Annotated in this window: 99 protein-coding genes (1 of these 99 only partly in view); 66 read left to right on the top strand and 33 right to left on the bottom strand. The window is 62.1% G+C overall.

Annotated features, from left to right (window positions below; translation table 11 throughout):
• Nucleotides 1-368, top strand: partial view of a transcriptional regulator FeaR gene (feaR, locus tag NAT49_RS12455; protein ID WP_251594691.1) — the 3' end only. The gene continues 571 nt to the left of window position 1, outside the view; 368 of the gene's 939 nt are visible here — the last part of the coding sequence; its start codon lies off the left edge, out of view; its stop codon occupies nucleotides 366-368.
• 241 nt (nucleotides 369-609) lie between these two features.
• On the opposite strand, the gene NAT49_RS12450 is transcribed toward feaR, so the two are convergent.
• From NAT49_RS12450 to NAT49_RS12420, 7 genes are all read right to left on the bottom strand, one after another.
• Complete coding sequence (locus NAT49_RS12450; protein ID WP_251594689.1) at nucleotides 610-2094, bottom strand: aldehyde dehydrogenase family protein; 1485 nt, start codon at nucleotides 2092-2094, stop codon at nucleotides 610-612.
• Between the two features lie 230 nt (nucleotides 2095-2324).
• A complete protein-coding gene (locus tag NAT49_RS12445) occupies nucleotides 2325-3668 on the bottom strand; it encodes an alginate export family protein (protein ID WP_251594687.1) in 1344 nt (447 codons plus the stop codon).
• A gap of 308 nt (nucleotides 3669-3976) precedes the next feature.
• Entirely contained in the window at nucleotides 3977-5290 is a 1314-nt protein-coding gene (locus NAT49_RS12440) for a TRAP transporter large permease (protein ID WP_251594685.1), read from the bottom strand.
• Nucleotides 5290-5796: a TRAP transporter small permease gene (locus NAT49_RS12435; RefSeq protein ID WP_251594683.1), complete on the bottom strand. Its 507-nt coding sequence runs from the start codon at nucleotides 5794-5796 to the stop codon at nucleotides 5290-5292. Before NAT49_RS12435 ends, NAT49_RS12440 begins: the two co-directional genes overlap by 1 nt.
• An 82-nt stretch (nucleotides 5797-5878) precedes the next feature.
• On the bottom strand, nucleotides 5879-6952 hold the full coding sequence (locus NAT49_RS12430; protein WP_251594681.1) for a TRAP transporter substrate-binding protein: 1074 nt from the start codon (nucleotides 6950-6952) through the stop codon (nucleotides 5879-5881).
• Nucleotides 6953-7052: 100 nt separating this feature from the next.
• The gene (locus NAT49_RS12425) at nucleotides 7053-10091 is read right to left on the bottom strand and encodes a cytochrome P450 (protein ID WP_251594679.1); all 3039 of its coding nucleotides are present in this window, start codon (nucleotides 10089-10091) and stop codon (nucleotides 7053-7055) included.
• A gap of 285 nt (nucleotides 10092-10376) precedes the next feature.
• Nucleotides 10377-12257, bottom strand: a complete 1881-nt coding sequence (locus NAT49_RS12420) for an FAD-binding monooxygenase (RefSeq protein WP_251594677.1) — start codon at nucleotides 12255-12257, stop codon at nucleotides 10377-10379.
• A gap of 414 nt (nucleotides 12258-12671) precedes the next feature.
• On the opposite strand from NAT49_RS12420, the gene NAT49_RS12415 reads away from it, so the two are divergent.
• The 5 genes from NAT49_RS12415 (at nucleotide 12672) to NAT49_RS12395 (ending at nucleotide 17412) form a co-directional block, all read left to right on the top strand.
• Nucleotides 12672-13058, top strand: coding sequence for a 5-carboxymethyl-2-hydroxymuconate Delta-isomerase (locus NAT49_RS12415; RefSeq protein ID WP_251594675.1), 387 nt, complete (start codon nucleotides 12672-12674; stop codon nucleotides 13056-13058).
• A 28-nt stretch (nucleotides 13059-13086) separates the two neighbouring features.
• Entirely contained in the window at nucleotides 13087-14595 is a 1509-nt protein-coding gene (hpaE, locus tag NAT49_RS12410; RefSeq protein WP_251594673.1) for a 5-carboxymethyl-2-hydroxymuconate semialdehyde dehydrogenase, read from the top strand.
• Between the two features lie 71 nt (nucleotides 14596-14666).
• Complete coding sequence (hpaD, locus tag NAT49_RS12405; RefSeq protein ID WP_251594671.1) at nucleotides 14667-15647, top strand: 3,4-dihydroxyphenylacetate 2,3-dioxygenase; 981 nt, start codon at nucleotides 14667-14669, stop codon at nucleotides 15645-15647.
• A 90-nt stretch (nucleotides 15648-15737) separates the two neighbouring features.
• Nucleotides 15738-16625 carry a fumarylacetoacetate hydrolase family protein gene (locus tag NAT49_RS12400; protein ID WP_251594669.1) on the top strand — a complete coding sequence of 296 codons (888 nt, stop codon included), beginning with the start codon at nucleotides 15738-15740 and terminating at the stop codon, nucleotides 16623-16625.
• A complete protein-coding gene (locus NAT49_RS12395) occupies nucleotides 16612-17412 on the top strand; it encodes an FAA hydrolase family protein (RefSeq protein ID WP_251594667.1) in 801 nt (266 codons plus the stop codon). Before NAT49_RS12400 ends, NAT49_RS12395 begins: the two co-directional genes overlap by 14 nt.
• A 12-nt stretch (nucleotides 17413-17424) precedes the next feature.
• Here NAT49_RS12395 and hpaA read toward each other — a convergent pair whose 3' ends face one another.
• Nucleotides 17425-18324, bottom strand: coding sequence for a 4-hydroxyphenylacetate catabolism regulatory protein HpaA (gene hpaA, locus NAT49_RS12390; RefSeq protein ID WP_251594665.1), 900 nt, complete (start codon nucleotides 18322-18324; stop codon nucleotides 17425-17427).
• Between the two features lie 139 nt (nucleotides 18325-18463).
• Between hpaA and hpaD (NAT49_RS12385) the strand changes: the two genes are divergently transcribed.
• The 3 genes from hpaD (NAT49_RS12385) (at nucleotide 18464) to gabD (ending at nucleotide 21735) form a co-directional block, all read left to right on the top strand.
• A complete protein-coding gene (gene hpaD, locus NAT49_RS12385) occupies nucleotides 18464-19318 on the top strand; it encodes a 3,4-dihydroxyphenylacetate 2,3-dioxygenase (RefSeq protein WP_251594663.1) in 855 nt (284 codons plus the stop codon).
• 79 nt (nucleotides 19319-19397) lie between these two features.
• On the top strand, nucleotides 19398-20201 hold the full coding sequence (gene hpaI / locus NAT49_RS12380) for a 4-hydroxy-2-oxoheptanedioate aldolase (RefSeq protein ID WP_251594661.1): 804 nt from the start codon (nucleotides 19398-19400) through the stop codon (nucleotides 20199-20201).
• 82 nt (nucleotides 20202-20283) lie between these two features.
• Nucleotides 20284-21735, top strand: coding sequence for an NADP-dependent succinate-semialdehyde dehydrogenase (gene gabD / locus NAT49_RS12375; RefSeq protein ID WP_251594659.1), 1452 nt, complete (start codon nucleotides 20284-20286; stop codon nucleotides 21733-21735).
• A gap of 90 nt (nucleotides 21736-21825) precedes the next feature.
• Here the strand turns inward: gabD and NAT49_RS12370 are convergent, their stop codons facing one another.
• The 4 genes from NAT49_RS12370 to NAT49_RS12355 all read right to left on the bottom strand — a co-directional run bounded on the left by NAT49_RS12370 (nucleotide 21826) and on the right by NAT49_RS12355 (nucleotide 27543).
• Nucleotides 21826-23538, bottom strand: coding sequence for an amidohydrolase (locus tag NAT49_RS12370; RefSeq protein ID WP_251594657.1), 1713 nt, complete (start codon nucleotides 23536-23538; stop codon nucleotides 21826-21828).
• 150 nt (nucleotides 23539-23688) lie between these two features.
• Nucleotides 23689-25134, bottom strand: coding sequence for an amidase (locus NAT49_RS12365; RefSeq protein ID WP_251594655.1), 1446 nt, complete (start codon nucleotides 25132-25134; stop codon nucleotides 23689-23691).
• A 2-nt stretch (nucleotides 25135-25136) separates the two neighbouring features.
• Complete coding sequence (locus tag NAT49_RS12360; RefSeq protein ID WP_251594653.1) at nucleotides 25137-26354, bottom strand: MFS transporter; 1218 nt, start codon at nucleotides 26352-26354, stop codon at nucleotides 25137-25139.
• 205 nt (nucleotides 26355-26559) lie between these two features.
• Nucleotides 26560-27543 carry a helix-turn-helix domain-containing protein gene (locus tag NAT49_RS12355; protein ID WP_251594651.1) on the bottom strand — a complete coding sequence of 328 codons (984 nt, stop codon included), beginning with the start codon at nucleotides 27541-27543 and terminating at the stop codon, nucleotides 26560-26562.
• Between the two features lie 375 nt (nucleotides 27544-27918).
• Between NAT49_RS12355 and hpaR the strand changes: the two genes are divergently transcribed.
• Entirely contained in the window at nucleotides 27919-28353 is a 435-nt protein-coding gene (hpaR, locus tag NAT49_RS12350) for a homoprotocatechuate degradation operon regulator HpaR (RefSeq protein WP_251594649.1), read from the top strand.
• A 98-nt stretch (nucleotides 28354-28451) separates the two neighbouring features.
• Here the strand turns inward: hpaR and NAT49_RS12345 are convergent, their stop codons facing one another.
• Together NAT49_RS12345 and NAT49_RS12340 are read right to left on the bottom strand one after the other, a co-directional pair.
• Complete coding sequence (locus NAT49_RS12345; protein ID WP_251594647.1) at nucleotides 28452-29846, bottom strand: APC family permease; 1395 nt, start codon at nucleotides 29844-29846, stop codon at nucleotides 28452-28454.
• Between the two features lie 279 nt (nucleotides 29847-30125).
• Complete coding sequence (locus NAT49_RS12340) at nucleotides 30126-31520, bottom strand: APC family permease (protein WP_251594645.1); 1395 nt, start codon at nucleotides 31518-31520, stop codon at nucleotides 30126-30128.
• Between the two features lie 260 nt (nucleotides 31521-31780).
• Between NAT49_RS12340 and NAT49_RS12335 the strand changes: the two genes are divergently transcribed.
• From NAT49_RS12335 to NAT49_RS12305, 7 genes are all read left to right on the top strand, one after another.
• Complete coding sequence (locus NAT49_RS12335; protein ID WP_251594643.1) at nucleotides 31781-32599, top strand: MoaF C-terminal domain-containing protein; 819 nt, start codon at nucleotides 31781-31783, stop codon at nucleotides 32597-32599.
• Nucleotides 32589-33377 (top strand): SDR family NAD(P)-dependent oxidoreductase, encoded by a 789-nt coding sequence (locus NAT49_RS12330; RefSeq protein WP_251594641.1) that lies wholly within the window; start codon nucleotides 32589-32591, stop codon nucleotides 33375-33377. Before NAT49_RS12335 ends, NAT49_RS12330 begins: the two co-directional genes overlap by 11 nt.
• A gap of 73 nt (nucleotides 33378-33450) precedes the next feature.
• Nucleotides 33451-34221 carry an SDR family oxidoreductase gene (locus NAT49_RS12325; protein ID WP_251594639.1) on the top strand — a complete coding sequence of 257 codons (771 nt, stop codon included), beginning with the start codon at nucleotides 33451-33453 and terminating at the stop codon, nucleotides 34219-34221.
• A gap of 95 nt (nucleotides 34222-34316) precedes the next feature.
• Complete coding sequence (locus NAT49_RS12320; protein WP_251594636.1) at nucleotides 34317-34988, top strand: helix-turn-helix transcriptional regulator; 672 nt, start codon at nucleotides 34317-34319, stop codon at nucleotides 34986-34988.
• A gap of 110 nt (nucleotides 34989-35098) precedes the next feature.
• The gene (locus tag NAT49_RS12315) at nucleotides 35099-35329 is read left to right on the top strand and encodes a glutathione binding-like protein (protein WP_251594635.1); all 231 of its coding nucleotides are present in this window, start codon (nucleotides 35099-35101) and stop codon (nucleotides 35327-35329) included.
• A 208-nt stretch (nucleotides 35330-35537) separates the two neighbouring features.
• Nucleotides 35538-36884, top strand: coding sequence for a type II toxin-antitoxin system HipA family toxin (locus tag NAT49_RS12310; protein WP_251594632.1), 1347 nt, complete (start codon nucleotides 35538-35540; stop codon nucleotides 36882-36884).
• The gene (locus NAT49_RS12305) at nucleotides 36881-37195 is read left to right on the top strand and encodes a helix-turn-helix transcriptional regulator (protein ID WP_251594630.1); all 315 of its coding nucleotides are present in this window, start codon (nucleotides 36881-36883) and stop codon (nucleotides 37193-37195) included. Before NAT49_RS12310 ends, NAT49_RS12305 begins: the two co-directional genes overlap by 4 nt.
• Before the next feature lie 150 nt (nucleotides 37196-37345).
• Here the strand turns inward: NAT49_RS12305 and NAT49_RS12300 are convergent, their stop codons facing one another.
• The 5 genes from NAT49_RS12300 to NAT49_RS12280 all read right to left on the bottom strand — a co-directional run bounded on the left by NAT49_RS12300 (nucleotide 37346) and on the right by NAT49_RS12280 (nucleotide 47500).
• On the bottom strand, nucleotides 37346-40561 hold the full coding sequence (locus NAT49_RS12300) for an AAA domain-containing protein (protein ID WP_251594628.1): 3216 nt from the start codon (nucleotides 40559-40561) through the stop codon (nucleotides 37346-37348).
• Nucleotides 40558-41874 (bottom strand): restriction endonuclease subunit S, encoded by a 1317-nt coding sequence (locus NAT49_RS12295; protein ID WP_251594626.1) that lies wholly within the window; start codon nucleotides 41872-41874, stop codon nucleotides 40558-40560. Before NAT49_RS12295 ends, NAT49_RS12300 begins: the two co-directional genes overlap by 4 nt.
• Nucleotides 41874-43451, bottom strand: coding sequence for a class I SAM-dependent DNA methyltransferase (locus NAT49_RS12290; protein WP_251594625.1), 1578 nt, complete (start codon nucleotides 43449-43451; stop codon nucleotides 41874-41876). Before NAT49_RS12290 ends, NAT49_RS12295 begins: the two co-directional genes overlap by 1 nt.
• Nucleotides 43452-43486: 35 nt before the next feature.
• The gene (gene hsdR / locus NAT49_RS12285; protein ID WP_251594623.1) at nucleotides 43487-46894 is read right to left on the bottom strand and encodes a type I restriction-modification system endonuclease; all 3408 of its coding nucleotides are present in this window, start codon (nucleotides 46892-46894) and stop codon (nucleotides 43487-43489) included.
• Nucleotides 46895-47101: 207 nt separating this feature from the next.
• Nucleotides 47102-47500: a hypothetical protein gene (locus NAT49_RS12280; RefSeq protein WP_251594621.1), complete on the bottom strand. Its 399-nt coding sequence runs from the start codon at nucleotides 47498-47500 to the stop codon at nucleotides 47102-47104.
• Between the two features lie 539 nt (nucleotides 47501-48039).
• Between NAT49_RS12280 and NAT49_RS12275 the strand changes: the two genes are divergently transcribed.
• The 10 genes from NAT49_RS12275 (at nucleotide 48040) to NAT49_RS12230 (ending at nucleotide 57848) form a co-directional block, all read left to right on the top strand.
• The gene (locus tag NAT49_RS12275; RefSeq protein WP_251594619.1) at nucleotides 48040-50142 is read left to right on the top strand and encodes a putative bifunctional diguanylate cyclase/phosphodiesterase; all 2103 of its coding nucleotides are present in this window, start codon (nucleotides 48040-48042) and stop codon (nucleotides 50140-50142) included.
• Nucleotides 50143-50251: 109 nt separating this feature from the next.
• Nucleotides 50252-50575, top strand: coding sequence for a YkgJ family cysteine cluster protein (locus NAT49_RS12270; protein ID WP_251594617.1), 324 nt, complete (start codon nucleotides 50252-50254; stop codon nucleotides 50573-50575).
• A gap of 46 nt (nucleotides 50576-50621) precedes the next feature.
• Nucleotides 50622-51296 carry a spermidine synthase gene (locus tag NAT49_RS12265; protein WP_251594615.1) on the top strand — a complete coding sequence of 225 codons (675 nt, stop codon included), beginning with the start codon at nucleotides 50622-50624 and terminating at the stop codon, nucleotides 51294-51296.
• A gap of 85 nt (nucleotides 51297-51381) precedes the next feature.
• Nucleotides 51382-51798, top strand: coding sequence for an alternative ribosome rescue aminoacyl-tRNA hydrolase ArfB (arfB, locus tag NAT49_RS12260; protein WP_251594613.1), 417 nt, complete (start codon nucleotides 51382-51384; stop codon nucleotides 51796-51798).
• A gap of 71 nt (nucleotides 51799-51869) precedes the next feature.
• On the top strand, nucleotides 51870-52886 hold the full coding sequence (locus NAT49_RS12255) for a zinc-dependent alcohol dehydrogenase family protein (protein ID WP_251594611.1): 1017 nt from the start codon (nucleotides 51870-51872) through the stop codon (nucleotides 52884-52886).
• 74 nt (nucleotides 52887-52960) lie between these two features.
• A complete protein-coding gene (locus tag NAT49_RS12250; RefSeq protein ID WP_251595249.1) occupies nucleotides 52961-53188 on the top strand; it encodes a DUF3820 family protein in 228 nt (75 codons plus the stop codon).
• A gap of 104 nt (nucleotides 53189-53292) precedes the next feature.
• Nucleotides 53293-53787, top strand: coding sequence for a methylated-DNA--[protein]-cysteine S-methyltransferase (locus tag NAT49_RS12245; protein WP_251594609.1), 495 nt, complete (start codon nucleotides 53293-53295; stop codon nucleotides 53785-53787).
• A gap of 114 nt (nucleotides 53788-53901) precedes the next feature.
• Complete coding sequence (locus NAT49_RS12240) at nucleotides 53902-54591, top strand: SDR family NAD(P)-dependent oxidoreductase (RefSeq protein ID WP_251594607.1); 690 nt, start codon at nucleotides 53902-53904, stop codon at nucleotides 54589-54591.
• A 186-nt stretch (nucleotides 54592-54777) separates the two neighbouring features.
• Nucleotides 54778-56244, top strand: coding sequence for a Na+/H+ antiporter NhaC family protein (locus NAT49_RS12235; protein ID WP_251594605.1), 1467 nt, complete (start codon nucleotides 54778-54780; stop codon nucleotides 56242-56244).
• 68 nt (nucleotides 56245-56312) lie between these two features.
• Entirely contained in the window at nucleotides 56313-57848 is a 1536-nt protein-coding gene (locus NAT49_RS12230; protein ID WP_251594603.1) for a cryptochrome/photolyase family protein, read from the top strand.
• A gap of 11 nt (nucleotides 57849-57859) precedes the next feature.
• Here NAT49_RS12230 and NAT49_RS12225 read toward each other — a convergent pair whose 3' ends face one another.
• Together NAT49_RS12225 and NAT49_RS12220 are read right to left on the bottom strand one after the other, a co-directional pair.
• Nucleotides 57860-58159 (bottom strand): ArsR/SmtB family transcription factor, encoded by a 300-nt coding sequence (locus tag NAT49_RS12225; RefSeq protein WP_251594601.1) that lies wholly within the window; start codon nucleotides 58157-58159, stop codon nucleotides 57860-57862.
• An 80-nt stretch (nucleotides 58160-58239) separates the two neighbouring features.
• On the bottom strand, nucleotides 58240-59370 hold the full coding sequence (locus NAT49_RS12220) for an NADH:flavin oxidoreductase (protein WP_251594599.1): 1131 nt from the start codon (nucleotides 59368-59370) through the stop codon (nucleotides 58240-58242).
• Nucleotides 59371-59623: 253 nt separating this feature from the next.
• Here NAT49_RS12220 and NAT49_RS12215 point away from each other — a divergent pair, with 253 nt between their 5' ends.
• The 10 genes from NAT49_RS12215 to NAT49_RS12170 all read left to right on the top strand — a co-directional run bounded on the left by NAT49_RS12215 (nucleotide 59624) and on the right by NAT49_RS12170 (nucleotide 69861).
• On the top strand, nucleotides 59624-60379 hold the full coding sequence (locus tag NAT49_RS12215; RefSeq protein WP_251594597.1) for a GntR family transcriptional regulator: 756 nt from the start codon (nucleotides 59624-59626) through the stop codon (nucleotides 60377-60379).
• On the top strand, nucleotides 60376-61587 hold the full coding sequence (gene manD, locus NAT49_RS12210) for a D-mannonate dehydratase ManD (protein WP_251594595.1): 1212 nt from the start codon (nucleotides 60376-60378) through the stop codon (nucleotides 61585-61587). The genes NAT49_RS12215 and manD overlap by 4 nt, the downstream gene beginning before the upstream one ends.
• Nucleotides 61588-61645: 58 nt before the next feature.
• Nucleotides 61646-62677, top strand: a complete 1032-nt coding sequence (locus tag NAT49_RS12205) for a Zn-dependent oxidoreductase (RefSeq protein WP_251594593.1) — start codon at nucleotides 61646-61648, stop codon at nucleotides 62675-62677.
• Nucleotides 62678-62831: 154 nt separating this feature from the next.
• Complete coding sequence (locus NAT49_RS12200) at nucleotides 62832-63797, top strand: TRAP transporter substrate-binding protein (protein ID WP_251594591.1); 966 nt, start codon at nucleotides 62832-62834, stop codon at nucleotides 63795-63797.
• Between the two features lie 63 nt (nucleotides 63798-63860).
• Nucleotides 63861-64424, top strand: coding sequence for a TRAP transporter small permease (locus NAT49_RS12195; RefSeq protein ID WP_251594589.1), 564 nt, complete (start codon nucleotides 63861-63863; stop codon nucleotides 64422-64424).
• Nucleotides 64424-65704, top strand: coding sequence for a TRAP transporter large permease (locus NAT49_RS12190; protein ID WP_251594586.1), 1281 nt, complete (start codon nucleotides 64424-64426; stop codon nucleotides 65702-65704). Before NAT49_RS12195 ends, NAT49_RS12190 begins: the two co-directional genes overlap by 1 nt.
• A gap of 1 nt (nucleotide 65705) precedes the next feature.
• Nucleotides 65706-67193, top strand: coding sequence for a mannitol dehydrogenase family protein (locus NAT49_RS12185; protein ID WP_251594584.1), 1488 nt, complete (start codon nucleotides 65706-65708; stop codon nucleotides 67191-67193).
• Complete coding sequence (gene uxuA / locus NAT49_RS12180; protein WP_251594581.1) at nucleotides 67190-68347, top strand: mannonate dehydratase; 1158 nt, start codon at nucleotides 67190-67192, stop codon at nucleotides 68345-68347. The genes NAT49_RS12185 and uxuA overlap by 4 nt, the downstream gene beginning before the upstream one ends.
• An 83-nt stretch (nucleotides 68348-68430) precedes the next feature.
• Nucleotides 68431-69060, top strand: coding sequence for a GNAT family N-acetyltransferase (locus NAT49_RS12175; RefSeq protein WP_251594579.1), 630 nt, complete (start codon nucleotides 68431-68433; stop codon nucleotides 69058-69060).
• A gap of 135 nt (nucleotides 69061-69195) precedes the next feature.
• Nucleotides 69196-69861 carry a hypothetical protein gene (locus NAT49_RS12170; protein WP_251594577.1) on the top strand — a complete coding sequence of 222 codons (666 nt, stop codon included), beginning with the start codon at nucleotides 69196-69198 and terminating at the stop codon, nucleotides 69859-69861.
• 37 nt (nucleotides 69862-69898) lie between these two features.
• Here NAT49_RS12170 and NAT49_RS12165 read toward each other — a convergent pair whose 3' ends face one another.
• Both NAT49_RS12165 and NAT49_RS12160 read right to left on the bottom strand, forming a co-directional pair.
• Nucleotides 69899-71257 (bottom strand): BAR domain-containing protein, encoded by a 1359-nt coding sequence (locus NAT49_RS12165; protein ID WP_251594575.1) that lies wholly within the window; start codon nucleotides 71255-71257, stop codon nucleotides 69899-69901.
• 114 nt (nucleotides 71258-71371) lie between these two features.
• Complete coding sequence (locus tag NAT49_RS12160) at nucleotides 71372-72277, bottom strand: AEC family transporter (protein ID WP_251594574.1); 906 nt, start codon at nucleotides 72275-72277, stop codon at nucleotides 71372-71374.
• 151 nt (nucleotides 72278-72428) lie between these two features.
• On the opposite strand from NAT49_RS12160, the gene NAT49_RS12155 reads away from it, so the two are divergent.
• The 6 genes from NAT49_RS12155 (at nucleotide 72429) to NAT49_RS12130 (ending at nucleotide 77683) form a co-directional block, all read left to right on the top strand.
• The gene (locus NAT49_RS12155) at nucleotides 72429-73148 is read left to right on the top strand and encodes a glutathione S-transferase (RefSeq protein ID WP_251594572.1); all 720 of its coding nucleotides are present in this window, start codon (nucleotides 72429-72431) and stop codon (nucleotides 73146-73148) included.
• Nucleotides 73149-73212: 64 nt separating this feature from the next.
• Nucleotides 73213-73860 (top strand): glutaredoxin 2, encoded by a 648-nt coding sequence (gene grxB / locus NAT49_RS12150; RefSeq protein WP_251594570.1) that lies wholly within the window; start codon nucleotides 73213-73215, stop codon nucleotides 73858-73860.
• A gap of 90 nt (nucleotides 73861-73950) precedes the next feature.
• Nucleotides 73951-74604 carry a guanylate kinase gene (gmk, locus tag NAT49_RS12145; protein WP_251594568.1) on the top strand — a complete coding sequence of 218 codons (654 nt, stop codon included), beginning with the start codon at nucleotides 73951-73953 and terminating at the stop codon, nucleotides 74602-74604.
• 124 nt (nucleotides 74605-74728) lie between these two features.
• Nucleotides 74729-74980 carry a DNA-directed RNA polymerase subunit omega gene (rpoZ, locus tag NAT49_RS12140; RefSeq protein ID WP_251594566.1) on the top strand — a complete coding sequence of 84 codons (252 nt, stop codon included), beginning with the start codon at nucleotides 74729-74731 and terminating at the stop codon, nucleotides 74978-74980.
• 30 nt (nucleotides 74981-75010) lie between these two features.
• Nucleotides 75011-77137: a RelA/SpoT family protein gene (locus NAT49_RS12135; protein WP_251594564.1), complete on the top strand. Its 2127-nt coding sequence runs from the start codon at nucleotides 75011-75013 to the stop codon at nucleotides 77135-77137.
• A 156-nt stretch (nucleotides 77138-77293) separates the two neighbouring features.
• The gene (locus NAT49_RS12130; RefSeq protein WP_251594562.1) at nucleotides 77294-77683 is read left to right on the top strand and encodes a RidA family protein; all 390 of its coding nucleotides are present in this window, start codon (nucleotides 77294-77296) and stop codon (nucleotides 77681-77683) included.
• Nucleotides 77684-77774: 91 nt separating this feature from the next.
• On the opposite strand, the gene NAT49_RS12125 is transcribed toward NAT49_RS12130, so the two are convergent.
• A complete protein-coding gene (locus NAT49_RS12125) occupies nucleotides 77775-78644 on the bottom strand; it encodes an SDR family oxidoreductase (RefSeq protein WP_251594560.1) in 870 nt (289 codons plus the stop codon).
• A 108-nt stretch (nucleotides 78645-78752) separates the two neighbouring features.
• On the opposite strand from NAT49_RS12125, the gene NAT49_RS12120 reads away from it, so the two are divergent.
• Nucleotides 78753-79676, top strand: coding sequence for a hydrogen peroxide-inducible genes activator (locus NAT49_RS12120; RefSeq protein ID WP_251594558.1), 924 nt, complete (start codon nucleotides 78753-78755; stop codon nucleotides 79674-79676).
• A complete protein-coding gene (gene recG, locus NAT49_RS12115) occupies nucleotides 79673-81763 on the top strand; it encodes an ATP-dependent DNA helicase RecG (protein WP_251594556.1) in 2091 nt (696 codons plus the stop codon). Before NAT49_RS12120 ends, recG begins: the two co-directional genes overlap by 4 nt.
• An 18-nt stretch (nucleotides 81764-81781) precedes the next feature.
• On the opposite strand, the gene NAT49_RS12110 is transcribed toward recG, so the two are convergent.
• Nucleotides 81782-82147 carry a hypothetical protein gene (locus NAT49_RS12110; RefSeq protein ID WP_251594554.1) on the bottom strand — a complete coding sequence of 122 codons (366 nt, stop codon included), beginning with the start codon at nucleotides 82145-82147 and terminating at the stop codon, nucleotides 81782-81784.
• Between the two features lie 109 nt (nucleotides 82148-82256).
• Nucleotides 82257-82529, bottom strand: a complete 273-nt coding sequence (locus NAT49_RS12105) for an HU family DNA-binding protein (RefSeq protein ID WP_251594552.1) — start codon at nucleotides 82527-82529, stop codon at nucleotides 82257-82259.
• Between the two features lie 296 nt (nucleotides 82530-82825).
• On the opposite strand from NAT49_RS12105, the gene NAT49_RS12100 reads away from it, so the two are divergent.
• The 7 genes from NAT49_RS12100 (at nucleotide 82826) to NAT49_RS12070 (ending at nucleotide 90434) form a co-directional block, all read left to right on the top strand.
• Nucleotides 82826-83347: a chorismate--pyruvate lyase family protein gene (locus tag NAT49_RS12100; RefSeq protein ID WP_251594550.1), complete on the top strand. Its 522-nt coding sequence runs from the start codon at nucleotides 82826-82828 to the stop codon at nucleotides 83345-83347.
• A gap of 79 nt (nucleotides 83348-83426) precedes the next feature.
• Nucleotides 83427-84299, top strand: a complete 873-nt coding sequence (ubiA, locus tag NAT49_RS12095; RefSeq protein WP_251594548.1) for a 4-hydroxybenzoate octaprenyltransferase — start codon at nucleotides 83427-83429, stop codon at nucleotides 84297-84299.
• A 231-nt stretch (nucleotides 84300-84530) separates the two neighbouring features.
• Complete coding sequence (phoB, locus tag NAT49_RS12090) at nucleotides 84531-85217, top strand: phosphate regulon transcriptional regulator PhoB (protein WP_251594546.1); 687 nt, start codon at nucleotides 84531-84533, stop codon at nucleotides 85215-85217.
• Between the two features lie 15 nt (nucleotides 85218-85232).
• The gene (gene phoR, locus NAT49_RS12085; protein ID WP_251594544.1) at nucleotides 85233-86549 is read left to right on the top strand and encodes a phosphate regulon sensor histidine kinase PhoR; all 1317 of its coding nucleotides are present in this window, start codon (nucleotides 85233-85235) and stop codon (nucleotides 86547-86549) included.
• A gap of 200 nt (nucleotides 86550-86749) precedes the next feature.
• Nucleotides 86750-87268: an Hcp family type VI secretion system effector gene (locus NAT49_RS12080; protein ID WP_251594493.1), complete on the top strand. Its 519-nt coding sequence runs from the start codon at nucleotides 86750-86752 to the stop codon at nucleotides 87266-87268.
• Nucleotides 87269-87492: 224 nt separating this feature from the next.
• The gene (locus NAT49_RS12075; RefSeq protein WP_251594542.1) at nucleotides 87493-89454 is read left to right on the top strand and encodes a type VI secretion system Vgr family protein; all 1962 of its coding nucleotides are present in this window, start codon (nucleotides 87493-87495) and stop codon (nucleotides 89452-89454) included.
• A 44-nt stretch (nucleotides 89455-89498) separates the two neighbouring features.
• A complete protein-coding gene (locus NAT49_RS12070) occupies nucleotides 89499-90434 on the top strand; it encodes an N-acetylmuramoyl-L-alanine amidase (RefSeq protein ID WP_251594540.1) in 936 nt (311 codons plus the stop codon).
• Nucleotides 90435-90455: 21 nt separating this feature from the next.
• On the opposite strand, the gene NAT49_RS12065 is transcribed toward NAT49_RS12070, so the two are convergent.
• Nucleotides 90456-90977 (bottom strand): phenolic acid decarboxylase, encoded by a 522-nt coding sequence (locus NAT49_RS12065; protein ID WP_285836134.1) that lies wholly within the window; start codon nucleotides 90975-90977, stop codon nucleotides 90456-90458.
• Between the two features lie 247 nt (nucleotides 90978-91224).
• Between NAT49_RS12065 and NAT49_RS12060 the strand changes: the two genes are divergently transcribed.
• Complete coding sequence (locus NAT49_RS12060; RefSeq protein WP_251594538.1) at nucleotides 91225-91944, top strand: GntR family transcriptional regulator; 720 nt, start codon at nucleotides 91225-91227, stop codon at nucleotides 91942-91944.
• A gap of 57 nt (nucleotides 91945-92001) precedes the next feature.
• Nucleotides 92002-93348 (top strand): MFS transporter, encoded by a 1347-nt coding sequence (locus NAT49_RS12055; protein ID WP_251594536.1) that lies wholly within the window; start codon nucleotides 92002-92004, stop codon nucleotides 93346-93348.
• 68 nt (nucleotides 93349-93416) lie between these two features.
• Here NAT49_RS12055 and NAT49_RS12050 read toward each other — a convergent pair whose 3' ends face one another.
• The 5 genes from NAT49_RS12050 to NAT49_RS12030 form a co-directional block, all read right to left on the bottom strand.
• Nucleotides 93417-94427: a 2-hydroxyacid dehydrogenase gene (locus tag NAT49_RS12050; RefSeq protein ID WP_251594534.1), complete on the bottom strand. Its 1011-nt coding sequence runs from the start codon at nucleotides 94425-94427 to the stop codon at nucleotides 93417-93419.
• Between the two features lie 35 nt (nucleotides 94428-94462).
• On the bottom strand, nucleotides 94463-95749 hold the full coding sequence (locus NAT49_RS12045) for an MFS transporter (RefSeq protein ID WP_251594531.1): 1287 nt from the start codon (nucleotides 95747-95749) through the stop codon (nucleotides 94463-94465).
• Between the two features lie 69 nt (nucleotides 95750-95818).
• Nucleotides 95819-96772, bottom strand: coding sequence for a sugar kinase (locus tag NAT49_RS12040; protein WP_251594529.1), 954 nt, complete (start codon nucleotides 96770-96772; stop codon nucleotides 95819-95821).
• Complete coding sequence (locus NAT49_RS12035) at nucleotides 96769-97587, bottom strand: sugar phosphate isomerase/epimerase family protein (protein ID WP_251594527.1); 819 nt, start codon at nucleotides 97585-97587, stop codon at nucleotides 96769-96771. The genes NAT49_RS12040 and NAT49_RS12035 overlap by 4 nt, the downstream gene beginning before the upstream one ends.
• A gap of 119 nt (nucleotides 97588-97706) precedes the next feature.
• Nucleotides 97707-98741 carry a LacI family DNA-binding transcriptional regulator gene (locus NAT49_RS12030; protein WP_251594525.1) on the bottom strand — a complete coding sequence of 345 codons (1035 nt, stop codon included), beginning with the start codon at nucleotides 98739-98741 and terminating at the stop codon, nucleotides 97707-97709.
• A gap of 399 nt (nucleotides 98742-99140) precedes the next feature.
• On the opposite strand from NAT49_RS12030, the gene ugpB reads away from it, so the two are divergent.
• From ugpB to NAT49_RS11970, 12 genes are all read left to right on the top strand, one after another.
• Nucleotides 99141-100463, top strand: a complete 1323-nt coding sequence (gene ugpB, locus NAT49_RS12025; protein ID WP_251594523.1) for a sn-glycerol-3-phosphate ABC transporter substrate-binding protein UgpB — start codon at nucleotides 99141-99143, stop codon at nucleotides 100461-100463.
• A 48-nt stretch (nucleotides 100464-100511) separates the two neighbouring features.
• Complete coding sequence (ugpA, locus tag NAT49_RS12020; protein WP_251594521.1) at nucleotides 100512-101387, top strand: sn-glycerol-3-phosphate ABC transporter permease UgpA; 876 nt, start codon at nucleotides 100512-100514, stop codon at nucleotides 101385-101387.
• Nucleotides 101387-102232, top strand: coding sequence for a sn-glycerol-3-phosphate ABC transporter permease UgpE (gene ugpE / locus NAT49_RS12015; protein ID WP_251594519.1), 846 nt, complete (start codon nucleotides 101387-101389; stop codon nucleotides 102230-102232). The genes ugpA and ugpE overlap by 1 nt, the downstream gene beginning before the upstream one ends.
• A gap of 24 nt (nucleotides 102233-102256) precedes the next feature.
• Nucleotides 102257-103381, top strand: a complete 1125-nt coding sequence (locus NAT49_RS12010) for an ABC transporter ATP-binding protein (protein ID WP_251594517.1) — start codon at nucleotides 102257-102259, stop codon at nucleotides 103379-103381.
• Nucleotides 103382-103523: 142 nt separating this feature from the next.
• Complete coding sequence (locus tag NAT49_RS12005) at nucleotides 103524-104579, top strand: GlxA family transcriptional regulator (RefSeq protein WP_251594514.1); 1056 nt, start codon at nucleotides 103524-103526, stop codon at nucleotides 104577-104579.
• 278 nt (nucleotides 104580-104857) lie between these two features.
• The gene (gene glyA / locus NAT49_RS12000; protein WP_251594513.1) at nucleotides 104858-106165 is read left to right on the top strand and encodes a serine hydroxymethyltransferase; all 1308 of its coding nucleotides are present in this window, start codon (nucleotides 104858-104860) and stop codon (nucleotides 106163-106165) included.
• Nucleotides 106166-106205: 40 nt separating this feature from the next.
• Nucleotides 106206-107456, top strand: a complete 1251-nt coding sequence (locus NAT49_RS11995; protein ID WP_251594511.1) for a sarcosine oxidase subunit beta family protein — start codon at nucleotides 106206-106208, stop codon at nucleotides 107454-107456.
• 12 nt (nucleotides 107457-107468) lie between these two features.
• On the top strand, nucleotides 107469-107861 hold the full coding sequence (locus NAT49_RS11990; RefSeq protein ID WP_251594509.1) for a sarcosine oxidase subunit delta: 393 nt from the start codon (nucleotides 107469-107471) through the stop codon (nucleotides 107859-107861).
• The gene (locus NAT49_RS11985) at nucleotides 107858-110905 is read left to right on the top strand and encodes a sarcosine oxidase subunit alpha (RefSeq protein WP_251594507.1); all 3048 of its coding nucleotides are present in this window, start codon (nucleotides 107858-107860) and stop codon (nucleotides 110903-110905) included. The genes NAT49_RS11990 and NAT49_RS11985 overlap by 4 nt, the downstream gene beginning before the upstream one ends.
• Nucleotides 110898-111536 (top strand): sarcosine oxidase subunit gamma, encoded by a 639-nt coding sequence (locus NAT49_RS11980; RefSeq protein WP_251594505.1) that lies wholly within the window; start codon nucleotides 110898-110900, stop codon nucleotides 111534-111536. The genes NAT49_RS11985 and NAT49_RS11980 overlap by 8 nt, the downstream gene beginning before the upstream one ends.
• A gap of 130 nt (nucleotides 111537-111666) precedes the next feature.
• The gene (gene purU / locus NAT49_RS11975) at nucleotides 111667-112536 is read left to right on the top strand and encodes a formyltetrahydrofolate deformylase (RefSeq protein ID WP_251594503.1); all 870 of its coding nucleotides are present in this window, start codon (nucleotides 111667-111669) and stop codon (nucleotides 112534-112536) included.
• Nucleotides 112537-112617: 81 nt separating this feature from the next.
• A complete protein-coding gene (locus tag NAT49_RS11970) occupies nucleotides 112618-114003 on the top strand; it encodes an L-serine ammonia-lyase (RefSeq protein WP_251594501.1) in 1386 nt (461 codons plus the stop codon).
• Between the two features lie 144 nt (nucleotides 114004-114147).
• On the opposite strand, the gene argE is transcribed toward NAT49_RS11970, so the two are convergent.
• Nucleotides 114148-115305 carry an acetylornithine deacetylase gene (gene argE / locus NAT49_RS11965; protein ID WP_251594499.1) on the bottom strand — a complete coding sequence of 386 codons (1158 nt, stop codon included), beginning with the start codon at nucleotides 115303-115305 and terminating at the stop codon, nucleotides 114148-114150.
• Nucleotides 115306-115343: the final 38 nt, after the last annotated feature.

Genomic DNA, 115343 nt, shown 5'->3' with positions numbered 1-115343 from the left:
TTACCCCATCCTTCATGGAACCGGCCGATGGCACGCTGTTCATCTGCGTGCAGCAGTTCATCGATCAGCACCTGCATGAAGACGACCTCGGCCCGGAGCGTCTGGCCGCGGCCTTTCACATGTCGGTACGCCAGCTCTACCGTCTGTTCGAACAGCACGGTGAAACCGTATGCCGCTACGTTCAGCGCCGCCGGTTGGCGCGCTGCGCCGAGGAACTGGCAAGCCCGATTCTGGTCAAGCGCTCGATCACCCAGATCGCCTATAAATGGGGCTTCACCGATTCAGCGCACTTCAGCCGCTCCTTCAAGCGCGAGTTCCAAAGTTCACCGCGGGAATACCGCCGGGCACGTCTGGAATACGCGGCCTGAGACCAAAGCGCGGCCTGATCGAAGAGATGACGCTGACCTGAGCCAAGAGATGACGCTGACCTGAGTAAAGAGACGGGCGGCGAGACGAGAAAGACGAGAGGCATCGAGGTGCTGCACCAGCAAAGTGCATAACCTGCGCTACATGAGGTCGCGACCTGAGCCGCCACCTATATTCGAGTCGGGTTCAAGCCGGGTTCGGGCCGGCACCCGAACAAACGATCGGGGCCGGCTCGAGACATGGTCAGTACGCGATGCAGATTGATTTGAGTTCGGTGTAGGCGTTGACCGCTTCCGGGCCGAATTCCTTGCCAATGCCCGACATCTTGAGGCCGCCAAACGGCATGGCCGGGTCAAGCGTCACGTGGGTGTTGACCCAGACGGTGCCGGCCTCGATGCGTGGTGTCATCGCCATCGCCTTGGATAGGCTCTCGGTCCAGAGGCTCGCAGCCAGGCCCAGGTCGCTGTCATTGACCATTTTAAGCGCGTCTTCCTCGTCGTCGAAGGCAATCACGGTCAACACCGGGCCAAACACCTCTTCCCGCGCGATTTCCATGTCATGGGTCGCACCACTGACCACGGTGGGCGACACGTAGAAGCCCTCAGTTGGTACCTTGTTGCCGACATGCACCTTGGCGCCCTGATCGCGCGCGCGGTCGATGTAGCCCTGAACGCTGTCCTGCTGACGCTTGGACACCAGCGGATTGACCTGCGCGTCGGGATCGATGCCGGGGCCTGCGTGCATGGAATCGACGGCCTTGGCGAGCTGCTCGCAGAAGGCGTCATGAATGCTTCGATGCACATAAAAGCGCGACGCGGCCGCACAGACCTGCCCCTGATTGATCAGCCCGCCCATCAGCGCACCGTTGACCGCCTTTTCGACGTCGGCGTCTTCAAGCACCAGCATCGGGTTCTTGCCACCCAGTTCCAGCGAGAAGTGCGCCATGTGCTCGACCGCCGCATGACCGATCTGCTTGCCGATTTCGGTGCTGCCGGTGAACGTGACCTTCTTGACGTCCGGATGCTCGGACAGACGCGTGCCGACCGTTGACCCGGAACCCAGCACCACGTTGAACACGCCCTTCGGCACACCGGCCTCGATTGCGAGTTCAGCCAGGCGCAGAACGCTCAAGGGCGTCTCGGAGGCGGGCTTGAGCACGACCGTGCAGCCTGCCGCCAGTGCCGGCACCAGCTTCCAGAGCGCAATCATCATCGGGAAGTTCCACGGAACGATGGCCGCCACGACGCCAATGGGCTGACGCAGGGTATAAACGTTGAACTTCGCGCCTTCCGGCATGCCGATGGACACTTCGCGGGTGCTGCCCTCGAGCTTGGTGGTCCACCCGGCCATGTAGCGGATGAAATCGATCGAGAAGCCGACATCGACGCCACGGGCGATGTTGATCGACTTGCCCTGGTTGAGGGTTTCGATCTGGGCGAGTTCGTCGGCGTTCGCCTCCAGAAGATCGGCAAAACGCAGCAGAATGCGCTCACGCGCCGCCGGGGTCATGCTGCTCCAGCGGCCGTCCTCGAAGCTTTCCTTGGTCAAGGCAACTGCGCGGTCTGCAAGCGCGGCGTCGCCTTCGGCCACCTGGGTCAGCGGCTTGCCGGTCGAGGGGTCCAGCACATCGCGGGCGTTGCCTTCACTCAAAAAGGCGCCATCGATGAACGAGCCCGTCGCCCGCGTTAAGAAGTCCTGTACGGCCTGTGATGCAGTGTCCTGACTCATGAGCGATCTCCTGCGCGATTGAGCATCGAGCGGTGCGCCATTCAAGGGCCACCCAGTACCGGGTGCCACCAGCAACGCGTGAGAAACTCGACGTCAAACAGCGGTTCTGTGTTGAAAAGAGCTGTATATCGTTAGGCTAATGCGCCACGCACCCGACGACTTGCCAGTGGCTGCCGGGTGCATGACGCTGTCTGCCGAGGTTTGTCCCTTAGGGCGCGTGCCTTGCCCGATCAGAAATTAAACCCGACCAACAGCTGGGTGTAGTAGTTCGAGCCACTGCCGCCAAGCTGTGACCCGCCGCGTGAGGCGGGGGAGTCCGGGTCGTAACGGCCAACGAGCGGCATCACCCACCAATGGTCGTTGATCGTCCAGGTGCCATAGAGGTCGATCTCGTTACCATCAAGGTTCGGCCCCTGATTGGTATCGAGGGTATCGAAGCGGTACGCCAGCAAGCCAAGACCTAGATTATCGGCAGGCGTGAGTGACAACGTGACCTGATGAATGCGGGCGTTGGTGGCGAAGGGGCCTGCGTAGTTCGCCGCCACCTCGCCCTGGAACCAGGTGCCGAGCGCACGGCCGTTGCCGTAGAACAGCGGGTCATAGCCGTCGGAGAACCGGCTGAAGCGGTAGCTCACGTAGGGCGACCAGGCCAGATCACTGAACGTCCAGCCGGCTTCCGCGTACCAGGCGTTTTCATCGGCACCGTTGCCTTTTTCCTGCCAGGCGAACTGACCGGCCAAAAACAGGTTCTCGACCCCGGCATTGCCGTGGCCGTAGACGCTATAGACCCTGGTGTCTTCCCGGTCCGGGTAGAGAAACGCGAAATCGCGGTCGGTATCGAGCACCTTGATGTAGGTCGCCCCGAGCGTTGCGTCATCGGTCACGTGCTCGAGCGTGCCCACCGCCATCTCGGGTTTGGCCTGCGCCCGGTTACCGGATTTGAGCCACATCAGATCGCCCCGCCAGCCCGTATCGCCGCCGAGTCTCACCACGGCGGTCTTCTCAAAGGACTGCCGCGCGGCAAGATAGTAGGCTCCGCCACGGTCCAGATCACCGCCAAGCACCCCCTCGCCGAAATTGAGCGAGTCGCCTGAAATCAAGAACCCGTCGCCGACCTGAATGTATTGACGACCCACCGACACATCGAGCCCGTCGGTGCCAAGCGCTGGAATCAGCTCGCCGGATTTCCAGCCAACGGCGAGGTCCTCAAGATGCGTTCGCCGCTCATCGCCGGTCGTGAATCCTGCCGCGTCGCCCTGGCCCCATGTGCCGCTCGAGGTCCAGGCCACATTGGCGTAGAGCGAACCCGCCGTGGGGGACAGCGTATGGGTGGCATCAAGGCCGTACTTGATGAAGCCTTCCTGCCAGTCCCGGCCGCCCGCCTCGGCCGTCTCCGACTGGGCATACCCTTTCTGACTGTGAAACGCCCCCGCCACCCCGGTGACGTTCAGGTTGATCTTGGTCTTTGCGTTGTCATAAAGCTCGAGCGCCGAGGCATTGCCACAGAGCGTCAGCGTGATGATCGTGCTGGCGGCGAGCGTCGGCAGCACGGGGCGGTAGCGTGTCGTAGTCATGAGGCAGTCGTCCCTTATTGTTGTGTTGGTGCGTGCGTCGTGGTGTTGGTGCGTGAGTCGTTGTGTCGGTGCTTATTGTTCGATGTCGCCTGAATGGGCCTTGATGCCGTGACACAGGCCGCTCGTCACAGGCTAGCGAGCCGGCCCTCGCCGCTCTTGTCTGCCCTTGACGAAAACCTGCCCGGCCCTGCCGCCTCGCCCGAAAGGCCGGCCCGAATGCCGATCCACACGCCGGCCTGAACAAAAGACCGATCCAAACGACAACGACCGGCGCGAAGGCCGGTCGTTTCGGGGTGACGCTTGAACGGCTAACCGAGCCACACCAGCGAGAGCGCCGGCACGAACACCACCACCGCGATGCGCACCATGTCCGCGCCCAGAAACGGCACGATGCCGCGACTGACCGTGCCAAGTGAGGTGTTGTGGCTGTACTTCTGCACGATGAACAGATTCATCCCCATTGGCGGCGTAATCAGCCCGATTTCCACCACCATCAGCGCAACGATTCCGAACCAGATCGCCTTTTCCGGCCCGGTCAGGCCGAAAAGATCGAGCTGCATGATGATCGGGAAGAAGATCGGAATGGTCAGCAGAATCATCGACAGCGAATCCATCATGCAGCCAAGCACCAGATAGATCGCGAGAATCACCAAAAGCACTGCAAGCGGGGCAAGGCCGCTGCCAAGCACCCACTCGGCCAGCGCCGCCGGCAGTTGGCCGAGCGCCAGCCCACTGTTCAGGAGATCGGCCCCGATCACCACCAGATAGATCATCGCGCTCGCCTCTGCGGTGCCCACCAGGCTCTTGTAAAGCCCGGCCCAGCGCATGCCGCGCCACAGGGCATAAACGCCACAGGCCGCCGCCCCGAGCGAGGCCGCCTCGGTCAGGTTCGCCCAGCCGCCATACAGCCCGAAGATCACCACGATGAAGATCACCAGCACCGGCGCGATGTCCCGAAGACTCGCCAGCCGCTCGGCCCACGAGTAGCGGGGTGATGCCTCGACATCCGTCATCGAGCGCACCGCCATCAGCCGAATCACCGCGAAGTAGCCCACCACCGCCACCAGCCCCGGCAGCACCGCCGCCATGAACAGCGTCGCGATCGAGGTGTGGGTCAGCACGGCGTAGACGATCAGCGGCACCGATGGCGGAATCAGGATGCCAAGCGTGCCTGCGGCGGCGATGGTGCCGGTGGCCAGCCGCTTGGTGTAGCGGTGACGCTCAAGCTCCGGCAGCGCCACCTGACTCATGGTGGTGGCGGTGGCAAGCGAGGAGCCGCAGATGGCACCGAAACCCGCACAGGCCCCGGCCGCCGACATCGCAAGCCCGCCCCGCCAGTGGCCGATCCACTTGGCACTGGCCTGAAAGAGCGTCGCCGAGAGTCCACCGTGAATCGCGAACTGACCCATCAACACAAAAATCGGGATCACTGCCAGGTCATAGCTTGAGAACCGCGCGTAGACCAGATTGTTAAGGGTATAGAGCAGCGCGTGAACATCGCCGTAGACCAGCAGATAACACAGGGCGCCGGCCAGCAGCATCCCTACCCCCACATGCAGGCGGCAGCCAAGCAGCAACAGCATCACGCCAAGCGCCACCGCGCCCATCGTCAGTCCTTCCATTAAAGGCCCTCCTCCTCGATCAGCGCTGGCGCGTCCTCGCGGATCAAGTGATGCACGCTCTGATACAGCGCACACACGCTCATCAGGGTAAGCCCCGGCAGCATCGCAACCTGAAAGGCCCCTTCGGGCAGGCCAAGCTGCACGCTTTGCGCGTTAAAAAGAAAACTGTCCTGCGTCATCAGCGCCGTACGCCACAAAAGCAGCGCACTGACGCAGGCCAGCATCAAATGCGAGATCACCAGCAGCGCGCGATTGACGCCGGCCGGCAATACCGTTGCGACGATATCCACCCGAATGTGGCGGTCGTTGATTTCACACAGCGGCAAAAAGCAGGCCACCGCCACCGCCATCGTCATTTGCAAAAGCTCCATGTCGCCGGTGATGGGAGCAGCCCAGAGCCTGCGCCCGACCATCGAGGTCAGCGAAAGCGCAATGGCGCCGAGCAGCAGTAGCCCGCCCACCAGCGCAAGTCCGGCCGCGAGGCGCGTGAGTAACGGTTTGATCATGTCTGTCTCCCGAAAGCGCTTCATCTCATCCGAAAGCGCTTCATCTCATTTAAGCCCTGCCGGCCGGGCCAGCCGCGCGGCGTCACTCAAGCGCCGGCTCTTTTTGTTCGACGAGCGCTTCAAGTGCGCGCACCAGTGCCGCCCGGTCGACCCCGCCCTCGCGTGAGGCCATCCAGTCCTCGGTCACCGAGCGCGAGGCGTCACGCATGCCGTTATAGGCCGCATCATCAAGGGTGATGACAGTCTGGTCGGGGTCGTTTTTGACCTTGGCACGCACACGGACGATGGCATCGTCCCAGGCCTTGCCGAACCGACGCGAGAGCCCCTCGCCGCTGAGTGCGTCCAGCGCCGCTCGGGCCTTGTCGGGCAGGCGCTCATAGCTTTGCTTGTTCATCAGAAACGCCAGTACGGTCACGGTGGGGGTTGCCTGATGCGCGGCCGGTTCGGTGTGATAGCGGGTGACTTCATCGAGCTTGGTCGGCGGCACCACCTCCCACCCGGCCGAGGCGCCGTTGATCACGCCCTTGGCGAGGGTGTCGGCAATCTGGGCCGGCGGCATGCTGACCGCCGAGGCACCAAGCGCATCGATCATTCGAGACGCCATTCGGGTCGGCGCGCGAAGCTTCAGCCCGGCCATGTCGGCAGCGTCGTAAATGAGCGTATCGCGTGAATGGAAAACCGCACCGCCGTCGCTGTGCACGGCCAGTACGTGGTAGTCGGCGAAATCCTTGCGCGCCGGCCCCTGGGTAAAGGCCCAGGCGATTCGGCTGCCCTCGTCGCCGCCGGCGGGCAGCATGAACGGAAGCTCCAGCGCCTCGCTTCGAGGAAAGCGCCCGGCGGAGTAGCCAAGCGCCGTCCAGGCGATGTCCACCACGCCGTTTCGCACCATGTCGGGCAGTTGAGAGGGAATCCCCCCGAGCTGCATCGAGGGGTAGATCTGGCAGCGAATCTCGTGACCTGAACGCGCTTCAAGCTCATCGCACCAGGGGTCGAGCACCTGACGCTGCACGCTTGCAACCGCGGGCAGAAAGTGCGTGATGCGAAGCGTGGTCACGGCCGACGCCGACGGGCTTGCCGCCCCGAGGGCCAGGCCGACCCCGAGCAGCAGCACACGCTGGCAGTGCTTGAGCGCGCCGCGGGTCATACGTGGTGTCATGAGATCGCCTCTTGTCGGTCACCGGGCGCTCAGTCTACCAACTCATTAATAAATTAATGATTAGACGTTAATATGATAACAACGCAATCGGCAGCCGCGCTTACGCGGGCGTCGAAGACTCGCTCGCCGCCAGAACCAACACGCCCTCGGCCCAATCAAGCGCCACATCGGACGCCGACAGCGACCCGCTGGCATCATGGCGGCCGTACTCACCGATGCGCCTTGCACCGCAGGCAGTCAACGCCTCGGTAAGCAGCTCACTGCCCCGGGAGTAGGTCTTGGCGTAGCTGCTGTCGCCAAGCCCAAAACTTGCAAAGCGAATGCCTTCAAGGTCCGGTGCGCGCTCACGCAGCGCCTGATAGAACGCATTCGCCCCGCCCGGCACGTCGCCGTCGCCGTAGGTCGAACAGATGATGAGGTAAAACCGCTCGGGGGCAAGATCGTCCGGCTCAATGTCTCCCAGATCGGCGATGTCCACCGTGCAGCGGCCTTCAAGCGCCTGCTCGAGCTCCTCGGCGACAAGCTCGGCGTTGCCGGATTCGGTGCCAAATAGAATGCTGACCGAGAGATCCCCCAGACTGTCGCCCTCACCGGCCGCCCCGTCGGTCGCCCGATCGATGACGATCGAGGTGTCCCGCGCCGAGCTTAAAAGCGCCTCGAACGTGCACAGCTTGGTGCGTACGCGGTCGGGCGTGGCGTCGCTGCGCTCGCGCTGATCGATCCGCCGCCAGCCATCGATGTCGGTGGCCTCCACATGCGGCGCAAGCCCTTGTCGCGTACAGGCAATGTCGCCGGAGGCGATGTCGGCGCCGATCACCCCGGCCAGCGCCCGGGCATCGGTGCGCTGGTCAGGGATCGTGCCGCGGGCGCTGCGGCGCAGCCAACCGGCCAGATACAGCCCGGCTTCGATACGCCCACTCTCGGACGCGCTCGGAAGCTCAGCCAGTGCCCTGGAAATGGCATTTTCCGGGTCGGGCACAAAACCGATGGCGGTAACGACCGAGTCCACCTCAAGCGAGACGACGTCGCCGCCGTGACGCAGCGCCACGCCTTCGACCTTCGCCTGCCCGTCGATCTGCTCGGGCACCGTCTCGAACCACCAGTCAACTTTCATGCGCACGGTACCGTCGACCTCGACACCCGCGACGCCCGGCAGCGTGCGCAAGGCGTCCAATCGGGCATCCTTGCCTTCCGGCACGCGGTCAAGCTCGACGCCATGCACGCAGTGGCGAATGCCCGAGAAGCGGCCCAGTTCGCGAATCATGACCGGGTCGAAGCGCGCCTTTTCGGCGCTCGAGCGCCCGATGATGTGAAGCGTATCGATGTCGCGCGTCAGCGCCCCGTGCACGGCCTCGTCAATATCGCTGCCCTCGAGGTCTTTTGACCGAACCGACAGCAGCCGCAGCACGTCGATGGCCACATTGCCCTGCCCGACAATCGCCACACGCCGACCTAGGGTCGGGGTCTCGGTTTCATTCGGGTGGCCGTTGAGCCTTCGGGTGATGCCGCCCGCGCCCCAGACCCCGGTAAGCGTCTCGCCCGGAATACCGAGCGCCCGGTCGGCGTGCACCCCACTTGCCAGCACCACCGCATCGTAGCCGGCGCGCAGATCCTCAAAGGCGACCTGATCGCCGATGGTGGTGTTACCGACAAAGCGCACGTTGGGGGAATCGAACAAACGGTCAAACTGGCGTGCCACCGCCTTGGTGCCCTGGTGATCGCCAGCGACACCGTAGCGAAGCAGCCCATAGGGCACCGGCAGCCGGTCGATCAGATCAATACGGGCACCGGGCAGACGCCGCGAAAGCTCCCTGGCAGTGAAACAGCCCGCCGGCCCAGAGCCGACAATGGCCACGTGCGGGCACGCCTCGGTTTCCGTCTGCGAGGGCGTGACGCCCCCGACCGCAACGGAGACCGGCCCCGCGTCGAGCGGCTTGACGTCATGCCAGGTCGCCGGCAGCGACAGCATGCCGCGAAACACCCAGCCCCCGACGGCTGGGGCGTTATCAGGATCGATCGACAGCCCGTTTAGATGACCAAACAGCAGCGGAAGCGCTACATCGGCCACTTCGGCCCGCGCCGCCCGCGCGCCGAGACACACATGCGTGCCCTTGCTGAACGCCAGATGCGGTTTCACCTCGCGGTGAATGTCGAACTCATCTGCACGGTCCCAGATCGACTCATCGCGGTTGGCCGAGAGAATACAGATGCCAAGACGTGCGCCCGCGGGCAGCTCGACCCCGGCCAGCACGGTCCTTTTGGTGGTCTGACGCGAATAAAGCCCGATGGGGGCAATCCAGCGAATGGTCTCATCGAACACCGTCGACCAGAGCGCCGGGTCGCGCTCTACCGCCTTGCGCTGGTCTGGGTGAGTCAGCATCGCCCACGCCGCCACACCAAGGGCATCACGCGGCTCGTTCAGCCCGCCGCCGATGCTCATCTTGATGTTGGCGCGAATCTTTTCAATCGGCATCTGCTCTTCGGGTGAGGACAACAGCGACGACAGCAGCGAGTGATCACGGTTATGGAGGTGCCACTCGAGCATCTCATCAAGTGCCACATCGACCTCATCGAACGAGCGCTTGCCGGCGGCCCACACGTCGGGGTCATCGGCGTAGTTGCCGGTGGCGTCGATCAGGGTCTGCGACCAGCGCTGCAGATCCTCGGCCGAGGCGTTATAAAGCCCGAGCAGTGATTTGAGGCACTCCGCCGCGAAGGGCGCCGAAAAATCCCAGATCAGATCCGCCCCCGGCCCCTTGTCGATCAAGCGGGCCAGCTGCTCACGGCCCTTTTCGTGAAAGGTCTGCGTCCAGACGTTTTTGACAGCGTTTGGCTTGAACACGCTCTGCCACTGTCGGCGCTCGCGGTAGTGCTCGGGATCGTCACGGCGCAGCATCGAATGCCCCATGGCCCGAATCTGCAGCGAGTCCGTTTCATTGGCCGAAAACGTTTCCTGATCATGCTCGGTGGCAATCACGGCCTCGTAGCTTGTGATCAGATAGCGATTGACGCTTGGCACCCAGTGCACACCGCCCTCACGACGAAGGCGCTCGTAGATCGGGTACGGATCGTCATAAAGCGTCTTGATATCGACCCAATCTGCCACGGGGGCGGGGCGAGCTGTCAGCGGCGTAGTCATGTGACCTCCACGAAAAAGGGATAAACGGAATCGGCGTCAGCGGCCTCGCAGTAACCGTGCCTTGCAAGGCGTCGCCAATAACCGCTGCGTTTTGAATGCCAATCACGCTAAGTTTTTATTAACAAGTTAACTATTCGACTTTGTGTACAGAGACAGTCCATGCGACCCACACGGCCGTCTCGATTGTATCTTTCAAACGGGCACCGGCTTTTGAACGTAAACGCCCCGGCGCGTGCATCACACACGAACCGGGGCGCGGGGGCGTCATAATGGTTGCCTTTTGGATTACGCCTGAAGCCGCAGGAACAGCTCGGAGAGGCGGTCGGCGTGGGAGAGTGGCAGCACATCGGCCACGTACTGATCGGGGCGCACCACCACTACTGCGCCGTCACGGTCGATGCCACGGGCGTCGAAAATATCGTCACCCGGGGCCACGCCGAACACGTTTTCGAGATCAATCAGCTCGAATGGCCCCACCTCGGGCGTGAACACGCTCGGCACCTCCTGAATGGCGATGTCCTCATGGCGCTGCTGATAGATCACCTTGATGTCGAACCAATCGATCCATGAACTGCCATTGGGGAACGAGGCATTGAGCGGCGAGTCGCTTGAATGCGCCAGCCATTCGGCAAGGCTTCGGGTCTTCGAGTCCGCCTCGGGGGTGGCGGCGTCGGCAAACACGTAAAGGCGCCACCGGCCATCGGCCTTGGCCTGATGCCCAAGCTGCAACGGGTTGCCATCGCACACGCGTGAGACCATCGCCGACTTGAAGCGCTTGCCGATGGGAAAGCCGGTCGCCAGCGCCTGATGATCGGCGTCGTTGGTGATCAGTGACGGCTCATACTCGGTCATGAAGCCGGCCGGAAACTCGATGGTGCGGGTGTAGAACTCTTCCAGTTCTCCCGGGTTTTCGAACTCTTCCGGGCGCTTGGCCATCATCGTCGACCACTGCTTGTCGAAATCGATCAGATTCTTGGCCACCACCTGACGCTCGGCGGAATAGGTCGAGAGCAGACTCGCCGGGCTTCGGTTCGAGAGCACGTAGCCGAGCTTCCAACCCAGGTTGAACCCGTCCTGCATCGAGACGTTCATGCCCTGACCGGCCTTGGCGCTGTGGGTGTGGCAGGCATCACCCGTAATGAAGACCCGCGGCAGACGCCCTGAATCGGGGTTTTTAACGTCGTCGAAGCGGTCGGTCAGCCGATGACCAACCTCGTAGACGCTGTGCCAGGCCACGTCTTTAACGTCGAGGGTGTAGGGCGTGAGAATGTCATTGGCCTTGGCGATGATCTGCTCGATCGGCGTATTGCGCACGGCGCTTCCGCCATCGGCCGGCACCTCGCCGAGATCGACGTACATGCGAAACAGATGCCCGCCCTCGCGCGGAATCAACAGGATGCTGCCCCCGGAATGCGACTGGATGGCACATTTGGTGCGGATGTCGGGAAAATCGGTGCGCGCCAGCACGTCCATCACGCCCCAGGCGTGGTTGGCCTGGTCTCCGGCAAGAGTGCAGCCGATGGCGCTACGCACACCGCTTCGCGCGCCATCACAGCCGACCACGTACTTGGCCCGCACCGTACGCTCACGACCCTCATCCGGGCCGGCAACGTGCTTGAGCGCGACGCTTACGGGGTAGTCACCCTCCCCGTCGACCTCAAGCCCCTTGAACTCGATGCCGAAGTCCGGGCGGATACGCGCCGGACCATTGGCGGCGGATTCAGCCAGATAGTCGAGCACGCGGGCCTGGTTAACGATCAGGTGAGGAAATTCGCTGATGCCTTCCGGGTCATCAAGCGTACGGGCGGTGCGAATGATGTGCTCGGGCTGATCCGGGTCCGGCTTCCAGAACGCCATTTCGGTGATGCGATACGCCTCGGCGGTGATGCGACCGGCAAAGCCGAAGGCCTGAAAGGTCTCGACGCTTCGCGCCTGAATGCCGTCGGCGTGGCCGATCTCGAGCCGGCCGGCACGGCGCTCGATGATGCGGGTGCGAATGTGGGGGAACTGCGCCAGCTGCGCGGCCATGATCATGCCGGCAGGCCCGGTGCCAACGATCAATACGTCTACCTCATCAGGCAGCGCATCGCTTCGCTCGAGCCCCTCGCCGAGCGCGGGTTGAACGCGGGGGTCACCCGATACATAACCGTGATGGTGAAATTGCATGGTCTTCTCCTCAGTGATCGACTCGGCTCCGGCTGGACGCATGACACACGCGGTGATTGCCTCGCAAGGCACGCTCGAAAGCCCTGACCCCTTCCATGCTGAAGACCGCCAGGGTCGATGAGGATGTGTTTTACGCGGACTCGATTGTACTTTTCATAAATACACCCCCTACCTTGGTCGGCATGTCATCCAAGCGCCTAACGAACTCGTTAATCTGTGAACGATCCGGGGCGCTGACCGTCTATATCGGCTGTTGGGCGCAATTGAAGCCGCCCTGTCTGAACCCACATCGTATACATCGAAATGATTAGGCGCAGACGCTTGACAGGAAACCGACGGATCATTGTTAATATGTTAACGATTCAAGTCTGACCTGGTCGTTTGCACACACCGCAGGCTTTCAAGGAGAACGACGTGCCTCATTTGCATATCGAATACTCACCCGGTCTCGAACAGCGCGTCGATGTACGCGAGGTCTGCCGCGCCGCCTACCAGGTGATGGCGGAGTCCGATCTCTTTCCGCTGGCCGGCATTCGCGTCCGTGCCTTTGCCGCGGATCACTGCATCGTGGCGGACGACCACCCGGACAACGACTTTCTGGCAATGACCCTGAGCGTGGGCAGCGGCCGCGCCGAGCACGACCTGAAGGCCGCCGGCGAGCAATTGTTCGCGGCCGTACAGAGCGCACTTGCCACCCCGCTTTCAACGCCACATTTCGCCCTGTCGCTTGAAATCCGCGAAATCGATGCCGCGCTGAGCTGGAAAGACACCCCGATCCACACCCGGCTGTCCAAACAGTGAGCCCCACGCCCCCTCTGGAGGATTCTTGATGAGCCAATTGAACGACAACATCGCCCGCGCGCAGGACTACATGAAGCGTTTTCGCGAACAGGGTGTTTTGAACCACATCAACGGCGAATCGGTGCCTGCCGATTCCGGCAAGACGTTCGAAACGATCTCTCCGGTCGATCTCGCCCCGCTTGCCGACGTCGCCCACGGCGGTGCCAGTGACATCGACCGCGCCGTGAAGGCTGCGGAAAAGGCGTTCAAGACCTGGAGCAAGACGCCCGGCAAGGAACGCCGCGAGATTCTGATCAAGGTCGCGGAAGCCATCGAGGCCCGCGCCGAGGAAATCGCCTTTACCGAGTGCATGGACACCGGCCAGTCGCTTCGCTTCATGTCGAAGGCGGCAGTGCGCGGGGCGGCCAACTTCCGCTTCTTCGCCGACCGGGCGCCGCAGGCCGAGGACGGGCTGTCCCTTCGAAACGACACCCAGATGAACGTGACCTCCAAGCGCCCGCTGGGGCCGATCGGCGTCATTACGCCGTGGAACACGCCGTTCATGCTCTCGACCTGGAAAATCGCGCCGGCGCTGGCCTCTGGCTGCACCGTGGTGCACAAGCCGGCCGAGTTCTCGCCGATGACTGCCAAGCTCCTGGTTGAAATCGCCGAGGAAGCCGGACTCCCCAAAGGCGTTCTCAACCTGGTCAACGGCATGGGCGAAGACGCAGGCAAGGCCCTGACCGAACACCCCGGCATCAAGGCGGTCGCCTTTGTCGGCGAAAGCCGCACCGGTCAGCTGATCATGGCGCAGGCCGCACCGACGCTTAAACGCTTCCACTTCGAGCTTGGCGGCAAGAACCCGGTCATCGTGTTCGACGACGCCGACATCGAGCGCGCCGTCAACGCGGCTACCTTCATGATCTACTCGCTCAACGGGGAGCGCTGCACGTCCTCCTCACGCCTTTTGGTGCAGGAAAGCATTTACGAGGAAGTCACCCGCCGCGTGGCGGAAGTCGCCAACGGCGTAAAGGTCGGCCATCCGCTCGACCCCGACACCGTCGTCGGCCCGCTGATTCACCCCGAGCACGAAGAGAAGGTACTGTCGTACTTCGACAAGGCCCGTGAAGAAGGGGCCACCATTGCCGCCGGCGGCGAGAAGGCCGGCGATGAAGGCTGCTTCGTGCGCCCGACGCTCTTTACCAACGCCACCAACGACATGACGGTCGCCCAGGAAGAAATCTTCGGCCCGGTACTGACCGCCATTTCGTTCAAGGATGAAGAGGAAGCGCTGCGCCTGGCCAACGACACTCAGTACGGCCTTGCCGCCTACCTCTGGACCAACGACCTCGACCGCGCCATGCGCCTGACCGATGAGCTGGAAGCCGGCATGATCTGGGTCAACTCCGAAAACGTCCGTCACCTGGAGTCGCCGTTTGGCGGCGTGAAATCGTCCGGCATCGGCCGCGACGGCGGTGACTGGTCGTTCGACTTCTACATGGAGACCGTCAACGTCTCCTTCCCGCGCAAGGCCCACAAGGTGCCGAAGCTCGGGTGATGTCACCACGCAGGGCGGCCTACGCCGCCCTGCCTGACGAACATTTATTGTCCAACATCAGGAGTCTCATCATGCCTATTCCAACGCCCAATCTTTACCCCGACTTCAACATCATTCGCCTGAGCCACGTGGTGTTTGGCGTCAGTGACCTGGCCAAGAGCCGTCACTTCTACGTCGATACGCTCGGCCTTCAGGTCACCGATGAAGACGATAACCGCATCTATCTGCGGGCCATGGAAGAACGCGGCCACCACTGCCTTGTGCTGGAAAAAAGCGACAGCGCGACGATTAAATCACTGTCGTTCAAGGTGTTCGACGAGGGCGAGCTCGACAAGGCCCACGACTGGTTCAAAAAGAACGGCCATCCGGTCGAGTGGGTCGAACGCCCCTATCAGGGCCGCACGCTTCGCACCACCGACTGCTTCGACGTGCCAATCGAGCTGTACTTCAAGATGGACCGGCTGGCCCCGATTCATCAGCAGTACGCGCTCTACAAGGGCGTCAAGCCGCTGCGCATCGACCACTTCAACCTGTTCTCGCCGGACGTCGATGAGGCGGTCGCGTTCTACAACCAGCTCGGCTTCCGCGTGACCGAATACACCGAAGACGAGGAAAGCGGCAAGCTGTGGGCGGCCTGGACCCACCGCAAGGGCGGCGTACACGACATGGCCTTCACCAACGGCCGCGGCCCGCGCCTACACCACACCGCCTTCTGGGTGCCAACACCGCTTAATATCATCGATCTGTGCGATTTGATGGCCACCACCGGCTACGTTGACAACATCGAGCGTGGCCCGGGCCGTCACGGCATTTCCAACGCCTTCTTCCTCTATATTCTCGACCCGGACGGCCACCGCATCGAGATCTACTGCTCGGACTACCAGACCGTCGATCCGGATCTGGAAGCGATCAAGTGGGATCTGAAGGATCCGCAGCGCCAGACGCTGTGGGGCGCTGCGGCACCGCGGTCCTGGTTCGAGCACGGCTCCGAGTTTGAAAACCTCGACCCCAGGGACGCCCAGCTCAACGCCACGCCGATCGTCGCGCCCTGAGCCAAAAGGCAGTTGTATAACCGACCGTCACACACGTCGCACCCATGATTCAAAGGGCCCGAGACTGCTCGGGCCGTCAGGAGATAGCCCATGAGTAACGCCCTTCCCCCTCGTCTCGCGTCCTTTCGTGCCAACGGCGCCGACCGTTTCGGGGTCGTGACCGACGATGGCATCGTCGATCTGACGCCGGAATTCGGCAGCCGCTTCAAGGGGCTCAAGGAAGTGATCGAGGCCGGCGCCATCGACGAGCTTCTGACCGTTGCCGAAGGCCGCAGCCCGAGCTACCGCGAGGAAGACGTCACCTACCTGATCCCGATCGCCAATCCGGAAAAGCTGATCTGCGTCGGCGTCAACTTCCCCTCGCGCAACGAGGAATACAAGGACGGCCAGGCCGCCCCGAGCAAGCCGTCGCTGTTCATCCGCTTCCCGAGAAGCTTTGTCGGCCATAACGAGAACCTGGTGCGTCCGCCGGAAAGTGAGCAGCTCGACTATGAGGGCGAAGTCACCATCGTGATCGGCAAGGGCGGCCGCCGGATTTCCCGCGAAAAGGCCTACGAGCACATCGCCGCACTCACGCTTTGCAACGAAGGCACCATTCGCGACTGGGTCCGCCACGCCAAGTTCAACGTCACGCAAGGCAAGAACTTCGACGCCACCGGTGCCATCGGCCCCTGGCTTGTACCGTTCAAGCGTGCCGATCAGCTTGATGACATCGAACTGACCACCCGCGTCAACGGCGAGGTTCGCCAGAACGATCGCACCTCGCGAATGATGTTCGATTTCCGCTACATCGTGAATTACGTCTCGACCTTCACCACCCTGGTGCCGGGCGACGTGATTGTCTGCGGCACGCCGACCGGCGCCGGTGCGCGCTTTGATCCGCCGATCTGGCTCAAGCCGGGCGATGTGATCGAAATCGAGGCGGACGGCATCGGCACGCTGACCAATGGCGTGGAGGACGAGCATGGCACTGACTGACGCGCAGATTGCGGCCGCCGCCGACGACCTGCTGGCGGCGGAAGCATCCAGAAAACAGATCGGTCTTCTCTCGAAGCGCTATCCGGGCATGACGCTTGATGATGCCTACGCGATCCAGACCGCTCAGATGACACGAAAGACCCGGGATCACGCCATTCTCGGCTGGAAAATCGGGCTGACCTCGAAGGTCATGCAGGACGCGCTCGGCATCGACACCCCCGACAGCGGCGTGCTCTATGACTACATGCGCTATGACACCGGCGCCGTGATTCCAAAGGGCCACTTCATTCAGCCCCGCATCGAGGCCGAGATCGCGTTTGTGATGAAGGCGCCGCTTGAGGGTGACGTCACCCGCGAGGACGTGCTGGCCGCGACCGAGTACGTGACGCCGGCGATCGAGATTCTCGATACCCGCATCGTTCGAAAGGACGAGGAGACCGGCCAGACTCGTGTGATCTTCGACACCGTCTCCGACAACGCCGCCAACGCCGGCATCGTGCTGGGGACCGAGCGTCATGACCCGAGCGCGCTCGACCTGCGCTGGGTCGGCTCGATCGTCAAGCACAACGACGACGTGGTGGCCACCGGGCTTGGCGCAGGCGTACTGGACGACCCGGTCACGGGTCTTGTGTGGCTTGCGCGGCGCATGGCGACCTACGGTCAGCGGATCGAAGCCGGCCAGGTCATCCTGTCGGGCTCGTTCATTGGCCCGGTGGAATGCCCCTCTGGCAGCCGGATCGAGGCCGATTACGGGGCGTTCGGCAGCGTTTCGCTGACGTTCGACTAGGCGGCAGGCACGCTACCGATGGCCCGGCTGATCGCGACGATACCCAGAGGGGGTGGTGGCTGCATGACGTGCAAAGAATCGACAGAAATAGCCCGGGTCCTGAAACCCGAGCTGATAGCCGATCTCGTTTACGCTCATGCGGGTGAAGGTCAGAAGGCGACGCGCTTCCTGCATCACCCGGTCGTGCACCACGCGCTTGCTGGGCACGCCCGCGATGCGGCGGCAGACGCTGTTGAGCCGGGCCTCGGTCACATTGAGCGCACGGGCGTAGTCGGCAAGCGTCCAGTGCGCGGTGTAATGGGCCTCGATCTCCAGATTGAAGCGGTGAAACAGCGACAGGTCGTCGTGACGCACGCTCTGGGCGGTCAGCGAATTGGCCGACAGCCGAAAGAGGCTCACGAAGATCAGTCGCGTCAGCGTGGTCAGCGCGCCTTCCCGGCCCGGCCGGTCGGCCTCGAACTCGAGCCGAAGCTCGTCGAACAGCCGCTCGATGCGGTTGACGTCAAGCCGGGCCTCGTCGTTCACCCGGCCGGTTGCCACACACACGGGCGCCACCGCCGAGGCGTCGCCGAGTTCTGGAAGCTCCTCGAGCAGCGACCACACCAGCTGCTGGCGAACCGTCAGCACGTGGCCATCACTGCCATCTTCGGTGGTGAAGGAGTGCGGTACGGTCGGCGGGGTCAGAAAGAACATCGGGCCTTGCTGGTGAAACTGCCGCTCGTCCAGATAGACCCGCACCATGCCACGTTTGACATAGTGCACCTGAAAGAAGCGGTCGTGATGATGCACCGGCATGTTTCGGCCGTAGAAATCCGCCATGCGACCGAGGGCATCGTAGTGCACCGTCGCATCGGCGTATCGCTGATCGTATTCCTGGCCGATCGTGATGTTGGGGATAGGGTCCAACGCCATGGCTGCGCTCCTGGGCTTACGCGGGGCAATCGCCCGACAGGCCTCTATATTAACCACCGACGGGCACGCCACTCCATGGCACTGCCTGACTCGTGCCCAGGGCCTTCGGCCCCGCACGTCCGCTTCAAGGAATTTTCTCATGGGTGAACTCGTACTTGCCGCCAAGATCACACACGTGCCCTCGATGTATCTCTCGGAGCAGCCGGGCGAGCACTACGGCTGTCGCGCCGAGGCCATCGCCGGCCACAAGGAAATCGGCCGGCGCGCCCGCGAGCTCGGTGCAGACGTCGCCGTGGTGTTCGACACCCACTGGCTGGTCAACAGCGGCTACCACATCAACTGCGGCGATCATTTCGAAGGCGTGTACACCAGCAACGAATTGCCGCATTTCATCCAGAACATGGCCTACAAGTACGACGGCTGCCCTGAACTTGGCCAGGCGATCGCCGAGCATGCCAATCAGTCCGACATTCGCACCATGGCGCACAACATCGAGAGCCTCAAGCTCGAATACGGCACCCTGGTGCCGATGCGCTACATGCACATGGATACCGCCGAGGAGGACGCCTTCAAGGTGGTGTCCATCGCGGCCTGGGACGCCTGGCACGATTTGAACGACAGCATTCGTTTCGGCAAGGCGGTGCGCGAGGCGATCGAGGCAAGCGATCACAAGGTCATGGTGCTGGCCTCCGGGTCGCTGTCCCACCGCTTCACCGACAACAACCAGGCCAAGGAAAACATGCACCGCTGGTCGCGGGAGTTCGACCGCCAGATGGACATTCGGGTGGTCGAGATGTGGCGCGAGGGCAAGTTCGACGACTTTCGCACCATGCTGCCGGAGTACGCCGGCCACTGCTACGGCGAAGGCGGCATGCACGACACCGCCATGCTGATGGGCGTGCTTGGCGAGGGCTATGATCGCCCGGCCGAAATCCTCACCGCCCCGTTCGGAAGCTCCGGCACCGGCCAGATCAACGCCGTCTTTCCGATGTAATACGTCTTTCCGATGTAATACGCCTTGACGATGTCATGTGTCTTTCTGATGTCACGTCACACCACGCGAGGAGCGCCCCATGGATATGCCCATCAACACCTTCAAACAGGCCCTTGCCCGCAAGGAGGCCCAGATCGGCCTATGGCTCGGGCTTGCCAACGGCTACTGCGCCGAGCTTGCCGCCAACGCAGGCTTCGACTGGCTCCTGATTGACGGCGAGCACGCCCCGAACGATCTGCGCACCATCCTCGAACAGCTTCAGGCCGTGGCGCCCTACCCGGTTCAGCCGATCGCCCGCCCGCCGGTGGGGGACGCCGCGACCATCAAGCAGTACCTCGACATCGGCGTTCAGACCCTTTTAGTGCCGATGGTCGATACCGCCGAGCAGGCCCGCGAGCTGGTGCGCGCCACCCGCTACCCGCCGGACGGCATTCGCGGGGTCGGCAGTGCGCTGGCCCGCGCGTCGCGCTGGAACTCGATTCCGGGCTACCTCGACCGCGCCGATGACGAGGTCTGCCTGCTGGTTCAGATCGAGACCAAACAGGGGCTCGAGAACCTCGATGACATCGCCGCCGTGGAAGGCGTCGACGGCGTCTTCATCGGCCCGGCCGATTTAAGCGCCTCGCTCGGTCATCGCGGCGACCCGGGGCATGACGAGGTGCAATCCGCCATCGAAGACGGCATCGGCCGTATTCAAGCGGCCGGCAAGGCCGCCGGCATTCTATCGGCCAACAAGACGCTCGCCCGGCGCTATCTCGAGCTTGGCGCCACCTTCGTGGCGGTGGGCGTGGATACCAGCCTATTGATGGGCGCCCTGAGAACGCTTGCCGGCGAGTTCAAGGACGGCGACGGCCCGGAACTGCCGACTTCCTCGGTGTACTGAGCCAGCGCCTCGACACTTTTTGTTTATCGAGGCTCGGCCGACCCCGGCCGGGCCCTATCCGCCCCTAACGCCAGGACGACTCATGAACCTTACAGATGCCCGTCTTCTCCGCCAGCAGGCCTACATTGATGGCCAATGGCTCGACGCCGACAGCGGCGATACCTTTGATGTCACCAACCCGGCCAACGGCGACACCGTGGCAACCGTTGCCCGCGTCGGCAAGGCCGAAACCCAGCGCGCCATCGAGGCCGCCAACAACGCGCTTCCGGCCTGGCGCGACATGACCGCCAAAGCCCGCTCGCTGATCCTCAAGCGCTGGTTTGCGCTGATGCAGGAGCACAAGGAAGACCTCGCCCGCATCCTGAGTGCGGAACAGGGAAAACCGCTGGCCGAAAGCCGCGGTGAGGTCGACTACGGCGCCAGCTTCATCGAGTGGTTCGCCGAGGAAGGCAAGCGCATCTACGGCGATGTGATCCCAAACGACAAGCCCGACCGCCGGCTGGTCGTGATCAAGCAGCCGGTAGGGGTGGTCGCGGCCATCACGCCGTGGAACTTCCCGATCGCGATGATCACCCGCAAGGCGGGCCCGGCGCTGGCCGCCGGGTGCACCATGGTGCTTAAACCGGCCTCCGAAACGCCGCTTTCCGCGCTGGCACTGGCTGAACTTGCCGAGCGCGCGGGCGTGCCGGCGGGTGTGTTCAATGTGGTCGCCGGGCGCGCGGGAGACATCGGCACCGAACTCACCCACAGCGAGACTATCCGCAAGCTCTCCTTTACCGGCTCCACCGAGATTGGCCGCCAGCTGATGGAAGAGTGCGCCGGCACCATCAAGAAGGTCAGTATGGAGCTTGGCGGTAACGCGCCGTTCATCGTCTTTGACGATGCCGACCTCGACGCCGCCGTCGACGGCGCGATCGCCTCAAAATTCCGCAACAGCGGCCAGACCTGCGTCTGCACCAACCGCATCCTGGTCCACGACGCGGTTTATGACGCCTTCAGCGAGAAGCTGGTCGCGGCGGTCAACGCGCTCAAGGTCGCCCCCGCCGAAGAAGACGGTGCCCAGCAAGGCCCGCTGATCAACCAGAAGGCGGTCGAGAAGGTACAGGCCCACATCGACAACGCCGTCCAGCACGGCGCGAGCGTTCTGTGTGGCGGCAAGCCCCACGCACTCGGCGGCAGCTTCTTCGAGCCGACCGTGCTCGGTGACGTGACGCCTGACATGGACGTGGCCAGTGAAGAGACCTTTGGCCCGCTCGCGCCGCTGTTTCGCTTCACGACCGAGCAGCAGGCCATCGACATGGCCAACGACACCCCGTTTGGTCTGGCCGCTTACGTCTACACCCAGAACATAGGCCGCTGCTGGCGCATGGGCGAGGCGCTCGAATACGGCATGGTCGGCATCAACGAGGGCATCATTTCGACCGAAGTCGCGCCGTTTGGCGGCATCAAGGCCTCCGGCGTCGGCCGCGAAGGCTCGCACTACGGCATCGAGGACTACCTCGAGGTCAAGTACCTGTGCATGGGGATCAAATAACCCACCCGCATAACGCACCTGATCGACATCGCCCCGGCCCTCTCTCGAAGGCCGGGGCGTTTTTTTGACTGGCCCCGGTGCACCGCGCGTCTATTCACCCACTCGATCACGCTGATAAACCGTCTTGCCGCGAAATACCGTCGACAGCACCTCAATGTCTGCGATGTCATCGGCCGAAATGGCAAACGGGTCGCGGTCGATAACGACCATGTCGGCCGATTTGCCCGGCTCGATCGAGCCGATCTCGGCCGATTTATTGACCGACCAGGCGCCGCCGCGGGTCATCGTATCGATTGCGGCCTCAAGCGGAATGCTCTGCTCGGGGCCGATATCGCGGTGCACCATCGAGGCCAGCGACGGCCAGGGGTTGATCGAGGCGGCAATGGAAGGCCAGTCGGAGCCATAGGCGATCACCGCGCCGGCCTTCAAAAGCTCCGCCGTGGGCGGCGTTCGCGCGTAGCGCGCCGTGCCCAGCACCTCGGTCATGGTGTCGCTGTAGGGCCCCTTGACCCAGATCGGCGGGGCGATGTCAGCCGTGACATCAAGCGTCTTGAACCGGGGCAAATCGTTTGGGCTTGCCATGCCGACATGGGCAATGGAGTGGTGAAGGTGGCCGTCGGGGTTGGCCCTGCGCACGGCCTCAAGCGTATCCAGCGCCTCACGCACCGCCGCATCGCCTGCGGCGTGAAACTTGAGGGTAATGCCCTGTTGATCCAGCGCGATGGCGTCCTTTCGCAGCGTATCCGGGCTCATGCGAAGCGTGCCGCGAAAATCGTCCGGCAAATGATGCTCATGCAGTGCATCGACCTGATAGGGGCTTAAAAGGGCCGCAGTAAACGCTGGCGGTACGCCGTCGAGGTAGAACTTGGCGTTATTGGCCTCCACGTTTCTGGACTGATAGCGCTGGTGCTGATCGAGCGTTTCGCGCTGTGTCTCGCGGGATTCGTTGAAGTCGGTGCCGTACTGGAGAAAGGCCACCACCCGCGCCGTCAGCCCGTGCATTTCATCCACATCGTGATAGGCCCGAATCGTGGGTCGGTCGGTGCGCGCTTCTACAAAGGTGGTAATGCCGTAGCGATTGGCCCTCTCGACCGCGTGCTTGACCACCGCCTGGTAGTTCTCATCGCTCATGGGCGGGATGATGCGGGTCAGCGCGCCGGCGGCGTCTTCCTGCAGAATGCCGGTGGGCTCGCCGCTGTCATCGGTGACGATCGCAGGCATCTGGCGGGCTTTCTCTTTGGTAAATCCGGCCGCCGCCAGCGCCCTTGAATTGACGTAGCCGTTGTGGCCAGTGTCATCGAGCAGATAGACCGGATTATCGGGCGACACCGCATCCAGCACGGCCTTATTGACGGTGCCGGTACTGGCGTAGCTCGAGGCCCAAGCCCCACCCACAACCCATTCGCCGGGCTTTGCCCGCTCAACGCAGGCCTCGACTTTCTCGGCAATGGCCGCCGCCGGAGTGCTGCTCGGGAAATCACAGTTGAACAGCTCACGCTTGAATCCGCGCACGTAGTGGCCGTGGGCATCGATGATGCCGGGCATGACCGTTTTCCCCTGCAGATCCATCACCTCGGTGCCGGGGCCGATATAGCGCTTGAGGTCCTGATCGCGCCCGACCGCGACGAACGTGCCGTTTTTGATCGCGACCGCCTGAGCCTTCGTGCGCGCGTCATCCTGGGTATGGATGATGCCGTTCATGTACACCCGATCCGCGACGTCCTGCGTGGCGTTCTGTGCAGCGCAGGCGCTTGCGGCCTGAAGGCCAAAAATACATAGAGAGATTGCCATGATGCGTGTCATGTCCCGCCTCCTGACTCGATTCTTGTTGTTGACTGCCTTGTTGTTAACTGCCTTGTTGTTAACTGCCCTTTTGTTATAAGTGCCTCGGCCCACCTGAAAAAACACCGGGCAGTGCCCGGTGTCGTTTAGCGATGCAACATGCAGTGCGACTCAGCGCGCGCAGGCATTGGTCGGCGGAATGCGCCCGGCCCACGGCTGCTCGGCCTCGAGTTGCGCGGCCAGTGAGAACAGCCGACCCTCTTCGCCGAACCGGCCGGCAAAGTGACTGCCCAGCGGCAGGCCGTCCTCGGTCCAGTAAAGCGGCACCGACATGGCCGGCTGACCGGTGGCATTGAACAGCGCCGTGAACGGGCAGTAGCTGTGGAAGGCCTGGATGACGTCATCAAGCGAGAGTGAGTCATCGAACGCGTCGAGCGTACCGATGACCGGCGGCTTGCGGGCAAGTGTCGGCGACAGCAGTACGTCGAACTCCAGCATGGTCGTTGCGACCTTGCGTCCGAGCGCATGGATGTAATTGATCGCGGAGACGTACTGCGTGGCATCAAGGTGACCGCGCTCACGCAGCATGACCCTCGTGCGTGGCTCGATTTCCTCTTCCTTGACCGCCTGGCCGCGCATGCCGCCGATCGTATCGAGCAGCTCCTGGGTGCTGGGCCCGATGATGTCGAAGCAGCGGCTGTAGAATTCATCCCAGTCAAGCGGCAGCTTGACCGTATCCACCTGATGGCCGAGCGATTCACACAGCGCAATGGTGTGACGAACCGAGTCGGCAGCGTCAGATGAGATCTCCGGCCCATCGATCAGGCCGATGCGCAAACGGCCCGGCGCCCGCTGGGTCGCGCTCAGATAGGTGTTCTGACTCACCGGCGCAGCATAGGGCGCGCCCAGGTCCGTGCCCGCAGTCGCATCCAGAAGGGCAGCGCTGTCGCGCACCGAGCGGGTGATCGCGTGAGACGTACCCATGCCGCCCCAGCCTTCACCGGCCATCGGCCCGGAGGGCAGCAGCCCGCGGCTTGGCTTAAGCCCGAACACGCCACAGCAGGAGGACGGCACCCGCAGCGACCCGCCGCCATCGTTGCCGTGGGCAAAGGGCACGACCCGTGCCGCCACCAGCGCCGCCGCGCCACCGCTGGAACCGCCGGCACTGCGCTCGAGGTCCCAGGGGTTGCGCGTGGCGCCATGACGGGTGGATTCGGTGGTGTAGGACGTGCCGAATTCCGGCGAGGTGCTGGTGCCCATCAACAGGCAGCCCGCACGACGCAGACGCGCCACGGCTTCGGCGTCGAACTCGGCCTTGACGTCCCCACCGACGACGGAGCCTTGTGTCATGCGGGCGCCTTCAAGCGGTGAGAAGAGGTCCTTGACCAGCGTCGGCACCCCGGCAAAGGGCTGGCCGGCCGCATGAGGCTTGCGGCTTTCCGCGCGCGCCGCGTCATAAAGTCGGTCGACCACGGCATTGATGCTCGGCTCGACCTTCTCAAGGCGCTCGATCACGCCATCAAGCAGCTGCTCGCCGGTGACGTCGCCCGTTTTGACGCATTGCGCAAGGCCCAGGCCGTCATGTGTGTCCAGTAGATGTTGAACGTCTTGTGTCATTGTCACTCTCCTGAGTCACCCAAAATTGCGTTGGTGCACGTTGATGATGATGCGCTTGAAACCTTAAGCGCGAATAAACCAGAACCCAGGGCACATACCGCAGCCAAGGCAGCCAGAGTCACCATGCCGCCCTCGACGCTACCGCCGAGGCCGGCGGCCACGAGCACTACTACGAAGCTCAGCCCCTGGCCGAAATAAAGAGAGCCAATGAACAGCCCAAGCCCACGCCCTCGCGTTGACGGCGTCAAAGCGTTCATGGCCAGCACCAGGGCCGTCGGCACCAAAAGGCCAACACCAATCCCGTGGATCGCGATCGCGACGACCAGCGATACGTAGTCCGCGGTAATCGTCAGCGCGACAAACCCGATGGCCATCAGCACAAAAAGCAGTGCGCAACACCCCAGGCTACCGAACACGGCATGCGCCGGGCGCCACAGCAGCGCCCCCAGCAGCGAACAAAAAAGACCGGTCGTGATGGCAAGCACGCTCAGCGCATTCGACTCGATGGAAAGAGAGGCCATAACTGTCGGCAACGCTTGAGGGACCGCGTAACTCAGCATCATGCCCGTCGCGATTAGAGCGCACCCCGCCATCAGCGCAGACAGGTTGGACCGATGAGGCAGTGCCATGTGCTGATCAACGGCCGATGTCTTTACCCGCTTGATAATCAAAGGCACCAACGGCAGCGCCAGCACGTACAGATAAAACGGCATCTGCCAGGTCGCGGCGCCCGCCCCGGCGACAAAGCCATACAGGAACGTGCCCGCAAGCGATACAACAACCGCCTGTTGTCCCACAAGGCGTAGTCGTCGAGGGCCTTGAACGTGATCGGCGATCAAGGCAAGGCAGACGGTCAACACCACAGCCTCACAGGCGCCGAACGCAAGCCTCGACCCGATAACGCCTTCAAGGCTATCAAGCCAGATCGGAAGCACACCCAGCACGCCATAGGCCGAAAGCGCGCCCACCAACAGGTATTTTCGGTCGATGCGATCGGCAAGCCAGCCGGCAAATGGCGCGAACAGCGCAATGGTCAGAGCGGGAGTCGATGAGACCAACGAGTACCAGGCAGACGGTATATTGAGCGAAGGCATGACCGACGCCATCAGCCGCGGCATCATGGGGCTTACCAGCAGGGAGCCGACCAGCGCCAGGCTGCTGCACAGCAGCAGGGAAGTGTCACGCGCGCTGAGCGCGCTGCTCGAGGATGGCATGGTCATGACGCCCCCTTGATGAAACCGTGGTACTGCATGGCCGCAGACTGCACACTGAGGCGCCCCTCATGCGATGAGGTCGATCGCCGCGAGGCCGGCCCGAGAGGTCTACCCTGGAACGAGGCTTGACCGAGTAGTGCACTGTCGTCATCGCCGGCTCCTTCATTCGCTGAGGTCATGCTTCAGCTTATGACTCGATCACGACGAGTCGTTATCCGGATATGGCACGATTTCCACGCGCACGATTGAGGGTATCGGAAGGCCGTTCACCGAACAGCCGGCGATACTCCATCGAAAACCGGCCCAGATGGAAAAAGCCCCAGCGCGCGGCCTCGTCCTGCACACGCATGTCCTCATCACCGTAAGTCAGCGCCCGATGAATGGCGTTGAGTCGAAACAGGCGCACGTAGGTGTAGGGGCTCACACCAATGCACTCCTGAAAACAGTATTGAAGCTTGCGACGGCTGACGCCGATCTGGTGGCACAGGGAGGGAATGGCGATGGGTTCGTTGTCGTGGGCGGTGATGACGTCGCGGGCACGGTCGACCACACGCTTTCGCGCTGAAGGCGTCACCTTCTCGATCTCACCGTGCTCGAGTGCATCAAGCATGTGGCCGACAAAGGTGTCTCGCAGCTCTCGAATCACCGCAGGTGATGGCTTGCGCGATAACGTCGTACAGGTCAGCTCAAAAAGCTGTGCAAGCGTCTGGTAGTTCGTCGTGGTCGGCAAGTAATTGGGGCCGGTCAGCAGCGTATCGATCGGCGCATCCGGGCCGTGCAGCAAGGTGGCGAGGTAAGGAGAATCGATGCTCATCGACAACAGATCAAGGCCCGCCGCCACGCGAATCTCAGGAAGCTCCCCGCCTCGAATGGCCAGTATGCCGGCGTCGGGATAGCTTTTACCCTGACAGATCAACGGCGTCTTCGGTCGTGTCAGTGGAAAGCTGAAACTGATGGACGCGCTGTTGACGCCGCCCTGCTTGAGCATGGCCTGGCTGCTCTGGTCCCTGACCACCCGCAAGCCTTCCAGGTCGACGAAGGTGATCTCGCCATCAAAGCGGCCTTCCGACAGCTGCATGACGTGCAGGTCCCAGCCCTGATACCCCGCAACGTGCTGCTGGACGCTGTAAGTTTGGTGTCGAATGACCCTTGAGGCGGGGGCCAATTCCAGGCATGGAGTGGTCAATATGGCCATGAACGCATCCTCGTTGAACGAGTGTAAGTGCGAAGCCGTCGCAAATTCCCTATAGGCTGCTGCCGCGATCCATCGATAAAGGTGCAGGATCCATCGACAAAGGCGCAGGCTTCCTGTTGTTTTGATTTTCTGGCGACGTTTTATTCCCTGACGTGTGATTCCCGGTCGCTTGATCCTCCCAGAAACCTGATAAGGGCACCATGCACCATGGTCGGTAACGTCTTAAGCCTCGAAACGGTCAACGCCCGGCTCGGCCCAGGCGCACGCACCGCGCGACCAAGGTCGACGCCCTATATTCGTAGCAGGGGTCTCGACAGTGTCGGCCTCAGACGTCAGGATACGATTCCTTCAGTGACTTCCCAGACAAGGCAGAACATGGCGCGTCCGACTCCTTCCCTGACCCTGGCCCTGCTTCAGGCCCGCGAATCCGCCATGGATTTTTTCAGGCCGCACCTCAACCGCAACAACATCACCGAGCAGCAGTGGCGCGTTATTCGTATTCTGTGGCAGGCCGATAAACAGACGCTCGAGAGTTACCAGCTGGCCGAACGCGCCTGCATTCTGCGCCCGAGCCTGACCGGCGTTCTCATGCGGCTCGAGCAAAACGGCCTGGTGCATCGCTGGAAGCCCGAAACCGATCAACGCCGGCTGTGTGTCACGCTGACGCCCAAGGGCAACGAGCTGCTTGAAAGCATGAAGGATGAAATGATGCGTCAGTATCAAAAGATCCAGCAGCACCTCGGCCCCGAGAAATACCGCACGCTGATGAACCTGCTCAGCGAAGTACAAAAGCTCGATCCCAATGACTAACGGCCGCCCCGCCCGATTCTGAGTGCGACCTTCGACCGACGTACGCATGATCCGCCGTGCCAGCACGCCGCCTACCACCGCGGCAGGGGCGCACCCGCCTACTCGCTCATATCCGGCTCGAACAGCCTCTTTTTCATCTTGAACTTGACCCAGACCAGCGCGATCAGACTGACGATGCCCAGCACCACCCCGAGCAGGGTGTAGACCAGCCCGGTCATGTCCGGGGACGGCGATGCATTGGCGGCCACATAGCCCATGCCGACGATGCCCAGCAGTTGCGGCAGCGGATAGAACGGCGTGCGATACGGGCGGCGATGGCCGGGCCGACGGCGACGCAGCACCATCACATCGACGTGCGCGACGATGTAGGCCAGAAGCCAGCTGGTGGAAGCCCCGATCAACAGGATGACGATGTTGTCCGGCTTGACCAGCATGAAGGGAATGGCAACGATCGCGGCCAGAAACAGGATGCCGACCCACGGGGTGTCATAGCGTGGGTGCCGTTTGCCCATGATGCCAAACGCCTGGCCGTTGTCGGCCATGCCGGACAGCATGCGCGGCACCGAGGCCAGCACGGTATTGACCGTACTGCAGGTCGCGGTCAGCCCCATCACGGTCGCGATGATCAATCCGGCCTGACCGAACACACCATCGACCAGATCGAGATAAGGCAGCGCCGAGGTGGTCATGGTCTCGCTCGAGAGATAGTGCCCGGCACCCAGACAGAACAGCGTGAACAGTACGAAAATGATGCCGAGCGACAGGAACATGGCCCGGGGAATGCGCTTTTCGGGCTGGCGAATGTCGTTGATCATCGGGCAGATGAACTCGCAGCCAACGAACAGCCACATGGCAAGCGCCACCAGCCCGATGAAGCTGCCATCGACAATACCGCCGGCGCCCCAGCCGATGCCCGCCGCGGCCTCGGCCACGCTCGACGTCGGTGTCTTGATAAGCGCAGTCGCCCCGACGATCAAAATGGCGGCAATCATTGCGAAGGTGAACACGTTCTGAAGCCTGGCGAATACGTCGGTGCCCAGAATGTTGAGCAGGGCAAGCGCGCCCAGCAACAATAACGGCACCAGATGCGGCGGCAGCGCCTCGGGAAACAGCGTCTGAAGCAGGGCATCGACCAATAGAAGCTCGGCGGAGAGCCCAAACATCGCCACCACCACATAGCCTGAAAAGACCGAAACGATTGCCGGAAAGTGGCCGATGGCCTTCTGGGTATAGGTCGCAAGCGTGCCCGCCTGCGGATACATCAGCGAGAGTTCCGAGAAACTCATGGCGTTACACAGGGCGAACAGCGCAGCCACCAGCATGGCCGCCAAAAAGCTCACGCCCCCAAGACCAAAGCCCATCAATGCAGACGCCATGGCGCCTTGAACGACCACGCATCCCACGCAGACCGCAATCATGGTCTTGAAGCCGATGGCCTGCCGTACCGGCTCGCCGGCCGAGGCCACCGGCGTCGCTGTCGTGGTGTCGAGCATGATAAGTAACCTCCAGGGAGCACATCTGAAATTAAGTGTCAGCAGACACCACGGCGGCGCCACGTGCCGACCCTCTCAAGATGCGCCGGATGAGCAGGCCATTCTTGTTTGCTCATGCCAGAAATTTTTCTGTCGCTGCCTTGCGCCACGTCCTTGCAGCCTCCTTTTTGAGCCCACTCTTATGGACCCCTTGCCGGCCACACAAAAAAAGCGCGCCTGAATACAGACGCGCAAGAGGAGTCCAGAAACACCCGCAGGCGCAGCGTCATACCCGGGTCATCAATCGCTCATGTCCGGCTCGAACAGCCCTTTCTTCATCTTGAACTTGACCCAGACGATCGCGATCAGACTGACAATGCCCAGCACCACCCCGAGCAGCGTATAGATCAGGGCGGTCATGTCCGGTGAGGGCGAGGCGTTGGCGGCCACGTAAGCCATCCCGACGATGCCGACGATCTGCGGCAGCGGGTAGAACGGCGTGCGGTACGGTCGGCGATGCTCGGGCCGGCGTCGACGCAGAACGATCACATCGATGTGCGCGACGATGTAGGCCAGAAGCCAGCTGGTCGCGGCCGCGATCACCAGCGAAATGATCTGCTCGGGCTGAATCAGCAGGAAGGGAATGAGCACGGCAACCGCCAGAAAGACGATGCTGACCCAGGGCGTGTCATAGCGCGGATGCATCTTGCCCATGATGGCAAACGCCTGGCCGTTCTCGGCCATGCCCGAAATCATCCGCGGTACCGCTGCGAGCACCGTATTGACCGTACTGCAGGTCGCGGTAATGCCCATCACGGTCGCGATGATCAACCCGGCCTGGCCAAACACACCATCGACCAGATCGAGATACGGCAGCGGCGAAGTGGTTAATGTCTCGGTCGACAGATAATGCCCGGCGCCCAGACAAAACAGCGAGAACAGCACGAACACGATGCCAAGCGACAGGAACATGGCCCGGGGGATGCGCTTTTCGGGCTGGCGAACGTCATTGATCATCGGGCAGACAAACTCGCAGCCAACGAACATCCACATCGCAAGCGCCACCAGGCCGATGAAACTGCCATCGACAATACCGCCGATGCCCGAGTCGATGCCTGCCGCGGCTTGAGCCACCTCCGGTGAAGGCGACTGAATCAGTGCCGTGGCGCCGACGAGAAAGATGGCGACGATCATGGCAAAGGTGAACACGTTCTGAAGCTTGGCGAACACGTCCGTGCCAAGAATGTTGAGCACGGCAAGCGTTGCCAGCAAAAGAATCGGCACGACGTGTGAGGGCAGTGTTTCAGGGAACAGCGCCTGCAAAAGCGCATCCACCAGCAGGAATTCGGCCGGAATCGCAAAGATCGCCACCACCACATAACCTGCATAGACCGACACGATCGCCGGAAAATGACCGATGGCCTTCTGGGTGTAGGTCGCAAGCGTGCCCGCCTGCGGGTACATCAGGGAAAGTTCCGAAAACGTCATCGCGTTACAAACGGCGAGTAGCGTCGCCACCAGCATGGCGGCCAGAAAACTCACGCCCCCGATGCCGAACCCCAACAGCGCGGATGCCATGGCGCCCTGCACCACCACGGTTCCCACACAGATCGCGATCATGGTCTTGAAGCCGATGCGTGGCTCCGTGGCGCTGACTGATCGGGGCACTGCCCCTGTCTTTGAAGTGCCTGTCATGATGAGTGTTCTCCTGGCCGATCTAATTATTGTTTGGCGTACACGGACAAACTGACTCTCAATCTGCACCCTGGCGTTCGTTCGTTCTTGTTCGGGGGTGCCAGAAATTTTCCCCTGCCTGCCCTCGGCCTCAGGCTGACTCGACCATGGTCGCCCTCCCCCATTCGGGGGATAGCCCTCGACCCGGCCAGCACAGAGGATAAAAAGCGTTGACGGCCATGTAGTGCCGTACCCCTTACTCGGTTTCAGGAGATCACACCATGACAACACCTTCTTCGCACACCGACTGGATCTCGGTCACCGGCCTCGAGAAAGGCTTCGAGACCGGCTCCTACGCCCTCGACAATTCCGCCGACCTCAGCGGCAAGAAGATCGAACTCCATGACGCCAGCGGCGGCGTCCGAAGCCTCGACGTCGACCAGGATCAGCTTCGCGTCGACGATGGCGACCCGGTTCAGGTCCGCATCACGTCACTGCGTCAGGGCGTTTACCTGCTGGACTGGCTGGATGAGCGCCAAAAGCCGACCACCTCCTACACCGTGGTGCTCGACACCCTGAGCGACAGCTACACCCAGGTCATCGGCACGCTGCCCACGTTCGAGACCATCAAGACCGGCCTTTACGAGCGTGCCCTCGGTGGACGTGCCCTGACCGACGTCAACGTCGAGATCAGCCACGGCGCCGTCAACCAGGCCTACAGCGAGGGCGTTTGCCCGCACGCCGTCACCGACGAGCTCATCGGGGTGCGTAACCTCTATCGCTACAGCCCGACCGAGGTATACGAGCACGTCTACCTCAACGAGAACTTCTACACCTGGCACTGCCTCAAGGGTGTGGAAAAAAACCTGTGCGACACCGACCGCTGCCACTATTACAAGATCACCGATGACCTGTATCTGTTCATCTGGCGTGAAAAGATCGTACCGACGCTTGGCATCGTCATGATCGACGAGCAGAACCATCGCAGTGACGGCAAGATCTTCGGCGTCGGTGACACCGAAGACGCCCCGCTTGCCAACTTCCCGATGGCCTCCTACTGCCAGCGTCTGAACGAAACGGAGTATCCCGATGAGCACTGAAAAACGGACCATCGTCATTACCGGTGCCGGCACCGGTGTGGGTGAGGCCTGCGCGCGCCAGCAGGCCGCGCTCGGCCACAACGTCGTCCTGATCGGGCGCCGCAAGGCACCGCTTGAAGCACTGGCCGAGGAAACCGGCGGGCTTGCGCTCTCGGGCGACGCCGCCAGCTCGTCAGACTGGGAAGGCTTCTGCCAGAAGATTCTCGAGACCTACGGTCGCATCGACAGCCTGATCTCGAGCGCCGGCGGCCATGGCCTGGGGACGGCCACCGAGATGACCGACGACGACTGGCAGCTGTCGATGCGCCTGAATCTGGACACCGCGTTCTACAGCGCGCGCGCCTGCCTGCCGCACCTGATGAAACAGCAGGGCACCATCGTGCTTCTGGGGTCGTTGGCCTCGTTCCAGGCCGGCGGTGAGGTGTGCGGCTATACCACCGCCAAGCATGCGATTGTCGGGCTGACGCGCTCGATGGCCCGCGATTTCGGACCCAAGGGCGTACGCGTCAACTGTGTCTGCCCGGGCTGGATTCGAACACCGATGGCCGACGAGGAAATGCAGCCATTGATGGCGCACTACAACGAGTCGCTCGATGACGCCTACGCCCGCGTGACCCAGAACGTCCCGCTGCGTCGGCCGGCAAGCGCCGAGGAAATCGCCAGCATCTGCGACTTCCTGATCGGCCCGGCCTCGGCCATCATTACCGGCAGCATGATCATGGCCGACGGCGGCTCCCACGTGGTTGACACCCCGACCCTGCCGTTCGAAGCCCTCTGACAGGGACGATCATTGAGGGCGACCCGGCCAGTCACGGCCCGGCCGCCCTGAATTTGCCAAAAGGAGTCCGTTCATGAGTATCAGCATCGATTACAGCGGCCAGCACGTACTGGTGACCGGCGGCGCCCAGGGCATCGGTGAAGCCATCGTGACCCGCTTTGCCGAAGCCGGCGCCCGCATCACGCTTGCCGACATCAACGAAGAACAGGCCAGAAGCGTGGCCGAGCGACTGACGGCTGGCGGCCACCAGGTCACGGCCTACGGCGTCGACCTTTCCGATGAGACCGCCACCCGCGCCATGATCGAGGCAAGCGAGCCGATCGACGTGCTGGTGCACAACGCCGGCTACTTCCCGCTGACCCCATTCAAGGAACTCACCCGCGAGCGGGTCGAGCGCACCTTTGCCGTCAACGTGCAGTCGCTGTTCTGGATGACGCAGGCACTGCTTCCGCGCTTCGAGCAGCAGGGCAAGGGCGTGATCCTGTGCACCTCGTCCGTTACCGGCAACCGGGTCGCCTACCCGGGGCTTAGCCATTACGCCGCCTCCAAGGCTGCGGTCAACGGCTTCATTCGTAACACCGCGCTCGAGATGGGTGGCTCCGGCATCCGCATCAACGGCGTTGAACCGGGCATGATCCGAACGCCTGCGATGGACAACCTCGGCGACGACGAACTCAGCCGAAGCCTTGAGCGCGGCATTCCGCTCGGCCATCTCGGCGCGCCCGAAGACATCGCCAACGCCATGCTGTTTCTGGGGTCCGATCTGGCTAAATACATTACCGGCCAGACCATCATTGTCGATGGCGGCGCCCTGCTGCCGGAAAGCGTGACCGCCCTCGGCTGAGCCGTCAAAAGGCCCCCGTGGCGACAAATTCACGTTGCCCCCACACGGCCGGCTCGTTATGTTGGTGATCTCGACCAACAGGGAGTCGGCCAGCCATGCAGTCTCCAAAAGACCTTGGCGCGTACTGTCTGAACGCATTCACGCGCGCCGTGCCTGCCTCGCTCGCGGCGTTCTACCGCATCGATGATGGCCTCAGTGCCTGCGATTTCCAGCTGCACGGCGGGCACGATCAGATGCACGATAGCTACCTCAGTCGCTACCGCCATCTTGACCCGCTTCAGCCCGGTTTCTGTCAGCGCCTCGGCCGTCAGGTCGTGCCGCTTCGTGACGCGCAGGCGCTTCAATCGCGCCAACACAACGAGGGCTATCAGACCTTTCTGAGCCAACACGACGTTGTCGATGTCACCGAAGTGCTGTTCTACACCCAGAACCGCCCGGTGCTTGGCATCTCGCTTCTTCGAAAATCACGGTTTGGCCGGTTTACCGCCCACGAGCTCGACACCCTGCAATCGCTTCAGGAAATGCTGCAACTGGCGGTCGCCCAGCGCGTTTTCGAACCCGCCCCGGCGCTGGTTGAACCGGTGCCCGCGGCACTTACAGAGCGCGAGGCCCAGCTCGTACCGCTGCTGCGCCAGGGCCTGAGCAACAAGGCCATGGCCCGCGAACTCGGCATCGCGCCGTCCACGGTCAAGACGCACCTTGATCACCTCTACCGCAAGCTCAATGTCACCAACCGTACCGAGCTTGTCAGCCGGCTCTATCTATAATCCGTAAATCTATAGCCTGCCCGCACGCACCGCTGCAGGACGGCCTGACGCCGGGCCTTGTCACGCTCGAGGCTCAGCTTGAGCGATCACACGCGCCCGACGCTGCCCCAATGCTGCCTGGCGGCGAGCACCCGACGCTTGCCGATCTGGCAATCGGCTGCGAGCTGTATCAGATCAAGGCCGTCGGCTATCGATTCGGCGCCTACCCACGCATCAATGCCTGGCTTTCGGAGCTTGCCGCGCGGCCTCATTTCAGCGCCGTCAGCGAAGAGATCGATGCGCTGGGCCAGGAGATCAAAACGCAGGAAAGCGACTACCTCGCACTCGATGCCTTTGACTGACCCGCTTTGACAGGCGCTCTACTGAAATCAAAACAGCCCGGCAGATGCCGGGCTTGTAGGTTTTACCCGATGCAATCTCGGATTCGACCTTCTCTCTTGAGCAGAATAGCGCTCAAAACTTATAAAAACTATTTACGTTGAGCATTATTTTGCTCAATATCGTGTTTCTAGTTTCATGATGAGCATTTTTTTGCTCAACGAGGGCATCATGCTGCTAACGCTTCAAATCTTCCATCACGATCAATGGCACGACGCGGCTACATTGACGTTGTCCGAGCCTGAAAAAGGACGGCGCAGCACCGCCACACTAGGCTATGACCAGGGCTACGCCGTAGCCTGGATGGAACAGGATAATGAGCACGCCTGTAGCATCAACTACCCGGTGCGCCTGATGGAGCAGTTTCATGCCTGCCCCTGGTTCGCTTTTATCGATGACATCATGCCGGCCGGTGCCAGCCGCCGTTACTGGATCGCGCAGCTGGGTATCGATCATCTCTCCACCGGCGCGCAGGATGCCGAACTGCTGCGACACGGCACCATTGCGCCGGTCGGTAATCTGCGTATCAAGGAAGCCGTACCGACAAGGCCCGAGACCGGCCAATTGACCCGGCTACGCTTTCCGGTACGCGATGTGGTCGAGCGCCATACGGATTTTCTTGAATACGCCCAGCAGATGGGCGCCGCCAGTGGCGGCGCGACCGGCGCGGGCGGAGAGGCGCCCAAGCTGATACTGCGCTGTACCGACAACGATGAGGCGTGGATCGATACCTGGCAGGACGACCCGCTCTGCAAGGATCATCATTATCTGGTCAAGTTTCCGAGAAACCGCCGGACTGCCATCGATTGCGATATTCTGCGGGCCGAGTACCACTTCTATCAGGAACTGGCCGCTCTTGGGATGAACACCATCGAGACCCGCACCATGCGACTGGAAGAGGGATCGCAATATCCCTCCCTATGGCTGCCGCGCTTTGATGTTGCCTTCCAGAGCGGTCGGCGGACCCTGTTCGGGCTCGAATCCCTCTATTCGGTCATGAAAAAAGGCCCTGGCGCGGCGCTCAACATGTTTGACGTGATCGAGACAGTGATCGAGCGGCTCGGGCAGCAGTATCGCGTCACGGAAGCCGGCGCGGACTTCGAAGCCACCCCTGTCGTCATCGAGCTGGTCAAACGGGATCTTTTGAACGTGGTCTTTGGCAATTCCGATAACCATGGACGCAATACGGCGCTCATCAAGCGCCCGGACGGTATGGCTCTGGCGCCCATCTACGATTTTGCCCCGATGAAAGCCGACCCCGAGGGGGTAATCCGCACCACCCGCTGGGGAGCCCCCTATGAAGAAGGCGGCCAGTTTGACTGGCAGGCGATTGCACGGGCGCTGTCGCATCATGTCCCGGAGGACACCATGCTCGATGAGCTACGGACGCTTTGTAGGCAACTGCTCGGCCTCGAACAGCGGCTGGCCACCCGCGGTGTGCCGGACTCGATTCTCAAACATCCTGCCATCGGCCTGGCCCGGCTGGATCAGCGCCTTGAACAGTGGGGGCTGACATGACACAACAGTTGACGCCGGCCGAGCGCGAAACGCTGCTGCTCGAGATGGTCGAGCGGCTCTTGACCGGGAAGACCACGCCCGGCGCCGTGCTCAAAAAACTGCGCCGTGAGGTACTGGGCATGAACCAGACCGACTACGCAGCACTTGCCAGCATCAGCCGCCGAACGCTCTCGGACATCGAAACCGACAAGGGCAGCCCGTCGCTTGCGCTGCTGAACCGCGCCTTTCGCCCCTTCGGGCTGACCGTCGGCCTGCTGCCACGCAGCCCAGCGCTGCGCCAGCGGCTGTTGAAGCGGGAGCAGTCGCCTTGAAACCACCGGTTATCACATCACGAGAATGACGCGCTGGCATGAGCGCTGCCGAGTAAATCGTTGAAAGAAAAGGAAAGCCACTAAAAAAAGCGCCTCGAAGGGCGCTTTTTTTCATCGGATCAAAGAAGCGGGTGGCTAATCGAAAACTGCCTAAGACGGCAGCTTCTCGGAGGCTTCGGAAAAATACTGTTTACTGCCCCAGATCTCGGTACTGCCCACGACATAAACGCGTTTCTTGGCACGGGTGAGCGCCACGTTGAGGAGGTTAGGTTTAGCGCTTGCCCAGTTCGCGGCCCCTGGTGACTCACTCGATAGCCCCAGCACCAGAATGACGCTGTCCTCCTCCTTGCCCTGAAAGGTATGAACGGTGCCCACCCGTGCCTTGAGCCAGTCGCGTAGCGCACTGGCGCCGCCGAAGGCAGTCGCATCAAGCCGGTTGGCCAGTTCTGTCTGCAAGCCTTGCGCCACGGCCTTGAAAGGTGAGATCACATAGACACTCGGGAGCTCTCCGGTTTTGTCGATATGGCGCTTGAGCATACCGGCGACCTTTGCCGCCTGAGCAGGAACGAAATGCTTGCCGCTTACCTCGCCTTCGACATCGAACCAGCGGCTGTCGCCCGGCCCCGGCACCAGGTCGTCATTGCCGTGGAGCATCTTGTCGTTGTAGGCGATGCGGTTGGCGATACTGAACATCGGCTCGTCACAGCGTCGGTGGACGCGCAAGGGGCTTCCGACCCAAAGTTCATCGGAAATTTCGTTGGTGCCGTACGGGTTGGCGCGATCCGCCACGACCTGAACCGACGACACCGTGGGCGACCACTTATACCAGTCGCGCTCGAACTCGCCCTTGGCCATTGCCTCGACCAAACCGGCCGGCACGGTGAAGACGGGCTCGATCTGTAGCGGATCGCCCACCACCACGGCGCGTTTGGCGCGCCAGAGAGCACCCGCTGCCTGCTGCGGCGGAGCCTGGCCCGCTTCGTCCACGAACAGCCAGCCGATCTCCCCCTCGCCCAGCGCCCTGAATTGATTCGCGATGGAGGCAAACGTTGACGACACCACCGGCACGATTAAAAACAGCATCTGCCACAACGCCTTGGCGGCCTCGCGGTCATCAATACTTCCGTTGAGCAGCGCCATCAATGAGCTGATGGTTGCCCAGAGCTGGTTTTTCTTGTCGGCGTAGGCGGCCACCAGCCACGCCTGATGCAGCTCGAACGCGCGCGCGGTCAGCTGTCCTCGGGCCTCGTTGAGTGCCTTGCAGTGGCCAAAGGACGTGCGCTGCACCTCGGCCGCGTCCAGGTCCAGCATCTCATCGGGCAGCAGTACGTCCTGATACCTGGTCTCGAGGGTGTGACACGCCTCGCGCTCAGCGTTCAGCCGTTTCTCGAGCGATGCCAGGCGCTGCTCACTTACCTCCGCCTGCTGAGCAGCACGCCGTTCTCGCTGGGCAAGCTGTTTCAACTGGGCGCGGTGGCGGCAATACGCCGTGATGGGCCAAAGCGCCACCTTTACCGCCTGCCGCTTGCCTCGCCAGAGCGCCACTCGGCTCGCCAGGCGGCGGTCGATCTCGGCCCGGCGGCGGCCCTCCTCGGTTTGACGCACTAGCTGCTTCAGCGCCTGCAGCCGAGCGATATCCTGGTGCGCCGCCTCGACCCGCTTTTTGGCCTCATTGAACGCACGCTGCGCGGCGCGAAAATCCTCGAGCGCACCGCCCTTCTCGGCGAGCGCCTTGAGCGCAGGCACCAACGTTCTGTAGTGCTCGGCCTCACCTTCAGCCTCACACTGATCTATAGGCTTGAAAAAGATCCGCTCACCAAAGGTTGTGCGATTGCTTTTATTACCAAGCGCCGTGGCGATCAGCCCCCAGCATGCCTTGTCCGGTGCCAACGCCTCGACATAAAGCTTGCTGCCGCGCGGCTCATGGCTGGCCGCGAGTTTCTGGCCCACTGGTTTCAGGTACGAAAGCGCCTGGTATGCATCGCCCAGCGCCTTTGTTTGCGGCAGCTCCTGGGTGACGTTTTCCACCGCGGCGTTGTTGCTGGAGGCCACCACCATCTCGAAGCCGGCAAGTTCGGGAATCAGCGTCTTGATGGGCTTTAGCTGATCGTCGAGCTTGACCGTCAGATTCTCACCGAAGGCAGCGCCCGGCGAGCCCAGCGCGGCCAGCACCTCCGCGCGCTTGGTGATGTTGCGCGCCACTAGGTCGCGCAGCATCGTCGTTTTGCCGGTACCGGGGGGGCCGTTAACGGAGTACAGGCCGCCATCTTCCAGTTCCTGGTCGATGGTGTTGATGGCGAACTGCTGCATCAGACTCATCGAGTGTGCGTCTTCCCCCGGCCAGCGCCCGGCGGGCATGCGCCGGGGGGAAAGCTGTTCCATCAACAGCGCACGGCCTTCTGGCAGCAGCAGATCAGGGTGACGCGGTACCTCGCCGGAAAGGTAGCGGGCCAGCGGCGAGCCGGGGGCCAGAGGCCGATCTTTCAGCTGGCACAGAATCGTTTCCAGATCGCGGATGAAAAAGCTGTTGAGAATGGCGATCTCGTTGATGGCGGTGGACAGCTCAGCGGCGCTGTCACCTGCGGTCGTCTCGGCAGCGCCATCTTCCGGCGCGTCGAGGCGCGCGGAAAGCTGCGCGAGCGGCGTCCACGTCTCGCTTCCAATAGAAACCATGTCGCCAGGATGTTCTGCGTTGCCGCTGTGGCCGGGCAGCAGCTGAACCACTAGGGCCGGGGCCTCGCTTTGCGGCGCAAAGGCGGTCCAGCCTTGCATCGCCTTGAGCATCTCGATGATCTCGAAAGTACTCAAGACTGGCGGCAAACCGTGTTCACTTTTGAGGTTGTCCGCCACGGTAAGAATCGTGGTCAACCGCTCGCGAAACACCTCGGTGGCCGCCTCGAACGCATCAAGGGTGACAGCGTCGAGGGTGCCTTGCTGCAGCGCGCCCAGCACCCAAGGGGCAGTGGAGATTTCGATACTCTGCCGATCCAGTGTGCCGTCTTCCTTGACCATGGCGGTCAGCGAGCAGGTCAGCCCCTCGTCGCGGCTGCGCTCCATCCAGGCCTCGCTCTGCTCCGGGTAAGCCTTACGGGCCACCTCGAAAATTTCCTGACGGCGGAAAAGTCCCAGATAGAGCTTGAAGCGGTAGGCGTTGCCTACCCGGTACTGGGCGCCCGCTCGGCGTATCGTCTGGCGGTCCAACCAGGGCAGACTGTTCGGGGCGTCCACCAGCTCGTCGCTACGGTAGTGGATCGCCCCTTGGCCGTGGTCGATGCCCTTGAGCTCGGTGGACTCGAAAAACTCGACCTTGTGCCAGAACGACAGAATGCGCTCGGCCTGAGACGCTGAGGATGCCGCCTGACTCATGTCGTCGCCTTTTTCCGCGTGCGTTTTTTCGGCGCCTGCGCCGCGCGCTCGGCCTGGATGCGTTCCAGCAGCGCCTCGGCGCTGTTGTCACCACTGATCAGCTCAGGGTTATCGGCTCGCCATTGCGCGGTCAGCTCGCCGCGAAAGGCTTTAGAGAGGATGGATTGGGTGAGCTGGTTAACGCGCTCCAAGGCGCTATTGACCTGGCGCTCGACGGTGTCGGCATAGGCGAAGAGCTGATCGACCCGGCGAACTATTTCGGTTTGTTCTTCATAGGAAGGTTTGGGTATTGGAATCTGCAAAAGTGCTTTTTGCCCGATATTACGCATCGACATCTGATTGCCAGTTGAACGGTCTTGTACTTCTTTACGACCAGCTATGGAACGGAGGAACATATCAACCCATCGCTTGTCTTCATCGTTCATCTGAAGACGAAGCACTTTATCGCTAAGCATAAGATTTCTTGTTACTTTATGAACGATAACAGGATTGCCTAACAGCTCTATTGTATTAGCTCGAGATATCAGAAAGTCGCCTATTTTTATTCTTCGTGTTTCAAGAAACTGATTTTTATCGGGCAGAGTTTTGCTCTGATCTTCATCGTAAACCCCCCAAGTAACAGCACTAATTTTAATGATCCCATATTCATTTTTATTAGGTGGCACTTCGATACATTTTAGGTTTTTACCTGCTTCAACTTTGTCGACTAACTCACCTAAATTGGTTTTCAACCAATCAGTCAACCTTTGGGAATTTCGCCACTCCTCCGTCAACCGCCCACTCACCGCCGCAGCGAGCACGGATTGGCGAAAGCGCTTGAGAATCTCGGGAATACGTTCGAGGCGGGCTTTGGTGCTGTCCACTTGCGCCAGCAGGGTGTCGAGGGTGTCTGCGATGACCTTTTGTTCGGCGGGGGGGGGAACTGCAAAGTCCAGCTCTTTTAGAAATTTAAAATGTCGTGAGTAACCTTTATCGGGTATTTCTAACGCTCGCATTTGAAAATATGCGAAACGTGGCAAGAGATACATATCTGGTTGAAGGACTTTAGTACCATCCGCCCCAGGCACAAAATTAAAATCGACCCACTTTATTGCTCGAGTATGATCGCCGAATACAATTATCGGTTTAGATATGGTGATCAATTTATTAGGATCATCAACGTAACCTGCAACCGCACTTTGCCCTTGATCAATAACAGGGAATTTACCAACCTTTAAACAGTCTTTAGTTTTAACCTTCTTTCCTGTTGTAGAAATTTGACTAAAACCAGTTGCCGCTTTTATCCGCACCCATTCTGCTGGAATAAAAGGCATCATTCCCCCCTACCCATCATTTCCTGCACCAACACCCGTTGCCCATCAGCCTCATCCTCGGCGCCCAGCGCGCGCATCAGCCCGTCCAGCTCGCCCAGCGCCTGTACCAGTTCGCTCATGGCTTCCCCGGCCAGCACCTCGGGCGCGGGTAGGTCAGCGGCATCGACGCTGTCCTTGTCCTTGAGCCAGCTGATGTCGAGCGAACCCCCCTTGGTGTCGCGAATCCACTCGCGGGAGAAGCAGCGCCAGCGGGATTTGGCGAGGCGGTCGTCATTTACGCCCTGGTTTTCCTCCGTGGCATCAAGATCAACGGCAATGTCATCCGCGTTGAACGACCACTCGCCTTCCTGGCGGGGGCTTTGGCCGTTGGGATCACTACCGAACACGGCTTCGAACGGTTCGAGGTGCTTTTCCGTGAAGGGGGTGCGCTTGCCGAAGCTCGGCATGTTGGTACGCAGGTCATAGACCCAGACGTGTTTCGTGTTGCCCTTGTCCTGAGTGGGGTCTTCCGGCTTTGAGAAAAACAGCACGTTGGTTTTGACGCCTGCGGCGTAAAAGATGCCGGTGGGCAGGCGCAGAATGGTGTGCAGGTTGCACTTTTCCATCAGGTCGCGGCGTATCTGAGCGCCTGTGCCGGCCTCGAACAGCACGTTGTCCGGCAGTACCACGGCGGCGCGGCCGCCGGGCTTGAGCATTATGTGATACATCAAGTGCAAAAACGCCAGCTGCTTGTTGCCGCTGTAGAACAGCAGATCATCCCTGGTGGGGAGACCACCGCCCTGCTTGGTGCCAAAGGGCGGGTTGGCAAGCAGCAGTGAGGCCTTGGGCAGTTGCTTGCCTTCGTTGCTGAGGGTATCGCCAAACAGGATGCCGGCGTGGTGATCGTCGATGGCGATGTCGTGCAGCATCAGATTCATCAACGCCAGGCGGCGAGTATCCGGCACGAACTCCATGCCGAAGAAGGTTTTATGCTGGTAGCGGTCGTAGGCCGCTTCATCCAATGCGTCGACGTCGTTGGTGGCACAGATACGATGGTGGGCGCTGATCAGAAAGCCGCCGGTGCCGGCCGTCGGATCCACGATCACATCGTCCAGAGTCGGCTGCATCAGCGTGACCATGGCGTTGATCAGAACACGCGGAGTGAAGTATTGGCCCGCGCCGGACTTCTTCTCGCTGGCGTTGATCTCGAGCAGACCTTCGTACATATCGCCCAGACCTTCCTGGCGGGCACTGTACCAATCGAGCTTGTCGATTTCGGTGACCAGCTTGTCAAGCGTTGCCGGTTTGCGGATGACGGTGTGGGCGTTGTTGTAGATGGCCTGGGTGATCTGGGAGCCGTGGTTGCCGAGATCGACCAGCATTTTCTTGTAGAACTCCAGCCGGCTGGCGGAGTTCTGGTGCTCGAGGTCCGTCCAGGTGTTGTCGGCCGGCAACAGCTCATCCTGGCCGGTTTCTTCCACCATCTTGAGAAAGACCAGATAGGTCAGCTCGGTGATGTATTCGTGATAGGTCACGCCATCGTCGCGCAGCAGATTACAGAGATTCCAGAGCTTGGCGACGAGGTTGGGGGTATTCATATGCGGCATCGACTTCATGTGGTTGGCGCTTCGGGTCACGCCCAGAGCGCTTGGTTGAACTGTGTGAGAATATCGGTGACGGGCCGGTCAAAAAGCTTATTGGCGCGTTTGATGCCGCCCTGGGCTTTGAATGGCCCCTGATTCAGCGCGGCTTCATCCACGATGAGGGTGGCCTTCATTTGCTTTGCGATCAGCTTGAGCCAATCGCGCTGCGGGGTCTTCCAGGGCTGACTCTCGAGAATCGTTTCCAGCGCATTATCAACCCGTTGCTCCCAGGGGACCAGAGGCTCGCCCAGTGCCGCTCGGCGAATGAACCCGATGATCCTGGCGGCAATCTCTTCCTGGGTCAGTTCCCCCCAGGCGATCTGCAGATCCTGCTCGCGAAACTTGTTGCGCTCGAGTTCGACGGCGAGCTCTTTCAGGCTTTGCCGAGTGAGCTCCCACGGGCGATGAATCACGGTTTGAAGCGCCGCCAGTCGATTGCTGTTGGCGTTGACGTACGCTTCGAAGGCTTTCAGGTAGTCTTCCGGTTTCTGTCCGGCGCCATAGCCCGTCGTGGTGCCAGTCACCTCATCCTCGCCTTCGTGAATCACGACATCAGGCCGCCAATGGCCTCCACTGGTCACTTTGGCATCAAGAAGCTCGCCAAGCCCCGGGTTATTGGTGAACCATCTGGCCAGTTGCGAGACCGGCATGGTCTTGAGCTCCCGGGCAAATTCACCAGGGGGCTTGCCAGCAATGGTTTCGAATTTGTCCGCCTGCTCGGGGAGCAGATAATTCTTTTTGACCTGCAGCTTTGAGATGAACTGTTTCCGAGCCAGGTCCTGAAGCTCTGGGGCGCTGTCGCGCGTCATGTCATCTTCAAGATCCTTGAAGTCAATATCCGCCTTGGTGGCCACCGGCTTCATGGTGTTCACGTTTTCAAGCTGCTTGTAGATATCCACGGCGTCGTAGATTCGAAACGGCCCCTTGCTGATATCAGGGCATAGCCGAGTCGCACGGCCCAGCATCTGTTCAAACAGAATTCGGCTATTCACCCGGCGCAGAAACACCAGATTAGAGATGGCGGGCACATCGACCCCTGTCGTCATCAAATCGACCGTGACGGCAATATTGGGCAATCGGTCGTTTTTGTAGCTTCGAATCTTTTCCAGCGGCTTGTCACTGGCCCCGGTAATCTTCTGCACGGCGTCGTCTTCAACGACACCGTGATAATGTTCGATAGCGGCCTTGAATGCTTCCACCACTTCATCGGCATGCTTGTCTGTTACGCAGAAGACCAGCGTTTTCGCCGGTGAGTAAGGGTCAATTGAGTCGCTTTCGATCAACCACCGAGTAACGACGCCTGTGAACTCGGGCGCGATCACCTTGCGGTTGAAATCGCTGACATCAAAGTTCAGCTCGTCAGGCGTGTTATAGGTTTCGATTGCGTTAGTGGAGACGTCGTAAACCTTGACCTCTTCATTCACCTTGTAGGAGATGCCCTCTTCGGACAGTTTTGTACGTATTCGAATGGGCGGAAGGTGATCGTTGAGGTAGCCATCCAGCACGGCTTCCGTGTAGCTGTAGGTAAACGCAGGCGCACCAAAAATATCGGTCGTGTGCAGGGCGGGGGTCGCTGTCAGGCCAATCTTGAAGGCATCGAAGTAGTCGATGACGCTGCGATACTTTGACTGGTAGTCCTTCTGATCTCGAAACACCAACTCGGTCTCGCCGAGTTCACGATCCAGCAGATAGCCGCGGTGGCATTCATCCACGATGATGCAGTCATATTGACCAACACCGGGTCGCGCTGCGCCATCGGATGGATAAAGGAGTCGCTTGACCAGCCCCTGGACCGTCGCGACATGCACCTTGGTAGCGTCCTCCGGTATTGCCTTGGGTGTCTTGTTGGGCGCCATTCCCATGACGTCAAAGGTTTCTGCGAAGGTATTGAGGTTTTCCAGCCGTACTTCACCGAAGTCATCGGTGGCCTGAACGCCCAGCGCAGACCGATCCACCAGAAAAAGGACACGGCGGAAACGTTCGGCCTTGAGAAACCGGTAGACCATGGCAATGGCTGTTTTGGTCTTGCCTGTGCCGGTTGCCATGGCAACCAGAGCTGTGTTTTCCCCCTGCCTGATACGCTGCTCGACCGCTCGAATGGCCTTGATCTGGTAGTCGCGCAGGGCAAGGTGATAGTCGAACCCCATGGCCTCCAATTCATCTTCAGCCTGCTGAGGAGTTTGTCGAAGATAGGTTTTTATTTCCTGTGGCGAATACCAGCCGTTGAGCGCTCGACGTCGGTTGGTGTTGTCTCGCACGTCCAGAAACCAGATACCACTTTCCTGCTCCAGTTGTTTCAGATAGGGCCGGCCGTTGGTTGCAAACACCAACGGCACACGAAACTCGCCGTAGTGCGTTTCAATGGTAAACGCCTCTTTTTCCTGTAGCCCCCTGGCATAACGCTTGGCCTGGTCGATGCTGCTGTAGACGTTTTTGGCGCTCTTTTTAGCCTCCACTACGGCGACAGGTACCAGCCCCATAAAGAGGACATAGTCGGCGGGGCCGAAGGCAGTCGGCCATTCGGCAATGGCCCGGTCTTGGTTGGGTACAGGGCGCGCGCCAGCAGAATACGTGAGATTGACGCTGTCCGCGTTCCAGCCCGCTTCGATAAGCTGCTCATCGATCAGGACGCGAGTTTCCACTTCACTGAGCTGCAGCGTCGACTTCTCGACGCTACTGATTTGTACAGCCTGCTCTTCCGGTGGCTGTTGTGTGAATGTACGAAAATAGTGAATGTTCGCGGCATTCATCTTGGCCCGGTACCTTTCAAGGGTCGCTTCATGCTCGGCGGCCACGTCTTCCCACACCTTGCTTTCGGTCGCCATGCGCTCGGCACGCTGTCTTTCAGCATCGGCCTTCAGGGCCTCTGCTTCTTTAAGTGCTTCGGTTTGGGTAAGACGATCCTTGGTGGAAAGGTGTTGCTTCTGAAGTTCCAGAATCTGTTCTTCGAGACTCCGAACTCTGGCAGAAGGATCCTCGGGCTTCATGAATGCCTTGGTTTTAAAGCCCTGGGCCTTTGCACCACCAAATTGGAGATGAAACCACATGGCCAGCGCATGCCCTACCTGAAGCGCTTTTAATGCATCCCGGTGATTGGATGACGTCACATCGTGGGCGGCGCAGTTACCCAGCTTTCTCAAACTGTGAAACGCGTCTTTTATCTGTTGATCCAGACGAAGGGTGTTATCGAGCTCTCGCAGTAGATCGATCTGTTTGATATCACTGCCTGAGTCTACGCCCAGGCGGGATGCGATGGTTCTCGCCAACTCTTCACCAAGCTGACGCATTTTGAGCAAGGTGGTATTGGGGTCAGGAACGAAGCAGGCTTCGGCGGTTCGAGCCAGACGAACCAAAAGCTCATCGTGATGTTCCAGAAAATCGAAGTTGCTGCTGGCCACGCGCAATTATCCTCTGCATCAACAGTGGGAAACCCTATATCCGTCAGACTACCTCAGATCAAACAGGTTACTAATATTGGAATTCAACATGAATTGTTTTCTAACCCAGCCGAGTGATCGGGGTAGAACGCCTCATGAATAGCTCATTAATTCCGACCAGGAACACAGTCAGCGTCTTTCAGCCGACCTCATTAAACGCTGATCGAGCTATATGCGCTCTTCGCTCGATACGGTCTGTCGACTGATTGACACAGCAGGCGCCACGAAAGGGCAGGGCTTGAAGCGCGTATCCGCAGAACCGGAGGGTTGATGAAACCAGATCGCCAGTTCCCGGGCGATGCGCAGGGTATGAAAAAGCTCATTGACCTGGGGCTCCAGGCGCAGCTCGCGGTTCAGACGGTAGAGCAGGTCGGCCTGGCTGGTCTGCCCGTCAAACGCGATGCCGGAGAGGGCCGCAATATGCTGGGCGATGGCCTCACCCAACTGGCGCAGCTTTATCAGGGTGGTATTGGGATCGCTCGAAAAACTGCATTCCGCAGCGGTCGCCAGCTCGACAAGAAGGGGGTCGTGCTCTGCCAGAAACTCGAAATTGGAGGAAGGCGCCATGAACCAGAAGCTCCAGTCGATGAAAAAAATCGTTACCGCTTGGCATCAGTAAATCATAAGGTTATGAGCAAAATCACTTATTAAGTAGATACGATATATGCTTTTCGTTACGCCTCCTCTCAGCAAAGTAAAAGCATCACCACTTCAGCAGCATAATTACGTGCCACAACTTACACGCCTATATGCGCCTTCAATTGAGAATAAACAGCCTCGAAACGGGAACAAAAAATCAATATTTAATTATTTTTAAAGTTAAACCCCACCTCAAAAAAACAAACATGAACGAAATCTAAAAAAAATAAAATTATAAAAAAACAACATCAATTAAAATAAAATAATATCTTATTGAAAACAACACGCATTAAATTAATTAATTGTTGGGCGACATTTGTTCTGGTACTACTGGGGCCACATTCGCACCGGCGACGCTGATTGACCGCTCTAAATATTAAGCGCCATCGGTCGACATTAGCTGTCTGAGATAACAACCAGAATCAATGAAATGCCCGCGGGTTATTTCAACGTACAGAGTCTTGTGAATGGGCTACTTTGCTGCGACGTATAACATTAGCCTGGTCGTTTTATCCTTTGCCGTGGCGGGTCTGGCCTCTTTGACCGCGCTTGATCTGGCCGGGCGCGTTCGCGTCACGACAGGGCGGGCCAGCCTGGTCTGGCTCGGCGGCGGCGCCTTTGCCATGGGTACCGGCATCTGGGCCATGCATTTCATCGGAATGCTTGCCATGGATACCGCCGAATACGCAGGCTACAACCTGGCGCTGACGGCGGTGTCTCTGGGCGCCGCCATCCTGACGTCGGCCCTGGCCCTGTTTATCGTGCAGACCGGGCAGCTCAATCGATTCAGGCTGATCGCGGGGTCGATGGTCATGGGTGTCGGCATCTGCCTGATGCATTACGTCGGCATGATGGCAATGATTACTACCGAAGCCATTGCCTATCGTCCTGGCCTCTTCCTGCTGTCCGCGGCCATTGCGGTTTCGGCCTCAGGCGTTGCCCTGTGGCTATCCTTTTATCTGTCACCGGCCACCGGCCGTGCCCCCTTATGGCAACGCCTGTCAGCGGCGATGGTCATGGCCGTTGGCATTTCCGGTATGCACTACACCGGCATGGCCGCCGCGATCATGCCGAACAGCATCATGGCGCACGTTCAAAGCGGCATTACGCCCGTGGAGCTTGCCATCACAACGGCCGTGATCGCCACGTGCATCCTGCTGGCCGCGTTGATGATGGCGATCTACGACGCTCATCTGGGCTCACGCAATGCCCGGCTCGCGGCGTCCTTGCATCAAGCCAACCTTGATCTGAAGGACCGTGTTCACCGGGATCCCCTGACGCACCTTCCGAACCGCATTTTGTTCGAGGAGCGTCTCGATGCCCAGCTGCCGGTCGCGGACGGGCTGGCAGTCCTGTTCATCAATCTGGACCGGTTCAGAGCCATCAACGACACCTTCGGCCACCGCCTCGGTGACGCGGTGCTGCGCGCCGTGGCCAACCGCTTACAAAACGCGGTAGGCGCACACGACACCGTGGCCCGGGGCGGTGGCGATGAGTTCATGGTGCTGGTGTCGGGCAGCACCGACCTCGACACCTATCAGACGCTCGCTCAGCAGCTGGTCGGCGCGCTTAGCCGCCCCTTTCACATCGAAGACCACCTCATTTCATTGTCGGCCAGTATCGGCCTTAGCCTCTATCCGGATCAGGCCGCCGACCGTCACGCGCTGATGATCTACGCCGACACCGCCATGAGCAGTGCCAGCGCCAGCGGCGGCAATCGCTTTCAACTCTATGAGCCGGCCATGTCCTCTCAGGCCGAACGCCACTCGGCCATCGAGCGGCGTCTTAGACTGGCCCTCACAACCGATGGCCTGTCGCTTGCCTACCAGCCCAAGGTGAATCTTCGCTCAGGTCTCATCGAGGGCGTCGAGGCCCTGCTGCGCTGGGAGGACGACGAGCTTGGCCGGGTCACGCCGGACGAGATAATCCCGGTGGCCGAAGCGACCGGGTTGATCGTGCCGCTGGGTCAGTGGGTTCTGCGTACGGCCTGCCAGTGCTTTGGGACCGACGCCCCCTTCGAACGGCCCCTGTCCGTTGCGGTCAATGTCTCGGCACTGCAACTCGACGACCGCCAGTTCACACGCAAGCTCACCCGTATTCTGGAGGAGACCGGCTTTCCCGCCGAGCGCCTCGAGCTTGAGCTGACCGAGAGCGCGCTGGTGCATAACCCCGAGCACGCGCGGGTCACCCTGACCGAACTGCGCGCCCTCGGCCTGACGTTTGCCATCGACGATTTCGGTACCGGGTACTCAAACCTTGCCCAACTCAGACGCCTGCCGATCCAGACGCTCAAGATCGACCGCACCTTCATGATGGGCGTCACCACAAGCGCTCAAGAGGCCGCCATCGTCAAAGCCGTCATGGCGCTGGCGCACGCACTCGAGCTGCACGTGGTGGCCGAAGGCATCGAAACCCCGGCGCAGCTCGACTTCATCAGGGAACTGGGCGGCCATCACTATCAGGGCTATCTGTGCAGCAAGCCCCTCGATCGTTCGGGCCTGTTGGCCTTCATGAAGGCGCTGCCAGGCACCACCGAGCACCGGCGAGTCACCTCGACACGCCGAGTGTAATCACACATATCGTGTGGTCAGCGATTCGGACAAACCGCTGCGTTCAAGGTATCCTGCGCGTCTCACGATCGGACCGGTTCTAAAGAGCCGCCATTACAGGATGCCCCTCATGTCGGACACCGCCCGCGCCCACGACCCACGTCCCGTGGAAGACGTCAGCTGCTTCAACTGCGAAGCCTGCTGCTGCCGGCTCGAGGTTATTCTCGATGGCGATGATCTGGACCGCGGCCTTCCCCTGCATCTGACCGAGGAAGACGCCTGGGGCGGTCTGGTCATGCGCCGTGAGGACGACGGCTGGTGCGCGGCGGTTGATCGCAACACCATGCTGTGCACGATCCATACCCGACGCCCTCAGAACTGCCGCGATTTTGACGTCGCAAGCCCTGAATGCCTCGAGGAGCGCGCGATCCATCTGGTGCCGCGCGCGCACTGAGCGCTTTTTTCCACTCCGACAGGTTTCCACTCCGACAGGCGAGCCCATGGCCAAACTGACCGAAATCGATACCGCAGCCATTCCCGGAGGCCGCGGCCACCTGCGGCTTCTGCAACGTGACGATGAATTTTCGATTCGCATTGCCGGCAAGCCCGGCGAATTGATGAACAGCCGCCTGCACGGCTCCGAAGACGCCCTCGCTGAGCTTGCCTGTACGCGTGTGGCCGATCGCGCGCCGATTCGTGTGCTGGTCGGTGGGCTTGGCATGGGATTCACCCTCGCCGCGGCGCTAAAGAGCCTCCCCGACCACGCCGAAGTGGTGGTCGCCGAGCTGGTACCGGGTGTGGTGGACTGGAACCGGGGCCCGCTCGGCAGCGCCGCCGGCCACCCGATCAATGACCCGCGCTGCCGGATTCTCATCGAGGATGTGGTGACGGTACTCGAGCAGAGCCCGGGCGAGTTCGACGCCATCATGCTCGACGTCGATAACGGCCCGGAAGGCCTGACCCGCAAGGACAACGACCGCCTCTACAACGCACAGGGCCTCGAGACGATCCAGCGCGCCCTCACCAACGACGGCGTGGTCGCGATCTGGTCGGCCGGCATGGACCCGGCCTTCAGCGAGCGCCTGAAGCGGGCCGGACTCTGCGTCGAGGAGCATACGGTACGCGCGCACCGCCCCGGCAAGGGCGCGCGACATACCATCTGGCTTGGCTGGTAGGCAGGTCATCGCCGTCCGCGTTTATTCATTTATTCGTTCATCCGCTCGCCGCTGTTTTTATTGTCGATAACAAGAGGTGCCCTGCATGCCGCTCGAGGTCTCGCGCAACGTAACGATCCCCGATCATGAAATCGAGCTGAGCGCCATTCGCGCTCAAGGCGCCGGTGGCCAGAACGTCAACAAGGTCGCCTCCGCCATCCATCTTCGATTCGACATCAATGCCTCCAGCCTGCATCCGGGCATCAAGGAAAAACTGCTGGCCCTGCGCGACCGCCGCGTGACCCAGGACGGCGTGATCATCATCAAGGCCCAGCAGTACCGCACCCAGGAGCAGAACCGGGACGACGCCCTCGCCCGACTCAAGGAATTGATTCGCCCGGTGCTCTATTCCGACAAGCCGCGCAAGGCCACGCGCCCGAGCAAAAGCGCCAAACGAAAACGCGTCGACAGCAAAACCAAGCGCGGCGCTCGCAAGCAGCTCAGGGGCAAGGTCGATTACTGAGCCGGCCCGGCTTGACTACACTGAGCGTCGCCCGCAGTTCAAGCACATAGACCAGGATTTACGGAGGCTTCATGAAGGCAGCCACACTCAGCGCGCCCGGTGGGCTCGACCATATTCGCATCCGCGACATCGACGACCCCGGCATGCCCGGACCGGGCCAGATTCGGGTGGCCATTCACGCCACGTCGCTCAATTTTCATGACCTGATCGTCGCCAGCGGCCAGAGCCCGACCGAGGATGGACGACTCCTGATGTCCGACGGTGCCGGCGTGGTGGAGGCCATCGGCGACGGCGTGACCGACTTCGCCGTGGGTGATCACGTCGTGTCGTGCTTCTTCCCACAGTGGCCCGCAGGCCCTGCCACCACCCCGGTCGGCGGCTTCGCACAGACCCCGGGTGACGGCGTTGACGGCATGGCCGCCGACGCCGTTGTCCGAGACGCTGCTGCCTTCACCAGGGCACCCGCCGGCTGGAGCCACGCCGAAGCCGCCACACTGACCACCGCAGGCCTTACCGCCTGGCGGGCGCTGGTTCACGACGGCGGCCTCAAGGCCGGCGACACCGTACTGACCCTTGGGACCGGCGGCGTGTCGATTGCCGCGATTCAGATCGCACGCCTGATGGGCGCCACGGTCATCGTGACCTCTTCGAGCGACGACAAGCTTGAACGGGCCAGAACGCTGGGCGCGACCCACACCATCAACTACACCACGCACCCCGAGTGGGCGGGCAAAGTGCTCGAGCTGACCGGCGGCGAAGGGGCCGATCACGTGATCGAGCTCGGTGGGCCGGGCACGCTTGCCCAATCCATCGAGGCGGTGCGCGTCGGCGGGCATATCTCGCTGATCGGCGTGTTGACCGGACTTCAGGGCGAGGTGCCGACCGCCACCCTGATGCGCAAGCAGGTTCGCTTGCAGGGTCTGATCGTTGGCAACCGCCAGATGCAAAAGGCGTACATCGCCGCGCTGGAGGCAAGCGATGTACGCCCGGTGATCGATCGAACCTACGACGGGCTCGAGACACTGGCCGATGCCTTCGCCTACCAGCAAAGCGCCGATCATTTAGGCAAGATCTGCGTGACCTGGTAATCCCTGTTCGCGCCGGAGACCGGGGTGACCTCTCGACTCCGGCGCAACGAGTCTAAAAAGTGACTGTACGCACCATGAACCCTGACGATCTAACCAAGCTGGTCCAGTGGAAGATGCCGTTTGGCAAGTACGAAGGCCGGCTGCTGGCCGACCTGCCCGGCCACTACCTGAACTGGTTCGCCCGCGAGGGCTTCCCGAACGGCGAACTCGGCCGGCTGCTGGCGCTCATGCACGAGATCGACCACAACGGCCTCTCGCCCTTGCTTGAACCGCTTCGCGGCGGTGCCCACCGCGTTCGCTGAGTGCCTCGAGTGTCAGACAATGCGCTCGAGGCCCCGACAAAAGCCGCATGGGACACCGGTGAGCGGGTGCTACGCTGATAGCACCCCGTTATTCGGAGACGGCCATGAGCACCGCCCAACTGACCCTGATCGACACCCCCATCGGCGCCATTTCCCTGACCGCCAACCACCGTGCCCTCACCCACATCCGCTTTCTTGGCGACACCCCGCAAGACCCCACCACCCTCGAGGACGAACACCATCCGGTGCTGGATCTGGCGGCCAGAGAGCTTGCGGCCTACCTCGGCGGGCAATACCACGATTTCACGGTGCCGCTCGAGCCTCAGGGCACGCCCTTTCAACAGCTCGTCTGGCAGGCACTCAAGGCCATCCCATGGGGCGAGACCCGAAGCTATGGCGAAATTGCACAGGCCATCGGTCAACCGACAGCGGCACGCGCCGTCGGCATGGCCAACCATAAAAATCCCCTGCCGATCGTGATTCCCTGCCATCGCGTCATTGGCGCCGATGGCAAGCTTACCGGCTACAACGGCGGCATGACGATCAAGGAGCAGCTCCTTGCACTCGAACAGGCCCAGTACAGCATGGCGCTGATCTAGACCTGCCACCAAAGTGTCTATTGCCTATGGCAGCTCCGGCCCCAAGCCTCTAGAGTGAGGCGCACGTCGGCCACCGCCGAGCCTCACGTATCGAGACCGTTTCAAGGAGACCGCATGGACACTCGCGTTGCCCTCATTTCCGGTGCCAATCGTGGCATCGGCGCCGCCATTGCCGAATACCTCTACCACCAGGGCTGGCAGCTCTCGCTCGGCATGCGCACGCCTAAGCGCCCGAAATGGGACGACGAAGGCCGTTGCCACCTGTTCGCCTACGACGCGACAAAAGGTCAGGAACAGGCCTGGGTCGAGGAGGCGCTCGCCCGGTTCGGCCGCATCGACGCGCTGATTCCGTCCGCCGGCATCATGACGCCCAAAAATGTCATCGAGGCCTGCGATGACGACCTCGACGCCATGATGGAAGTCAACGTCAAGGCGCCGCGCCGGCTGGCCCAGGCCGCCTGGGAACCCTTGAAGGCCCACGGCTGTGGCCGGGTGATTCTTTTGGCCTCGCTGTCCGGGCTTCGCGTGAAATCGGCAGGCGCCGGGCTTTACGCCATGACCAAGCACGCAACGGTTGCGCTTACGCATTCACTGCGCCAGCTCGGCTGGGACGATGGTATCCGCGCAACCGCCGTCTGCCCCGGCATGGTCAACACCGACATGACCCAGAACGCCGACATGCCAAACGCCGAGAAGATCGATCCCAACGCCATCGCCGCCTCGGTCGTTCTGCTTCTGAACCTGCCCAACAATTCGAGCGTGGCCGAGTTCAACATCAACTGCACGCTGGAACCCTGCTACTGAGTCTGCACACCCGTGGAGGCCTTCACCCCGGCTCAATGATTGGGCCGCACGCGCTCTGCTGGTAGACTTGCCGGCCCGAATCGGACGGGCCGGCTGACCCGAGCCGCCCCGAGCGCGCGCCATGCACGGCGCGTGCTCACTCATGACCCCTCGTTCACATCGACACGCCGCGTGCAGGAACCCACCATGTCATCATCGCCAGTCACCGAGGCCGCCCAGGGCGAAACTCGATCCCCAACGCTTACCTTCCGTTTGGGCGTCTGGGGCGCCGCCATCCCTTTGCTCTTTTTCGTCGTATGGGCCATCACGATCAGCGTGCTGGGCTTTGCCACCGAAATCGGCCTGATCATGGGCGCGCTGTTCGGTCTCACACTTGGTCTCTTTTTTTGCAAGAGCCGATGGCACGCCTACGCCGAGGGCCTGTTCAGCGGTCTGACACAACCGATCGGGGTGGTCGCGCTCATCGCCTGGTTCTATGCGGGCATGTTCGCGCAGGTGCTGCAAACCGGCGGGCTGGTCGAGGGCCTGATCTGGCTCGGCAGCATTTCAAACACCACAGGCGGGCTGTTCGTGGGGCTGGCGTTTTTGTTGGCGGCGGTGTTTTCAAGCGCGGTGGGCACCGGCTACGGCACCGTCGTGGCCTTTTGCACGTTCCTGTACCCGGCCGGCATCGCGGTCGGCGGTGACCCGGTGATGCTGTTTGCAGCGATTCTGTCCGGCGCCATCTTCGGCGATAACCTCGCACCGGTATCTGATACCACCATCGTCTCCGCCACCACTCAGGACGCCGACGTACCCGGCGTGGTGAGAAGCCGATTCAAGTACTCGATCATGGCGGGCATTCCCACGCTCATTCTTCTGGTGCTGTTTGGCGGCAGCGACGCCGAGCTTTCAGGCCCGGAAGCACTGGCAGCGATGCAGGCCAACACCGACCCCCAGGGCCTGATCATGCTGGCGCCCTTCGCGCTGGTCCTGGTTTTGGCCCTTCGTGGTCAGCACCTTCTGACCTCGCTGACCTGGGGCATTCTGACCGGCTGCGCCCTGATGATCGCGACCGGCCTTGCCGCGCCTTCCGAGCTGCTCGGCGTCGACGCCAACGGCGACATGACCGGCGCCCTGGTGCGCGGCGTGAAGGGCTATCTGAACATGGCGGTGCTGATTCTACTGATCGTCGGTGCGGCGCACCTGATGACGCTCGGTGGCACGATGGAGCGCATCACCGAGCTTCTGATGCGCTGGATCAAGAACTCGGTACGCCGGGCGGAGCTTGCGATCTGGGGGCTGGTTGCAGCGCTGAACAGCGCCATCACCATCAATACCGCCGCCGAAATCGCCGCCGCGCCGTTCGTGCGCGAGCTGGGCACGCGCTATCGCATCCACCGCTACCGCCGCGCCAACATGCTCGACGCCGTCACATCGGCGCTTGGCTACATTTTCCCGTGGGGCGCACCGGTACTTCTGGGCTGGGCAACGATCAGCTCGATGCAGGCCACCTACGATTGGCTGCCGATCGTGTCACCGACCTCGGTGTTCCCGTTCGTGTTCCAGGGCTGGCTGCTGCTTGCCATCATGCTGTTCGCCGCGATCACCGGCTGGGGCCGCACGTTTGAGGACAAGGACGGCAACGTCATGACCAAGCGCCCAACCGACTAAACGCAAGGCGCCGCCCCGGCGGCGCCATTTCCGGCTACCCTTGTCGCATACCCCGGACAGGATATGCCATGGCCTCTCTCGTAGTTCTTCTGGGCGATCAGCTCAGCAACCGTCTGCCCGCCTTTGATGATTTCGAGCCGGACACCGACCGAGTCCTGATGGCGGAGGTCGAGCAGGAAGCGCGCTACGTCCCGCACCATCCCCAGAAGATCCTGCTGATCTTCGCGGCCATGCGCGCCTTTGCAGCGCGGCTCGAGCAGCAGGGCAAATCAGTGATCTATCGAAAGATCGACAGCGCCGTCGAGGCCGACTCGCTCGAGGACGTCGTGCGCCATGAGCTTGCGCGCAAGCACTACGACCGGGTCATTCTGACCCACTGCGGCGAGCACCGGCTGCATCGGACGATGCGGCGCTGGCAGAGCGAACTGCCGGTGGAAGACGTCGAGATTCGCGCCGACACCCGCTTCATCGCCCCACTTTCCTTTTTCAAGACGTGGAGCGAGGGGCGCAAGGCGTGGCGGATGGAGTATTTCTACCGCGAGATGCGTAAGCGCACCGGGCTTTTGATGAACTCGGACGGCTCGCCGACCGGCGGGCAGTGGAACTTCGACGCCGATAACCGACGCGCCTACGACGGCAAGCCCCCCCTGCCCGAGCACCCTCGATTCGAGATGAGCGAGGCGACCAGAACGCTTGCCCGCCAGATCGATGCACGTTTCGGCGATCACTTCGGCGCCCTCGACGATTTCAACTGGCCGACCACCCATGACGAGGCCGAACGCCTGCTCGAGACCTTCATCGACGACGCCCTGCCCGGCTTCGGTGACTTCCAGGACGCCCTCACCGACGGCCAGCCCTTTCTGTTTCACGCGCTCATTTCCTCATCGTTGAATCTTGGCCTGCTCGACCCGCTGGACGTCTGCCAGCGCGCCGAACGGGCCTATAAGGAGGGCGCGGCGCCGCTCAACGCCGTCGAAGGCTTCATCCGTCAGATTCTCGGCTGGCGGGAATACGTGCGTGGGCTCTACTGGCAGCTGATGCCGGACTACGCCGAGCGCAACCATCTGAACGCCCGCAAGGCACTGCCCTGGAGTTACTGGGGTGGCCACACCGACATGCACTGCATTCGGGAAGTCGTGGGCGGCATCGAGCGCTACGGCTACGCCCATCACATTCAACGACTGATGGTGACCGGCAACTTCGCCCTGCTGCTTGGGGTTAATCCGCGTGAGGTGTGCGAGTGGTACCTGGCCGTGTTCGTGGATGCGTTCGAGTGGGTCGAGCTGCCCAATACGCTCGGGATGGCACTGCACGCCGACGGCGGCGTGATGGGTTCAAAGCCCTACGCCGCCAGCGGGCGCTACATCGACCGCCAGGGCGATTACTGCGCGCACTGCACGTACAACGTCAAAACCACAAGCGAGGACGACAGCTGTCCGTTCAACAGCCTCTATTGGGCGTTTCTTGACCGCAACCGCGACCGGTTCGAGGGGAATCACCGCATGAAAATGATGTACCGCAACTGGGACCGCCAGAACGAGGGCAAGCGCAAGGCGACACTTGCCCGCGCCCGCTGGGTCAGAGACAACGTCGACACGCTCTAGCGCGCCAGGCCCTAAAGACGCTCGGCCATGGCGTCGAGAAACGCCTGGGCGGTGTCGCGCTCATAGCGGTAGTAGGTCCACTGGCCGACGCGTTGGGAAGAGACCAGCCCGGCGCGGGAGAGCGTGGAAAGATAGAGCGAGATGGTCGGCTGAGACAGACCGGTCTTCTCGCGAATGTGGCTGACGCAAATGCCGCCCTCGGGCGCGGTGTCCTTTTGGGGCGGAAAGTGGCGCTCGGGCGCCTTGAGCCAGCTCAGTATGTCCAGGCGCACGGGGTTGGCCAGCGCGCTTATCACCGTATTGATGTCCATGATCACGACCCCAGAATGAAGGCCGGCCCAGTATACGCACTCCGGGCCGGGCTGCCGAGGCTACCCGACCCGACCTTAGTTCAGCGCACCAGTTCGTCGAGCGCGGCGCGGTCGAAATCGATCAGCTCATCCAGACGCTCATCACGCACCTTGCCCGCCCAATCGGGGTCGGACAACAGCGCCCGCCCTACCGCGATCATGTCGAACTCTTCCCGCGCGCGCTGATCGGCGAGCTGCCTGACGTCCACCCGGCTCTTGGAGGTCGGGTCCTCCTCACGGGTGAAGTGCCCGGTGCGGAAGGTCTTGTCGAGGCCGATGCTTCCGACCGCGATCACCGGTTTACCGGTCAGTTCCTGCGTCCACTGGGCAAGGGTCAGCTCGCTTCCGGCAAAGCCCGGCTCCCACATGCGGCGCGTGCTTGCGTGAAACATGTCGACGCCGTCGTCGGCAAGCGGTCGCAACAGCGCACCGAGCGCTTCCGGAGTCTCGGCGATGCGAGCGTGGTAGTCCGCAAGCTTCCACTGGGAAAACCGGAAGATGATCGGGAAGTCCGGCCCAACCACATTGCGCACCGCCTGAACGATCATGCGTGGAAACCGCAGTCGATTTTCGACGCTTCCGCCGTAGGCGTCGGTGCGCTGGTTACTTTCTGCCCACAGAAACTGATCGATCAGGTACCCGTGAGCACCGTGCAGCTCGAGGGCATCGAAGCCCAGGCGCTTGGCCTCGAACGCGGCCCGGGCGAACGAGGCCACCACGTCCTGAATGTCGTCTTCGGTCATCGCGCGCACGACCTCAACGCCGTCTTCGACGACCGCCATCGGCCCGAACCCCGGGACGTCGGCGTCCGGCTCGGTGCCTGGTCGGCGCTCGCGCCCCACGTGCCAGAGCTGCGGCGCGATCATGCCGCCGGCGGCGTGTACCCGCTCGACCACGTCCTTCCAGCCCTCGAGGCCCGCACCGTGAAAGGCGGGCACGTTCGGGTAGCCGTTGGCGCCAGGGTGGTCGATGTAGGTGCCTTCAGTGATGATGAGGCCCACGCCGCCGCGGGCACGGCGTTCGTAATACTCGGCCACATCTGCGCCCGGCACGCCACCAGGCGACATGTTGCGCGTCATCGGCGCCATGGCGATGCGATTGGGGAACGTGGTGCCGTTGACCGTCAACGGCTCGAACAGCGGCGCGGACAGGGAGGTGTGGGTATCCGTCATGGGTGGATCCTTTATATATAGAGATATATAAATATATTAACCCCAGAGGCCGCGCCTGTATACCCCTGCCGTTCTGGACCATGCGGCTCGTCCGCTCGCTGCCTTCGATGAATCGTTACTTCGGCGTGATCGTTATACCTAGTGTGATCGTTATACCTGGTGTGATCGTTACACTTTGGTCGATTGCCCTAAAGGGGAATGTGCGCCACCTAATCCAACTACCATACTAGTAAGCATTGAAAAGGACACCACCATGCCGACGTCTCTGCGCACACTCTGGAACGACATCACCGAAGGCTCGGTTCGCCAGCGCCTGATCACGGTACTGCGCGACGCGATCATTCACATGACGCTCGAGCCGGGCCAGGCCCTCTCTGAAAAGGAAATTGCGGACACCTTCGATGTCAGCCGCCAACCCGTGCGCGAGGCGTTCATTCGCCTGTCCGAGGCCGGGCTGGTCGAGGTGCGCCCGCAGCGCGGCACCTTTGTGGTGCCCATATCAGAAGCTGCCGTGCTCGAAGCCCAGTTCATCCGCGAGGCCATCGAAGTGGCGGTCGTGCGCGCCTGCGCCGAGCATGGCCTGAGCGAGGCGATGGCCCGTGAGCTCGATGACCTGCTGGTGCGTCAGCGCAGATGCCAGACCACCGGCGACAGCGAGCGTTTCTATGCCCTCGATGAGGCGTTTCATCACACGCTCGCGCGCGCTGCCGGTCACAACATGGCCTGGCGCATCACCCAGGACGCCAAGGCTCAGCTCGACCGAGTGCGTTATCTGAGCATGCCGAACACTACCCCGCTCGACATTCTGATCGATCAGCACACGGCGATCATCGAGGCCATCACTACCGCAGACATCGTCGGTGCCGAGCGCATGATGCGCGCGCACATGCGCGAAATTCTGAAATCGCTGCCGAACGTCAAGGCGCACTATCCGGCGCTGTTTGACGATGAAGCCCAAAAGACCTTCGCCACTGCAGGCGCGGGACACGACCAGGAGAACGTCGGATGAAGATCACCGAAGCCTATACCATCGTCAGCTCGCCCGGGCGTAACTTCGTCACGCTCAAGATCAAGACCGACAGCGGGCTGTACGGCATCGGTGATGCCACCTTGAACGGGCGCGAAAAGGCCGTGGTGGCCTACCTCGACGAACACGTCCTGCCCGCCCTGATCGGCCGCGACGCTCACCAGATCGAAGACATCTGGCACTACCTCTATCGTGGTGCCTACTGGCGTCGCGGTCCGGTCACCATGTCGGCGATCTCGGCCGTCGATCTGGCGCTTTGGGACATCAAGGCCAAGGCCGCCAACATGCCGCTGTATCAACTGCTCGGCGGCAAGAGCCGCGAGCGGGTGATGACCTACGCCCACTGCACCGGGCAGGACATCGAGACCTGCCTCGAGGAAGTGCAAAAGCACGTCGACCTCGGCTACAAGGCCGTGCGCGTTCAGGCCGGCGTGCCCGGCATCAAGACCATCTATGGCGTGGCCAAGACCCCCGGTGAGCGCTACGAGCCGGCCGACGCCGCGATCCCGGCCGAGCACTCCTGGAGCACCGAGAAATACCTCAACCACGCGCCGAAGCTGTTCAAGGCGGTGCGCGAGCGCTTCGGCGATGAGCTTCACGTGCTGCACGACGTGCACCACCGGCTCACTCCGATCGAGGCGGCGCGCCTTGGCAAGGCGGTCGAACCCTATCACCTGTTCTGGCTGGAGGACTGTGTTCCGGCAGAAAATCAGGAAAGCATGAAGCTGATCCGCCAGCACACCACCACGCCGCTGGCGATCGGGGAAGTCTTCAACTCGATCCACGACTACCGCGAGATGATCGAAAACCAGTGGATCGACTACATCCGAACACCGCTCAGTCACGGCGGCGGCATTACCGGCCTGCGGCGGCTGGCCGACTTTGCCGGGCTCTATCACATTCGCACCGGCTTCCATGGCCCAACCGACCTGTCGCCTGTCTGCCTTGGCGCAGCGGTTCACTTTGACACCTGGGTGCCCAACTTCGGCATTCAGGAACACATGGCCCATGACCCTTTGACCGACGAGGTCTTCCCGCACGACTACCGCTTCGAAAACGGCCACTTCATTGCGGGCGAAGCGCCCGGTCACGGCGTCGACATCGATGAGGACGCCGCCGCCCGTTACCCCTACAAGCCCGCGAGCCTACCGGTCAATCGGCTTGAAGACGGCACGCTCTGGCACTGGTAACGCCTGCAACCACGGATGCAATCACGGCGCCAAGACGGCGCCGGATGAGGAGACGGCAATGAAGGTTTTTGAAGTACGCGCCCCCCATGAGGCAAGCCTTATCGAGCGCGAGCGCCCGGCCCCGGCGGCAGGCGAGGTCGAGATCAAGGTCGCGTTCGTGGGGATCTGCGGCTCGGACATGCACATCCTGCACGGCGATAACGCGTTCGTGCGCTACCCGCGTGTGATCGGTCACGAATTCTCAGGAACCGTTGCAACAGTCGGCGACGGCGTGACCGGCTGGACGGAAGGTGAACGGGTCTGCGTCGACCCGGTCATCAGCTGCGGCACGTGCTATCCGTGTCGCATCAATCGCCCGAACGTCTGTCGAGCCCTGAACGTGATCGGCGTTCACCGCGATGGCGGCTTCGAGCAGTACGTCCGCGTGCCGGCCGCCAACCTCTATCACGTGCCGGAGTCGATCCCGCTCGATCAGGCTGCGCTGGTCGAGCCCTACTCGATTGCCTCCAACGTCCTGTCGAACATGGGCGTTCATGCAGGCGACAGCCTGTTGATTGTCGGCGCCGGCGTCATCGGCATGACGGTATTGCAGGTGGCGCGTGCGCTTGGCATTGAACGCATCACGGTCGCCGACATCCTCGATGACCGGCTCGACGCCGCGATTGAGCTGGGCGCCACCCACACCATCAATAGCGCCCGGGACGACCTCGAAGCCCGAGTCGATGCGCTTACCGACGGCGAGGGCATGAACCTGATCGTCGACGCCGCCTGCCACCCTGCGCTTTTACCGCAAATGGTTCGGATGGCGTCCGCCGCCGGGCGCCTGGGGCTTCTCGGCTTCAGCAGTGCCGCGAGCGAGCTGGTGCAGCTCGAGGTGATCAAGAAGGAACTGACGCTTGTGGGCTCGCGGCTCAATAGCCGGCAGTTCCCTACCGTGATCGAGCTTCTGGAGACGGGCCGACTCGATGCCTCGCGCCTGATCAGCCATCGCATGCCGTTTGAGGCCATGCCGGAGGCGCTGTCGCTGATCGAGCAGCACCCGGAACAGACCCGCAAGGTTCTGATCGAGATCGACACGACACTTGAGTGACCGATTTTCCCTGCAAGGCTCGGCGCACAGCGCCCAATAAAATGAGGCCGGCCATGACCGGCCCGACAACAACCCGTGAGACGGCAGTATCTGCCGATGACACAACAGCCATGACGCCCACGCGTCATGAACAAAGAACCTCGGGAGAGAGACCATGTTGAAACGCCTGCTTGCTACCACATTGCTTGGTGCCGCCGTACTGAGCGCCTCGGCCCACGCCGCCGATTACACGCTGAAGTTCGGCCACCTGGCCAACAAGGACAACATCTGGAACAAGGCCGCCGAGCACTTCAAGAAGGAAGTCGAGGAAAACTCCAACGGCCGCATCGACGTTCAGATCTTCCCCAACGATCAGCTTGGCGGTGAGATGGAGGTCATCAACAGCATCCAGCTCGGCACCGCCGACATGACCATCACTGGTGAGAGCCTTCAGAACTGGGCGCCGCTGGCCGCGCTGATGGCCGTGCCGTACGCCTTCAAGAGTGAAGAGCAGCTGGAACAGGCCGTTGACGGCGACATCGGCAAGAAGATCACCGATCAGATCGAACAGCGCACCGGCCTGGTGCCGATCGCCTGGTTCGAACGCGGCCCGCGTGAGCTGACCTCCAACCGGCCGATCAAAACGCCCGACGACCTCGATGGCCTGCGTCTGCGTGTTCCGAACGTGCCGCTGTTCGTGAAGACCTGGCAGGCACTCGGTGCCAAGCCGACACCAATGGCGTTCGGTGAAGTGTTTACCTCGCTTCAGCAAAACACCATCGACGGTCAGGAAAACCCGCTGTCGTTGATCGAAAGTGCCAGCTTCAACGAAGTTCAGCAGTACGTGAACATGACCAACCATGTCCGCAGCTGGATCTATGTCGTGATCGGCAAGCGCAAGCTCGAATCGATGCCTGAAGACCTTCAGCAGGTCGTGCTCAAGGCAGGCCGTGACATGCAGTCGTATGAGGCCACGCTGTTCGAGAAGGATCAGGCGCGCCTCAAGAGCGCACTTGAAGAGAAAGGCATGACGTTCGTCGATGCCGATGAAGCGGCGTTTGCCGAGAAGGCGCGTCCGGCGGTCGAAAAGGCGCTCAACGACGAGCAGCTCGAGCTCTACAAGGCCATTCAGAACCTGTAACGCCTTCAGAACCTGTAATGCCTTCGCCCCGGCATCCGCCGGGGCGCGTGCAAGGAGCGTCCCATGTCCGATTCGACCGACGTTGCAGCGCTCGATGCGCTGCCCGCCTACGCCGCGATTCCGCCGATGGGCGGACCGGTCGGCGCACTTATCCGAGGGCTTGATCGCCTGTTCGCCACCCTGGCTGTGCTGGGGCTTCTGGCGATTGCCGCCGTGGTTATCCTTCAGATCGTGGCCCGTGTGGCCCTGCCATCGTCTCCGGTCTGGACCGAAGAGCTGTCGCGGTATCTGTTCATTCACATGATCGCGGTCTCGAGCGGTCTGGTGCTGCGTCAGCACCGCCATGTCGGTGTCGAGCTGTTTCAACACACGCTCGGGTTTCGCGCCCAGATGGCGCTGCGCGGTGTGACTTCACTGGTGCTCGCGGTGTTTTCCGCCGTCGTCCTGCCCTATGCCTGGACGTATGCGCAGATCGGGGCGTTTCAGACCTCCCCCACCCTCGGTATTCCGATGATCTATATCTTTTCGGCCACGGCCATTCTGTTCGGCCTGAGCGCGGTCTATGGCGCGCTGGGCGTTATCGAAGCCGGGGTCGCGTTCGTGCGTGGCAGCAAGGAGCACACCTGATGGAAATCCTGATGCTGTTCGGACTGTTTCTGGTCCTGATGCTGATCGGCATTCCGATTGCCTTTTCCCTGGGCATCGCCTCATTGAGCTATCTGATGATGGAAGGCATTCCGCTGACCATCATTCCCCAGCGCCTCTATGGCGGGCTGGATTCGTTCGTGCTGCTGTGCATTCCAGGCTTCGTGCTCGCCGGTAACCTGATGAACGTCGGCAACATCACCGACCACATCGTGCGGTTCTCGAACGCACTGGTCGGTCATATCCGCGGCGGGCTCGGCCTTGCCAACGTGGGCGGCTCGATGATCTTCGGCGGCATTTCAGGCACCGCCGCGGCCGATGCCGCGAGCATCGGTTCGGTGATGATTCCGGGCATGCACAAGGCCGGCTACGACAAGCCCTTTGCGGCAGCCGTTACCGCGGCCTCCTCGACCATTGGCCCGATCATTCCGCCAAGCGTGCCGATGATCATCGCAGGCTCGCTCTCGGGCGTGTCGGTCGGCCGCATGTTCCTGGCCGGCGCCATTCCGGGGCTGCTTCTGGGCGTGGCGATGATGATCACGGTTTATATCCTGGCGGTGAAGCGCAATTACCCGAAACAGAAGCGGGCAAGCGTCAAGGAGATCATCAAGGAAGGCCGCAGCGCGTTCTGGGCGCTTCTGATGACCTTCATCATCCTCTACGGCATCATCGGCGGGTTGTTCACGCCAACCGAAGCCTCGATCGTTGCAAGCCTTTACGCCTTCGTGATTGGCCTGTTCGTCTACAAGGGGCTCAACTGGTCGAACCTGCCGAAACTGCTGGTCGATACCGTGCTGACGTCAGCCTCGCTGATGATTCTGGTCGGCATGGCCAACCTGTTCGGCTGGATTCTGACCAGCCAGCAAGTGCCGCAGATGGTGGCGGAACACATCCTCTCGTTCAGTGATAACCCGCTGGTCGTGATTTTGATCATCAACCTGATTCTGCTCGCGGTGGGCACCTTCATGGAGACCATCGCCGCCCTGATCATCCTGTTCCCTGCGCTTCTGGGCGTAGCGACCGGCGTCGGCATGGACCCGGTGCATTTCGGGCTGATGGCGGTATTGAACCTGATGATCGGTCTGTCCACCCCGCCGCTCGGCGTGTGCCTGTTCATCGTCTCGGGCATCGGCAAGCTTCCGATGCTGTCAGTGGCCCGGGCCATCGTGCCGTTTCTGATCTGCAATCTCACGGTGCTGTTGCTGGTCGCCTACATTCCGGCGCTGTCGCTTTGGCTGCCTAACCTCTTGATGGGAAAATGACATGACTCTGACGTCCATTTCGAGCCTCTACCCCACGCCCCGGGCCGGCATTGTCCATCTCGGGCTGGGCGCTTTCCACAGGGCGCATCAGGCGGTCTACCTGGAGCGCCTGATGGCTCGCCACGGCGGCGGCGACTGGGGCATCATCAGCGCCAACATCCGCTCCAACAAGGCGTTGGTCGATCAGCTCACCAACTGCGGCCATCGTTATCACGTTGCTGAATTCGAACGGCGTGAGCGGGGCGTCTCCCGCGAGGTTCGCTCAATCGTCGAGGCGCTGTACGCAGGCCCCGATGGCACGGACCGGGCCCGCCTGTTCGAGGCCATGAGCGACCCCGCCATTCGTATCGTGACCCTCACGATCACCGAAAAGGGCTACTACCTCGACCCGGCCACGGGCGATCTAATGGAGCAGGCCGAGCCGGTCGCCCACGACATCGCTCACCCCGACGACCCGCATACGGCCCTCGGCATGCTCGTGCACGCACTCGGCCGTCGACACCGCGCGGGCGAGGCGCCGTTCACGGTGGTCAGCTGCGACAACATGCCAGGCAACGGTGAGCGCACACGCAAGGCCGTCGTGCAGCTGGCCCGTCATCTCGACGGTGCACTGGCCGACTGGATCGAGGCCCAGGTCGCCTTTCCCAGCAGCATGGTCGACCGCATCGTCCCGGCGATGACCGGAGAGGACCATCAGCGGCTGATGAGCCTTGGCATCGAGGACCCGGCCGCCGTGGTCTGTGAAGCCTTCAGCCAATGGGTGATCGAGGATCGTTTTCCGGGCGGGCGCCCCGACTGGGAACATGAAGGCGTGCAAATGGTCGACGACGTCGCCCCGTTCGAAACCATGAAACTACGTCTTCTCAACGGCAGTCATTCGCTCTTGGCGTATCTGGGCGGGCTTGCAGGCATCGACACCGTCGCCAACGCGGTCGCGCAGCCGGCGTTCAGGGCGCTGCTGTCGCAGTACATGCGTCATGAGGCTGCCCCGACGCTGACCCTGCCCGAAGGCGTCGACCTCGAGCGCTACATCACCGCACTTCTTGACCGCTTTGCCAACGACAGCCTCGAGCATCGTCTGCTTCAGATCGCGATGGACGGCTCACAGAAGCTGCCACAGCGCTGGCTCTCCGGCATGGTGACGCAGCTTCAGGCCAAAACGCCGACGCCAGCAACGCTTCTGGGCATCGCCGGCTGGATCCAGTTCACCGCAGGCCAGAACGAGCAGGGCCAGCCGCACCGCCTCGATGACCCGATGGCCGAGACTCTGACAGAGCTTCACGAGCACCACGAGGACGAGGAAGACGCGCTGGTGCGCGCAATGCTGAACACGCGCTCGATCTTCCCGGCCGCGCTTGCCGGCAACGAACAGATTATCCAGCAGCTCGTTCGCCTTCTGGTCGCACTGCGCACGCGGGGCGTCACCGAGACGATCACGCAGACGCTGGAGGCCGAATCGGCCCGCGCCGTCGAGGAGGGTGCATCATGAAGGCCACCTGGCGCTGGTTTGGACCAAGTGATCCGATCACGCTCAATGACATTCGACAGACCGGCGCGACCGGCATCGTGACCGCCCTTCACGAAGTGCCCACCGGTGAAGTGTGGACCGAGGCCGCGATACAAGGGCGCAAGGCGCTTATCGAACGCGCAGGCCTTGACTGGTCAGTGGTTGAAAGCGTGCCGGTCAGCGAGGCGATCAAGCAGGGCCTGCCCGAGCGGGACACACACATCGCGCATTACTGCGAGACCCTTGCCAATCTGGGGGCACAGGGCATCGATACGGTGTGCTACAACTTCATGCCGGTGCTGGACTGGACCCGAACCGAGCTGGCCTGGCCGCTGCCCAGCGGCGCGACCGCCCTTCGCTTCGACGCGATCGCCTGCGCGGCCTTCGATCTCTTCCTGCTAAAACGTCCCGGCGCCGATCAGGACTACGCCCCTGACACCGTGGCGCGGGCTAAAGCCCATGTGGATAACCTGACTCACGCGCAACAGAATGCGCTTATCCACACCCTGATTGCAGGGCTCCCCGGCGCGGAAGAACACTACACGCTGAGTCAGTTCCGATCCGCCATCGCGGCGTACGACGGCATCGATCACGCACGGCTGCGCGACAACCTTGCCTACTTTCTGCGCGCGGTTGTGCCCGCCGCCGAAGCGGCGGGCGTACGTCTTGCCATTCACCCGGATGACCCGCCCTATCCGCTGTTCGGGCTGCCTCGCATTGTGTCTACCGCTGATGACGTCGCCTGGCTTCTCGACGCCGCCCCCAGCCCAAACAACGGCATTACACTCTGCACCGGCTCCTACGGCGTGCGCGCCGACAATAACCTGGTGGCCATGGCGGCCCGCTTTGGGCCGAACATTCACTTTGCCCACCTGCGCTCGACCCGCCGCGAACGCGACGGCCGCTCGTTTCATGAAGCCGACCACTTGGACGGCGATGTCGACATGACCGGCGTCATCCAGGCGCTTCTTACCGAGGAGCGGCGCCGCAACGCCTCGATTCCGATGCGACCGGATCACGGCCATCACATGCTCGACGACCTAAACCGCTCGATGCGCCCCGGGTATCCGCTGATCGGCCGACTCAAGGGTCTGGCCGCGCTTCAGGGGATCGAGGCCGCGCTCAAAGCGAACTGAGGTGATCCCACGTAGCGGCGTGGCGTAAAGTGTCGATACGATCTCGTCGATCGTATCGACACCTTTTAGAACAGGTCATCGCCTTGAACATCCATTACCGACCCGCCACCACAGACGACTTCAAAGCCATTGTCGAGCTGTTTCTGGACACCATGAATCTGAGCCTTTTCACCTCCGTCACGGACCGAGAGGCGCTTCGCCACATGGCCATACTCTTTCTGGCCAAGGACCTGCATAACGCGAACCACATCGACATCGCCGAGTGCGAGGGTGAGCTCTGCGGTGTGCTGATGGGTACGACGCGAAAGGCGGTGAAAAAGGCGCTGCACTTCGACCCCGACCCATGGCTTGAAGCCGCCGATGCGGCCTTGTCACGCACGCCCGAGGGCCAAAACGTGCTGGACGATCTGGAACAAAGTCTCGAGGCGCTGCCGCCAAAATCAAGAGCCGTTTCGGACTGCGACAGCGAGCTGGTCTTTTTCAGCACTCGACCGCGCTATCGCCGCCGCCGGGTGGGCTCGACCCTTATTCGCCAGTTCGAGACGTTCCTGCACGCCCGCGGCGCGTGCAAGTACTACCTCTACTCCGACAGTCTATGCACCTATCAATTCTACGACGCCAACGGCTTCGAGCGCGTCGAACGGGTGCAAAACACGTTCAATCCCGACATCGAGAACTATACCTACGTTAAATCGGTGCCGGAGAACGCGTGAGTGACTGATGCCCGATGGCTCAGAAGCCAAAACCGGAAACCGCTTGAACCCACACACCGAAAGGCAGCAACGAGCATAGAATTCTTAAGGCTTTCTTAGGTATTATAGTTAGCATGCTCACAATATAGGTGCGTCATGCGCTACCACGCTTTACCTCAGGACATGCTCGCCTCGCGCGTTTCACTGACCCTTGCCCGCTACCTTGGCTACGCTCTGATCCTGGCGCTGATCTGCCAGCTCGAACTCTGGACGCTGACCGTTGACGCCATGCCCCGTTTCAGCGAGACCTCATTTGTCGAGGTGGCCCAGAGCGTCGCGCTTGCGCTGTCGGTCGTGGTGCTTATTTGGGCGCGCCGCTTCCCATTGTACCGGCAAGGCGTCGTGCTCATGGCCGGATGGCTGCTCGCGTCATTGATTCGCGAACAGGATTTTCTGTTTGATCAGATGATGGATGGTCTATGGCAAGTGCTGGTCGCCGCGGTTGCTCTGCCCACCCTCGTTTACACCTGGCGGCAGCGCGCGACACTTGCGCAGGAGTGCCAGCGCTTTTTCGCGACTCAGGCCTTTGGCCTGTTCATGGGCGGCTTTCTGACAACCTACGTCTTTTCACGACTGTTGGGGCGTAAGGTGGTATGGCAGGCCGTGCTCGGCTCGGACTATGCCTATCGCATCAAAAGCGGCGTTGAGGAGAATATAGAGCTTCTGGGGTATCTGCTGATGCTGTTTGCCTGCATCGAGCTGGCGCTTCAGGCCCGCCGACATTTTCAAAAAAGCCTGAGTTTCGAAGGCGTGACGCATTGACGACGGCACCAGACGCCCGGTGCCGTCGCCATGTGGCTCAGTCCGTGCGGTCGTCCGGCAGGGCTGCCAGCGCAGCAATCACGCCCTGATTGAAGCGCTGGTCGGTGCGCGCCGAGCGAATGCCGTCCATGTCGATGGTCAGCACATCCTCATCGGCCGAGGGCACCGGCCAGCGAGCATCGATGAGCTTATAAAGGTATTTGGGCTGGGAAAACATCGAGGATCCACCGCCCTCGGTGGTCATGACCAGCGCCAGTACGTCAGCCCCTCCGTCAAGATCGAAGGGCTCATCAAGCCGAGCCTCGCTGTACTTCGAGTCTTCAACCAGTTTGGCTGCGCGCTGCTCAACGAGGGCGTTTTGGGCCTCGACCAGCGCCTGAGCCTCGCTTGATTGCGCGTTACGCACGAAGCGCTGTTTCTGTTGCGGCGAATCGACCCGCTCGAGATCCCGCTCGAGGCGTTCGATCTCGCTTTGAGTGCGGCCAAGGCGATTGTTCAGTGCTCTCATCGGCCCGAACTTGTTCTCCGCGACAATCTTTGCATCCCGCAGCGACTGCTGCGCGCTCTGACGCTGACCGCGCAGCGACCCGTCTTCATTGCGATAACTGCCGATCTTGTCCTGAAGGGCGCGGTACTCATCGAAATTATCGACGTAGACCTGGGTGCCGGAGAGGTCCTTCAGCGCCTTGTTGGGCAGCGACAGGTAATAACAGCGGCCGTCTTGCTGCTGACGGTCTACCGTCACCCGGCCATCGTATTCCTTACACGGGCCCGAGCGCGCGGTGTAGCCGTACACGCCCGTACGCGGCGACAGCGTTCGGACCGGAATTTCCTGTTTGACGATGTTCGTGTTCCAGGCCTCGATGGCCTCGCTTGCAAGCGCCTGGGCACGCGTCTGTGCCTTGTCGATCTGCGCCTCGATCGCCTCGAGCCGCTCCTTGGGCACCTTGATTTCCTCGAGCATGTCCTGCTCGACCGCCTTTGTATCGCTCAGCGTGTCCTTGGCGTTGGAGAGTTCCTGATTCAGCGCCGTGCGCTGAGAATCAACCTGCTTCCCCCACGCCGATTCGGCCTCCTTGCGCGCCTTAACCAGCGCCTTGGCCGGCTGGTTGATCGCCTTGTCGTCAAGCGTCGAGAGCTTGGGCGTTTCAAGCACGGTCGTGTCGCGCACGAACGACTCGAGCGTCCCGACATCGGCCACCAGCGCCTTGGCCGAGGCAATGTCGTCCTGCGAGAAATAGTGGATCCGAGCGTCAGTGGACGACGTCAATCTGGACAGCGCCTGCTCTGGAATGTCGAGCCGTGCCTCCTTTGGATAGTTGTTGTCGCCGCATCCCTGTAGCGCGCCTACCAGCGCGACTGCGGTCACCGCATAGGCCATCTTTCGTTTTATCATGAGTGTCGCCCGCCTGATCCCAAGAGTGAATGAACGTTACGTCCGCCGATTGTAGAGGCTCACAATCTGCTCAAGTGTAATTAAGTGTTATCTCACATGAGTGGCTCTGTGTGCTTAGCCATGAAGCCATAGCCCCCAGACCGGAAGCGTCAGCGCCGCCCCGATCGTCGACAGAAAGATGCAGGCGCCAAGATCGCGCTGTTGATCCCCCGGTGCGACGAACGCCAGTACATTGACCCCGATCGGACCCGCCGCAAGCAGAATCAGCACCTGACGCGCCGTATCGCCAAGCCCGGGCAGCACCGAGGTAACAAGGGCCACCAGCGTCGGAAACACCAGCAGCTTGGTCGCACACACGCCCCAGACCTCGAGCCTCGGTCGAAACCGATAGCGGGTGAGGCCCGCCCCCAGAAAGATCAGCGCACACGGCAACGCCGCGCGCGCGAGCCAGTCGAGCATGGTCCAGAGGGTGTCCGGCAGCGGAAGCGCCAGGACGTTGACGACGCCGCCAAGCGCCATCCCGATCACGAGCGGGTTGGCGAGCGTCTTGAGCATCGTGCGCGGTGAAAACCCGCGGCGCTCCGGGTCAAAAAGGGACAGAAAGAGCGAGTGCGCGGTGAAGGTAATCACGTTGTGAAACGCCAGGATCGCAAAGACGAACACCATGCCCGAATGACCGAACAGCGCCGTGACGACGGGAAGACCGACCAGAATATTGTTCGAATACGCCCCCGCAAGCCCAAATACGGTGGGGGTGCCCGCCCGCCGGTATGTCCAGAGATTGAGCCCCGCGAAGACGAGCATGGCCGGCAGAAAATATGCCGCGATCAGCCACGGCGACAGCGCCTCGCTCAGTGATGCCCGCGCGATGCCCGAAAACAGAAGGCAGGGCATGAACACCTTGAACGTGACCTGACGAAGCCCCTCGAGCTGCTCGACCGCGACCCATTGCCGACGACCAAGGATATATCCCAATAGAATCAGCCCGAAAATGGGCAATATGGCCAGCACTGCGGTCATGAAAAACCTCGAATGTCGTCGGTTGTGAAGCACTCGGTCGAGGTCACTACGCTACCACGCGCTCGACCATGGTGGCATAAGCGCACGCCCGGCTCGCAGCCGGGCCATCCCCTCGCTAAGCTGGCGACTGGCGATACCAAAGGAGAATCGTATGCAGTACGCGCTTTACTATTGGCCAAGCATTCCCGGGCGAGGAGAGTTCGTGCGCCTTGCCCTGGAAGCAGGCGGAGCCACCTATCGGGATGTAGGGCGTGAGCCGGACGGTCTCGAGCAGATCGAGGCCTTTCTAAACGGTGAAGCCACGGCCACCCCACCCTTTGCGCCCCCGTTTCTGGTCAGTGAGACTCGAGTGATTTCTCACGTCGCCAACATTCTTAGAACGCTCGGCCCCGAGCTTGAACTCGTACCTGACGATTCCTACGCCCGGGACTGGGCCCATAGTCTGCAACTGACCCTGACCGACTTTGTTGCCGAAATACACGACACCCATCACCCGCTCGGCCCATCGCTTTACTTCGACGAGCAAAAGACTGAAGCCCGCCGCCGAGCCGTGACCTTTCTGCAGGATCGGCTGCCGCTGTTTCTGGGCTACTTCGAGCAAATCCTCGACAACAACCCCGTCAGTGACTGTCATCTGGTCGGCGATCGATTGAGCTACGTCGACACCTCGCTCTTTCAGGTCATGATGGGCCTGCGCTACGCCTTCCCCAATGCGATGGCGGACATCCACCCCACGGTGGCCGGGCTCGACCGCGTGATCACGGCCGTCAGGACGCACCCGCGACTTAGAGACTACCTCGACTCACCAAGACGCCAGCCCTTCAACGAAAATGGCATCTTCCGGCACTATCCGATGCTTGACCAGACGTGAGCCTTGGCCCCAGCGCCCGCGGTTGGCTAGGCTTTCATGATCAACACTCATTCTGCGAGGGCTCATGAAACTCTACGTCTACGATCACTGCCCGTTTTGCGTCAAGGCCCGCATGATCTTCGGTCTGAAAGACGTGCCCTTTGAGCTCGAGATTCTGCTCAATGACGACGAAGAGACGCCACGCCGCATGACCGGGGTCAAATCCCTGCCGATTCTTGAGCGCGACGACGGCTCCTTTCTGGGCAAAAGTCAGGACATCATCGAAGAAATCGACCGTACACACGGTGCGCCTGTGCTCGATGGGCCGCGCAACCCCGAGCTTGCCCGCTGGCTGAAGGCCACAAGTGACACCGTACTGGCGCTGGTGATTCCCCGTGTGCCCCAGGCGCCGTTCGGGGAGTTCGCAACGCCTGAAGCCCGCGCCTACTTCACCGAGAAAAAGGAAGCGGCGTTCGGGCGCTTTGATGAGCTGCGCGATCAAACCAGCACGCACCTGATCGATCTCGAGCGCTGGCTCAACGAGCTGGAGCCGATGATCCAGTCGACCGAGGCCGTCAATGGCGTGCTGTCGCAGGATGATATCGAGCTGTTCGCTACCCTTCGCCAGCTGTCTCTGGTCGAGGGGGTTCAGTACCCCGCACGCGTCGACGCGTATCGCCACGCCATGGCCAAACTGGCTCAGGTGCCCTTGAACGACGAATTCGCCCTATAATAGCCCCGGCCAAGCGGCCGGGCTGCGCCCGATGCACCTGCTGTGCGATACTGGGCGCTTTCCGTTTTCATTTCAGCGACCAAGACCGCCATGACCGATACGCCCACGCCCAAAGAACCCGGCCAGCTCTACATCGTTTCCGCCCCCTCGGGCGCCGGAAAGACCAGCCTGGTCAGCGCCTTGCTCCAGCGCACCGATCACATCGGCGTGTCTGTCTCGCACACCACCCGCGCCATGCGCCCGGGGGAAGAAAACGGGGTCAATTACCACTTCGTGGCCGAGTCCGAGTTCGAGGCCATGATCGCGCGGGGCGAGTTCTTCGAGCACGCCTGGGTATTCGACCGGCACTACGGCACCTCACGCCCGGCCGTCGAAACCCGGCTGCTTGCCGGCGAGGATGTGATTCTTGAAATCGACTGGCAGGGTGCGCAGCAGGTGCGCGAGCAGCGCCCCGATGCCCGCTCGATCTTCATTCTCCCGCCCTCGCGAGAGGCACTGCGGTTTCGTCTTTCAAGCCGCGGGCAGGACGACGCCGCGACCATCGATCGCCGCATGCGTGACGCCATCAGTGAGATGTCGCATTTCGACGAGTTCGATTACGTCGTCATCAACGACCGCTTCGACGAGGCCCTCGAAGAGCTCTCGAGCATCATTCGCGCCGAGCGCTGCCGACGCGCGCGCATTCAGACCACCCGCGGGGCGCTGCTCAGCGAGCTCTTGTCACACGAGCCGCCAGTCGAGTAGACTCGATTTCCCCCCGAACATACGTCTTTTGCCGCGCCGGGCTTGTTTTATCCCTGAGCTGCGGCACGGCAAGAGCACCGTCTGACGATGTCGTCACACATTTAAACGATCAGGTAGATTACCTATGGCACGAGTTACCGTCGAAGATTGCCTCGACTACGTTGATAACCGTTTCCAACTGGTGATGGTCGCCACCAAGCGCGCGCGTCAGCTCGCTCGTGGTAGCCGCAACAGCGAACTGGACTGGGAAAACGACAAGCCCACCGTCATGGCACTGCGCGAAATCGCCGCTCAGAAAGTCGGGCCGAGCGTACTCGACGAGCCGACCGAAGCGCCGGCCCCTCGCCCGCGTCCGCAACAGCCCCAAGACGTCTGATCAACGGGCCAACGGTCAGAAAGGCGACTTATGTTCACTATCGATGATCTGGCGGACCGACTGGACGGCTATCTGCCTCAGGAAGAAATTCGCCAGGTCAAACGCGCCTTCTACTACGCCGAACAGGCCCACGATGGCCAGCGCCGCCGCTCGGGCGAGCCGTACGTCACACACCCGTTAGCGGTGGCGAACATTCTGGCCAACATGCACATGGACTATCAGAGCCTGATGGCCGCCATGCTGCATGACGTCATCGAAGATACCGGTGTGCCCAAGACGGCACTCGCCCGCGAGTTCGGGGAAGAAGTGACCGAACTCGTCGATGGCGTCTCGAAGCTGACCCAGATCACGTTCGAGGACAAGGCGGTCGCGCAGGCGGAAAACTTCCAGAAGATGGTGCTTGCGATGTCACGCGACATTCGCGTCATCATCGTCAAGCTTGCCGACCGCCTGCACAACATGCGCACCCTCGGGGCACTCAGGCCCGACAAGAAGCGCCGGATCGCTCGCGAAACGCTTGAGATCTACGCCCGCATTGCCAGCCGTCTCGGCATCAACACCATCCGCGTTGAACTCGAAGATCTGTCATTCCAGGCCATCTACCCCATGCGCTCGGAGCGCATCCAGCGTGCGGTCACCAAGGCCCGTGGCCACCGCCGCAGCATGATGCGCGAGATTCAGGGCACGCTTCAGCAGTGTCTGGATCAGGAAGGCATGACCGGTACCGTCATCGGCCGCCAGAAGCACCTGCTGTCGATCTATACCAAGATGCGCGACCAGCACAAGTCCTTCAACGAACTGATGGACGTGTTCGGCTTTCGCATCATCACCGATCAGGTCGACACCTGCTACCGCATCCTCGGCGCCGTGCACAACCTCTACAAGCCCGTGCCCGGCCGCTTCAAGGACTACATCGCCATTCCGAAAGCCAATGGCTATCAGAGTCTTCATACGACGCTGTTCGGCATGAACGGGATTCCGATCGAAGTTCAGATCCGGACCCGTGAAATGGAGGCGATGGCCAACAACGGCATCGCGGCGCACTGGCTTTACAAGGCCGGCCAGACCGATCGTCCGATCGCGGTCGGAAGCCACGCGCGCGCGCGCGAGTGGATCAAGGGGCTGCTTGAGATGCAGCGCCGGGCAGGCAACCCGCTGGAATTCATCGAACACGTCAAAAACGACCTGTTCCCGGACGACATCTACATCTTCACGCCCAAGGGCGACATTACCGAACTGCCGCGCGGTGCCACTGCGGTCGATTTCGCCTACAGCGTTCACACCGACATCGGCAACAGCTGCATCGCCTGTCGCATCGATCGCTACCTGGCGCCGCTGTCCACCGTGCTGCAAAGCGGTCAGACGGTCGAGATCATCACCGCCCCCGGCGCGCGCCCCAATTCAGCCTGGCTGTCGTTCGTGGTAACGGCCAAGGCCCGTTCGGCCGTGCGCCACCACTTGAAGCATCAAAAGCGGCGAGACTCGGTCGCACTCGGCCAGCGCCTGCTCAACAAGGCGCTTCAGGGCTTCAATGCCAAACTCGACACGCTCGATTCCGCGCGCATCGACCATTATTTGAGCGCCAATCAGCTCGCCTCCCTCGACGACCTGCTCGACAGCATCGGCCTTGGCAACCGCATGGCCTACCCGGTGGCGCGCACGCTTGCCCACGGCGGCGCGGCCAACGACGATACCTCGTTTGACAGCGCCAACGCCCCGATCGTGATTGGAAGCGACGCCAACACCGCGATCAGTTTTGCCCGCTGCTGCTACCCGCTGCCGGGTGACCCGATCATTGGCCACGTCAGCACCGGCAAGGGGATCGTGGTTCACCGCCATGACTGCAAGAACCTGGGCGATCTTCGAAGCGATCCCGAGAAGTGCTTCCCGCTGGTGTGGGCCGATACCATCGAGCAGGATTTCCCGGTCGCGTTGCGGCTCGAGATCGAAACGCAGCGCGGGTTGATCGCGCAGCTGGCGAGTCTGATCAACGACGGCGACGCCAATGTCGAGCGGATCGGCATCGAGGAGCGCGACGCCAAGCTCTCGATCGTCAATCTCGTGATTTCGGTTCAAAGCCGGGTACAGCTTGCACGAATCATCAAACGCATCCGCCATCTGCCCCATGTCAGCAAAGTGGTGCGTTTGACCAATTAAGGCGCGCCGTCGCGCGCGTTTACGACAGTCAGCTTACAACAGCCGGCTTACAACAGCCGGTGTACAACAACAAGACCAACCACGGACAGCGGCGCCTGAGCGCGACCCGCTTTCCGAATGCATCGATTCGACAATAACCCAACTGGAGACGCATTCATGAGCAACAAGGCTGCAATCAAGACAGAAAGCGCACCGGCCGCCATCGGCCCCTATTCCCAGGCCATCAAGGCCGGCAACACGGTGTACCTGTCCGGTCAGATTCCGCTCGACCCGCAAACCATGGAGCTCGTCGGCGGCGACATCGAAGCCCAGACGCATCAGGTCTTCAAGAATTTGTCCGCCGTGTGCGAAGAGGCCGCAGGCTCGCTGAGCGACATCGTCAAGCTCAACCTGTACCTCACCGATCTGGATAACTTCGCCAAGGTCAACGCGATCATGCAAGAGTACTTTTCAGAGCCGTACCCGGCGCGTGCAGCCATCGGTGTGCGTGCGCTGCCCAAGGGCAGCCAGGTCGAAGCCGAAGGCGTCATGGTCATCGGCGACTGAACTCGCCGACGCGTCGACCGCTAAAGCGCGGTTGATGGCCCTAAAAAAAAGCGCGTCCAGGACGCGCTTTTTTTGTGTCGGCGGTGGCCGCTCACTGCGTGCAGGGCAGTCCCGCGGCTTTCAGTACCTCGCGGTAGCCTTCACGGAAGGTCGGGTAGATGAACTCGTACCCGGTGGTCTGAAGGAGCGCACTGTCGCAGCGCTTGCTGGCACGGCGCCTGAGCGGCGATTGAATGATGTCGTGGGACTCGACGCCCATGGCCTTGCCAAGCCACAGCATCACGTCATGAATCGGCGCCGCTTCCTTGTCGCTTGCCAGATAGACCGGCTCGAGCGTTTCGCCCTCAAGCGTCTTTTCGATCAGAAACGTCAGCACGCCCGCGCAGTCGTCCCGATGGATGCGATTGGAGTACATGGCCGGCGACTTCGGCGCGATACGCCCTTCACGCACCTGATTGATCAACCGCTCACGGCCCGGGCCATAGATGCCTGAAAACCGCACGGTCGTACCGGGCAGCGGGCTGGTCTGCAGCCGCTGTTCGGCGCGATGAAGCCACTTGCCGGCAAAGCCTGTCGGTTCGATGGGGCTGTCTTCATTGACGGTTTCACCCTCGCTTTGCCCGTACACCGACGTGGATGAGGCAAAGAAAACATGCTTGGGCGTGTGCTTGCGCGCTTCGAACTCGCTCAGCACATGATCCAGTCCATCGTGGTAGGCCGCCTCGTACGCGCTCTCTTCGAAACGGTCGGCGCTCAGGATATAAAGTACGATATCCGCATCCGGCAAATTCGATAGCGCTGAACTATCATTAATATCCAGTGCCAGGGGCTCGATACCGGTGCCCTCGAGGGCCTGCGCTGAACGGCGCCCCCCGATAACGCGATGACCACGCTCGATCAGCGCCTTGCCGACCCGCGTCCCGACATCGCCACAGCCCAGAATAAGCGTTGTTATATTCACCTTTTCACTACTCCCTGTTACAACTGTACGGATATCATGGTGTTAGGTCGCACTGACCATCACCTGAACTGCCATCCCTGCATTCAGGCACTCTTTTAAGGCCAGCACATGACTCTAACAGAACTTCGCTACATCGTAACCTTGGCGCAGGAACGGCACTTCGGCCGAGCGGCAGAGCACTGTTTTGTCTCCCAACCCACTCTGTCCGTGGCGGTCAAGAAGCTCGAGGAAGAGCTTGGAGTTGCCTTGTTCGAGCGCAGCAAATCCACCGTGCAGGTGACGCCGCTCGGCGAGAAAATCATCCAGCAGGCTCAGCGTGTACTGGAACAGGCAAGCGTGATCAAGGAACTCGCCTCGGAAGGCAAGGATCAGCTCTCAAGCCCTTTGCGAGTCGGCGCGATCTACACCATTGGCCCCTATCTGTTTCCCCATCTGGTGCCGGCGCTTTCAAAACTGGCGCCAAAGATGCCGCTTTATATCGAAGAGAATTTCACAGGGGAGCTTCGACGCAAGCTTCGAAGTGGCGAACTCGACGTCATCGTGGTGGCTCTGCCGTTCAACGAGCCCGATGTGCTGACCAAGGTCATCTATGAAGAGGCCTTCGAGGTTCTGCTGCCCGCCGACCACGCCTGGTTGAAACACGACACCATCGACAAGGAATGGCTGCTTGAAGAGCGACTGCTGCTGCTGGGCGAGGGGCACTGTTTCAGGGATCAGATCCTCGAGACCTGTCCGGCGCTCAACGCCCAGCTCAATAGCCCCACCAATACGCTGATCGCCGAGGGCGGGTCTCTTGAAACCATTCGCCACATGGTCGCCTCGGGCCTTGGCATTACCATCCTGCCGAACTCCGCCACCGGTACCAGCCACTACGAGAGCGGCATGCTCGACAGTCGCCCGTTCAGTGAACCGGCGCCGAGCCGACGCGTGGCGGTGGCCTGGCGGGCAAGCTTCCCCCGACCCAAGGCCATCGATGCATTGACCAACGCCATCAAGCAGTGCCAGGCCGCTAACGGCACCGAGACTGCATGACGGATCGGGCGACGCTTGCACAGCCCGCGTCCAGTCTGAAGGGCGTCGGGCCGGCCTTGACCGAGAAACTGGCGCGTCTTGGCATCGAAACCGTTTCCGACTTTCTGTTTCATCTGCCGCACCGCTATCAGGACCGCACCCAGGTTACCGCCATTGCACACCTGACCAGTGGCCGCGAAGCGGTGATTGAAGGCACGGTCACGGCCTCGGAGCTGGTCAAGGGTCGGCGACAGAGCCTTCTGGTCCGCCTGAAAGACCCGACCGGCATCGTATCGTTGCGGTTTTTCCATTTCAGTCAGGCTCAGCTCAAGCAGTTCGAGCGGGGCACGCATGTGCGCTGCTTCGGCGAGGCCCGTGCGGGCAGTACCGGCCTCGAGTTCTATCATCCGGAGTACCGGGTGCTGACCTCGAACGCGGCAGCGCCGGTCGAGGAGACCCTGACGCCGATCTACCCGACCACCGAAGGGTTGCCGCAGACCAAGCTGCGCGCCCTGATGCAGCAGGCGCTGGAGGCGTTCGAGCACGACCCAGACACGCTGCCTGAACTGCTCGGCGATGCTCTGCGCGCGCGGTTTTCGCTGCCGACGCTCCATGACGCCCTGGCACTGATTCATCGCCCTCCGCCCGAGGTCTCGCTCGATCAGCTGATCGACGGCACCCACCCGATGGTATCGCGGCTGGCGCTGGAGGAAATGCTGGCTCACCAGCTGAGCCTGCGTCAGATCCGGCAGCGCATTCAGCGCGACAGCGCCCCGCGCCTGCACTCCGGTGCCGGACTCGAGGCGCGCTTTCTCGCGGGCCTTCCCTTCGCACTCACTGGCGCGCAGCAGCGCGTGCTCAACGAAATCCATCAGGATCTTGCCCATGGCGCGCCAATGCTTCGGCTCGTTCAGGGGGATGTGGGCTCGGGCAAGACCGTGGTGGCCGCCATGGCGATGCTCAGCGCCGTGGCCAACGGCTATCAGGCCGCGCTGATGGCGCCGACCGAACTGCTCGCCGAACAGCACTACCAAACGCTCTCAAACTGGCTGACGCCGCTTGGGCTGGAGGTCGGCTGGCTTGCCGGCAAGCTCAAGGGCAAGGCGCGTCTTGACGTCAAGGAAGGCTTTGCCAATGGCCGCGTTCAGATCGCGGTGGGCACCCATGCGCTGTTTCAGGACGACGTTCAGTTCAAACGGCTGGGCCTTGCCGTCATCGACGAGCAGCACCGCTTCGGGGTCCATCAGCGCCTTGCCCTGCGCGAGAAAGGCGAGGCCGAGGGCGTAACGCCGCATCAGTTGATCATGACCGCCACCCCGATCCCGCGAACGCTTGCCATGAGCGCCTACGCCGACCTTGATGTGTCGGTCATTGATGAATTGCCGCCCGGGCGAACGCCGGTGCGCACCGTCGCGATGCCCAATGAGCGCCGCGACGAGGTCATCGAGCGTATTCGTGAAGCCTGCCTCGAGGGGCGTCAGGCTTACTGGGTCTGCACGCTTATCGAGGACTCCGACGCGCTTCAGTCGGAGGCGGCGCAAAGCACCCACATCCGACTTCAGGACGCACTGCCGGACCTGACCATCGGCCTGGTTCATGGGCGGATGAAGGCGGCTGAAAAAGCCACTGTGATGCAGGCGTTCAAGGCCGGGGAGCTGGATCTATTGGTGGCAACCACCGTCATCGAGGTCGGTGTTGATGTTCCCAACGCAAGCCTAATGATCATCGAAAACCCCGAACGACTCGGGCTTGCCCAGCTCCACCAGCTGCGTGGACGCGTCGGGCGCGGCTCGACCCAGAGTTTTTGCGTACTGCTCTATCATCCGCCGCTGTCGAATCAGGGCAAGGCGCGGCTTGGCGTCATGCGCGACACCAACGACGGCTTCAAGATCGCCGAACAGGATCTGGCGCTGCGCGGCCCTGGCGAGGTGCTGGGCACACGCCAAACCGGGCTTGTTGATCTAAAAGTGGCCGATCTGACGCGAGACAAGGGGTTGCTTCCAACCGTTCGAGCCTGCGCCGAGGCGCTCGAGCAGGATGATGCGCGCCAGAGCGCGCTGATCAACCGCTGGGTCGGTCGCGGCGCTGACCGCTACGGGCAGGTCTAGCCCCGTCGAGGGCCACGCTCACTTGCGCACGTGCTTCAAAAGCGCTTGAAGCCGTTCGAGATCGCGCACGCTGCCCACCAAACGCAGGCGGTGCGCCATCAAAAGCGTTCGGAAGTGGCGGGCGCTGGGGCGCTTGAGAAAGGAAACGGCGGTGGTGGTGTCTTGAAAACGAAGCTCGAGGTCGGTCGTGACCGGCACGCCCTCGCCGCTATCGACCCCTTTGGGTGCAAGCGTGTAATGGCGTCCAACGTCTGGATCGTCGTCAAGGCCGATGCCGAAGCTGAACGGCCCCTTTTTTTCGAGGTTGTCGCGAAACTCCGGTGAGCGCCGATGCGCACGCTTTAAAAGTTGCCCTAAAAACCACAGTACGAATCGGTATTTCATTGGCGTTCTCCCAGGCCGACACCCTCTAAAGCCTAGGCCAAACAGGCGCGTACGCCCAGTGCCACAGCGCTATAAAAAATGCCGGCGAATGCCGGCATCGATAGCGTACTTACTGAACTGCGTCCTTGAGCTTCTTGCCGGGCTTGAACGCCACGGTCTTGCTGGCCGGAATCTCGAGCGCCTGGCCCGTCTGAGGGTTTTTGCCGGTGCGCGCTGCACGCTCGCGCACAGTGAACGACCCAAAGCCGATCAGCGTGACATCTTCACCTTTAGCAACCTGGCCCGTGATCTCATCGAGAATCACATTGAGCACTTGACCGGCCTTGTCCTTGGACAGGTCGGCTTGTTCCGCGATTGCTGCAGCAAGTTCGGGCTTACGCATAATGTCTCCTAAGTCGTGCGATACATGGCAGTCGATGCCGCGTGCACTGTTGTTTTCTCTTGACCGCCCGGTTTGCTTACCCGGGCACGACCTACAAAGGCGTTGGCCGCGTGACGAGCACGCTCTAGCCTAGCAACCTCTGCCCCGACACCGCCAGCGCAACCTTAGCGTAACGCAATTTAGGCGCCGAGATGGCAAGCGTCAGGGCGGCCCCAGAGGCTACCCATTGGGAAGACGGGGCTCAAGCTCTATACTCACCGCGTCATACCGCACCTCGTTCACCGTGAGCAGACCCGATGCCCCGTTTTTCTCCCTGGCACGCCCTTACGCCATGGCCGGCCACCCTCGATGCCCGCTGGGGCCCCTGGCTTGCAAGCGAGGATTCGCTGACCGCGCGGCTCGAGCACGCCATGCCGTCGCCGCTCGGCGTCACGGTGCTCAACGAAGCGTTCGAGCGCCCCCATCCGGATGAACAACAGCGTCTGGGGCTTGCCTGCCGGCGTCATGTGCGCGTACGCGAGGTCACGCTCGACTGCGGCGACACGCCCTGGGTTTATGCGCGCTCACTGGCACTGCCGACCGCCCGCGCCGAGGCGCTACTGGCGCGCATGGGGCGAACGCCGCTGGGCCACTGGCTCTTTCGACAAAGCGCTACCCACCGCTCGATGCTCGAACTCACCACATACGACCCGCTGGGGGTCGGCGCAATTGCCGGGCGCCGGTCCGTGTTCCAGCACCCGGACATCACGCTTTTGGTGCAGGAATTCTTCCTGCCCGCCATGACCACGGCCTGCCGACTGCCCACCCCAAGCCGATGATGCGTTAGACTCACCCGACGCCATGCACCTTCAGTGTCATCGTTCATCATTACCCACCCAAGGGAGCTTACGCCGCGTCATGATGTCCTTACCGCCCCCGTTTCAGCGCCTGCCCGACTTCTTGAAGCTGATGCGGCTCGACCGCCCCATCGGCACCTGGCTTTTGATGTGGCCAACGCTTGCCGCGCTGTTTCTGGCGTCAAACGGCCAGCCCGAGCGCAGCACGCTGATCATCTTCATTCTCGGGGTGTACGTCATGCGCGCGGCCGGCTGTGTGATCAACGATTACGCCGACCGCAATTTCGACGGCCATGTCGAGCGTACCCGTGCCCGGCCGCTTGCCACCGGGCGTATTTCTGCCAGAGAGGCGCTGATTCTGTTCGCCGCGCTGTTGGTGCTGGCGTTCGTTCTGGTCTGCTTTACCAACGCCTTTACCATCTGGCTGTCGCTGGGGGCGGCCGCGCTAGCGGCAATCTACCCTTTCATGAAGCGCTACACCCACTTCCCGCAGGCGGTCCTCGGGGCGGCGTTCGGCTGGGGCATTCCGATGGCGTTCGGCGCCGTACAGGAAAGCGTGCCCGCCATTGCCTGGTGGCTGTTCTTCGCAAACGTCGCCTGGACCCTGGTCTATGACACCCAGTACGCCATGGTCGATCGCAACGACGACCTGAAGGTCGGCATCAAATCCACGGCCGTACTGTTTGGCGCACAGGACCGGCTGATCATCGGCCTGTTGCAGCTTCTGGTGCTGGGGCTTTTGTTCATGCTCGGCCTTGCCGCCGGGCTTGACGGGTTTTACTGGCTCGGACTTGTCGGCATCGCGGTGACCTTTCTCTATCAGCAGCAACTCACCTGGACCCGCACCCGTGAAGGCTGCTTCAAGGCCTTTTTGAATAACCACTGGAGCGGCGTGCTGCTGTTTGCAGGCATCGCGCTCTCGGTCTGGCCCTAAGCGCAATCCGGCCCGACACGTGCCCCACGCCGTCTCTCGTTTCGCCGCGAGAGGCGGCCGCTTCTGAATAACGCCCCTTCCCGAACGCCTCACCGCCCCTCTTCTCGCCCCTGGCTCCGTGTGTCATATTGCTGTCACACCCAAGCGTTAAAACTGTCATCGCCTTGTCATCAATACCGCCGCACGTACCCACACCACGACGTACTGCGCACTCAATAAAAGAGGCGACTCATGTCGAAAACTGTTCTGATCGTCGATGACGAAGCCGCAATTCGCGAAATGGTGGCTATCGCACTCGAAATGGCCGACTTCAAGGTCCTCGAGGCCGACAACGCTCAGGATGCACATGCCCTGATCGTCGATGACCAGCCGGATCTGGTGCTGCTCGACTGGATGATGCCTGGCCTCAGCGGTATCGAACTCGCACGCCGGCTCAAGCGCGATTCCGCCACGGCCGAAGTACCCGTGATTCTGCTGACGGCCAAGGGTGAAGAAGACAACAAGGTCATGGGGCTTGAAAGCGGCGCCGACGACTACATCGTCAAGCCGTTCTCCCCGCGAGAACTGATCGCCCGGCTCAAGGCCGTCCTCCGGCGCACGACGCCCAAGGGCGTCGAAGAGGCCGTCGAGGTTGATGGTCTGCGCCTTGACCCCTCGAGTCACCGCGTTAGCGGCGCCGGCCAGCTGATCGACATCGGCCCTACTGAATACCGTTTGCTTCAGTTCTTCATGACCCACCAGGAGCGTGCCTATACGCGCGCCCAACTGCTCGACAAGGTCTGGGGCGGCAATGTCTACGTCGAGGAACGCACGGTCGACGTGCACATCCGCCGGCTTCGAAAGGCGCTTGGTGACCCCTATCAACAGTTGATCCAGACCGTGCGTGGCACCGGCTATCGGTTTTCAACCCAGCACTAGGCGACCGCCCCCACCATGCATTACTGGACCAACGAAATATGGCGGCTTTCCTACCTCGTGATCGGGTTCGGACTGCTGGGCCTTTTGATCGGCGCAGGCGGCTGGGGCGTCGCGCTGGGGCTTGCCGTGCATATGACCTTTACGCTCTGGCACCTGAAAAAGCTCTACGGCTGGCTTGAAGCACCGGTCATGCAAAAGCCGCCTTCCGGCGACGGTGTGTGGGGGGATCTGTTCGACCGTCTCTATCGCTATCAGAAAAGCCAGGCGCAACTTCAAGGCCGGCTTCGCCGCGTGCTGACCCGGGTCGAGGAGTCCTCGGAAGCGATGCAGGATGGCATCGTCATGCTCGACCGGGCAGGTCACCTGGACTGGTGGAACAGTGCTGCCGAGCGGATGCTTGGCCTTGACGCCCGCCACGACCGCGGCCACCACATCACCAATTACCTGCGTGACCCGGCCTTTATCCAGTACTTCAACCAGGCCGATTACAGCGAGCCTGTCTTTCTCTCATCGCCGGCGCATGACGGGCGTACCATCGAGGCCCGCATCACGGTGTTCGGCGATAACGAACGCCTGGTGCTCGCCCGCGACGTCACGCGGCTCCAACGCCTCGAGCAGACAAGGCGCGACTTCGTCGCCAATGTCTCTCACGAGCTTCGAACGCCACTGACCGTGGTCTCGGGTTACCTTGAAACCTTTCTGGATCAGGCCGACCAGCAGGAAAGCCCTGTACCGCCGCGCCTCAAGCGCGCCTTCGGCCAGATGCAAAGCCAGACACGACGCATGCAGAGCCTGGTCGATGACCTACTGACGCTCTCCCGACTCGAAACCAGCGAACGGCAGACCGAACGCCAGCCGGTCGATATCGCCGCCCTGTGCCGGGAGATCCACACCGACGCCGCCTCACTCTCGAACGGCCGCCACCAGTTCACCCTGTCACTTGATGAGCACCGGACGATATTGGGCGATGCCAACGAGCTTCGAAGCGCGCTGTCGAACCTGGTGATCAATGCAGTGCGCTACACCCCGGACGGCACCACCATTACCCTGCGTTACCTGGACCACCCTCGCGGTGCGATGGTTGAGGTTATCGACGACGGCGACGGCATTCCCAAGACGCATCTGAGCCGGCTGACCGAACGGTTCTACCGCGTCGACAAGAGCCGGTCGACTCAAAGCGGCGGCACCGGTCTCGGCCTCGCCATCGTCAAGCACGTACTGCTGCGCCATGACGCCCGTCTTGAAATCGAAAGCGACGTCGGCCAGGGCGCCACCTTCCGTTGTGTCTTTCCGGCATCGCGACTGGCCGCAGGGTCATCGCGTCTTACGTGAGGTAACAGGAAAGCAGCAAGAACTTGCCCGCGGGCGATTTGTTGCCTGCCGAGTCGAGCAACATCTTGCCCGACCGCGCCAAACAGCCTCAAAAAAATCATTAAGCATTTGATTTTAAAAACAAAAACAGATATGGCATATAAATTGCCCCTTTATAAGCGGTCCCCAACGGACATCCACGCTTTTATTGGAGCTTTACCATGCCAACACCTTGCTATATCTCGATTCAGGGCCAGACCCAGGGCAACATCACCGCTGGCGCCTTCACTTCCGACTCCGTCGGCAACATCTACGTTGAAGGCCACGAAGACGAGATGCTGGTGCAGGAATTCAAGCACAACGTCACCGTGCCGACCGACCCGCAGTCCGGCCAGCCCTCCGGCCAGCGTGTGCACAAGCCGTTCATCATTACCGTTGCACTGAACAAGGCCGTGCCGCTGCTTTACAACGCCCTCGCCTCCGGTGAAATGCTGCCGAACGTCGCGCTGAAGTGGTACCGCACCTCCGTCGAAGGCCGTCAGGAGCACTACTTCACCACCACGCTGACCGACGCCACCATCGTCGACATCGACTTCAAGATGCCGCACGCCCAGGATCTGCAGAAGTCCGAGTTCACTCAGCTCATCGACATCTCCATGGCGTACCGCAAGGTCGACTGGGAGCACACCGTTTCCGGCACCAGCGGTTCCGACGACTGGCGCGCCCCGCTCGAAGCGTAAGTTCTTACGCTCAAGGGCTCAACGGGCCCATTGCTCGCACTCGACGCCGTGCGCTTTACCGCACGGCGTCTTTTCCGCATTCTAACGGCCTGTATTCATGGCCCATATATTCATGATCCATAGACAGCGTCCTGTGCCTTTCAGTACACCGGCTGGATGAAACGCACAGCGCGTTGACCGACAACGGTTGCCGACCAGGGTTGCCGACAACACGGGAGTTCGACGTGGCGAATCAAACGGGACTTCAATTTTCGATGGTGCTGACCGCGCTGAGTCAGGGCGAGGGCAACGGGTCATCCGATGACGCGGCCGCCGCCCTTTCGGTCGTACGCTTCAGCGGTACCGACGCCCTCTCGGCACCATTGGCGCTCGACATCGAGTTCGAAAGCACCGACGCAGACCTCGATGCCGCGACCGTTCTCGATACCGGCGTCCAGCTCACCGTCTACCGCGACGGCGCCACCGTGCGCACCTTCGATGGCATCGTGACCCTGTTCGAGCGGGGCATCACCGGCGCGCGCCGCACACGCTATCGAGTCATCATGCGCCCCTCGATGTGGCGTCTGTCTCTGACCCAGAACTCCCGGATCTTTCAACAGAACGACCCCAGGGGCATCATCACGACGCTCCTGTCCGACGCAGGCGTCACGCAGGTGCGCTTCGACGTCGCCCGTCAACTGGAGCTTCGCGAGTACTGCGTACAGTACCGCGAGACCGACCTTCACTTTGTCGAGCGGCTGGCCGCCGAAGAAGGCCTTGTCTATTACCATGACTACGCGATGGGCGAGGCCGGCACCAGCCACACGCTGGTCTTTACCGACGATCTCGGCAGTCTGCCAAGCCTCGGGCGCTTCGAAATCAATGTTAAAAGTGGCGGTCAGGGCAGCGCCCCCTACGTTTACGCTTTCAATGCCGGCCAGCGACTGGCAACGACGACCGTCGTTCTGAAGGACTACACGTTTCGAAAGCCCGACTACAGCCTGCAGTTTCTGGCCGAGCATGACGCCACCACCCACGGCACCTTCGAACATTTCGACTACCCCGGCCGGTTCAAGAAAGACGCCTCCGGCACGCCATTCACGCAAGCGCGACTCGACTATCTGCAACGTGACGCCGAGACGGCGACTGCACGCAGCTCCATCGCCGCGCTCTCGAGCGGGCGTCGGCTCCAGCTCGATGGTGACGAGGCCGCAGGCGATGGCAGCTTTGCCGTGATCGACGTCCACCATGACGGCCAGCAGGATCAAGCCACGGCAGAAGACGCCGTCGGCCACCACCAAAGCCAGGGCACGCGTTACAACAACACCGCAACGCTGGTTCCTGCCTCACGCCGATGGGCAGCAACCCCCATTACCAAGCCCCTCGTCACCGGTCCGCAAATCGCGGTAGTGGTCGGCGAGGAAGGCGAGGAAATCGATTGCGACGAGTTTGGTCGCGTGCGCGTTCTATTCCCGTGGGACCGTGAAACCCAGGCCAGTGCGTACCTGCGCGTTGCCCAGGGGTGGGCCGGTCCCGGCTACGGCATGATGGCGCTGCCTCGTATAGGCCACGAAGTCATCGTCACCTTCCTTGAAGGCGACCCGGATCAGCCCATCATCACCGGGCGCACCTACAACGCGGAAAGCACGCCGCCGTACGCACTGCCCGATCACAAGACCCGAAGCGTGGTGCGCACCAAGACACATCAGGGCGAAGGCTACAACGAGCTTCAGTTCGAAGACCGCCAAGGCAACGAACACATCTACGTACATACCCAGCGCAACCTGGAAACGGTCACGCTCAATGACCGGACCGAGCAGATCAATAACGACGCCACACGGTACGTAAAAGCCGATCGATTCACGTCCATCGGTGCCGATGAACATCACACGGTCAAGGGCGAGCGCCGCGAACACGTTCAGGGCAACACCAGCCTGACCGTCGATGGCACGCTGCACATCAAGGCCGGCAAGGCCTGGCTAACCAAGGCCGGGCGCGAGATTCACGTCAAGGCTGGCCAGAACGTGGTGATCGATGCTGGCACCGAACTCACCATCGAAGCCGGCGGCAGCTTCATCAAGCTCGACCCCTCCGGCGTTACCATGTCGGGCCCGACCATCAAGCTGAACTCCGGCGGCAGTGCCGCCAGCGGCAGCGACCAGGCCGCAGAGGCCCCCACGGCCCCCAAGAAACCGCAGCAGATGTAAGCATGCTAGAGTTCGGGCTCTGCATTCACTGACACCGACGCCGCATGCTCTACTCGCTTACAAGACCGGCAAGCCTCATCGCCCTCGTGGCGCTGATAACGGGCTGCGCCAGTAGCTCGCTAACGCTTCCCACCGAGTGGCACCCCTATCAGGCGCCGCCGCTGTTGGCGCCCGGCCCGCCGGACCGCTTGAGCCAGTCGCATCCGCTGGACGCGCGGGCGGGCTATCTGGTCGATCACCACTATCCGGCTAACGTCAGCAATTCACGCGTGCGCTTTCTGGTGCTTCATTTCACAAGCGACGACAACGCGGCCGCATTTCGCGCCCTTCAGGGCCCAAACGTCAGCGTGCATTATTTGATCACCCGCTCGCCCGAACGTCGGGGCGACACCCCCATCGTGCTTCAGATGGTGCCGGAATCACGCCGGGCCTGGCACGCAGGCGTCAGCGCCTGGCAGGGCAGAACCCACCTCAATGACAGTTCGATCGGGATCGAGATCGTCAACGAAGGCCCGCGGGAGGGCACGCTCAATGGCTGGGCCCCCTACTCCGTCGACCAGATCAACGCCGTGATCGCGCTCGCCCGCGATATCTCCCGACGCTACGGCCTCGACCCGACCGCCATCGTCGGCCACTCGGACATCGCCCCGACCCGCAAGGTCGACCCGGGGCCGGCGTTTCCGTGGTATCGGCTTTACCGCGCCGGCATCGGCGCCTGGCCCAACCCCGAAGACGTCGACCACTTTCGTGCGCGCTTCGAGCGTGAGCCGCCGTCGCTCGCACAGTTTCTGGGTGCCCTCTCGGCCTACGGCTACGCCGTCTCGCCGACCGACCGATTGACCGACCAGGCCCGCGCCGCCACCCGCGCCTTTCAGATGCACTTCCGGCCCGCCGATTACTCGGGCGAGCCGGACACGCAAACCGCAGCGATTCTCTGGGCGCTGCTCGAACGCTACCGACCGGAGGCGCTTCCGCGCTAGCCGCGCAGATCCGGTTCAGACTCACTGCCGACGGTCGGCAAACCCCTCGGGCAATGCCTCGGGCGCACACGCGATCACCCGTTCGTCGTTCGGCCCCGGGCAGTCCTTGAAGGTGAGCGTGGCGAACTCATCGATGATCAGATAGGGATAGGTTGGCCCGGCGTCCCGGTAACGCACCATCGCCTCCAGATGGTCGTTCTGATAGCAGACCGTACGCTCCGGATGCTCGGCGACCCAGCGCGGAAAGAAGATGATGCCGTGCACTCGCCGCTCGGACAGATTGAGCGCCAGGCTGACCGACGTGCCGGTTGGCTCATGCCAGGACACCTTGCACACCTCGTCGCTCAATCGAGCCAGATGCACTTTCTGATCCTTGACCCATCGGCCTCCGACCATGCCGCCGTGAATGCGGTAGTCGATGGTGTCGGCGTTCTTGAGATACAGCTCGTATTGCCAACCGTTGTCGTAGGTGTAGATGACGTGGTGCCCGATGAAAGGGGTCAACTCATCTGGCCGAGTGGATTCAAACGATTCGTTGTTCATGACGTCCTCGCGATGGGTAGAAGGGGTGGCGCCTATAGAAGAGGATGGCGCCTGTTGCGCGCCTCGTCATACGTACCGAGCGGCTCAATGTATACACGCTGCTTGAGGCCTAGTGCTTTAGACCAAATTTGGCCCGAAAAGGTCGCGAATTCCTCGCTTGCCCGATACATGTGTATACATGGCGACGTGTTTTTCACCTGTGGAGGCAAGCGATGCGGCGGTCCATGTTCCCTCGAGCGGCCCGATCATGCGCCAGTCAGTGAGTGTGCTGCTCACCCTTCGAAGCTGGATTCTCGACGGCACCCTGTGTGCGGGTGAGCGTCTGTGGGAGGCCTCACTGGCCGACCGGCTGAGCGTTTCCCGAACGCCCCTTCGAGAAGCGCTCAGCCGCCTCGCCCATGAAGGACTTCTCGAGCGCGCGGACCGGGGCGGCTACGCGGTGCGAAGCTTCTCGCCCGAGTACCTCAAGCAGACCATCGAGCTTCGAGGCACCCTCGAGGGGCTGGCCGCGCGTCAGGCCGCCGAGGCACGCCCATCCGCGACCCGGCTCGAGCCCTTGCGCCAGCTCGTTGACCGCATCGACGCCCTTGTGACGCATCCCGTCCTAGATGAAGACGCCCTCTCGCAGTACACGACGCTCAACAGCGCATTTCACCAGCACCTGATCGCACTGGCCGACAACATGGCACTGGCCGAAGCGCTGGCGCGCATCGAACACCTGCCCTTCGCCTCACCCAGCGCGTTTGTCATGAGCTACGCCCACTCGCCCTCGGCGCATCGAAGCCTGCTCATCGCCAACGACCAGCACCGCTGCCTGGTCGATGCCATCACCCACGGCGAAGGCGCCCGTGCCGAACAGATCGCGCGCGAGCACGCACGCCTTGCCCAACGCAATCTCGACACCGTCCTCGAGCACCCGGCGCGGCTCGAGCGCCTGCGCGGCAGCGCCCTGATACAAGCGCCCTGACCGATCGACTGCCCCTCTGATGCATGGGCATGCAATAACAACAACGAGGAGTCCTGCATGACACCCGACACCACCGCCCACGTTCACGCCGACCCACGCCAGCTGATCGACGACGCCCCGATGGGGCGCGCCCAGATTCTGGCCGTCGCCGCGACCGTCACCCTCAATGCGCTCGATGGGTTCGATGTGCTCGCCATCAGCTTCGCCGCGCCTGGCATCGTGGCCGAATGGGGCATCAATCGCGCCGAGCTGGGGGTGGTACTGGCCATGGAGCTGATCGGCATGGCACTGGGCTCGATCCTGCTGGGCGGTCTGACCGACCGAATCGGGCGCCGGCCGGCCAATCTGGGCTGCCTGCTTTTGATGACGATTGGCATGCTGATGTCGGCCATGGCGGCAAGCGTGACCGAACTTGCCACCTGGCGCGTGCTCACCGGCGTCGGTATCGGCGGCATGCTGGCCTCGATCAACGCGACCGCCGCCGAGTACGCCAACCGCAAGAGCCGCAATCTGTGCGTGTCGCTGATGGCCATTGGCTACCCGCTGGGCGCCATCATCGGCGGCACCGTCGCCGCCCAGCTTTTGCGCCTGTTCGACTGGCGCGCCGTGTTCTTCTTCGGCGCCGGGGTGACGGCACTGATGATTCCGCTGACCTTCCTGCTGCTCAAGGAAACCGTGCCGTATCTCTGCCAGCGCCGCCCCCCGAACGCCCTCGAGCGCATCAACCGTGAAATGCGAAGACTCGGTCATCCAACGGTCGCGCACCTGCCGGAGCTGCCCGCCGATCAAAGCGACGGCTCGCTGCTGGCGATCTTCAAACCGGGGCTGATTCGCACCACGCTGCTGTTGACGCTGGCTTACTTCATGCACATCGCCACCTTCTACTTCATCATCAAGTGGGTGCCGGAGATCGTCGTGGGCATGGGCTTTGACGCTGCCAACGCCGCAGGCGTACTGATTTGGGCCAATATCGGCGGCGCGCTCGGTGGCATACTGCTGGGGCTTCTGGGCCGCTATCTGCCGATCCGCAAGGTCACCATCGCGGCGCTGTGCCTGTCGGTCGTCATGGTTATCCTGTTTGGCCGGGGCGCGGACTCGCTGAGCGAAGTCTCGCTGATCGTCGGGGTGACCGGCTTTTGCACCAACGCAGGGGTGGTGGGCCTTTATGCGCTGTTTGCCCAGCGTTTCCCGACCGCCCAGCGCGCCTCGGGCACCGGCTTTGCCATCGGGGTCGGCAGGGGTGGCGCCGCGCTGTCACCGATCGTGGTCGGCATCCTCTTCACGCTGGATTTCGGCCTTCAGGGCGTGGCCATCACCATGGCGCTCGGCGCCGCAATTGCCGCCGTGGCCCTTCTGATGCTCGGCGCGTCACCGGCAGAAACGACCAGCGATCACGCGGGCTAAGCCCTTGAAACGACACACGCCGGGGCAAGCCCCGGCGTGTGTCGTTCTAGTGACGTCTGATCCGTCGCCTAGCCTCGGTCAAGCGCGTCCCAGTTGTAGGGCGCCTGCGGGCGGTCGCCCTGAAGGCTCTGGATCAGGTTCTGAACCGCAAGTTCTGCCATCGCGAAGCGGGTCTCATGAGTGGCCGAGCCAATGTGCGGCAAAGTGACGGCGTTATCGAGACGCGTTAGCGGCGAATCCGCCGGCAGCGGTTCCGTTTCGAACACATCAAGGCCCGCCGCACGGATGGTGCCGTTTTGAAGCGCCTCGATCAGCGCCGGCTCATCCACCACACCGCCGCGGGAGATGTTGACGAAAATGCACTCGGCGCCCATGGTCTCGAACGCCTTTTGATCGAACATCTTCCGGGTAGCGTCTGACAGCGGCACCGTCACGCAGACGATGTCGGAGCGCTCAAGCAGTGTCTCGAACTCGAGCCAGGTCGCGTCGAGCTCCTGCTCAACGATCTCATGGCGCGAGCGATTGTGGTAGTTGACCGTCATGCCGAAGCCAAACTTCGCGCGCCGCCCGATCGCCTGACCGATACGGCCCATGCCGACAATGCCGAGCGTCTTGTGGTGCACATCGACGCCGAACTGAGGTTCCTTGACGCTCTCGGTCCATTCGCCCTTTCTGACCATGTTGGCAAGCTCGACTCCGCGCCGCGCCGCGGAAAGAATCAGCAGGAACGCGGTGTCCGCGGTGGTCTCGGTCAACACGTCCGGGGTATGGCACAAGACAATGTCGCGCTCGTTCAGATACGCGATGTCATAGTTGTCGACGCCTACCGAAATGCTCGAAATCGCCTCCAGCCGCTCAGCACGCGCAAGCAACTCACGGTCAAGCTTGACGCTTGCACCGATCAATCCATGAGCGCGCGGCAGCGCCTCGAGGAAATCGGCGTCCTCGGTCAGGTCGGTAACGCAGGTGAAATCGAGCACCGTGAAGCGCTGCTCGAGCTGCGCCATCAGGTCTGGCGCCAGCGGGCGCTTATAAACAATGACCGTTTTCTTCTCGGGGGGCGTAGTGGTGTCTGCCATCGGGCTGCTCCTTGTTCAAACCAGATAATACATGTTCATCGCGCAGCGCTTGCCGCCACGGTGTAGCCCTTGGGGGCTTTCTCGGTGGCGGGCTTCACGCACAGCGTCAACGCCGCTGCCGCCAGCAGGAACCCGCCCATGGCCACGTAGGACGTGGCGGAGCTGCCGGTGATGCCGTTCAGGTACCCGACACCGTAGGCGCCGATGAAGCCGCCGAGCGCGCCGAGCGAGTTCACCAGTGCAATGGCGCCACCGGCGACGTTTCGCGGCAGAATCTCGGGAATGATCGCGAAAAATGGGCCGTAGGGCGCGTAAAGACCGAAGCCCGCGACCACCAGCAGCGCGTAGGACCACCAGAAATGGCTCGGCCCGAGCAGGAAGGACCCCAGAAACGCGACCCCGGCAATCGCCAGCGGCGGCCATACGAACCCGCGCCGGTTGAGGCACTTGTCCGAGCCCCACGACACCACCAGCATTCCGATCACCGCGGCAACATACGGCCCGGCCGAGAGCCAGCCGGTCTCGACGATGTCGAGGCTGCCGGCCTTCGAGAGCATCGAGGGCAGCCATAGAACGAAGCCGTAGACGCCGACGCTCCAGCAGAAGTACTGCACGCACAGCAGCAGCACCTTGGGATTCTTGAACGCGCTCGCGTAGTTCTTGACCGGTTTCAGATCCTGCTGCTCGGCCTCGAACGCCTCGGCCAGTTGCGCTTTCTGGTCCTCTCGAAGCCAGGTGGCCTGCTCGGGCCTGTCGACCACCAGAAACCACCAGCACACCGCCCAGATAAGTCCGGGCACGCCCTCGATGATGAACATCCAGCGCCAGTCGGCGTGCTCGATGATGTAGCCCGACAGCACCGACATCCAAAGGATTGTGACCGGGTTACCGAGGATCAAAAAGGTGTTGGCGCGCGAGCGCTCGGCGCGGGTAAACCAGTGGCTCAGATAGACCAGCATCGCCGGCATTACCGCCGCCTCGGTCACCCCGAGCAGAAAACGCACCACGATCAGGGCGTAGGCGTTGGGAATGACCCCGGTCAGCGTGGCCAACCCGCTCCAGGCGATCAGACACCAGAAGATCAATACCTTGGCGCTGCGTTTTTCGGCGTAGATGGTGCCCGGTACCTGGCAGAAGAAATACCCTAAAAAGAACAGCGACCCCAAAAGCGAGGACATCGCAGGCGTGATGCCAAGATCCTCCGCCATGCCGCCGGCGGCCGCAAAGCCATAGTTGGCCCGGTCGACATAGGCCAATGAATAGGTGATGAAAACGATCGGCATCAGATACCACCAACGCCGTACGGGTAAGCGCGCGCTCATTGCTGACTCCTTGTCATGATCTGGCTGGGGAGAAGTGACCGGCGGGCTCGCGCCAGCCGGTCGGGTGCGTTACGAGGCCATCGCACGCTCGAGCGCGTCTCGGGTCGGCAGGCCTTCCATGTCGCCGCTGACCTGTACCGCAAACGCACCGATCTGGTTGGCTCGAGCCACGCACTGCTCGGCAGGCAGGCCCTCGAGCCAGGCGCTGACGAAACCGGTCGCGAAGCCATCGCCGGCACCGACCGTATCGACCACCCGGTCGACCTTGACGCCCGGCACCATGAACCCGGTGGAGTCGTTCTGATACCACGCCCCCTCGGGGCCAAGCTTGATGACCACCTCACGCACGCCCCGGGACAGATAGAATTCGGCCACGCCCTGAGGCGTCGACTCGCCGGTCAGAATCTCGCCCTCGGAAAGGCCGGGCAGCACCACATCGGCAAGCGACGCCAGCCGGTTCAGGTGATGACGCATGGTCTCGCGGTCCTTCCAGAGCGACGGCCGCAAATTGGGGTCGAACGACACCGACCCGCCCACGCGGCGCATGGTTTTCATCGCGTGCTCACTGAGCGCGAGCGGGCCCTCGCCGAGCGCGGGCGGAATGCCGGTGCAGTGCAGATGCCGGGCGCTCGAAAGCAGCGACTCCGGCACGTCTTCCGGCCCCATATGGCTTGCCGCCGAGCCACGCCGGAAATACTCCACCGCCGGGTCGCCGCCGTCGTCGCGGCGCGACTTCAGCTGAAATCCGGTGGGGTGGCGCTCATCGGTGCTCAACCGTGAGACATCGAGCCCTTCGCTGGCCAGCGTCTGGCGGATAAAGCGGCCGAAACTGTCATCGCCGACGCGGCTGACCCACCCAACCGTCAACCCGAGCCGGGCAAGGCCGATGGCGACATTGTTGTCCGCCCCCGCAATGCGCTTGGTAAACCGGGTGACCTCGGCCAGTTCGCCGGGGTCATCGGCCACCATCATCGCCATGGTTTCACCGAAGGCAATTACATCGAATGTCGTCGATCTAGTCATGAAATACGCTCCTGACAGCGTGCGGCTGCCGTATCGGGGGCAGCGGATCCGCTGCTTGAAAGAGTGGACAACGTCGAAACCCAGGTGCTCAAGGCGTCCGGCGTCACGGGAAATTCGATCGCACGAGCCAGATTGGCCGGCCAGTTGACCCAGAGGGTTGCCCAGTGCGCGAGGGTGGCCTCATCCGGCGCCGACGCGTGCCACTGCCCGTCGCGCCAGACGCCCTGCTTGCAGTGCACGTAGCCAAGCCAGGGCGCGAGGCGCCGGGCGCTGTCATCGAGGTCATGGCCGGTCCAGCATCCGTTGCCGAGATCGAGCGTGGCGTGCGGCCGGCTCGAGGGCGGCAGTCGCTCTGCCAGCGCCTGATGCAGCGCCTGGTGATGGCGGGGGTCGCCGCCGCCGGGGGTCTGATCGTTTTCGATCGACACCCCGACCTCGAGGGGCTCGAACAGCGCGACAAGCGCAGGCAGCGCCGAGTCGAGCCCGTCGAGCGACAGGTTGCCAAGCCCCACCTTGATCCGGCGTATACCGAGCCTGACCGCCCGCTCACAGGCGGCCAGAAAGCGGTCACCGTCAAGCTGGCCGTTGTCTGAAAAAAGCGGCCGGGCGCAGGAATAGACGGTCGATAGCCCACTGCGTCGCAGCGCATCGGCAAGCGAGGCCAACATGCCGGGGCGCTCATCGAGCAGCTCCTCACGAATCTCCACCCCTTGCGCGCCCGACGCCGCGATCCACTCAACGGCCTGAATCTGCCCGTTGGCGCTGCCCGCTGTACGCCCGAACGCGGAGGTGCATACCCACACACCATCACTCATGATCGCTACTGCCTGTCCTGCGGGGTTGGCCGTCGTGCCACCACCCCTTTGATTGATGCTCGCCACTGGGAACGTTCCCAATGACACGTTTGATTGATTCGACGCCGTCCCACGCGGGGCTAGGACCGGACAGCCGCCATGGTCGAGCCGCGCAGCGTCAGTTCGCCCTCGAGCACAACCTGACATGGGGCGTCCGTGGCCCCCTCGATCCGGGTCCAAAGCCGCTCGACGGCCTGGGCGCCGATGGCCTCGACCGGCTGGGCAATGGTCGAAATGCCGGGCCCCACCAGCGAACACCATTCGAGCTCATCGATGCCGATCAGTCCGGCGCGCTCAAACGACTGCGCGCCAAGCCGTGACAGCGCCTGGCACAGCGCAAGCGTCACCACGCCATTGGCCGACAATAGCGCCTGGGGGCGCTCACCGCGCTCGAGCCACGCCCCCACGGCGCGGTCGAGCCGCTCAGCGTTATCGCCGAGTTCGAGTTCAAGCACCTGATGGCCAAGCCCCAACCGGCCCGCCTCAACGTCAAACGCCGCCACCCGCTCCTCACGGGAACTGATGCCCGCAACCGGCTCCGTGACCAGCATCACGTGTTGAAACCCCTGCTCGCTCAAGTGCGAGAGCGCAAGCGTGACGGCGTGCGCGTTATCGAGGCCCACCATGTCGCACTCAAGGCCCGGCATGTGGCGGTCGACCAGCACCATCGGCAGGCCCGAGGCGAGACTCTGCTGCAGGGGCATCAGGTTCTGCCCGCGGGTATTGATGATCAGCCCTTCGATGCTGTAGCCCTGAAGAATATCGAGGTGGCGCCGCTCGAGGGCGTCGTCGTTGTCGGTATTGAACACCAGAAGCGCATAACCACGCTCGCGGCAGGCAAGCTCGGCCCCATGCACCATCGCGACCGTATAGGGGTTTCGAAGGTCGGCAACCAGCATGCCGATCAGTCCGGTCTTGCGTCCGCGCAGGCTACTTGCGATGCGGTCGGGCCGAAATTCAAGCCGGGTAATCGACGCCTCGATGCGCGAGCGCATCGACTCCGACAACAGCGTGCGCTCCGCGCCGAAGTAGCGAGAGACGCTGGTTTTCGAAACACCGGCGTCCCGGGCGACATCAATAATGGTGGGCCGGGGCGTTGAACGGGAAGGCGACACGAGGCAGCTCCTTGGACGGGGCCGTCCCAGGCTCGACGGATGTCACGTCAATACGTCAATTGCGTCAATCACGTCGAATGGGAACGGTTTCAATAACGACAGAATGCCCGCGATGCGTCGTTCTATAAACCAGACCATCGCGGAACCGGGCGTTGCCAAATTACACCACCATCGACCTAAGTGGTGCACTTTAACCACCCCTTTTACCGGTTCACTTCGCAAGCCACGGCCTCAATTAGCCCACGAGGCCTATCTGTTAGAGGGGGTAGCTCAACTACAGCACATCGTGCGTAGCCCGCGGCGGTGACATCACACTGTCATCAAGGCGCCACCGGGCTGACATCTTGCCGACTTACGCTCGTATGAGATTTTTCTCACCTGCCCGCCCGGAGATACCTCGTGCGCTTCAACCGTCTACTGTCTGCCCTGATTCTGGCCACCGCGCCCCTTGCAACACCTGTACACGCCGCGACCACCATCACCTGGTGGCACGCCATGGAAGGCGTGCTGGGCGACAAGGTCAATGAGATCGCCGATGCGTTCAACGCCTCCCAGGATCAGTACGTGGTCAAGCCGGTCTACAAGGGCAGCTACAGCGACAACCTGACCGCCACCATCGCGGCCTTCCGCGCGAACAAGGCGCCGGCCATCACTCAGGTGTTCGAGGTCGGCACCGCGACCATGATGAGCGCCAAGGGCGCGATCTACCCGGTTCATGAGCTGATGAAGGACACCGACACGCCGTTTGATCCCAACGCCTTCCTGCCGGCGGTGAAAAGCTATTACACCAGCGCCGACGGCCACATGCTGTCGATGCCGTTCAACTCCTCGACCCCGGTGCTCTACTACAACAAGGACGCGTTCAAGAAAGCCGGCATCGACGCGCCGCCGAAGACCTGGAACGAGCTGGGCGACGATGCCCGGACACTGGTGGAAAGCGGCGCGTCCGAGTGCGGCCTGACCACCGCCTGGCCGAGCTGGACTCAGCTTGAGAACTTCAGCGCGATCAACGACCTGCCCTTCGCCACCAAGGCCAACGGCTTCGACGGCACCGACACCCGGATGGTGTTCAATCAGCAGCCCGAGACCGTCGCCCACATCCAGCAGCTCGCCGACTGGCAAAAAACGCACGCGTTCGAATACGGCGGCCGCGGCGATGATGGCACCAAGCGCTTTCAGTCCGGTCGCTGCGCGATGCTGACCACATCATCCGCCTCCCAGGCCGGCATCAAGGACGCCTCGGCCGACAACTTCGAATTCGCCATCGCGCCGATGCCCTTCGATCAGGAGGCGATCAATCAGCCGAAGAACTCGATCATCGGTGGCGCGTCGCTGTGGGTCATGAAGGGTCAACGCGACGAGGTCTACAAGGGCGTGGCCAGGTTCCTGAACTTCGTCGCCTCGCCCGAGGTTCAGGCCGATTGGGCAAGCTTTACCGGCTATGTGCCGATCACCACCGCCGCGTTCGAGCGCCTCAAGCAGCAAGGCTTTTATGACAAGACCCCCGGCGCGGACGTGGCGATCAATCAGCTGACCCGCGGCACCCCGAACGACAACGGTCGCGGCCTGCGCCTTGGCAACATGCCGCAGATTCGAAACATCATTGCTGACGCGCTGGAAAACGCCTTCAACGGCCGCGACTCCGTGCCCGAGGCACTGGATAACGCCGCAAAGCGGGGCAACGCGCAGTTGACGCAATTTCAGCAAAGCGTCGGCCAGTAACCCTCTGATCAAGGTCGCGGGCGGCGCACGTCGCCTGCGAACGTCGTCATGACCGTATTCGAACGTCACCGCCTGACCCCATGGCTTCTGCTCGCGCCGCAGCTCGTCATCGTCGCCCTGTTTTTCTTCTGGCCCGCGTTTGCCTCGCTGCGTCAGGCGTTTTACGTACAGGACGCCTTCGGCCTCGGCGAACGCTTTGTCGGTCTTGCCAATTTCGAGCGTGTGCTGGCAACCGCCGAGTATTGGCGCGCCGCCGGCGTCACACTGATCTTCAGCATCGCGGTTGCGGCCGGCGCCATGGGGTTGGCACTGCTGTTTGCGGTGCTGGCCGACCGGGTTCTTCGCGGCTCGAAACTCTACCGGGTGCTTCTGACCTGGCCCTACGCCGTCGCCCCGGCAGTAGCGGGGCTCTTGTGGCTGTTCATGTTCGACCCGGTGCTCGGTGTGCTGTCGCACGGGCTCGCGCTGATCGGCGTGCACTGGAACGTGCACCTCGACCCGACTCAAGCGCTCTTGCTGGTGGTGATCGCCTCGGTCTGGCAGCAGATGAGCTACAACTTCGTGTTCTTTCTGGCAGGCCTTCAGATGATTCCGGCCTCGCTGCTCGAGGCCGCCGCCATCGACGGCGCCGGCCCCTTCAAGCGTTTTGCGACCATCACGCTGCCGCTGCTCTCGCCCACCGCGTTCTTTCTGCTGGTGATGAACACCGTCTACGTACTGTTCGAAACCTTCGCCACCATCGACAACACCACCCTTGGCGGGCCGGGCGGGGCAACGCGCACGCTGGTCTACAAACTCTATGAAGACGGCTTCGTCGCCCGAGACCTTGGAAGCTCGAGCGCACAGTCGGTGCTGTTGATGGCTTTGGTGGGGCTACTCACCGTCGTCCAGTTTCGCTACATCGAACGCCAGGTGCAGTACTGATGCGCTACTCCCGCCCGGGTCTTGACCGGCTCACTCATGTGATTTTAGTGCTCGGCGTGCTCGTGTTCGGCCTGCCGGTCTGGCTCGCCCTCACTGCGTCAACCCACAGCGCGGGCGCGCTTCAAAGCGGCGTGGCGCCTTTGTGGTTTGGAGACGAAGGGCTTGCCAACTACTGGCAGCTTCTGAGCGAGCCCATCAGCGGGCTCGGCGTCAGCGCGCTCCGGCTCTTGTTGAATTCCCTGATCATGGCGCTGGGCATCGCAGTGGGTAAGATCGCCATTTCACTGCTGGCCGCCTACGCCATCGTCTTCTTTCGATTTCCGTGCCGCACGCTGTGTTTCTGGCTGATTTTCGTAACGCTGATGCTGCCGATCGAGGTGCGCATCGTCCCGACCTACAGCGTGGTGGCCCGCTTTGGCCTGATCGACACCTACGCCGGCATGATCCTGCCGCTGATCGCCTCGGCCACCGCGACCTTTCTACTGCGCCAGAGCTTCATGAGCCTGCCTCAGGAGCTGATCGAGGCTGCCCGGCTCGACGGCGCCGGGCCACTGCGCTTTTTAAAGGATTTCGTCATACCGCTTTCAAGGACCAATCTTGCGGCGCTTTTTGTGATCATGTTCCTCTACGGCTGGAACCAGTACCTGTGGCCGCTGCTCGCGGCCAACTCCCCCGAGCACGCCACCGCCGTCATCAGTCTCAAGAACTTCGTACAGGCCACCGACACCCTGCCGCCGTGGCAGCTTGCCACCGCCATGGCCGTATTGACGATTCTGCCGCCGGTCGCCGTCATCATTGCCTTCCAGCGGTTTTTCGTGCGCGGGCTGACCGACCTCGATAAATGACCCCGCCCCCAAGGAGGCCCTGACATGGCAACGCTTGCCTGCGAGCAGCTCACGAAAACCTATCCCGGCGGCCAGCGCGCCGTGCACGGTATCGACCTGACCCTCGAGGATGGCGAACTGATGGTACTGGTCGGGCCGTCCGGCTGCGGGAAATCGACGCTTCTGCGCATGGTGGCCGGGCTCGAATCGATCAGCGGCGGTACGCTGACGCTTGGCGACCAACCGGCCAACACGCTCGAGCCCGCCAGGCGCGACGTGGCGATGGTGTTTCAGAACTACGCGCTCTACCCGCACATGAGCGTATTCGGCAACATGGCCTACGCGCTCACGCTTCAAAAGCGGCCGCGGGCGGAAATCTCGCGCCGGGTCAAGGAAGCCGCCACCCTGCTTGGCATCGAGCATCTGCTCGACCGGCGGCCGAAACAGCTTTCCGGCGGCCAGCGCCAGCGCGTCGCCATGGGCCGAGCGATCGTGAGAGAACCCAGGGTGTTTCTGTTCGATGAGCCGCTGTCGAACCTGGACGCCGCGCTCAGAGTGCAGATGCGCCTCGAAATCCGCCGGCTGCAAAAGCGCCTCGGGGCCAGCATGCTTTACGTCACCCACGATCAGGTGGAGGCCATGACGCTTGCAGACCGACTGGTGGTGATGCGAGACGGGCGGATCGAGCAGATCGGCACGCCGATGGCGCTGTTCGAACGTCCGGCCAGCTGCTTCGTGGCCCGATTCATCGGCTCACCGGCCATGAACCTGCTGCCGGTGCATCATGAGGGCGGTTTGGCCTTTCTACGCGGTCACCGTCAGCTTACGGGCTCAAACGCGGTGCTTGCGCAGGCCCGAACGCTGGGCATTCGCCCGGAACATCTGCGCCTGGACGCAGACGGCGCGCTGTCCGGCACGGTCGATCTGATCGAGCCGCTTGGCACCGAGGCGCTGGTGCATGTGCGTCTGCCCGGCCACGATACACCGGTGACGGCGCGTCGACCGATGGCCGAACTCAAGGCCGAAGGCGTTATCGCCGACGGGCCCATTCGCCTCGCCATCGATGGCCCATGTCACCTGTTCGATGACCATGAGCGCCGCCTCGATCATGCGCCGGGGCTTGAGGAGACTGACGGCAGCCCGACCGTTCGGGTGAGCCCCTCGCCCTGAAGCACGCATCGAGCTGAAGAGCGTATCGACACCGCCTTGCCGTCCGCACTATTCTTGTCGCCCAACAACTGCACCGCGCGCCTGCCGCCTTGGTGCCACGACAACAACAATACGGATCAACGTGTCCCCGGATGGCCGAGTCATGCTGTTAGATGCCAGTGCGCCCCAATGCGCGCCCCTGTCGGTGGGGTTCGTTCTGTTGCAGCGTTTCACCATGCTGCCCTTCTCGGCGTTCGTCGACTGCCTGCGCCTGGCCGCCGATGACGGCGACCGGAGCCGGCAGGTGCACTGTCAGTGGCGTTTCATGACCACTCAGGGCCAGAACGTCACCTCCAGCTGCGGCGCGGTCATGACCGACTGCGAGCCCTTGAGCGCCCCCGAGCGCTTCGATTACATCGTCGTGATCGGCGGGGTGCTGTCAGACGAGGAGCACGACGACCCGCAGGACCCGGACGCCCTCGCCTATCTTCGCCTCGCCGCCGACAAGGGCGTGCCGCTGATCGGTATCTGCACCGGGGCCTTCCCGCTGATTCAGGCCGGGCTGATGGAGGGCCGGCGCTGCTGCATCAGCTGGTACCATCACCGCGACCTGGCCTCGCGCTACCCCGACATCGAGCCGGTCGCCGATCAGCTCTACCTGGACGACGGCGACCGCCTGACCTGCGCCGGCGGCATCGCTTCCGCCGACCTGGCGGCGTATCTGATCGAGCGCCATCTGGGCCGCTCATGGGCACGAAAAAGCCTGCACATCATGCTGATCGATGAGCCCCGGGAGGCCTCGCACCCCCAGCCTCAGCCCGTGATCTTCAACCGGGTGGTCGACCCGCTGGTGCGACGGGCCATTTCGACGCTTGAGCAGCACCTCGGTACCATCCTGAGCGTCGATGAGCTGGCCAGCCGGCTCAACACCTCCCGACGGAGCCTCGAGCGCCGCTTTCGCGATCAGCTCGGCATGAGCCCACAGAAATTTGCCCGCGACCTGCGCCTTCGCTACGGGTACTGGTTATTGAGCTACACTCAGGCAAGCGTCACCGACATCGGCGACCGCTGCGGCTTTTCCGACACCGCCCATTTCTCGCGTCATTTCCGCGACGCCTTCGGCGTCTCCCCGTCGGAATTGCGCAAACGTTCAAAAACGGCGCACACGCCGCTGGTAGACCCCTTCTTCCTGCACATCGACGACCACAGCGACCGATAACAGCCGCGACATCGGTGTATCTCAGCGCGACATGCACGACTAATGAATAACGCGCTTTGTTACCAAAAAATGACGCAAATTCAAAAAATTAGCGTCATTCGTGGTTTCTTACAAAAGAACTGACGCAAACGTTCAATCATTTGCCTCTCGATCCAGCCAATGATGAGCCCATCACGGACGCGCCATCCCACCGGAATCGGCGCCAGCCGACGCGCATTGTCCAAGTCCCGCCTGCAAGGCCGCTTGGGCCGAACAATCACAAGATGCCGGGTACTTCCATGAACCATGATGATCTGAACGTCTTTGATCCCTTGATCACGGCCGCCATCACCGAAGAGGTCGAGCGCCAGGAAGCGCACATCGAGCTGATCGCGTCCGAAAACTACACCAGTCGGGCGGTGATGCAGGCCCAGGGCTCACAGCTTACCAACAAGTACGCCGAAGGCTATCCGGGCCGTCGCTACTATGGCGGCTGCGAGTTCGTCGACAAGGCCGAGCAGCTGGCGATCGAGCGCGCCTGCGACCTGTTCGGGGCCGACTACGCCAACGTTCAGCCGCACTCCGGTGCCCAGGCGAACGCAGCGGTCTTCATGGCGCTGGTCAAGCCCGGCGACACCGTGCTCGGCATGAGCCTTGCCCACGGTGGCCACCTGACCCACGGCGCGGCGCCGAACTTTTCCGGCAAGCACTACAACGCCATTCAATACGGCCTCGACCCCGAGACCGGCGAAATCGACTACGACGACGTCGAGCGCCTGGCCAACGAACACCAGCCCAAGCTGATCATCGCGGGCTTTTCTGCCTATTCGCGCGTGATCGACTGGCGCCGGTTCCGCTCCATTGCCGACAACGTCGGTGCGTGGCTGCTGGTCGACATGGCTCACGTGGCCGGCCTGGTCGCGGCGGACCTCTACCCGAGCCCGCTGCCCCACGCCCACGTCGTGACCACCACCACGCACAAGACCCTGCGCGGCCCGCGTGGCGGCATGATTCTTTCAGCCAATGGCGACGCCGACCTGTACAAGAAGCTCAATGCGGCCGTATTCCCCGGCCAGCAGGGCGGCCCCCTGATGCACGTCATCGCGGCCAAGGCCGTGGCGTTCAAGGAAGCGATGTGTCAGGACTTCGTCAACTATCAGCGTCAGGTGCTGGCCAATGCTCAGGTCATGGCCGAGACCTTCATCGAGCGAGGCTTTGACGTGGTGTCCGGTGGCACCAACGATCACCTGTTCCTCGTGTCGCTGATCAAGCAGGGCATTACCGGCAAGGACGCCGACGCCGCGCTCGGTCGCGCGCACATCACGGTCAACAAGAACACCGTACCCAACGATCCGCAGAGCCCGTTCGTGACCTCCGGTCTTCGTATCGGCACACCGGCCATCACGACCCGCGGCATGGTCGAAGCCGACTGTGTGCAGCTTGCTGGCTGGATCTGCGACGTACTCGATGCGCTCGAACAGGGCGATGCCACCGAGGCGGTCGAAGCCGAGGTTCGCGACCAGGTCGCACGCCTTTGCGCTCGTTACCCCGTCTACGGGGACGCCAAAACTTCCGCGATGGCCGACGAAAACGCCACCGCCCTCTGATTGCCTGACAAGAACGGATCGGCGTTCTTTGGAGATAAACATGAAGCGTTATTCAGGATTCGGGCTCGTCAAGCATGCGATGAGCCACCATGAGAACTGGGAGCGTCAATGGCGCAACCCAACGCCCAAGAAGCAGTACGACGTCATCATCGTCGGCGGCGGCGGTCACGGGCTGGCCACGGCCTACTACCTGGCCAAGGAACACGGCATCACCAACGTTGCCGTGATCGAGAAAGGCTGGTTGGGCGGCGGTAACACCGCGCGTAACACCACCATCGTTCGTTCCAACTACCTGTGGGACGAAGCCGCAGCGATGTTCGAGCACTCGATGAAGCTGTGGGAAGGTCTGTCGCAGGACTTGAACTACAACGTCATGTTCTCCCAGCGTGGCGTCCTCAACCTGGGCCACACCCTGCAGGACATGCGCGACATCCAGCGCCGCGTCAACGCCAACCGCTTGAACGGCGTCGACGGTGAAGTGCTCGACGCCAAGGGCGTGCAGGACATCGTTCCGATTCTCGACTGCTCCAAGAACGCACGTTACCCGGTCATGGGCGCCTCCTGGCAGCCACGTGGTGGTGTTGCGCGTCACGACGCCGTCGCCTGGGGCTTTGCCCGTGCAGCCGACGCCATGGGCGTTGACCTTCTGCAGAACACCGAAGTGACCGGCTTCAAGATCCGTGACGGCCGCGTCTATGGCGTGCACACCAACCGCGGTGACATCGAAGCCAAGACCGTGGGCTGCGTCGCGGCCGGTAACTCGGGCGTACTTGCCAAGATGGCCGGCTTCAAGCTGCCGCTCGAGTCGCACCCGCTGCAGGCCCTGGTCTCCGAGCCGCTCAAGCCGGTCCTCGACACCGTGGTCATGTCCAACCACGTTCACGGCTACGTCAGCCAGTCGGACAAGGGTGACCTGGTCATCGGCGCCGGTATCGATGGCTACGTCGGCTACGGTCAGCGCGGCAGCTACACGACGGTCGAGCATACGCTTCAGGCCATCGTCGAGATGTTCCCGATCTTCTCGCGTGTCCGCATGAACCGTCAGTGGGGTGGTGTCGTCGATACCTGCCCGGACGCCAGCCCGATCATCTCGGCAACGCCGGTCAAGGGCATGTTCTTCAACTGCGGTTGGGGTACCGGTGGCTTCAAGGCCACGCCAGGTTCCGGTCATATCTTCGCGGCAACGCTTGCCAAGAACGAAGCCCACCCCATTGCCGCGCCATTTTCGATCGACCGTTTCAATACGGGCGCACTGGTGGACGAACACGGTGCCGCTGGCGTCGCTCACTGAGGAGATTGCAGCATGTTTCATATCTATTGCCCGTACTGCGACGAGTACCGCGAAGAAGAAGAGTTCCACCCGAGCGGTCAGGCGCACCTGCGCCGTCCGGCGGACCCGGCGAACAGCACCGACGACGAATGGGGCGGCTACCTGTTCTTCCGTGATAACGAGCGCGGCGTTCACCACGAGATGTGGCTGCACGCGGTCGGTTGCCGCAAGTTCTTCAACATGACGCGCAACTCCGCAACTTATGAAATCTACGAGACGTACAAGATGGGTGAGCGCCCGTCGGTTACCGCTGAAAACGTTGGGGACCTGAAACGTCAGTCCGGCGTCCAGGCAGAAACAAGCGGCTGGCAGACCGTTGGCGCACGTCCCGAGAGCGAATCACTGAACGAGGAGGAACAGGCATGACACAGGCTAATCGTCTTGCCAAGGGTGGACGCATCGACCGTAAGCGGCCGCTCACGTTCACCTACAACGGCACCCGTTACACAGGCTTTGAAGGCGACACACTGGCCTCGGCCCTGCTCGCCAACGGCGTCGACATCGTCAACCGCAGTTTCAAGTACTCGCGTCCGCGTGGCGTCGTCGCCGCAGGTGCCGAAGAGCCCAATGCGCTGGTGCAGCTTGGTTCGACCGAGTCCACTCAGGTGCCGAACGTGCGTGCCACTCAGCAGGCGCTCTATGAAGGCCTCGTCGCCAAGAGCACCAACGGCTGGCCCAACGTTCAGCGCGACCTGATGGGCATGGTCGGCAAGATGGGCGGTGGGTTCATGCCGCCGGGCTTCTACTACAAGACCTTCATGGCCCCGGCCTCCATGTGGATGACGTACGAAAAGTACATCCGCAAGGGCGCCGGTCTTGGCCGCAGCCCGCGTGAAAACGATCCGGACACCTATGACCACCTGAACCAGCACTGCGACGTTCTGATCGTCGGTGCCGGCGCGGCGGGTCTGATGTCGGCGCTGTCTGCCGGTCGCAGTGGCGTGCGCGTCATTGTCTGCGACGAACAGGAAGAAATGGGCGGCGCCCTGCTCGACAGCCGCGAGCTGATCGACGGCAAGCCGGCCGCACGCTGGGTCGCCGAGGTGCTCGAGGAACTGACACAGCTCGACAACGTCGAACTGCTGCCGCGCACCACCGCCAACGGCCTGCACGATCACAACTTCGTGACCCTGCACGAGCGCCGCACCGAGCATGTCTGGGACCGCGCCACGCCGATCAACGGCCGCCCGCAGGTTCGCTCGCGCATGCACCGCGTTCGCGCCAAGCGCGTGATTCTGGCCTCCGGCACGCACGAGCGTCCGCTGGTTTATGCCAACAACGACGTTCCGGGCAACATGGTCGCCGGCGCTGTCTCGACCTACATCCGTCGCTACGGTGTGGTACCGGGCAACACGCTGGTCCTCACGACCACCAACGACCACGCCTATCGCGCAGCACTTGACTGGCACGAAGCCGGCCGCAAGGTCGCCGCCATCGTCGATGCGCGCAAATCGCCCGAAGGCAGCCTGATCGATCAGGCCCGTGACCTCGGCATCAAGATCATCACCGGCAGTGCCGTGATCGAAGGCAAGGGCACCAACCGCGTCTCTGGCGCATGCGTTGCCGAAATCGATCCGCAGGGCTTCAAGGTCACCGGCAAGGTTCAGGACATCGAGTGCGACACCATCGCAAGCTCCGGTGGCTACAGCCCGGTCGTGCACCTGTCCTCGCACACCGGTACCCGTCCGCAGTGGCGTGACGACGTGCTTGGTTTCGTCCCCGGCGACGTTCGTGGTCTGACACCTGCTGGCAGCGTCACCGGCACCTTCGATCTGAAAAGCGTGCTCGAAAACGCCGCCGCCGCCGCCGAACAGGCACTCAGCGATCTCGGCAGCCTCGACGGCAGCAAGAAAACCGAAGCGCCGAAGGTCGACGCCCTCAAGGAAGGCCCGAGCTGCGAGCTTTACCAGGTGCCACACACCAAGGACACGCTGCGTGCGCCCAAGCAGTTCGTCGACTTCCAGAACGACGTCACGGCCTCTGCCATCGACATCGCGACCCGTGAAGGCTTCGAGTCCATCGAGCACGTCAAGCGCTACACCGCGCTCGGCTTCGGCACCGACCAGGGCAAGCTCGGCAACATCAACGGCATGGCGATTGCCGCGCGCATCCTGAAGCGCAGCATCCCGGAAGTCGGCACCACCGTGTTCCGCCCGAACTACACGCCGGTCACCTTCGGCGCCATCGCCGGCCGTCACTGCCGTGAGCTGTTCGACCCCGAGCGTTACACCGCCATGCATCAGTGGCACGTCGAGCACGGCGCTGAATTCGAGGACGTCGGTCAGTGGAAGCGCCCGTGGTACTTCCCGAAAACCGTCAACGGCAAGAAGGAAACGATGCACGAGGCCGTGAACCGCGAGTGCCTCGCGGTGCGCGAGAAAATCGGCATTCTGGACGCCTCCACCCTCGGCAAGATCGACATCCAGGGTCCGGACGCTCGTGAATTCCTCAACCGCGTCTACACCAACAAGTGGGCCAAGCTCGCGCCGGGTCGCGTTCGTTACGGCCTGATGTGTAAAGACGACGGCATGCTGATGGACGACGGTACCACCAGCTGCCTCGGCGAGAACCACTTCCTGATGACCACCACCACTGGCGGCGCGGCGTCCGTGCTCGAGTGGCTGGAAGTCTGGCATCAGACCGAATGGCCGGAACTCGACGTCTACTTCACCTCCGTAACCGATCACTGGGCCACCATGACCGTGACCGGCCCGGACGCGCGGAAGCTGATGGAAGAAGTGACCACCGATCTGGATCTGGACCGTGAGTCGTTCAAGTTCATGGATTGGAAGGAAGGCACCGTGGCCGGCGTACCGGCGCGCATCTTCCGAATCTCGTTCACCGGCGAGCTGGCCTACGAGATCAACGTTCAAGCCAACTACGCCATGAAGGTCTGGCTCGAGCTGTTCGACAAGGGCGAGAAATACGGCCTGACCCCGTACGGCACCGAAACCATGCACGTACTGCGTGCCGAGAAGGGTCTGATCATCGCCGGTCAGGACACCGATGGTTCCGTCACGCCGGAAGACCTTGGTCTTCAGTGGGCCGTGGGCTACGACAAGCCGTTCGAGTGGATCGGCAAGCGCGCTCTGACGCGTCCCGACACCTCGCGCAAGGACCGCAAGCAGTTTGTTGGCCTCAAGCCGAAGGACCCAAGCGTGGTGCTCGAGGAAGGCGCCCAGATCGTGTTCGACCCGAACCAGTCGATCCCGATGACCATGGTCGGCCACGTGACGTCAAGCTACTACAGTGCGCACCTGAAGCACGGCATCGCACTTGCGGTCGTCAAGGGTGGTCACGAGCGCATGGGTCAGACCGTCTACATGCCGATGGTCGATGGCACGGTGCATGAAGCAGAAATCGTCAGCCCGGTATTTCTTGATCCCAAGTGGGAGCGTCAAAATGTCTAATATCAAAGAATTCGATTGCCGTCCGGTCAGTCAGGAAGGCGCCGAGTCGCCGATGGCATGGACACACCAGCACCATGAATCACGCCCCGCCGGGCCAAACCCCGGCGTGCGCATCGCCGAGAAGGCGTTTCTGGGTCACCTGATCCTGCGCGGCGGTGCCATCGTGCTCGACGAAGCCGTTCGTGACGTTCTCGGTATCGCCCTGCCGGGCCGCCCGAACACGATGACCCAGAACGATGCCGGCACGCACTCGGTTCAGTGGCTTGGCCCGGACGAGTGGCTGGTGATCGTGCCCGGTGGCGAAGAGTTCGAGCTCGAAGCCAAGCTTCGCAAGGCGCTCGGTGATGCGCACTTCAGCATCGTCAACGTCAGCGGCGGCCAGACCGTTCTGACGCTGTCCGGCACCAACGCTCGGGAAGTGCTGATGAAGTCCGTGGTCTATGACGTGCATCCGTCCGCGTTCCCGGTCGGCAAGGGCGTGACCACGGTCTTTGCCAAGGCCACCGCCATCATTCGGCGCCCGGCCGAGGATCACTGGGAACTGGTCGTGCGTCGCAGCTTCGCCGACTACACCTACCGCTGGCTGCTCGACGCAGCCGCCGAATACGGTGTGACGCAAGAGCGCGCCTGACCCTGTAAAGGCCGGCCCGTCCGGGTCGGCCTTTTTTCCAGTTTCTGTTTTTTTAAACTTCCGAGTTCCTGGACACGGAGGGCGTCGTACGTGCGTGCACGACGGCGTTTTGGCAAGGAGTGGAGGCGTCATGACGGCAAAAGCGTCTACCTGGATACTTTCAGCGCAGTGCGAAAGCCAGCTCGGTTCAGTCGATGTAGTGACCCGCTTTCTCAAGGAGCGACGCTGCTACATCACCGAAATCAGCTCGTTCGATGACCCGCGCGCCGGCCGATTCTTCATTCGGGCGGCGTTCACCGCAGACGACACGGCAACCTTCGATCAGGCCGAGTTCGAAACGGCCTTTTCAGAGCGTGCCGCGCCCTTTGCCATGACGTTCGAACTGACGCCCGCCGACAAGCGGGTCAAGACGTTGATCATGGTCTCCAAGGCCGATCACTGCCTGAACGATCTGCTCTATCGCCACCGCACCGGCCAGCTGCCGCTGGACATCAAGGGCATCGTCTCGAACCACCGGGATCTTGAGCCATTGGCCCAGTGGCACGGGCTGCCCTATTACCACTTCCCGGTCACGCCCGACACCAAGCGGGCGCAGGAAGCGCGCATCCGGGCCTTGATCGATGAGGTCGATGCCGAACTGGTGGTGCTTGCGCGCTACATGCAGGTGCTGTCGCCGGAGCTCTGCCACCGTCTAAGCGGCCGAGCCATCAACATTCATCACTCGTTGCTCCCCGGCTTCAGAGGCGCCAAGCCGTATCACCAAGCCTATGAAAAGGGCGTCAAGCTGGTGGGTGCCACCGCGCACTACATCAACGACGACCTGGATGAAGGTCCCATCATCGCCCAAGGGGTCGATGCCGTGGATCACGCTCACTACCCCGAGGACCTGGTGGTCAAGGGCCGCGACGTCGAGTGTCTGACGCTTGCGCGTGCCATTGGGTACCACATCGAACGGCGTGTGTTCCTGCACGCCGGACGGACCGTGATTTTAAAACACTGACGGCGCAGACGCGCCGCTCTCCGCTCATTCGGCCCGTTACCTACGCGGTAGCGGGTGATAACAAGACAGGAGCAGGTTTCAATGCCAATCAGCGTATTCGAACTGTTCAAGATCGGTGTCGGGCCCTCGAGTTCTCATACCGTTGGCCCCATGCAAGCGGCCTTCGACTATCAAAAGACCCTGCGGGAGAAGCACCTGCTGCAGGACGTCCATCGCGTCGAAGCGAAGCTCTTCGGCTCGCTTTCCTCGACCGGCGTAGGTCACGGCACCGATAACGCCGTGATCATGGGCCTGATGGGCGAGCGCCCCGACAGCATCGATCCGGACATCATCAATCCGTCCATCGCCGCGCTCAAGGCCGACGGCCAGCTGCAGCTCGGTCGTGAGACCACGGCCGAGTTCGTATGGGAGCGGGACATGCAGTTCTTCGATGACCCGATGCCCTACCACCCCAATGCGATGTCGCTGCACGCCTACGGCGCGAACGGCGATCTGCTGTACGAAAACACGTATTACTCGATCGGCGGCGGCTTCATCATCGACGAAGCTCAGGCGCAGGCAGGTGACACACCGCTCGATACCGACGTGACACTGCCCTACAACTTCGACACTGCCGTCGAACTGCTGAACCTTTGCAAGACGCACAACATGCGCATCAGCGAGCTGATGATGGCCAACGAGCTGGTCTGGCGCAGCGAAGAGGAAGTGCGCAGCAAGCTCTGGACCATCTGGGGCGCCATGTGCGAATGCATTCAGAATGGCCTGACCAATGAAGGTATTCTGCCGGGCGGGCTCAACGTGCGCCGACGCGCCCGCACGCTGCACCAGCGGCTTGAAAAGGCGGAAAACGATCCGTGTCTGATCGCCTCCACCTTCTCGGCGATGGAGTGGGTCAACATCTTCGCCCTCGCCGTCAATGAAGAAAACGCCGCCGGTGGCCGCATGGTCACCGCGCCCACCAATGGCGCGGCCGGCATCATTCCGGCGGTACTGCACTACTACATGAAGTTCCAGCAGGGCGCGAGCGAGCGTGATGCGGTCGACTTCCTGCTCGCCGCCGGCGCGATCGGCGTACTGTGCAAGAAAAACGCCTCCATCTCCGGCGCCGAAGTCGGCTGCCAGGGTGAAGTCGGTTCGGCCTGCGCCATGGCTGCGGCCGGGCTTGCCGAAGTGATGGGCGGCACGCCCGAGCAGGTCGAGAACGCCGCGGAAATCGGCCTCGAGCACAACCTTGGCCTGACCTGCGACCCGGTCGGTGGTCTGGTGCAGGTGCCCTGCATCGAGCGCAACGCCATCGCGACCGTCAAGGCGATCAACGCCGCACAGCTTGCGCTTCGTGGCGACGGCCAGCACTTCATCTCGCTCGACAAGGTTATCCGCACCATGCGCGATACCGGCCGCGACATGCAGGACAAGTACAAGGAAACGTCCAAGGGCGGTCTGGCGGTCAACGCCGTCGAGTGCTGAGCCAAGCCTTGCGTATCAACGAAACGGCCACCCCATTCGGGGTGGCCGTTTTTTTATGCCTGATGTTTATCGCCTCTATGTCTATTACCTCTGTGCCGATCACCTCTGTGCCTATCGCCTCCGAAGGCGCTCACGGCGTATTCGTCATGCAGGCGCCTCGGTCAGGTGCGGGCCAAGACGGCGCATGAAGTCAGCGCCGAGCGCCAGCTGCTCGCAGGTAATGTACTCATCGGGCTGGTGCGCCTGGGTGATGCTGCCAGGCCCGCAGATAATCGCCTCGATGCCGGCGTTCTGAAACTGGCCAGCCTCGGTTGCGTAGGCCACCGCGTCGAGGGGCGTCTTGCCAAGGAGTGCATCGCACAGCGCGATCGCCCGGAGGTTCTCGCTGCCGGCAAGCCCCGGCACGGTGTGCGTCAGAAACTCGGTGGTAATCGCTGCGCGCGCGTCACGCGCCTTGAGCGTCGACTCGAGCGACTCGCTGTAGGCGCGCACGTGCTCGAACACGGCCTCGAACGTTTCTTCCGGCAGGTGGCGAATTTCCCAGTCAAAGCTGCACTCGCGCGCCATGATGTTGATCGCGGTGCCGCCCTGAATCTTGCCGACGTGCAGGCTCGAGTGCGCCACATTGAACGCCTCGTTGCAGCAGCCGGCCGCCTGACGCTCGACCATGATGTCCTCGATCTTCGCAACCAGCCGCGCCGCAACGTGAATCGCGGAGATGCCCTGATCGACCTGGCTCGAGTGCGCCTCGACCCCGGTCACCGTGGTTCGAAGCGAGGTAATGCCCTTTTGCTGCGTGACCGGGCGCATCATCGTCGGCTCGCCGACAATCACTGCGGCCGGGCGCGGGCACTCGGCGACCAGACGCTCGATCATCCGAGGGGCGCCGACACAGCCGACTTCCTCGTCATAGGAAAACGCCAGCCAGATCGGCCGGGTCAGATTAAGCGTTACCCACGTTGGCACCTCGGCCAGCGCGCAGGCGATAAAGCCTTTCATGTCACAGCTGCCACGCCCGTAGAGCTTGCCGTCGCGCTCGGTCAGCGTGAACGGCTCGCTCGACCACGGCTGGCCATCGACCGGCACCACGTCGGTGTGGCCGGACAGCACCACCCCGCCCTCGACGTTCGGCCCGATGCGGGCCAGGAGATTGGCCTTGGAGCCGTCATCGCTTTCGATGCGCTGGCTGGTCACCCCAAACGCATTCAGATAACGCTCGATGTACTCGATCAGCTCGAGATTGGAATGGCGCGAGACGGTGTCAAAGCTCACCAGTTCGGCCAGTAGGTCCTGCGGAGTCATGGGCGCTTCCCTCGGCGTCTCGCCGGGTCGTGAATCGT

Origin of the sequence: Larsenimonas suaedae (genome assembly GCF_023712105.1) — a bacterium.
GTDB lineage: Bacteria > Pseudomonadota > Gammaproteobacteria > Pseudomonadales > Halomonadaceae > Larsenimonas > Larsenimonas suaedae.
This window is presented reverse-complemented; position numbering and strand designations above follow the sequence as displayed.

Bases quoted from the DNA above. Each gene is read 5' to 3' on its own strand.
- NAT49_RS12450 (WP_251594689.1), bottom strand. From the start codon at position 2,094: ATGAGTCAGGACACTGCATCACAGGCCGTACAGGACTTCTTAACGCGG.
- NAT49_RS12445 (WP_251594687.1), bottom strand. From the start codon at position 3,668: ATGACTACGACACGCTACCGCCCCGTGCTGCCGACGCTCGCCGCCAGC.
- NAT49_RS12440 (WP_251594685.1), bottom strand. From the start codon at position 5,290: ATGGAAGGACTGACGATGGGCGCGGTGGCGCTTGGCGTGATGCTGTTG.
- NAT49_RS12435 (WP_251594683.1), bottom strand. From the start codon at position 5,796: ATGATCAAACCGTTACTCACGCGCCTCGCGGCCGGACTTGCGCTGGTG.
- NAT49_RS12430 (WP_251594681.1), bottom strand. From the start codon at position 6,952: ATGACACCACGTATGACCCGCGGCGCGCTCAAGCACTGCCAGCGTGTG.
- NAT49_RS12425 (WP_251594679.1), bottom strand. From the start codon at position 10,091: ATGACTACGCCGCTGACAGCTCGCCCCGCCCCCGTGGCAGATTGGGTC.
- NAT49_RS12420 (WP_251594677.1), bottom strand. From the start codon at position 12,257: ATGCAATTTCACCATCACGGTTATGTATCGGGTGACCCCCGCGTTCAA.
- hpaE (WP_251594673.1), top strand. From the start codon at position 13,087: ATGAGCCAATTGAACGACAACATCGCCCGCGCGCAGGACTACATGAAG.
- hpaD (WP_251594671.1), top strand. From the start codon at position 14,667: ATGCCTATTCCAACGCCCAATCTTTACCCCGACTTCAACATCATTCGC.
- NAT49_RS12400 (WP_251594669.1), top strand. From the start codon at position 15,738: ATGAGTAACGCCCTTCCCCCTCGTCTCGCGTCCTTTCGTGCCAACGGC.
- NAT49_RS12395 (WP_251594667.1), top strand. From the start codon at position 16,612: ATGGCACTGACTGACGCGCAGATTGCGGCCGCCGCCGACGACCTGCTG.
- hpaA (WP_251594665.1), bottom strand. From the start codon at position 18,324: ATGGCGTTGGACCCTATCCCCAACATCACGATCGGCCAGGAATACGAT.
- hpaD (WP_251594663.1), top strand. From the start codon at position 18,464: ATGGGTGAACTCGTACTTGCCGCCAAGATCACACACGTGCCCTCGATG.
- hpaI (WP_251594661.1), top strand. From the start codon at position 19,398: ATGGATATGCCCATCAACACCTTCAAACAGGCCCTTGCCCGCAAGGAG.
- gabD (WP_251594659.1), top strand. From the start codon at position 20,284: ATGAACCTTACAGATGCCCGTCTTCTCCGCCAGCAGGCCTACATTGAT.
- NAT49_RS12370 (WP_251594657.1), bottom strand. From the start codon at position 23,538: ATGACACGCATCATGGCAATCTCTCTATGTATTTTTGGCCTTCAGGCC.
- NAT49_RS12365 (WP_251594655.1), bottom strand. From the start codon at position 25,134: ATGACACAAGACGTTCAACATCTACTGGACACACATGACGGCCTGGGC.
- NAT49_RS12360 (WP_251594653.1), bottom strand. From the start codon at position 26,354: ATGACCATGCCATCCTCGAGCAGCGCGCTCAGCGCGCGTGACACTTCC.
- NAT49_RS12355 (WP_251594651.1), bottom strand. From the start codon at position 27,543: ATGGCCATATTGACCACTCCATGCCTGGAATTGGCCCCCGCCTCAAGG.
- hpaR (WP_251594649.1), top strand. From the start codon at position 27,919: ATGGCGCGTCCGACTCCTTCCCTGACCCTGGCCCTGCTTCAGGCCCGC.
- NAT49_RS12345 (WP_251594647.1), bottom strand. From the start codon at position 29,846: ATGCTCGACACCACGACAGCGACGCCGGTGGCCTCGGCCGGCGAGCCG.
- NAT49_RS12340 (WP_251594645.1), bottom strand. From the start codon at position 31,520: ATGACAGGCACTTCAAAGACAGGGGCAGTGCCCCGATCAGTCAGCGCC.
- NAT49_RS12335 (WP_251594643.1), top strand. From the start codon at position 31,781: ATGACAACACCTTCTTCGCACACCGACTGGATCTCGGTCACCGGCCTC.
- NAT49_RS12330 (WP_251594641.1), top strand. From the start codon at position 32,589: ATGAGCACTGAAAAACGGACCATCGTCATTACCGGTGCCGGCACCGGT.
- NAT49_RS12325 (WP_251594639.1), top strand. From the start codon at position 33,451: ATGAGTATCAGCATCGATTACAGCGGCCAGCACGTACTGGTGACCGGC.
- NAT49_RS12320 (WP_251594636.1), top strand. From the start codon at position 34,317: ATGCAGTCTCCAAAAGACCTTGGCGCGTACTGTCTGAACGCATTCACG.
- NAT49_RS12315 (WP_251594635.1), top strand. From the start codon at position 35,099: ATGCTGCCTGGCGGCGAGCACCCGACGCTTGCCGATCTGGCAATCGGC.
- NAT49_RS12310 (WP_251594632.1), top strand. From the start codon at position 35,538: ATGCTGCTAACGCTTCAAATCTTCCATCACGATCAATGGCACGACGCG.
- NAT49_RS12305 (WP_251594630.1), top strand. From the start codon at position 36,881: ATGACACAACAGTTGACGCCGGCCGAGCGCGAAACGCTGCTGCTCGAG.
- NAT49_RS12300 (WP_251594628.1), bottom strand. From the start codon at position 40,561: ATGAGTCAGGCGGCATCCTCAGCGTCTCAGGCCGAGCGCATTCTGTCG.
- NAT49_RS12295 (WP_251594626.1), bottom strand. From the start codon at position 41,874: ATGCCTTTTATTCCAGCAGAATGGGTGCGGATAAAAGCGGCAACTGGT.
- NAT49_RS12290 (WP_251594625.1), bottom strand. From the start codon at position 43,451: ATGAATACCCCCAACCTCGTCGCCAAGCTCTGGAATCTCTGTAATCTG.
- NAT49_RS12280 (WP_251594621.1), bottom strand. From the start codon at position 47,500: ATGGCGCCTTCCTCCAATTTCGAGTTTCTGGCAGAGCACGACCCCCTT.
- NAT49_RS12275 (WP_251594619.1), top strand. From the start codon at position 48,040: ATGGGCTACTTTGCTGCGACGTATAACATTAGCCTGGTCGTTTTATCC.
- NAT49_RS12270 (WP_251594617.1), top strand. From the start codon at position 50,252: ATGTCGGACACCGCCCGCGCCCACGACCCACGTCCCGTGGAAGACGTC.
- NAT49_RS12265 (WP_251594615.1), top strand. From the start codon at position 50,622: ATGGCCAAACTGACCGAAATCGATACCGCAGCCATTCCCGGAGGCCGC.
- arfB (WP_251594613.1), top strand. From the start codon at position 51,382: ATGCCGCTCGAGGTCTCGCGCAACGTAACGATCCCCGATCATGAAATC.
- NAT49_RS12255 (WP_251594611.1), top strand. From the start codon at position 51,870: ATGAAGGCAGCCACACTCAGCGCGCCCGGTGGGCTCGACCATATTCGC.
- NAT49_RS12250 (WP_251595249.1), top strand. From the start codon at position 52,961: ATGAACCCTGACGATCTAACCAAGCTGGTCCAGTGGAAGATGCCGTTT.
- NAT49_RS12245 (WP_251594609.1), top strand. From the start codon at position 53,293: ATGAGCACCGCCCAACTGACCCTGATCGACACCCCCATCGGCGCCATT.
- NAT49_RS12240 (WP_251594607.1), top strand. From the start codon at position 53,902: ATGGACACTCGCGTTGCCCTCATTTCCGGTGCCAATCGTGGCATCGGC.
- NAT49_RS12235 (WP_251594605.1), top strand. From the start codon at position 54,778: ATGTCATCATCGCCAGTCACCGAGGCCGCCCAGGGCGAAACTCGATCC.
- NAT49_RS12230 (WP_251594603.1), top strand. From the start codon at position 56,313: ATGGCCTCTCTCGTAGTTCTTCTGGGCGATCAGCTCAGCAACCGTCTG.
- NAT49_RS12225 (WP_251594601.1), bottom strand. From the start codon at position 58,159: ATGGACATCAATACGGTGATAAGCGCGCTGGCCAACCCCGTGCGCCTG.
- NAT49_RS12220 (WP_251594599.1), bottom strand. From the start codon at position 59,370: ATGACGGATACCCACACCTCCCTGTCCGCGCCGCTGTTCGAGCCGTTG.
- NAT49_RS12215 (WP_251594597.1), top strand. From the start codon at position 59,624: ATGCCGACGTCTCTGCGCACACTCTGGAACGACATCACCGAAGGCTCG.
- manD (WP_251594595.1), top strand. From the start codon at position 60,376: ATGAAGATCACCGAAGCCTATACCATCGTCAGCTCGCCCGGGCGTAAC.
- NAT49_RS12205 (WP_251594593.1), top strand. From the start codon at position 61,646: ATGAAGGTTTTTGAAGTACGCGCCCCCCATGAGGCAAGCCTTATCGAG.
- NAT49_RS12200 (WP_251594591.1), top strand. From the start codon at position 62,832: ATGTTGAAACGCCTGCTTGCTACCACATTGCTTGGTGCCGCCGTACTG.
- NAT49_RS12195 (WP_251594589.1), top strand. From the start codon at position 63,861: ATGTCCGATTCGACCGACGTTGCAGCGCTCGATGCGCTGCCCGCCTAC.
- NAT49_RS12190 (WP_251594586.1), top strand. From the start codon at position 64,424: ATGGAAATCCTGATGCTGTTCGGACTGTTTCTGGTCCTGATGCTGATC.
- NAT49_RS12185 (WP_251594584.1), top strand. From the start codon at position 65,706: ATGACTCTGACGTCCATTTCGAGCCTCTACCCCACGCCCCGGGCCGGC.
- uxuA (WP_251594581.1), top strand. From the start codon at position 67,190: ATGAAGGCCACCTGGCGCTGGTTTGGACCAAGTGATCCGATCACGCTC.
- NAT49_RS12170 (WP_251594577.1), top strand. From the start codon at position 69,196: ATGCGCTACCACGCTTTACCTCAGGACATGCTCGCCTCGCGCGTTTCA.
- NAT49_RS12165 (WP_251594575.1), bottom strand. From the start codon at position 71,257: ATGATAAAACGAAAGATGGCCTATGCGGTGACCGCAGTCGCGCTGGTA.
- NAT49_RS12160 (WP_251594574.1), bottom strand. From the start codon at position 72,277: ATGACCGCAGTGCTGGCCATATTGCCCATTTTCGGGCTGATTCTATTG.
- NAT49_RS12155 (WP_251594572.1), top strand. From the start codon at position 72,429: ATGCAGTACGCGCTTTACTATTGGCCAAGCATTCCCGGGCGAGGAGAG.
- grxB (WP_251594570.1), top strand. From the start codon at position 73,213: ATGAAACTCTACGTCTACGATCACTGCCCGTTTTGCGTCAAGGCCCGC.
- gmk (WP_251594568.1), top strand. From the start codon at position 73,951: ATGACCGATACGCCCACGCCCAAAGAACCCGGCCAGCTCTACATCGTT.
- rpoZ (WP_251594566.1), top strand. From the start codon at position 74,729: ATGGCACGAGTTACCGTCGAAGATTGCCTCGACTACGTTGATAACCGT.
- NAT49_RS12135 (WP_251594564.1), top strand. From the start codon at position 75,011: ATGTTCACTATCGATGATCTGGCGGACCGACTGGACGGCTATCTGCCT.
- NAT49_RS12130 (WP_251594562.1), top strand. From the start codon at position 77,294: ATGAGCAACAAGGCTGCAATCAAGACAGAAAGCGCACCGGCCGCCATC.
- NAT49_RS12120 (WP_251594558.1), top strand. From the start codon at position 78,753: ATGACTCTAACAGAACTTCGCTACATCGTAACCTTGGCGCAGGAACGG.
- recG (WP_251594556.1), top strand. From the start codon at position 79,673: ATGACGGATCGGGCGACGCTTGCACAGCCCGCGTCCAGTCTGAAGGGC.
- NAT49_RS12110 (WP_251594554.1), bottom strand. From the start codon at position 82,147: ATGAAATACCGATTCGTACTGTGGTTTTTAGGGCAACTTTTAAAGCGT.
- NAT49_RS12105 (WP_251594552.1), bottom strand. From the start codon at position 82,529: ATGCGTAAGCCCGAACTTGCTGCAGCAATCGCGGAACAAGCCGACCTG.
- NAT49_RS12100 (WP_251594550.1), top strand. From the start codon at position 82,826: ATGCCCCGTTTTTCTCCCTGGCACGCCCTTACGCCATGGCCGGCCACC.
- ubiA (WP_251594548.1), top strand. From the start codon at position 83,427: ATGATGTCCTTACCGCCCCCGTTTCAGCGCCTGCCCGACTTCTTGAAG.
- phoB (WP_251594546.1), top strand. From the start codon at position 84,531: ATGTCGAAAACTGTTCTGATCGTCGATGACGAAGCCGCAATTCGCGAA.
- phoR (WP_251594544.1), top strand. From the start codon at position 85,233: ATGCATTACTGGACCAACGAAATATGGCGGCTTTCCTACCTCGTGATC.
- NAT49_RS12080 (WP_251594493.1), top strand. From the start codon at position 86,750: ATGCCAACACCTTGCTATATCTCGATTCAGGGCCAGACCCAGGGCAAC.
- NAT49_RS12070 (WP_251594540.1), top strand. From the start codon at position 89,499: ATGCTCTACTCGCTTACAAGACCGGCAAGCCTCATCGCCCTCGTGGCG.
- NAT49_RS12065 (WP_285836134.1), bottom strand. From the start codon at position 90,977: ATGAACAACGAATCGTTTGAATCCACTCGGCCAGATGAGTTGACCCCT.
- NAT49_RS12060 (WP_251594538.1), top strand. From the start codon at position 91,225: ATGCGCCAGTCAGTGAGTGTGCTGCTCACCCTTCGAAGCTGGATTCTC.
- NAT49_RS12055 (WP_251594536.1), top strand. From the start codon at position 92,002: ATGACACCCGACACCACCGCCCACGTTCACGCCGACCCACGCCAGCTG.
- NAT49_RS12050 (WP_251594534.1), bottom strand. From the start codon at position 94,427: ATGGCAGACACCACTACGCCCCCCGAGAAGAAAACGGTCATTGTTTAT.
- NAT49_RS12045 (WP_251594531.1), bottom strand. From the start codon at position 95,749: ATGAGCGCGCGCTTACCCGTACGGCGTTGGTGGTATCTGATGCCGATC.
- NAT49_RS12040 (WP_251594529.1), bottom strand. From the start codon at position 96,772: ATGACTAGATCGACGACATTCGATGTAATTGCCTTCGGTGAAACCATG.
- NAT49_RS12035 (WP_251594527.1), bottom strand. From the start codon at position 97,587: ATGAGTGATGGTGTGTGGGTATGCACCTCCGCGTTCGGGCGTACAGCG.
- ugpA (WP_251594521.1), top strand. From the start codon at position 100,512: ATGACCGTATTCGAACGTCACCGCCTGACCCCATGGCTTCTGCTCGCG.
- ugpE (WP_251594519.1), top strand. From the start codon at position 101,387: ATGCGCTACTCCCGCCCGGGTCTTGACCGGCTCACTCATGTGATTTTA.
- NAT49_RS12010 (WP_251594517.1), top strand. From the start codon at position 102,257: ATGGCAACGCTTGCCTGCGAGCAGCTCACGAAAACCTATCCCGGCGGC.
- NAT49_RS12005 (WP_251594514.1), top strand. From the start codon at position 103,524: ATGCTGTTAGATGCCAGTGCGCCCCAATGCGCGCCCCTGTCGGTGGGG.
- glyA (WP_251594513.1), top strand. From the start codon at position 104,858: ATGAACCATGATGATCTGAACGTCTTTGATCCCTTGATCACGGCCGCC.
- NAT49_RS11995 (WP_251594511.1), top strand. From the start codon at position 106,206: ATGAAGCGTTATTCAGGATTCGGGCTCGTCAAGCATGCGATGAGCCAC.
- NAT49_RS11990 (WP_251594509.1), top strand. From the start codon at position 107,469: ATGTTTCATATCTATTGCCCGTACTGCGACGAGTACCGCGAAGAAGAA.
- NAT49_RS11985 (WP_251594507.1), top strand. From the start codon at position 107,858: ATGACACAGGCTAATCGTCTTGCCAAGGGTGGACGCATCGACCGTAAG.
- NAT49_RS11980 (WP_251594505.1), top strand. From the start codon at position 110,898: ATGTCTAATATCAAAGAATTCGATTGCCGTCCGGTCAGTCAGGAAGGC.
- purU (WP_251594503.1), top strand. From the start codon at position 111,667: ATGACGGCAAAAGCGTCTACCTGGATACTTTCAGCGCAGTGCGAAAGC.
- NAT49_RS11970 (WP_251594501.1), top strand. From the start codon at position 112,618: ATGCCAATCAGCGTATTCGAACTGTTCAAGATCGGTGTCGGGCCCTCG.
- argE (WP_251594499.1), bottom strand. From the start codon at position 115,305: ATGACTCCGCAGGACCTACTGGCCGAACTGGTGAGCTTTGACACCGTC.